The sequence below is a fragment of the Hymenobacter aerophilus DSM 13606 genome (assembly GCF_000382225.1).
In the GTDB taxonomy this organism is placed as follows: Bacteria; Bacteroidota; Bacteroidia; order Cytophagales; family Hymenobacteraceae; genus Hymenobacter; species Hymenobacter aerophilus.
On the sequence record NZ_KB907814.1, the window covers coordinates 1 to 96,267 of the forward strand.

General features: G+C 60.9%; 86 protein-coding genes, 1 tRNA gene, 1 rRNA gene and 1 pseudogene. 39 read left to right on the forward strand and 50 right to left on the reverse strand.

The genetic code is table 11. The features are described from left to right. From H145_RS0111875 to tsaB, 6 genes are all read right to left on the reverse strand, one after another. A 16S ribosomal RNA gene (locus H145_RS0111875) occupies nucleotides 1-258 on the reverse strand; the annotation flags it as partial. A 708-nt stretch (nucleotides 259-966) separates the two neighbouring features. After that, on the reverse strand, nucleotides 967-2,259 hold the full coding sequence (locus H145_RS0111880) for a serine hydrolase (protein ID WP_071595174.1): 1,293 nt from the start codon (nucleotides 2,257-2,259) through the stop codon (nucleotides 967-969). 234 nt (nucleotides 2,260-2,493) lie between these two features. After that, the gene (locus H145_RS21080; protein WP_019948375.1) at nucleotides 2,494-3,708 is read right to left on the reverse strand and encodes a hypothetical protein; all 1,215 of its coding nucleotides are present in this window, start codon (nucleotides 3,706-3,708) and stop codon (nucleotides 2,494-2,496) included. A gap of 23 nt (nucleotides 3,709-3,731) precedes the next feature. Further along, nucleotides 3,732-5,039 (reverse strand): APC family permease, encoded by a 1,308-nt coding sequence (locus tag H145_RS0111890; protein ID WP_019948376.1) that lies wholly within the window; start codon nucleotides 5,037-5,039, stop codon nucleotides 3,732-3,734. A 216-nt stretch (nucleotides 5,040-5,255) separates the two neighbouring features. Continuing rightward, nucleotides 5,256-5,774 carry a DUF2480 family protein gene (locus tag H145_RS0111895; RefSeq protein ID WP_019948377.1) on the reverse strand — a complete coding sequence of 173 codons (519 nt, stop codon included), beginning with the start codon at nucleotides 5,772-5,774 and terminating at the stop codon, nucleotides 5,256-5,258. A 30-nt stretch (nucleotides 5,775-5,804) separates the two neighbouring features. Further along, nucleotides 5,805-6,500, reverse strand: coding sequence for a tRNA (adenosine(37)-N6)-threonylcarbamoyltransferase complex dimerization subunit type 1 TsaB (gene tsaB / locus H145_RS0111900; protein WP_019948378.1), 696 nt, complete (start codon nucleotides 6,498-6,500; stop codon nucleotides 5,805-5,807). A gap of 196 nt (nucleotides 6,501-6,696) precedes the next feature. On the opposite strand from tsaB, the gene H145_RS21085 reads away from it, so the two are divergent. Continuing rightward, complete coding sequence (locus tag H145_RS21085; protein WP_169513188.1) at nucleotides 6,697-7,428, forward strand: DUF1223 domain-containing protein; 732 nt, start codon at nucleotides 6,697-6,699, stop codon at nucleotides 7,426-7,428. Between the two features lie 13 nt (nucleotides 7,429-7,441). Here H145_RS21085 and H145_RS0111910 read toward each other — a convergent pair whose 3' ends face one another. From H145_RS0111910 to rpmH, 5 genes are all read right to left on the reverse strand, one after another. Then, nucleotides 7,442-7,783 carry a DUF5615 family PIN-like protein gene (locus tag H145_RS0111910; protein ID WP_019948380.1) on the reverse strand — a complete coding sequence of 114 codons (342 nt, stop codon included), beginning with the start codon at nucleotides 7,781-7,783 and terminating at the stop codon, nucleotides 7,442-7,444. Continuing rightward, the gene (locus H145_RS0111915; protein WP_026351464.1) at nucleotides 7,780-8,004 is read right to left on the reverse strand and encodes a DUF433 domain-containing protein; all 225 of its coding nucleotides are present in this window, start codon (nucleotides 8,002-8,004) and stop codon (nucleotides 7,780-7,782) included. The genes H145_RS0111910 and H145_RS0111915 overlap by 4 nt, the downstream gene beginning before the upstream one ends. A 26-nt stretch (nucleotides 8,005-8,030) precedes the next feature. Then, the gene (locus H145_RS0111920) at nucleotides 8,031-9,740 is read right to left on the reverse strand and encodes a S41 family peptidase (RefSeq protein WP_033426194.1); all 1,710 of its coding nucleotides are present in this window, start codon (nucleotides 9,738-9,740) and stop codon (nucleotides 8,031-8,033) included. A 75-nt stretch (nucleotides 9,741-9,815) separates the two neighbouring features. Next, nucleotides 9,816-10,274: a ribonuclease P protein component gene (gene rnpA, locus H145_RS0111925; RefSeq protein ID WP_019948383.1), complete on the reverse strand. Its 459-nt coding sequence runs from the start codon at nucleotides 10,272-10,274 to the stop codon at nucleotides 9,816-9,818. A gap of 194 nt (nucleotides 10,275-10,468) precedes the next feature. Next, nucleotides 10,469-10,627 carry a 50S ribosomal protein L34 gene (rpmH, locus tag H145_RS0111930; RefSeq protein WP_019948384.1) on the reverse strand — a complete coding sequence of 53 codons (159 nt, stop codon included), beginning with the start codon at nucleotides 10,625-10,627 and terminating at the stop codon, nucleotides 10,469-10,471. Between the two features lie 218 nt (nucleotides 10,628-10,845). On the opposite strand from rpmH, the gene H145_RS21090 reads away from it, so the two are divergent. Both H145_RS21090 and H145_RS0111940 read left to right on the forward strand, forming a co-directional pair. Further along, on the forward strand, nucleotides 10,846-12,579 hold the full coding sequence (locus tag H145_RS21090; RefSeq protein ID WP_019948385.1) for a M61 family metallopeptidase: 1,734 nt from the start codon (nucleotides 10,846-10,848) through the stop codon (nucleotides 12,577-12,579). 332 nt (nucleotides 12,580-12,911) lie between these two features. Next, nucleotides 12,912-13,721 carry a hypothetical protein gene (locus H145_RS0111940; RefSeq protein ID WP_019948386.1) on the forward strand — a complete coding sequence of 270 codons (810 nt, stop codon included), beginning with the start codon at nucleotides 12,912-12,914 and terminating at the stop codon, nucleotides 13,719-13,721. A gap of 193 nt (nucleotides 13,722-13,914) precedes the next feature. Here the strand turns inward: H145_RS0111940 and H145_RS0111945 are convergent, their stop codons facing one another. From H145_RS0111945 to H145_RS0111955, 3 genes are all read right to left on the reverse strand, one after another. Next, nucleotides 13,915-14,220: a hypothetical protein gene (locus H145_RS0111945; RefSeq protein ID WP_019948387.1), complete on the reverse strand. Its 306-nt coding sequence runs from the start codon at nucleotides 14,218-14,220 to the stop codon at nucleotides 13,915-13,917. Nucleotides 14,221-14,393: 173 nt separating this feature from the next. Then, the gene (locus tag H145_RS0111950) at nucleotides 14,394-15,341 is read right to left on the reverse strand and encodes a PfkB family carbohydrate kinase (protein WP_019948388.1); all 948 of its coding nucleotides are present in this window, start codon (nucleotides 15,339-15,341) and stop codon (nucleotides 14,394-14,396) included. A gap of 162 nt (nucleotides 15,342-15,503) precedes the next feature. Continuing rightward, nucleotides 15,504-15,577, reverse strand: a tRNA-His gene (locus tag H145_RS0111955). A 229-nt stretch (nucleotides 15,578-15,806) separates the two neighbouring features. Between H145_RS0111955 and H145_RS0111960 the strand changes: the two genes are divergently transcribed. Both H145_RS0111960 and H145_RS21095 read left to right on the forward strand, forming a co-directional pair. Further along, entirely contained in the window at nucleotides 15,807-17,240 is a 1,434-nt protein-coding gene (locus H145_RS0111960) for a DEAD/DEAH box helicase (protein ID WP_019948389.1), read from the forward strand. Nucleotides 17,241-17,253: 13 nt separating this feature from the next. Next, entirely contained in the window at nucleotides 17,254-18,123 is an 870-nt protein-coding gene (locus tag H145_RS21095) for an urea transporter (protein ID WP_019948390.1), read from the forward strand. On the opposite strand, the gene H145_RS21100 is transcribed toward H145_RS21095, so the two are convergent. The 3 genes from H145_RS21100 to H145_RS22830 all read right to left on the reverse strand — a co-directional run bounded on the left by H145_RS21100 (nucleotide 18,110) and on the right by H145_RS22830 (nucleotide 20,389). Then, nucleotides 18,110-18,514: a hypothetical protein gene (locus H145_RS21100; protein WP_071595180.1), complete on the reverse strand. Its 405-nt coding sequence runs from the start codon at nucleotides 18,512-18,514 to the stop codon at nucleotides 18,110-18,112. The genes H145_RS21095 and H145_RS21100 overlap by 14 nt on opposite strands. 241 nt (nucleotides 18,515-18,755) lie before the next feature. Next, entirely contained in the window at nucleotides 18,756-19,454 is a 699-nt protein-coding gene (upp, locus tag H145_RS0111975) for a uracil phosphoribosyltransferase (protein ID WP_019948392.1), read from the reverse strand. Next, nucleotides 19,442-20,389: a GNAT family N-acetyltransferase gene (locus tag H145_RS22830; protein WP_019948393.1), complete on the reverse strand. Its 948-nt coding sequence runs from the start codon at nucleotides 20,387-20,389 to the stop codon at nucleotides 19,442-19,444. The genes upp and H145_RS22830 overlap by 13 nt, the downstream gene beginning before the upstream one ends. A 174-nt stretch (nucleotides 20,390-20,563) precedes the next feature. Between H145_RS22830 and H145_RS21110 the strand changes: the two genes are divergently transcribed. The 7 genes from H145_RS21110 to H145_RS0112015 all read left to right on the forward strand — a co-directional run bounded on the left by H145_RS21110 (nucleotide 20,564) and on the right by H145_RS0112015 (nucleotide 28,517). Next, nucleotides 20,564-22,453 carry a hypothetical protein gene (locus H145_RS21110; protein WP_019948394.1) on the forward strand — a complete coding sequence of 630 codons (1,890 nt, stop codon included), beginning with the start codon at nucleotides 20,564-20,566 and terminating at the stop codon, nucleotides 22,451-22,453. A gap of 408 nt (nucleotides 22,454-22,861) precedes the next feature. Continuing rightward, nucleotides 22,862-23,473, forward strand: coding sequence for a YceI family protein (locus tag H145_RS21115; protein ID WP_071595176.1), 612 nt, complete (start codon nucleotides 22,862-22,864; stop codon nucleotides 23,471-23,473). A gap of 37 nt (nucleotides 23,474-23,510) precedes the next feature. Further along, complete coding sequence (locus H145_RS0111995; protein ID WP_019948396.1) at nucleotides 23,511-23,954, forward strand: CHRD domain-containing protein; 444 nt, start codon at nucleotides 23,511-23,513, stop codon at nucleotides 23,952-23,954. Between the two features lie 129 nt (nucleotides 23,955-24,083). Then, entirely contained in the window at nucleotides 24,084-25,931 is a 1,848-nt protein-coding gene (locus H145_RS0112000) for an ABC transporter ATP-binding protein (protein ID WP_026351467.1), read from the forward strand. Between the two features lie 132 nt (nucleotides 25,932-26,063). Next, the gene (locus H145_RS0112005; RefSeq protein ID WP_019948398.1) at nucleotides 26,064-26,504 is read left to right on the forward strand and encodes a hypothetical protein; all 441 of its coding nucleotides are present in this window, start codon (nucleotides 26,064-26,066) and stop codon (nucleotides 26,502-26,504) included. A gap of 11 nt (nucleotides 26,505-26,515) precedes the next feature. Then, nucleotides 26,516-27,127, forward strand: a complete 612-nt coding sequence (gene lpcA, locus H145_RS0112010) for a D-sedoheptulose 7-phosphate isomerase (RefSeq protein WP_019948399.1) — start codon at nucleotides 26,516-26,518, stop codon at nucleotides 27,125-27,127. Nucleotides 27,128-27,293: 166 nt separating this feature from the next. Then, nucleotides 27,294-28,517: a glycosyltransferase family 4 protein gene (locus H145_RS0112015; RefSeq protein WP_019948400.1), complete on the forward strand. Its 1,224-nt coding sequence runs from the start codon at nucleotides 27,294-27,296 to the stop codon at nucleotides 28,515-28,517. Between the two features lie 35 nt (nucleotides 28,518-28,552). Here the strand turns inward: H145_RS0112015 and nth are convergent, their stop codons facing one another. The 4 genes from nth to H145_RS0112035 all read right to left on the reverse strand — a co-directional run bounded on the left by nth (nucleotide 28,553) and on the right by H145_RS0112035 (nucleotide 31,160). Further along, on the reverse strand, nucleotides 28,553-29,275 hold the full coding sequence (nth, locus tag H145_RS0112020) for an endonuclease III (protein ID WP_019948401.1): 723 nt from the start codon (nucleotides 29,273-29,275) through the stop codon (nucleotides 28,553-28,555). 138 nt (nucleotides 29,276-29,413) lie between these two features. After that, nucleotides 29,414-29,605 carry a hypothetical protein gene (locus H145_RS0112025; RefSeq protein ID WP_019948402.1) on the reverse strand — a complete coding sequence of 64 codons (192 nt, stop codon included), beginning with the start codon at nucleotides 29,603-29,605 and terminating at the stop codon, nucleotides 29,414-29,416. Next, complete coding sequence (locus H145_RS0112030; RefSeq protein WP_019948403.1) at nucleotides 29,583-30,218, reverse strand: RNA polymerase sigma factor; 636 nt, start codon at nucleotides 30,216-30,218, stop codon at nucleotides 29,583-29,585. Before H145_RS0112030 ends, H145_RS0112025 begins: the two co-directional genes overlap by 23 nt. 360 nt (nucleotides 30,219-30,578) lie before the next feature. Beyond that, a complete protein-coding gene (locus tag H145_RS0112035) occupies nucleotides 30,579-31,160 on the reverse strand; it encodes a DUF6799 domain-containing protein (RefSeq protein ID WP_019948404.1) in 582 nt (193 codons plus the stop codon). A gap of 194 nt (nucleotides 31,161-31,354) precedes the next feature. Between H145_RS0112035 and H145_RS0112040 the strand changes: the two genes are divergently transcribed. Continuing rightward, nucleotides 31,355-32,635 (forward strand): MFS transporter, encoded by a 1,281-nt coding sequence (locus H145_RS0112040; RefSeq protein ID WP_019948405.1) that lies wholly within the window; start codon nucleotides 31,355-31,357, stop codon nucleotides 32,633-32,635. Nucleotides 32,636-32,787: 152 nt separating this feature from the next. Here H145_RS0112040 and H145_RS0112045 read toward each other — a convergent pair whose 3' ends face one another. The 7 genes from H145_RS0112045 to H145_RS23345 all read right to left on the reverse strand — a co-directional run bounded on the left by H145_RS0112045 (nucleotide 32,788) and on the right by H145_RS23345 (nucleotide 41,338). Beyond that, complete coding sequence (locus tag H145_RS0112045; protein ID WP_019948406.1) at nucleotides 32,788-34,254, reverse strand: alpha/beta hydrolase family protein; 1,467 nt, start codon at nucleotides 34,252-34,254, stop codon at nucleotides 32,788-32,790. Nucleotides 34,255-34,548: 294 nt separating this feature from the next. Continuing rightward, nucleotides 34,549-35,220 (reverse strand): hypothetical protein, encoded by a 672-nt coding sequence (locus H145_RS0112050; RefSeq protein WP_019948407.1) that lies wholly within the window; start codon nucleotides 35,218-35,220, stop codon nucleotides 34,549-34,551. Nucleotides 35,221-35,802: 582 nt separating this feature from the next. Continuing rightward, the gene (locus H145_RS23340) at nucleotides 35,803-36,360 is read right to left on the reverse strand and encodes a CbrC family protein (RefSeq protein WP_205619315.1); all 558 of its coding nucleotides are present in this window, start codon (nucleotides 36,358-36,360) and stop codon (nucleotides 35,803-35,805) included. 213 nt (nucleotides 36,361-36,573) lie between these two features. Beyond that, on the reverse strand, nucleotides 36,574-37,587 hold the full coding sequence (locus H145_RS0112060) for a hypothetical protein (RefSeq protein WP_019948409.1): 1,014 nt from the start codon (nucleotides 37,585-37,587) through the stop codon (nucleotides 36,574-36,576). Between the two features lie 141 nt (nucleotides 37,588-37,728). Next, nucleotides 37,729-38,757, reverse strand: a complete 1,029-nt coding sequence (locus H145_RS0112065) for a hypothetical protein (protein WP_026351471.1) — start codon at nucleotides 38,755-38,757, stop codon at nucleotides 37,729-37,731. Nucleotides 38,758-38,891: 134 nt separating this feature from the next. After that, entirely contained in the window at nucleotides 38,892-39,563 is a 672-nt protein-coding gene (locus tag H145_RS0112070) for a hypothetical protein (RefSeq protein ID WP_019948411.1), read from the reverse strand. 158 nt (nucleotides 39,564-39,721) lie between these two features. Beyond that, nucleotides 39,722-41,338, reverse strand: coding sequence for an ATP-dependent DNA helicase (locus H145_RS23345; RefSeq protein WP_071595177.1), 1,617 nt, complete (start codon nucleotides 41,336-41,338; stop codon nucleotides 39,722-39,724). Between the two features lie 177 nt (nucleotides 41,339-41,515). Here H145_RS23345 and uvrA point away from each other — a divergent pair, with 177 nt between their 5' ends. From uvrA to H145_RS0112110, 7 genes are all read left to right on the forward strand, one after another. Beyond that, entirely contained in the window at nucleotides 41,516-44,383 is a 2,868-nt protein-coding gene (gene uvrA / locus H145_RS0112080) for an excinuclease ABC subunit UvrA (protein WP_019948413.1), read from the forward strand. Between the two features lie 138 nt (nucleotides 44,384-44,521). Beyond that, on the forward strand, nucleotides 44,522-44,896 hold the full coding sequence (locus H145_RS0112085; RefSeq protein WP_019948414.1) for a VOC family protein: 375 nt from the start codon (nucleotides 44,522-44,524) through the stop codon (nucleotides 44,894-44,896). Between the two features lie 44 nt (nucleotides 44,897-44,940). Then, on the forward strand, nucleotides 44,941-45,747 hold the full coding sequence (locus H145_RS22835) for a hypothetical protein (protein WP_019948415.1): 807 nt from the start codon (nucleotides 44,941-44,943) through the stop codon (nucleotides 45,745-45,747). Nucleotides 45,748-45,793: 46 nt separating this feature from the next. Continuing rightward, nucleotides 45,794-46,558, forward strand: coding sequence for a triose-phosphate isomerase (gene tpiA / locus H145_RS0112095; RefSeq protein WP_019948416.1), 765 nt, complete (start codon nucleotides 45,794-45,796; stop codon nucleotides 46,556-46,558). 119 nt (nucleotides 46,559-46,677) lie between these two features. Then, complete coding sequence (locus tag H145_RS0112100; RefSeq protein ID WP_051103002.1) at nucleotides 46,678-47,061, forward strand: DUF6150 family protein; 384 nt, start codon at nucleotides 46,678-46,680, stop codon at nucleotides 47,059-47,061. 185 nt (nucleotides 47,062-47,246) lie between these two features. After that, nucleotides 47,247-48,011: an ABC transporter ATP-binding protein gene (locus H145_RS0112105; protein ID WP_019948418.1), complete on the forward strand. Its 765-nt coding sequence runs from the start codon at nucleotides 47,247-47,249 to the stop codon at nucleotides 48,009-48,011. Then, the gene (locus H145_RS0112110; RefSeq protein WP_019948419.1) at nucleotides 47,984-49,375 is read left to right on the forward strand and encodes a hypothetical protein; all 1,392 of its coding nucleotides are present in this window, start codon (nucleotides 47,984-47,986) and stop codon (nucleotides 49,373-49,375) included. Before H145_RS0112105 ends, H145_RS0112110 begins: the two co-directional genes overlap by 28 nt. A 104-nt stretch (nucleotides 49,376-49,479) precedes the next feature. On the opposite strand, the gene H145_RS23745 is transcribed toward H145_RS0112110, so the two are convergent. Both H145_RS23745 and H145_RS22260 read right to left on the reverse strand, forming a co-directional pair. Next, complete coding sequence (locus tag H145_RS23745) at nucleotides 49,480-49,794, reverse strand: OmpA family protein (RefSeq protein ID WP_169513190.1); 315 nt, start codon at nucleotides 49,792-49,794, stop codon at nucleotides 49,480-49,482. Between the two features lie 26 nt (nucleotides 49,795-49,820). Then, nucleotides 49,821-50,531, reverse strand: a complete 711-nt coding sequence (locus H145_RS22260; RefSeq protein WP_051103004.1) for a hypothetical protein — start codon at nucleotides 50,529-50,531, stop codon at nucleotides 49,821-49,823. A 176-nt stretch (nucleotides 50,532-50,707) separates the two neighbouring features. On the opposite strand from H145_RS22260, the gene prmA reads away from it, so the two are divergent. From prmA to H145_RS0112145, 6 genes are all read left to right on the forward strand, one after another. Further along, complete coding sequence (prmA, locus tag H145_RS0112120) at nucleotides 50,708-51,544, forward strand: 50S ribosomal protein L11 methyltransferase (RefSeq protein ID WP_019948420.1); 837 nt, start codon at nucleotides 50,708-50,710, stop codon at nucleotides 51,542-51,544. A gap of 297 nt (nucleotides 51,545-51,841) precedes the next feature. Further along, entirely contained in the window at nucleotides 51,842-57,019 is a 5,178-nt protein-coding gene (locus tag H145_RS0112125) for a hypothetical protein (protein WP_019948421.1), read from the forward strand. A 119-nt stretch (nucleotides 57,020-57,138) separates the two neighbouring features. Beyond that, on the forward strand, nucleotides 57,139-58,728 hold the full coding sequence (locus tag H145_RS0112130) for an FAD-dependent oxidoreductase (protein ID WP_019948422.1): 1,590 nt from the start codon (nucleotides 57,139-57,141) through the stop codon (nucleotides 58,726-58,728). A gap of 183 nt (nucleotides 58,729-58,911) precedes the next feature. Beyond that, on the forward strand, nucleotides 58,912-59,553 hold the full coding sequence (plsY, locus tag H145_RS0112135) for a glycerol-3-phosphate 1-O-acyltransferase PlsY (RefSeq protein ID WP_033426208.1): 642 nt from the start codon (nucleotides 58,912-58,914) through the stop codon (nucleotides 59,551-59,553). A 397-nt stretch (nucleotides 59,554-59,950) separates the two neighbouring features. Continuing rightward, nucleotides 59,951-60,367, forward strand: a complete 417-nt coding sequence (locus tag H145_RS0112140; RefSeq protein ID WP_019948424.1) for an STAS/SEC14 domain-containing protein — start codon at nucleotides 59,951-59,953, stop codon at nucleotides 60,365-60,367. A gap of 70 nt (nucleotides 60,368-60,437) precedes the next feature. Next, nucleotides 60,438-61,802, forward strand: coding sequence for a dipeptidase (locus tag H145_RS0112145; RefSeq protein WP_019948425.1), 1,365 nt, complete (start codon nucleotides 60,438-60,440; stop codon nucleotides 61,800-61,802). A gap of 88 nt (nucleotides 61,803-61,890) precedes the next feature. Here the strand turns inward: H145_RS0112145 and H145_RS0112150 are convergent, their stop codons facing one another. The 3 genes from H145_RS0112150 to H145_RS0112160 form a co-directional block, all read right to left on the reverse strand. Continuing rightward, entirely contained in the window at nucleotides 61,891-62,550 is a 660-nt protein-coding gene (locus tag H145_RS0112150; RefSeq protein ID WP_019948426.1) for a porin family protein, read from the reverse strand. Nucleotides 62,551-62,737: 187 nt separating this feature from the next. Then, a complete protein-coding gene (locus H145_RS21140) occupies nucleotides 62,738-63,331 on the reverse strand; it encodes a porin family protein (RefSeq protein ID WP_019948427.1) in 594 nt (197 codons plus the stop codon). A 155-nt stretch (nucleotides 63,332-63,486) separates the two neighbouring features. Next, the gene (locus H145_RS0112160) at nucleotides 63,487-64,245 is read right to left on the reverse strand and encodes a porin family protein (RefSeq protein ID WP_019948428.1); all 759 of its coding nucleotides are present in this window, start codon (nucleotides 64,243-64,245) and stop codon (nucleotides 63,487-63,489) included. A 260-nt stretch (nucleotides 64,246-64,505) separates the two neighbouring features. Between H145_RS0112160 and H145_RS0112165 the strand changes: the two genes are divergently transcribed. Continuing rightward, nucleotides 64,506-65,624 carry an acyloxyacyl hydrolase gene (locus tag H145_RS0112165; RefSeq protein WP_083937777.1) on the forward strand — a complete coding sequence of 373 codons (1,119 nt, stop codon included), beginning with the start codon at nucleotides 64,506-64,508 and terminating at the stop codon, nucleotides 65,622-65,624. 150 nt (nucleotides 65,625-65,774) lie between these two features. Next, a complete protein-coding gene (locus H145_RS0112170; protein WP_019948430.1) occupies nucleotides 65,775-66,449 on the forward strand; it encodes a DUF2306 domain-containing protein in 675 nt (224 codons plus the stop codon). 148 nt (nucleotides 66,450-66,597) lie between these two features. Here the strand turns inward: H145_RS0112170 and H145_RS21145 are convergent, their stop codons facing one another. The 3 genes from H145_RS21145 to gldB all read right to left on the reverse strand — a co-directional run bounded on the left by H145_RS21145 (nucleotide 66,598) and on the right by gldB (nucleotide 70,423). After that, complete coding sequence (locus H145_RS21145) at nucleotides 66,598-67,011, reverse strand: DUF4332 domain-containing protein (protein WP_019948431.1); 414 nt, start codon at nucleotides 67,009-67,011, stop codon at nucleotides 66,598-66,600. Nucleotides 67,012-67,782: 771 nt separating this feature from the next. Beyond that, nucleotides 67,783-69,321 (reverse strand): YifB family Mg chelatase-like AAA ATPase, encoded by a 1,539-nt coding sequence (locus H145_RS0112185; RefSeq protein ID WP_019948433.1) that lies wholly within the window; start codon nucleotides 69,319-69,321, stop codon nucleotides 67,783-67,785. Nucleotides 69,322-69,391: 70 nt separating this feature from the next. Next, nucleotides 69,392-70,423 (reverse strand): gliding motility lipoprotein GldB, encoded by a 1,032-nt coding sequence (gene gldB / locus H145_RS0112190; protein ID WP_071595178.1) that lies wholly within the window; start codon nucleotides 70,421-70,423, stop codon nucleotides 69,392-69,394. A 77-nt stretch (nucleotides 70,424-70,500) separates the two neighbouring features. On the opposite strand from gldB, the gene H145_RS0112195 reads away from it, so the two are divergent. Then, nucleotides 70,501-71,172: a porin family protein gene (locus H145_RS0112195; RefSeq protein WP_019948435.1), complete on the forward strand. Its 672-nt coding sequence runs from the start codon at nucleotides 70,501-70,503 to the stop codon at nucleotides 71,170-71,172. Nucleotides 71,173-71,399: 227 nt separating this feature from the next. Here H145_RS0112195 and H145_RS0112200 read toward each other — a convergent pair whose 3' ends face one another. From H145_RS0112200 to H145_RS0112210, 3 genes are all read right to left on the reverse strand, one after another. Beyond that, a complete protein-coding gene (locus H145_RS0112200; RefSeq protein ID WP_033426196.1) occupies nucleotides 71,400-73,007 on the reverse strand; it encodes an Rne/Rng family ribonuclease in 1,608 nt (535 codons plus the stop codon). A gap of 411 nt (nucleotides 73,008-73,418) precedes the next feature. Next, nucleotides 73,419-74,342 carry a tetratricopeptide repeat protein gene (locus H145_RS0112205; RefSeq protein WP_033426197.1) on the reverse strand — a complete coding sequence of 308 codons (924 nt, stop codon included), beginning with the start codon at nucleotides 74,340-74,342 and terminating at the stop codon, nucleotides 73,419-73,421. A 93-nt stretch (nucleotides 74,343-74,435) separates the two neighbouring features. Further along, nucleotides 74,436-74,738, reverse strand: a complete 303-nt coding sequence (locus H145_RS0112210; protein ID WP_019948438.1) for an HU family DNA-binding protein — start codon at nucleotides 74,736-74,738, stop codon at nucleotides 74,436-74,438. 194 nt (nucleotides 74,739-74,932) lie between these two features. Here H145_RS0112210 and mutY point away from each other — a divergent pair, with 194 nt between their 5' ends. The 4 genes from mutY to recG all read left to right on the forward strand — a co-directional run bounded on the left by mutY (nucleotide 74,933) and on the right by recG (nucleotide 79,483). Further along, nucleotides 74,933-76,033, forward strand: coding sequence for an A/G-specific adenine glycosylase (mutY, locus tag H145_RS0112215; protein WP_019948439.1), 1,101 nt, complete (start codon nucleotides 74,933-74,935; stop codon nucleotides 76,031-76,033). A gap of 96 nt (nucleotides 76,034-76,129) precedes the next feature. After that, on the forward strand, nucleotides 76,130-76,555 hold the full coding sequence (locus H145_RS0112220; protein WP_019948440.1) for a single-stranded DNA-binding protein: 426 nt from the start codon (nucleotides 76,130-76,132) through the stop codon (nucleotides 76,553-76,555). A 127-nt stretch (nucleotides 76,556-76,682) separates the two neighbouring features. Next, the gene (gldD, locus tag H145_RS0112225; protein WP_019948441.1) at nucleotides 76,683-77,279 is read left to right on the forward strand and encodes a gliding motility lipoprotein GldD; all 597 of its coding nucleotides are present in this window, start codon (nucleotides 76,683-76,685) and stop codon (nucleotides 77,277-77,279) included. 107 nt (nucleotides 77,280-77,386) lie between these two features. Next, nucleotides 77,387-79,483: an ATP-dependent DNA helicase RecG gene (gene recG, locus H145_RS0112230; protein WP_019948442.1), complete on the forward strand. Its 2,097-nt coding sequence runs from the start codon at nucleotides 77,387-77,389 to the stop codon at nucleotides 79,481-79,483. Nucleotides 79,484-79,555: 72 nt separating this feature from the next. Here the strand turns inward: recG and H145_RS0112235 are convergent, their stop codons facing one another. After that, nucleotides 79,556-79,780 (reverse strand): hypothetical protein, encoded by a 225-nt coding sequence (locus tag H145_RS0112235; protein ID WP_157541492.1) that lies wholly within the window; start codon nucleotides 79,778-79,780, stop codon nucleotides 79,556-79,558. Nucleotides 79,781-80,152: 372 nt separating this feature from the next. On the opposite strand from H145_RS0112235, the gene H145_RS0112240 reads away from it, so the two are divergent. Then, entirely contained in the window at nucleotides 80,153-81,601 is a 1,449-nt protein-coding gene (locus H145_RS0112240) for a hypothetical protein (protein ID WP_019948444.1), read from the forward strand. 175 nt (nucleotides 81,602-81,776) lie between these two features. Here the strand turns inward: H145_RS0112240 and H145_RS0112245 are convergent, their stop codons facing one another. From H145_RS0112245 to H145_RS25045, 10 genes and pseudogenes are all read right to left on the reverse strand, one after another. After that, complete coding sequence (locus tag H145_RS0112245) at nucleotides 81,777-83,201, reverse strand: Glu/Leu/Phe/Val family dehydrogenase (RefSeq protein ID WP_019948445.1); 1,425 nt, start codon at nucleotides 83,199-83,201, stop codon at nucleotides 81,777-81,779. 211 nt (nucleotides 83,202-83,412) lie between these two features. Next, a complete protein-coding gene (locus H145_RS0112250) occupies nucleotides 83,413-85,200 on the reverse strand; it encodes an acyl-CoA dehydrogenase family protein (RefSeq protein ID WP_019948446.1) in 1,788 nt (595 codons plus the stop codon). 187 nt (nucleotides 85,201-85,387) lie between these two features. Further along, nucleotides 85,388-85,603, reverse strand: a complete 216-nt coding sequence (locus tag H145_RS23350) for a type II toxin-antitoxin system HicB family antitoxin (protein ID WP_071595179.1) — start codon at nucleotides 85,601-85,603, stop codon at nucleotides 85,388-85,390. 1 nt (nucleotide 85,604) lies between these two features. Beyond that, the gene (locus tag H145_RS23355) at nucleotides 85,605-85,793 is read right to left on the reverse strand and encodes a type II toxin-antitoxin system HicA family toxin (RefSeq protein ID WP_019948447.1); all 189 of its coding nucleotides are present in this window, start codon (nucleotides 85,791-85,793) and stop codon (nucleotides 85,605-85,607) included. 44 nt (nucleotides 85,794-85,837) lie between these two features. Then, nucleotides 85,838-87,016: an acetyl-CoA C-acyltransferase gene (locus H145_RS0112255; RefSeq protein ID WP_019948448.1), complete on the reverse strand. Its 1,179-nt coding sequence runs from the start codon at nucleotides 87,014-87,016 to the stop codon at nucleotides 85,838-85,840. A 49-nt stretch (nucleotides 87,017-87,065) separates the two neighbouring features. Further along, nucleotides 87,066-87,425 carry a four helix bundle protein gene (locus tag H145_RS0112260; protein ID WP_019948449.1) on the reverse strand — a complete coding sequence of 120 codons (360 nt, stop codon included), beginning with the start codon at nucleotides 87,423-87,425 and terminating at the stop codon, nucleotides 87,066-87,068. Between the two features lie 39 nt (nucleotides 87,426-87,464). Next, entirely contained in the window at nucleotides 87,465-89,873 is a 2,409-nt protein-coding gene (locus H145_RS0112265; RefSeq protein WP_019948450.1) for a 3-hydroxyacyl-CoA dehydrogenase/enoyl-CoA hydratase family protein, read from the reverse strand. Nucleotides 89,874-89,998: 125 nt separating this feature from the next. Beyond that, complete coding sequence (locus H145_RS0112270) at nucleotides 89,999-90,481, reverse strand: MarR family winged helix-turn-helix transcriptional regulator (protein WP_019948451.1); 483 nt, start codon at nucleotides 90,479-90,481, stop codon at nucleotides 89,999-90,001. A gap of 185 nt (nucleotides 90,482-90,666) precedes the next feature. Continuing rightward, on the reverse strand, nucleotides 90,667-91,203 hold the full coding sequence (locus tag H145_RS25125) for a hypothetical protein (RefSeq protein ID WP_456236132.1): 537 nt from the start codon (nucleotides 91,201-91,203) through the stop codon (nucleotides 90,667-90,669). Between the two features lie 45 nt (nucleotides 91,204-91,248). Beyond that, nucleotides 91,249-92,432, reverse strand: a pseudogene (locus H145_RS25045) (AMP-dependent synthetase/ligase); the annotation flags it as partial. Between the two features lie 191 nt (nucleotides 92,433-92,623). Between H145_RS25045 and H145_RS0112280 the strand changes: the two are divergent. The 5 genes from H145_RS0112280 to H145_RS21155 form a co-directional block, all read left to right on the forward strand. Further along, entirely contained in the window at nucleotides 92,624-93,835 is a 1,212-nt protein-coding gene (locus H145_RS0112280; protein WP_019948452.1) for a formimidoylglutamase, read from the forward strand. Nucleotides 93,836-93,862: 27 nt separating this feature from the next. Continuing rightward, nucleotides 93,863-94,150, forward strand: a complete 288-nt coding sequence (locus H145_RS0112285; RefSeq protein ID WP_083937778.1) for a cytochrome b5 domain-containing protein — start codon at nucleotides 93,863-93,865, stop codon at nucleotides 94,148-94,150. Nucleotides 94,151-94,224: 74 nt separating this feature from the next. After that, nucleotides 94,225-95,028 (forward strand): N-acetylmuramic acid 6-phosphate etherase, encoded by an 804-nt coding sequence (gene murQ, locus H145_RS0112290; RefSeq protein ID WP_019948454.1) that lies wholly within the window; start codon nucleotides 94,225-94,227, stop codon nucleotides 95,026-95,028. A gap of 274 nt (nucleotides 95,029-95,302) precedes the next feature. Further along, nucleotides 95,303-95,869, forward strand: coding sequence for a hypothetical protein (locus tag H145_RS0112295; protein WP_026351475.1), 567 nt, complete (start codon nucleotides 95,303-95,305; stop codon nucleotides 95,867-95,869). Nucleotides 95,870-95,977: 108 nt separating this feature from the next. Continuing rightward, nucleotides 95,978-96,267 (forward strand): helix-turn-helix domain-containing protein (locus tag H145_RS21155; RefSeq protein ID WP_019948456.1); only part of this gene is annotated, 290 nt, incomplete at its 3' end.

Sequence of the window (96,267 nt, forward strand, 5' to 3'; positions counted from 1 at the left end):
GGGCCTTTACCCCGCCAACTAGCTAATGGCACGCAACCTCATCCTGAACCAATAAATCTTTACCAATTAAACGATGCCGTTCTGTTGGTTTATGCGGTATTAATCCGCCTTTCGGCGGGCTATCCCCCAGTTCAGGGCAGATTGGTTACGCGTTACGCACCCGTGCGCCACTAGTAGTACGAAGAACACCCGTTCGACTTGCATGTATTAGGCCTGCCGCTAGCGTTCATCCTGAGCCAGGATCAAACTCTCCATTGTAAGATTTCTCTACACTATGCCGAAGCACAGCTGATGTCAAGTGCTGATCCGACCCTTATGTTGCTCCTTCCCGAAAGAAAGAACTGATTCGCGTCACTCATTTTGCCTGTTGCGTTACCGCCGCAGGTCTTACCTATATTGTCTTTTCCAGTCATTCAAAGAACGTGTGCATCACTCCCAATTGGAGTCTGCCGTGTGCCTCACCAAGCGAGGCGGTGTTGCTGTGTGCCCCTTCCGATCGAAGCGGGCTGCAAAGGTACAACCGTTTCTGGTTGCGACAAGCAAAAGAAGAAAACTTTTTTTTCGAAGTGTTTCTTTTCTTGGTTGCTGTTGCCCCTTCCGGTTGAAGCGGGCTGCAAAGGTAAGCAGCTTTTCGCTTTCTGCAAGACCGAAGCAAGAAAAAGTTTTTCTCTTTTCGGCCTTCCCGCTAGCCTGTGCCGCCTTTTCAGGTAGCTTGTCTGGCAAGAGTGAAAGCGCTTCCGGTTGAAGCGGGGTGCAAAGGTAACTAAACCTTTTCGACTTCCGCAACTGTTTAAGGTAACTTTTTTTTCAAGCGGCTTTCCCAAGGGAGAACCTTACCCCGCCGCGTTCCGGTTGGGGATGCAAAAGTGGGAGTTTGGGACGGAGGATGCAAACCCGGCAGGCAAAATACTCGTTCAAGGCCCGCTTCAACCCACACAATCAGCTACTTTCTTTTTGTGCGTTGCGTTAGCGAACAGTTTCCAGCTGGGTGAATTCAGCTGGCAGGTCAGCCGCAGGCCTGGTACGTGTGGCTTCGTAGTGGCGGATTTGCTGGCCTAGCGCGGCCAGAAAAGGTAGGCCTACGGTTTCGTATTCGTAGGTTCCGTCGTTGATTATGCCGTTTTTATTCACGTAGAGCACAGCGCTGAGCATAAATTCCGACCGGTTGGTGGAGTCGGCGAAGTAGGCAACGTCGGACAGAAAGCCGTGCGACATGCCTACTATATTATAGATGCGCAGGCCCGGCTCGGCGGCAACAGTGGGTTTGCGGCCGTAATACAGGTACTTTTTGTAGGCGTCGAAGTACCGGGCGGGCTGGTAGAGCGAGTAGCCCGAGCCGTGGGGCGTGTGGTGCAGGTAGTAGCGCAGGAAGCTATAATCATCGTCAGTGAGCCGTAAACGCTGGCTGGGGGGTACGGCCTCGGGGAAGAGCAGTGCCCGAAGCATCCCGGTTATGGATTGGAGCGGCAGGTAATTGGCGGTAGTGAAATCGTAGGGGCCGGGCACGATGCGGCCGCCGGCCTGGTGGGCGCGGCCTTTGCTGATCTGGCCCAGCGGGAAATCGAAGGGCCGGAGGTTTACGGCGGCGGGCTGCTGGTAGCTGACCTGGCCGGTGGCTGGGTTGCGGAACTCGATGGGATTGGTGTGGCGGTTGGCAGCAGTGTCGCAGGGGGCGAAGCGGCGCACGATACGGGTTTCGGGGTAGCCCAGCTCGGCCAGGCGCTCATTGAGCGGGCGCTGGCCCAGGAATTCGTAGAGCCGATTGTAGGCCCCGTTGTCGCTGACGAGCAGCATGCGCTTGGCATAATTGCCCACAGTATTGATGCGGTCGGAGTCGGCCGAGGCCACGTAGGGGGCGGGCGTTTGGCAGCGGAAGGCCGTGCCGGTGCGCATGGGCGAGCGGCGGGTGAGGCCGGGCTGGTGCAGGCGGTTGAGCTTTTCGAGGGCGAGGGCCACGGTGGGCAGCTTCACGAGGCTGGCCGGGTTGAAGTAGTGGCTGGCATCGAGCCGAAACGTGTGCTCGACGAACGTGGGGCGTTGCTCGGCGTCGCGGTTGATCTGGGTGTAGATAATCTGCAGCTCGTATTCATCGGCGCGCTCCACTACGGGCAGCAGGCGGGCATCGGCGTGGAGCAGGCTGTCGAGTAATGGGCTATTAGCGCTGGCGGGGGCAGGACTACTTTGTTTGGCAGCTGGGCCGAGAGAAGTCAGCAGGACAGAAAAGAGGCTACAGGCAAGCAGGGCAACAGGACGCGTCATATACTTAAAGGTCGGAAAAACTTCTCTCCCTCTCCTATAGAAGCCACTTCGCTTCTTCAATAATATACCAAGCCGAAACGCCGCTTTTCCTGATCTAGCGGGCATACTATATAGAGTGGCTTCCTTTCGACCTGACAATAGCAGCAACGGCTTGACGAAAAAGCACCACCGCTCCACAAAAAAGCGCCGGGCTCCTGCTGGAACCCGGCGCTGCCATTCTGCTCACTCCCGCTCCTACTCGGCTACGGGCCCGACGCGGCGGGCGAGCAGCAGGTTAGAATCGTTTTCGCGCCAGTTGTAGCCGGTGCCGAAGGGCAGCGGACGGGGCGGATTGGCCTTGTCGGCGTAAGCGGCCGTCATTGCGGGCTGGTACTGCTTGGCGAACAGGTTGATGGGGCGCTTGTAGGTGCCATAGTAGGTCAGCTGCCAATCGGCGGGCTTGAAGTACTTCATGGCAATGCCCGAATCGTCCTGCAACACGAAATTGCTGCGCTCCAGCACCAGGTTGCGCACTTTGCTGAAGTAGGATTTGTGCATCAAGTAGGTGGCCGACTTCACGTAGGTGGTCAGCGGGCCCAGGGTGCGCACGTACTTGAGGGCGGCTTCCTGGGTCTGGCCTAGCTGTCCGTCGCTGATATCAACTGAGAAATACTGCACCGTTTTGGCCTGGCCGCTGGCCGAGCGCAGCTTCAGTTCGACGCCGGGTGTCACTTTGCGGCTGGGTTTGCGGATGAGGGTCGAGTCGGCCTCGGCGAGCTGGCCATCGGGCAGGAGTTGCACGTAGCGCACGGCCTCGACCTGGTGCTGGGTGCGGGCGGCAAACAGCAACATCAGCGGCAGGGCCCCATCCAGCTCCACCGATTTGAGGTTCACGGCCATCGAGTTGGTGCGGAAAAAGCTGAAGTTCAACACCGACCACAACGACTCCTTGAGCGCCGGGAAAAGCTTGCTGTTTTCGAGGTTGGCGCGGCTGGGCACGGTGCCTACGGGTTCGAGGCCCAGCAGCACGTAGGTCTGGCTGCCGGGGAACATGGTGGTCACGTTCAGGAAATCGGGGCCGCTGAAGGGGTAGAAAATGGTGGGGCTGTCAGCGCGCACCGAATCCAGCTCGGTGGCGGCCCAGGCTTCGATTTTAGCCGTGCGGGCGGCATGGTACTTGGTCCAGCTTTTGTCGGCGTCGGCGGCGTAGGCCTGCCAGGCGGGCCGGGTTTCCAGTGGCTGCAGGTCGCTGCCTTGGCTCACGGGGAGGCCGGCCAGGTAGGCAGCCACGTTGTGGATGGCGGCTGTATCGGGCACGGCAGGCTTGGGCGGCGCCAAGGCTACAGTGGTATCGGGGGCGGTGGCCGGGGGCGTGGCGGACTGCTCGGTTTTGGTGGTCGAGGGCTCGTTGCAGGCTGCCAGCAATAGCAGCACGGCCGGCAGCAGGCGTTGAGGAGTGGTAAAGCGCATAGAGTGGAGTTAAGGAAAGGCTACTATTTGCGGAGCCGGCTCAGGCCGTACACCAGCAAACCGGCCAGCAAGGTGGCGAGGCCGTAAAGGGTTTCGGTGGGCTTGTCGCGGGCGATGTACCAGAGTGTCCAGCCGTTGAGCAGCAGAAACAGCAGCGGCGTGAGCGGGTAGCCCCAGGCGCGGTAGGGCCGCACTAAATCCGGCTGCCGCACCCGGAGCACGAACAGGCCCAGCACGGTCAGGAAGGTGAACAGCGTCAGGATAAAGCCCGCGTACACCACCACCTGCGCAAACGACGACTCCAGCACGAACAGCAGCGTGAGGGCCAGCTGAAACAGCAGCGCCCGCACCGGCACGCCCGCCGCGCTCCGCTTGGCCAGAAAGTGCAGGGCCGGTAAATCCTCGCCCATCACCTGCACAATACGGGGGCCGGCGAAAATCATGGAGCTGATGGTGGACACGAGCAACGCCGCAATCAGCCCGCCCATGAGCCGCCCGCCGCCCGGCCCGAACAGGCTGGTAGCCGCTACGAAGCCCACTTCCACCTGCCCTTTTAAGGCGCTGATGGGCGTGGAATACAGGAAAATGAAGTTCAGGGCCACGTACAGTACCAGTACCAGCGCGGTGCCCGTCAGCAGAATCCGGGGCAGGTTGCGCTGGGGCTGGTCGATTTCGCCGGTCAGGTACACGGCCGCGTTCCAGCCCGAATAAGCATACGACACGAAGATGAGCGACACGGCAAAGGCCGGACTCAGCAGCACGCCCCAATCAGCCGGGCCCTGGGGCGCGAAGGCCAGCGGCTGGGGCGTGGCTACCAGCAGTCCGACGCCAATAAAGCCGACCAGCACGACCACCTTGAGGGCCGTTACGGCCACCTGCAACCGGCTGCCGGCCCGGCTGCTGATGCCGTGCACCAACGTCAGCAACAGCACCACGCTCACCGCCAGCAGCTTGGGCGGCAAGCCGGGCCACACGCTGGCAGCGTATTGCTCCAGGGCCAGCGCCGCGGCGGCCGTGGGCGCCGCAAAGCCCACCGTGGCCGACACCCAGCCCGACAGAAACCCCAGCGCCGGGTGGTAAATTTTCGACAGGTAATGGTACTCGCCGCCCGAGCGGGGCATGGCGGCGGCCAACTCGCCGTAGCTCAGCGCCCCGCACAGGGCAATAACGCCGCCCACCGCCCAGAGCATCAGCAGGGCAAACCCGCTCTGGATATCGATTACCTGAAAACCGAGACTGGTGAAAACGCCAGTGCCCACCATATTGGCCACCACGATGGAAATGCCGGTCAGGACACTGATTTTGTAAGCGGGGGCAATCGGTTGGCTCATGAAAGAGTAATTGGCAGGTCAAAGATGCGGAATTATGCATGTTTGGCCCGCAATCAGCCTGCGCCCCGTTTCCTGAAACCGCCCTCCAGGTTTGAATGGGTAACCATTCGCGGCTTGTAATCAGTATGAAATCAACGAGAAAGCCCCCGAAACCTGCGCTTTGGGGGCTTTTCCTATAGTATTCATACTTAGCAGACCAGGCGTCTAAAGCCTCGACTAAACTGAAGCTACTTTGGGACGCTTGTAAAGCGGCACAGTACTGCACGGCTCGCCGTACATAATGCTGCTAGCTACGGGCAGCAGTTTCTGCATGATGGCCACGTAGGCGTAGGTGGGCACGGGCTTCTCGCCGCAGCCTTTAATCACCAGCTTGGCGTCGCGGTACTGCTCGGCGTCGATGGCGGCAATGGCTTCGTGGAACAGGTCCTGCTCCAGCGCGGCCAGGTCGCCGAACACGTAGCGGTGAGCGTGGCCCTGGAGCTTGCCGGCCAGCACCATGTAGGCCCAGGTGGGCACAATGGCATCCACGGAGCAGATGATGGCTACGTTCTGGCCGTCGTACTGGCTCCAGTCGTGGTCTTTCACAAAGGCGCGGAAGTCCTTTTCGCGCAGCATCAGGCCCTGGAAGAGGTTGTCCTTGATGTCGTACACCACCCGCTCGCCGGGGTGAATAAACTCTTCAAGGTTGAGCGTGACGAGGGCGCTTTGGGCAACGCGGTTGATGAATTCGTCCATGATAGTTAGCTAGTCAGGGTAAAGAGGAAGCTACTTTTTGGATGTGGTTGTGTACACTTCCTTCAGGTAAAACGGCTCGTAGTAGGCTACGTCGCGGAACTCCTGGCGCTGGTGGGCCTCCAGGGCCAGCTCGCCTACGGCCACGGCCGAGGGTTCGATGCCGGGCAGGAAAAAGGCGTTAGGCTGCCCGGTCATCAGCGGCTGGAACTTCGCGGCCCCGCTGCCAAAGAATAACACCGGATGGGCGGCCATTTGTTCGGTTAGCGTGGTTTCGTCGAGCAGCAGCGGCGCGGGCGGCAGCATTTCGGCGCCATCGGCGCGGTAGAGGGCAGCGTACACCTCCATGCGGCGGGCATCGAGCATCGGGCAATACTGATACTGTTCGGAGCGGGCAGTGTGGCTGGCTACCTGCCGGGCCAGCGCGGGCAGCGTGCCCACGGCCAGCAGCGGCACATCGAGCGCGTAGCACAAGCCCTTGGCGGCGGCGGCCCCGATGCGCAAACCCGTGTAGGAACCGGGCCCGTCGGACACGGCCACGGCGGCCACATCGGCCAGCGCGTGCAGCGTATTGGCCAGCAGCTGCTCCATCAGCACGCTCAGGTGCGAGGAGTGCGACTTATCCAGCCGTAGCTCGGTGTGGCCCAGCAGCCGGCCCGTTTCGAGGTGATGCAGGGCCACCGAGCAGATGGGCGACGAGGTTTCTAAAGACAGCAGCAACGAGGACATAGTGCAAAGGTACGGGCGCGGCCGGTAGCTGGTGCCCCGCGAACCTAGCACCGAACCAGCCGCTGCGCATTGCTGTTGCCAACAACGGCCCATCCTCCCTCTTCAGCCACAAGCCAGCGGCCATCTACAATCCTCTACTCTTCTGATTATCATGCAATTTCTCCTGCCTACTATCTTCTTAGCCCTTCTCGCCGCTGTGTTGCCAACAAGCAGCCGCCCGGCCGCAACCTCACCGGCCGTCCCCGCCGCCAGGGTACCGGTAGTCGTGGAGCTGTTTACGTCGGAAGGCTGCTCCAGCTGCCCGGCGGCCGACGCGGCGTTGCGGGAGTTGGCAGTGGCCCAGTCGGTGGCCGGTGTGGAGGTAATTGCCCTGGGCGAGCATGTGGACTACTGGAACCGTCTGGGCTGGAAGGATCCGTTCTCATCACCTGAGTTCAGCCAGCGCCAGCGCGACTACGCCGCAGGTTTCGGCACCGGCTCCTACACGCCCCAGGCGGTGGTCAATGGCCGCTACGAATTCGTGGGCAGCCAGCGCGCCAAACTGGCCGAGGCCGTAGCCCGCGCCGCTCAGGCCCCGCGCGCCACCGTAACGCTCAGCCGCCCTTCGGCCACGGCGCTAGCCATTCGCGTCAGCCAGTTGCCCACCGGCACCGGCCCTGCCGAAGTGCTGCTGGCCCTCACCGAAACGGGCTTGTCTACCCAGGTTGGACGGGGCGAAAACTCGGGCCGGCTGCTGCACCACGCCGCCGTAGTCCGGGCATTGCGCCCGCTCGGCACTCCGGCTACCGATGGCACTTTCGCCACTACCGCGCCGCTGCAACTCAACCCGACCTGGAAAACGGCTAACCTGCGGGCCGTAGTGCTGGTGCAGGAAAAAGCCTCGCGCCGCATCGTGGGCGTGGGGACGCTATCATTGCGGGGACGGTAGTAGCCGCCAGAAACTAATTGATTCCTCTTATTTCGACTAATGGTTCACCCGCCGCCAGCAATTCCAGCACTTGGGGAAGGAGTGACAACAATAGTTGCTGAAGCTTCTCATTAGACGTATTTCCACAAGTCAGCCACACAACTTGGGGCGGTGGACCTAAACGCTCCAGCAGTTGCGGAAAATCGGCGTCCTTGGTTATCACGACTACGCTAGCCTGTTTCGCCGCTCGAAATATGTCCTCATCTTCGGCGTCGCGTAAACCGATTTCCTGCAAGGAAAAGGCGCTCAGCTTAAACTGCCAGCGTAACCAGGCAGCCAGCAGTGGTGAAAGTTGCGCATCCAGCCAGAAGGTCATGCCGCCAATGAGGGATGGTCAATGCGTTGAGCGGCGTACTGCAACGCCGCTTGCACGTCCAGCGGCTCCAAATCCGGCATCTCGGCCAATAGCTGCTCTACGGTAAGGCCGGCGGCCAGCAAATTAAGCACGTCAGTCACCCGAATCCGCATACCGCGGATGCAGGGCCGGCCGCCGCACTGACGCGGATTCAGGGTGATACGGGCGCGAAGGTTTTTCATAATCAGCGGCGTTACGGGTGCAATACTTATTTCCCGCCGCTGCTACCCATGTTGCGCTTGGCTTCGGGGCGGGTTTTGGCCTCCGTGGTGCCGGGGCGCAGCAAAGCGGTATAGCGGGGCTGGTCGTTGAGCACGTTCAGGGCCAGCAGAATGTTGGGGTCGTCGTCGAAGCTGGCCTCGATGCTGCCCTTCTGAAAGTAGTAGCGCGACACGATTTCCTGCTCCAGCAGCTCCCGGATTTCGGGCTTGAAGCGGGTCAGGTCGTTGGCCTTGTTGGTCGTAACCTTGCGGCGCGTAGCCTCCAGCTCCGTCTTCACGTCGTCGTAGTGCTTTTCGGCCTTGAGCTTCTTGGTGAGGCTGGTCAGGGCTTTCTCGGTGTCGGTTTCGTAGCTGATGTCCTTGCCCTTGAGGTAGTCAACGAACTGCTGGTAATCGGCGTCGGTGAGCTTGAACTGCCGGGCCGGCACAATAGTAGGGTGCTGGGCCCGGTAGCGGGTGGCGTAGTCGAAGAGGTAGCTTTTCTGGAGCAATACCCGGGTGATGTCGGCAATTTCGCGCTCCTGCACGGCCACATCGGGGGCCACGCCGCCGCCGTCGTACACGGCGCGGCCGGCCTGGGTTTTGAAGGCCGTGCGCAACGAGTCGGGCACTTTGCCCAGCGTGCCGTCGTCGGCGCGGTGGGTGTAGTCGATTTCCTGGATGCAGCGCCCGCTCGGGATGTAGTACTTGGCGGTCGTCACCTTCAGCTGCGAGTTGTAGCTCAGCGGCCGGGTGGCCTGCACGAGGCCCTTGCCAAACGTCCGCTCGCCCACCAGCACGGCCCGGTCGTAGTCCTGCAACACGCCCGACACGATTTCCGAGGCCGACGCCGAGCGGTTGCTGGTGATGACGACCATTGGAATCTGAGTGTCCAGCGGCACGTCGAGGGCCTTGTAGGTCTTGTTCCAGTCGGCCACCTTGCCCTTGGTGCTCACAATGTCGCGGCCTTTATCCACAAACAGGTTGGAGATATTCACGGCCTCATTGAGCAAACCGCCGGGGTTGTCACGGATGTCGAAAATCAGCTTTTTGGCGCCCTGCTCCTTGAGCTTGGTAACGGCCAGCCGCACTTCCTTGCCCGCATCCACCGTGAAACCGCTCAGCTGGAAATAGCCAATTTCGGGCGTCAGCATGCCGTAGTAAGGCACATTGTCTACCTGAATCTTGTCGCGGGTGATGTTGATTTCCACCGGCGCTTCCTGGCCGAAGCGGGTCACGAGCAGCTTCACCACCGAGTTGGCCTGGCCCTTGAGCAGCTTGCTCACGTCGCCGTTCGACTTCTTATCGACCAGCACGCCGTTGATGTTCAGGATTTCGTCGCCGGGCAGCAGGCCGGCTTTCTGGGCCGGGTAGCCCTCGTAGGCGGCCTGCACCACGGTTTTGCCGTTGCGCTTGCTCACCACCGCCCCAATGCCGCCGTACTGCCCGGTCGTCATCGTGCGGAAATCCTCAATGTCGTCCTCGGCGATGTAGTTGGTGTAGGGGTCGAGCGACTTGAGCATGGCGTCGATACCCGTTTTCACCAGCTTGGCCGGCGGCACCTCGTCCACATAATACGTATTCACCTCCTTGAACAGGGTGGCGAAAATATCGAGGTTCTTGGCGATTTCGAAGTACCGCTCGTTATCGGCCGGCCGGAAGGATACGAGCACAACGGCCCCGCCCAAAACGGTAGCCGCCAGAAGAGATTTGCGCATAGAAAGGGCTGAAAAGCAGCGTCGTGGCCCAACTGCAGCCGGAATTTCCGGCCCGCGGCGGGGCGCCTGGTTACGTTAGGAACCGCTGCCACCCGCAAGAGTTGCACCGGCTTCGGCGAGTAAACGCTCCAGCCCTGAATTTAGCTTTTTTTCGAGCAGCGCCAAGTCCTTTTTTTCCTTGCCGGTGTAAATAATGGCCAACTGCGCCACCCGGTGCCCACCCTCGGCCTCCACGAGCCGGTACTTGTTCAGCCGCCACGCCTCGCGCATCAGCCGCTTGAGGTAGTTACGGTCGACGGCCCGCTTGAAGTTGCGCTTGCTCACGCTCACCAGCACCTGCGGCGGGGCCAGGCTGGGTTCGGGCGCGGCCAGCCACACCAGCCGCAACGGGTACACGCCAAACGAAGCACCTTGCTTGAAAAGCTCGTCGATGAGCTTTTTGCGGCACAGGTGCTCGGCCTTCGGAAACGTGTGTTTCCTGGCTTTCAGCGGCGGGTTGCTGGCGGTCAGCTTGTTTTCGGAAGGAGTATCCACGGATTGAGAACTTACCTAAATGCAGTGTAGCGCGAAGCTTCCGCCTTGCGTTTCGCTGCCGACTGCCTGGACGGGCAACCGTTCAACGAAACGCGAAGCGGAAGCTTCGCGCTACAACCCAACGCATCCGCAGGGCGGAAGAGTGGCAATCAAAAAAGCTAACGGCTATCAGCTACAAGCTAACAGCCACTATACTAGCGCTTGTGGCGGCCTTCGTCAGATACGGTCAGGCGCTTGCGGCCTTTGGCGCGGCGGCGGGCAATTACGTTGCGGCCGTTGGCGGTTTCCATGCGCGAGCGGAACCCGTGCTTGTTGCGGCGCTTGCGCTGCGAGGGCTGAAAAGTACGTTTCATGGTATTGGTGAGTGACTCTCGATTACAACTAGGGCGGGCAAAGGTAGGGGGTTGATTTTAAAAAGGCAAGTACCCGCCCGGAAACTATTGTCATCCTGAGCGCAGCGAAGGACCTATACAGAAGGTATAGGTCCTTCGCAAGCTCAGGATGACAGGCGGTTCGGTTCCAAAACAACCGCCCACCCGTACCTTCGTTTAGCCTTTCCAAAGCCCTACTGATGATTCATTACCACGTTTCCTTCGATAACCCGCTCACCGCCTACCTGCAGGTGCAAATGACGTTTGAAGTGCCCGCCGAGGCCACCGAGCCGCTGGAGCTGCAGCTGCCGGCGTGGCGGCCGGGGCGCTACGAGCTCCAGAACTTCGCCCAGAAGCTGCAGCGCGTGGTGCTGGAAGACGCCGCCTCGGGCGAGGCGCTGAGCAGCCGCAAAATCACCAAGGACCGTTGGCAGCTGAGCGGCGCGGCGGGCCGCATGGTGCGGGTGCGCTACAACTTCTACGCCCACCAGATGGACGCCGGCGGCTCCTGGCTCGACGAAAGTCAGCTCTACCTCAACCCCGTGCAGGCTTTCATGTACATCGAAGGTCGCCAGAACGAAGCCTGCCAGTTGCTGCTCGACATCCCGGAGGACTGGCAGATTGCCTGCGGGCTGCCCCAGCGCGGCCCCCGGCTGCTGGAGGCCCAAAGCTTCGACCACCTCGCCGATTCGCCCCTGATTGCCAGCCCCACGCTGCAGTACCGCAACTACGAGGTGCAGGGCATCCCGTTTTATATCTGGATTCAGGGCGAGTGCGCCCCCGACTGGACCCGACTGGTGCGCGACTTCCGGGCCTTTAGTGAGGAGCAGCTGCAGCTGTTCGGCGGCTTTCCGGCCCAGGATTTCCACTTTCTCAACGAGATTCTGCCCTTCGCCCACTACCACGGCGTGGAGCACCTGAACTCGACGGTGATTACGCTGGGGCCGGGCGAGCTGCTGATGACCGACGGGCTGTACAAGGAGTTGCTGGGCGTGAGCTGCCACGAGCTATTTCACGTCTGGAACATCAAAAGCATCCGCCCCATCGAGCTGCAACCCTACGATTTCAGCCGCGAAAACTACTTCCGCACCTGCTTCGTGGCCGAGGGCCTCACCACGTATTACGGCGACTACCTGCTGGCCCGCGCCGGCGTGTTTTCGGCCGAGCAATATTTCCAGGAGCTGAACGGCGTGCTGCGCAAGCACTACGACGACTACGGCCGCTACCACCTCTCGGTGGCCGACGCCAGCATGGACCTCTGGCTCGACGGCTACAAGCCCGGCGCGCCCGACCGCAAGGTGTCGGTGTACCACAAGGGCGCGCTGGCGGCTTTGCTGCTCGATTTGACGCTGCGCCAGCTTTCGGGCCACCAGAAAAGCCTCGATGATGTGCTGCGTCAGCTCTGGACCGAGTTCGGGCAGACCGGCACGGGCTACACTGAGGCGGATTACCAGCGCGTGGTGAGCGAAGTGGCCGGGCGCAGCATGCAGGCCTATTTCGACAAGTTCATTTACGGCACCGCGCCGCTCGAAGAGCCACTGAACCGGGTGCTGGGCTTTGTGGGCTGCCGGCTGCTGACCACCGAAAACGCCTCGGCTGCCGAGGGCACTTACGGTTTCCGCGCCGTGCTGCGCGAGGGCCGCACCGAAGTCACCAATATTCTGCCCGATGCCCCCGCCGCCCTGGCCCTGAGCGTAGACGATGAAATCGTGGCCGTGAATGGCCGCCGCGTGGCCCAGAACCTGCAAACCCTGCTCGCCGACGGCGCCGACCGCCACGAGCTGACGGTGTTCCGCCAGAACCGGCTGCTGACAGTGGAAGTGCAGGCCGACCCAGCCCACCGCTTCTGGCAGAAGTTCATGGTGGAGAAGCTCACCACCGCCACGCCCGAGCAGCAGGCCAGCTTCCGGCAGTGGCTCAAGCAGGATTTCTAGCCGCCTGCCAACTTCCCATAAAGCACCGTATCGGTTTTCACCGGCCGGAAAGCCGGCGCCGGCCGGCTGGTTGCCCTGCGGCGGCTGCCGGCTGGGGCAGCGCTGAGAATGTTGGGCTTATCCTCATCATTTCCGGCTGCCCTATGCCCAACGAGCGGGCGGTTTTGGTACCTTTGCCGAACGGAATATGCCAGCTTGGCAAAATTTCGTTTCGTTCCTGTGGCCCTGGTCCACGCGCCGCCATTTAGGCACTTAGCCGCTTGTTTTCGTCCCTCCGCTTTTTGTCCGCCCGACACCGCCGCGCCTTCCGACTCACTTCGACCCTGCCCGTCATGTTCCGGTTTCGTACCGCGGCCGCCGCCCTGCCCCTGGCGCTGGCATTGCCGGCCTGTTCGCTCAGGATGCAGCCGGCCGAGAAGCCCCGGCCCAACATTCCGGTGCTGGCCCTGCCGGCCCCCGAGCCGCCCCGCATCTACAAGCTGGAGCGGCTCGATACGCTGGTGCAGCTGTCGGGGCGGGTGCTGCACATTTACCCGGCGGCTAGGCCCACCTACGAGCAACTGCACAGCCCTGCCTGGGTGGTAGCCAAGCCGGCATCGGCCGAGGAAGAAGAGGATTCGTTTCTGGACTTCACGGTAGAAGAGCGGCGGCGGCTCGCCCAGGCCGGTCCGCGCGTGGTTCGCACCGGCCGCACCTTGCAGCTGCGGCCCAGCAAAACGGCCGCCATCCGGCTCGTCAACAACCCCGCCGACAACGAAAACCACGTTGCCTACGAGTACGTGGCCACACTGCCCGAAATCCGGCAATGGCTGCTGTCGGTGCACCTGTACGAGGGCGGCTATTACCTGCTCGTCGACCAGCGCACCGGCCGCCGCACCCAGCTGATGGCTGCACCCGTTATTGCTCCCGACGGCCGCCATTTCGTGTGCGGCAACTCCGATGTGCTGGCCCGCTTCGAGCCCAGCGGCCTGCAGCTCTGGAGCCTCGATGAAGCCGCCCCGCGCCTGCTCTGGGAGCGGCAAACCGACTGGGGCTGCACCCAGCCCCGCTGGCTCGACAACCGCACCATCCTCTTCGAGCAGGACTTCTTCGACAAAGGCGACGTAGATACGCGGGTCGTGCGGCTGCAGGTAGTGCCCTAGCGGTTAGCTGCAAGCCACAAGCTGCAGGCTACAAGCTTAACGGCCTGTCATCCTGAGCAAAGCGAAGGACCTTACCTATCTTGAACGACCATCGTAACAACGGCTTGTTCAGGCGTGATAAGGTCCTTCGCTTTGCTCAGGATGACAGGCCGTAGAGCTTGCAGCTTGTAGCTTGTGGCTTGCAGCTTAAAAACTAGTGGTCCTGGCTGTTGTCGCTGTTTTTGCCGGCTTTGGCGTTGCCATCGACGGAGGCGGGCTTGTTGTTCTGGGGGTTGCTGCGGGGCTTGTTGTAGGGCGCCTGCGTGGTGTCGTTGAGGTTGCCGCCGGCCGTGTTGCCCTTGGTGGGGTTGCCATCCTGGGTGACGGAGTTGCGGCTGGGGTTCTGGATAACCGAGTTGTTGCTGTCGGTGTTGGCCGGATGCACGTTTTCGGCGCCGCCGTCGGGGTTTTGCAGGTTCGGTACCTCGGGGTTCTCTTTATATTGCGTGTCCTTGCTCATGACGATGGCGTTTAGAATGGAAGAATAGATACTGTTCCATTTTACCCCGTCGCGCCGCCAAAGGTTGTATTGGGCCCGCGGAAGATTCCGGCCATAAAAAAGCGCTGCCCCGACCAAACTTGGCCGGGGCAGCGCTTTTTCTGTCAACTCTCCTCCAGCTAACAGCTCAAAATCTATACCTGGGCCACTACGGCGGCGGGCTGCACGGCCACGAGCTCGGCGAATAGCTGCTCGCGGGCCTCAATTTCTTCCTGGCTCAGGTTGAGCAGGCGCTCAGTGCCGAACTTCTCCACGCAGAACGAAGCCATGGCCGAGCCGTGCACCACGGCGCGCTTCATGTTTTCGAAGCTGATGTCGTCGGTGGCGGCCAGGTGGCCGATGAAACCGCCCGCGAAAGTGTCGCCAGCGCCCGTCGGGTCGAATACTTCTTCCAGCGGCAGGGCCGGGGCGTAGAACACGTGGTTGGTGTTGCCCTTGCGGTGGAACAGCAGCGCGCCGTGCTCGCCCTTCTTGATGATGAGGTACTTCGGGCCCAGCTCCATAATCACGTTGGCAGCCTTCACCAGCGAGTGCTCGCCCGACAGCTGCCGCGCTTCCTCGTCGTTGATGCTAAGCACATCAACCATCTCAATCGTCGATTTCAGCTCATCTAGGGCAATGTCCATCCAGAAATTCATCGTGTCCATCACGATGAGCTTGGGGCGGTTGACGAGGCGCTGAATGACGAGGCGCTGCACCTGGGGCGAGAGGTTGCCCAGCATGAGGTACTTGCAGTCCTGGTACGAATCGGGCAGGACGGGGTCGAAGTTTTCCAGCACGTTGAGCTCGGTGGCCAGCGTTTCGCGCGAGTTCAGGTCGTTGGAGTACTTGCCCGACCAGAAGAACGACTTCTCGCCCTCCTTGATCTGCAGGCCTTCGGTATCGACACCGTGCTCCTGAAGCAGCAGGATATCCGACTGCGGGAAGTCGTCGCCGACCACGGCCACAATCTTCACCGGTTTCACCGAATACGAGGCCGACAGGCCGATGTAGGTAGCCGCGCCACCCACAATTTTGTCGGTTTTGCCGAAAGGGGTTTCCAGGGCGTCGAAGGCCACCGTGCCGATAATTACCAGACTCATAGAGCAAAAGAGGAAAAAGGGTTCATACTTCGAAGTTAACTGGCAGGCCAACAGCCAACGGGCCGGAATTGTGCCCGCCGACGGCCGCACAAGCCCGGATCGGACCCGAACCTGCAAAGAAAAAAGGCCTCTACCAAAGCGGAGAGGCCTTTTTTCAGAATGGGTAAATAATGGGGCTCGAACCCACGACCTTCGGAATCACAATCCGACGCTCTAACCAGCTGAGCTATATCTACCGTGTTGGGTGTTGATGCCACAAAAGTAGCGCCCCGCGCCGGATTGTCAAAAGTTTCGCCTATTTTTTTTGTGATTTGGCTCCGTGCCTGTCATCCTGAGCGGAGCGAAGGACCTATACAGAGGCTAACTTCAAACAATAGCTTCTGTATCGGTCCTTCGCTCCGCTCAGGATGACAGACGGGGCCCAGCCCTGCCAAAGCCGTACCTTTGCCGCTTACACCCCGCACCATGTCCGATTCGCCTGCCCCCATTGCCTTTGCCGATTTCAAGCTCAACAAGCAGCTGCTGACGGCCGTAGCCGAGGCGGGCTTCACGGAGCCCACGCCCGTGCAGCAGCAAACCATTCCGCTGCTGCTGGCTGGCCACGACGTGCTGGGCATTGCCCAGACGGGCACCGGCAAAACGGCCGCATTCGGGCTGCCGCTGCTCATGAAGGTGAAATATGCCCAGGGCGACCATCCGCGGGCCCTGGTGCTGGCCCCCACCCGCGAACTGGCCATGCAGCTCGAAAAGCACCTGCAGCGCCTGGCCACCCACACCGATTTGCGCATTTTCGCCATCTACGGCGGGCTGGGACCGAAAACCCAGATCGAAACCATTGCTCAGGGCGTTGATATTCTGATTGCCACGCCCGGCCGGCTGATGGAGCTGTACCTGAAGGGTGCGCTGGTGCTGAAAGAGCTGAAAACGCTGGTGATGGACGAGGCCGACAAGATGATGGACATGGGTTTCATGCCCCAGATCCGGCGGATTCTGGAGGTGATTCCGCGCAAGCGCCAGAACGTGCTGTTTTCGGCCACCATGCCCGACAAGGTGACCACGCTGAGCGAGGAATTTCTGGAGTTTCCGGTGCGGGTGGAGGTGACGCCGGCCGCCACTTCGGCCCAGAATGTGAGCCAGAGTCTGTATGAAGTGCCCAACCTCATCACCAAAATCAACCTGCTGGAGTACCTGTTCCTCGATTGGGACACGTTTCATCGGGTTATGATTTTCACCCGCTCGAAGGCCAACGCCGAGAACGTGGCCAGCTTTCTGGCCCGCAAGGCCCACGGCGAGGTGCGCGCCATTCACGGCAACAAGGGCCAGAATACGCGCATCAACGCCATGGAGGGCTTCAAGGCCGGCGAGGTGCGCTTTCTGGTGGCGACCGACGTAGCCGCCCGCGGCATCGACGTGCCCGAGGTCAGCCACGTTATCAACTTCGACGTGCCGCTGGTGTACGATGATTACGTGCACCGCATCGGGCGCACGGGCCGGGCCCGGCACACCGGCGCGGCCATCACCTTCGCCAACGAGGCCGAAATGCACCACATGCAGCGCATCGAGGAGCTGATCCGCCAGCCGATTCCGCTGCTGCCGCTGCCGCCCGAGGTGGTGGTGGTGCCCACTTCCTTCGAGGAGCAGCAGGAAATGGACCGCGAAAAGGACGAGCGCCGCAAGCGCGAAGACCCCACGTTCAAGGGCGCGTTCCACGAGCGGCAGGAGTGGCTCAAGCCCGGCGTAACTATCGACAAGCGTACCGGCCGCGAGTACGTGGCCCAGCCCAGCCGCAGCCAGAAGGGCAGCAAGGCCAACCCCGGCAAGGGCCGCGGCTCCTCCCCCGCCGCCAAAGGCGCCAAAGCCGCCATGGCCCGCGCCGAAAATAAGCGCAAGCGGCGGTAACCGAAGGTTTAGCATGAAATCGGGAGCCGCTGATTTGCCGACGGCCAGCCTCCGCGGGGTAGGCCAGATTTTTCTGCAGGAAAGCGCCTGGTCGGGAATACTGCTACTGCTGGGCCTGCTGTACGGCTCGCCGCTGATGGCCGCGGCCGTAGTTGGTAGCACGCTGGCCGGCACGCTTACGGCTAAGCTGCTGGGCTACGACCAGCGCCACATCAGTGGCGGCCTGTACGGCTTCAATGCGGCGCTGCTAGGCGCGGGGCTGAGCCTGTATTTCGCTCCCACGGCGCTGCTGGCACTGGTGTTGCTGGCGGCGGCAGTGCTGAGCACCTTGCTGATGCGCTGGTTTCTGAGCCGCAACCTGCCGGCCTACACGTTTCCGTTTATCCTGCTGACATGGGTCAGCGTGTACGCGTTGCACCTGCTGGGCGCGCCGGCGGCCGAAGTGCAGTCGGTGGCCCCGGCCGCCGGGCCGTTGGCATTGGTCAGCCACGGGTTCGGGCAGGTTGTTTTTCGGGGAGAGGCGCTGGCCGGCGTACTGTTCTTCCTGGCCGTATTTGCCCATTCGCCCATCGCGGCGCTGTATGGGTTGGCCGGAGCCTTAGTCGGAGCCGGGGCGACGCATTACCTGCACGAGCCGGCCGCCCAGATTCAGCAGGGCCTGTTCAGCTTTAATGGGGTGCTGTGCGGAGTGGCCTTCGCGGGCAGCCGGCGCCGCGACGGGCTGCTGGCCCTGGTGGCCGTGCTGCTGTCGGTGACCATTAACGCGCTAATGGCCCGTTGGCAGCTGCTGGCCCTCACGTTTCCGTTTGTGCTGGCTTCCTGGCTGACGCTGCTGCTGAAACAGCTGGCGGCAGGCTTCAACCCAAACCCTACTGGAAAATAGGCAGGTGGCTGAAGCGCACGACCAGCACCGTGAGGGCGAAGCTCCAGAAGGCGGCGCTCCAGGCCATGTGCAGCAAAATACGCCAGCGCGGCACGTGCAGCTGGGTGGCAATGACGGTGCCGCCGATGGGGCTGAACAGTATCGGCGTCAGGAAAGCAATGCCAATCATGCCGAAGCGGCGGTAGATGCGCACGATGGTACGGGTGCGGCGGCTAAACAGCGGCTTGCCCTTTTCGAGCCGCCGCCGCCGCATGTGCAGTGCCCACGCCTTGCCCACCCCCGAAATCAGCACCACGGTCGTCATCATGCCCGCCACCGTGAGGGCCCAGGTAGCGGCCACCGGCAAACCCGCCGCCACGCCCGTAATGGGCGCGCCGACAAATTTGAACATGCCGAAAGCAAAAACGGCGGCGTATTTCAGCAGGGCAGGAAGCAATTATTTTGAGCTATTAGCTGACAGCTATTAGCTGCTAGCTTCTGTTGGATAGAATTCGGTTTCGCGCAGGGCGTCACATCAACGGCAATCCGCTTGCACGTAGCTGTTCGGTAGTTGCCCAACGTGCCTGGCGTACAGAACTGTTCAATAGAACCTGAGCTATTAGCTAACAGCTGTCAGCTAACAGCTCCAAACTCTACAGCTTGCTGCCGTACGACAGGTCGCCGGCGTCGCCGAGGCCGGGCACGATGTAGGCCTGGGCGTTGAGGTCGTCGTCGAGGGCAGCCAGCCAGAGCGTAGCTTCGGGCACTTCGCGCGTCACGTACTCGACGCCCTGGGGCGAGGCAATAACGGCGGCAATGTACACCTGCCGGGGCGTGCCGAAGCGCAACATGGCCCGGTAAGTCTGCACCAGGCTCTTGCCCGAGGCCAGCATGGGGTCCACCAGAATCAGCACCCGGCCGTCGAGGCTGGGGGCCGAGAGGTAATCGACCTGCACCTGCACCTGGGCCGTGCCCTCGATGCGGTAAGCGGCCACAAAGGCCGAGGGCGACTGGTCGAAATAATTGAGAAAGCCCTGGTGAAACGGCAGGCCCGCCCGCAGCACGGTGGCCAGCACCGGGAAATCGGAGAGGTGCATGCTGCTGGATTCGCCCAGCGGGGTGCGCACGGTTTTGGTGGTAAAATCGAGGTCGGTGCTGATGTTGTAGGCCATGATTTCGCCCAGCCGCTGCAGGTTGCGACGGAAGCGGAGCGAGTCTTTTTGCACGTCTACGTCGCGCAGCTCGGCCAGGAAGTGGTTGGCAATGGAAGGCTGGGCGCACAGAATCCGCACGCGGGCGTTGGCGTGGGCGGCGGCGGTAGAGTCGGCAGAGGTGGGCGTTAGGGCATCCATTGCAGGTACCAGGGGCGTTGGGAGGTGAACGATAGGGCCGCGTACGGAACGGGCGCGGCCCCGAAGTTGGCAAAAAAACGGGCAATAGCCGGCAGCATCCCGCCCTCAAAATCGAGAACGAGCCCCGGCGTGCCGGCGTGGCGACGGATGGCCGCGTCGAGCAGCAGCAGCGGCGCGGCGGCTTTTTTTCCTTCATCCGAAGCCGCCGCAAACAGGTAAATCAGGCGGCTGCGGTAGCGCACAAACAGGGCCCCGGCCAGCAGCGCGCCGGTTTCGGGCTGGCGCACGGCCCGCGCTTCGAGCAGCCGGCGGCTGTGCAATTCCAGTAGCAGCCGCCGCAGCCGGGCGTAGTGGCGCGGGCGCAGGCCGGCGGCGGGCCCTTTGGTTTGCTGAAACAGCGCCAGCAGCGGCTCAGTATCGGGCAGTTCGGTTACGGCCAGCGGCGCGACGGCGGCTTCGTGGCGCAGCAGGCGGCGGCGGTAGTCGGGGCAGTAGCTGGCCCGCAGGGTTTCGTAGGCGGGGCTGAGGTCGAGGTGGTAGGTTTGCCGGGTTTCAAGGGTGAATCCTCCGGTGGCCTCGGGCACGCCGTTCGCCTCGTTGAGTTGGGCGTAGAGGCGGGTGTAGCACTGAGTCAAACGGGTTAGCTCGGGGCCAATGGCGGGCTCATCTTCATTGCACGAAATCAACCCTAATTGCTGGGTAAACGGTGGCTGATACACCTGCCGGCCGCCCGGCCGCCACTTGGCCGGCAGGGGCCAGACGCTGAGGTAACGGCCGGTTTCGGGCTCCTGCTGCACCAGCGCGTCCCAGCGGCTGGCCGTGGCTTGCAGCCACCAGCTGTGCGCGTAGGGCACCGCCTGCCGCGCCCCGGCCACGCAGGCGTCCCAGGCGGCCAGGTCGAGTTCCGAGAAGCGCAGCAGGCGAAGCGGGGGCATGGGGTGGATGAGTGACCGGGTAACTGCGTGAATGCGCAAATGCGTGGGCAAAGAACGGCATTCGGCGCCCGTGGCGTGCTTCAGGGTATCAGCTCGGTTGCTAAACCCGTTGCCCACCGAAACTCCGTAGTTTTGTTTCCCCGGCAGCCGCTCCCGATGCCGCGGGCTCTTCTTATGAAAAACACCTCCCTGCTGCTGGCCCTGGTGGCGCTGCTGGCGGCTCCGGCCGCTGCCCAGGATACGCCCACGCCGCCCGCCCGCCCCACCGACGGCCAGGGCAACTGGCTTATCTACGACCAGCCGCCCAAGCCCGCCGAGCCGCGCACCCCGGCCCTTGCCGAGCCCCAGCCCCAGCTAAGCCGCGGCACCAAAACCACGATGGGCACCACCTACGTGCCGCTCGATAACGACATTTACCGGCTCATCGACCGCTACGCCATTCTGCACGGGCCCGACGAGCTGGGCGAGCCCTACACGGCCGTGCGGCCCTACACCCGCGCGGCGGTGGCCCGGCTGGCCGAGCGCATGCTGGCCGACTCCAGCGCCGGCCTCTCGGCCCAGGACCGCTTCAATGCCCGCTACTTTCTGCGCGACAACTGGCACGATACCCGCCTCGATTCGGCCGTGAATACCCGGCCCGACCCGTTTCTGAACGTGCTTTACCAGCGCTACTCCGACCTGTACAGCGTGGAAACGCCCGACTTTTCGTTGCGCGTGAATCCGGTGGCGGGCCTGAGTCTGGGCAACAACGACGGGGCCAAGAGCTACTCCTTCCTCAATACCCGCGGCGTGCAGGTAGAGGGCACCATCGACCAGCGGCTGGGCTTCTACGCCTTTCTGGCCGACAACCAGATGGCCGTGCCGCAATATGTGCAGGAGCGCGTGGAGCGCGACCGGGCCGTGCCCCACGAGGGCTTCTGGAAGCCGTTCAAGACCACGCCCGGCCAGTACGACTTCCTCTCGGCCCGCGGCTACGTAACTTACGCCGCCGGCCGCCACGTAAGCCTGCAGCTGGGCCACGACCGCAACCAGATCGGCAACGGCTACCGCAGCCTCATTCTGTCGGACTACTCCTCGCCCTACCTGTTTCTGAAGGTGCAGACGCGGGTGTGGAAGTTCAAGTATCAGAACCTGTTCGCCCAGCTCATCACCGACCCCTCGGACAAGGACGCCGCCTACGACCGCAAGTTCCTGGCCATGCACCACCTGAGCCTCGACGTGCTGCCCAACCTGAACATCGGCGTGTTCGAGAGCATCCTGTCCAGCTCGCGGCGCACCGACTCGGTGGTGGTCAACGGCCGGATTCAGACCCAGCGGCGCAACACGTTCGAGCTGCAGTACCTGAACCCGATCATCTTTTACCGGGCCATTGAGCAGAGCGTGGGCTCGGCCGATGGCAACGCCCTGCTGGGCCTCGATTTTAAGTGGAACATCAAGAAGCGCGTGCAGGTGTATGGCCAGTTGGTGCTCGATGAGTTCGTGCTAGGCGAAATCCGGGCCGGCGACGGGTGGTGGGCCAACAAGCAGGCCGCCCAGCTGGGGGCCAAGTACATCAACGTGGCGGGCATCCGCAACTTCGATCTGCAGGGCGAGTTCAACTTCATCCGGCCCTTTACTTACCAGGCCATCGACAGGTACCGCGACTATCAGCACGCTGCCCAGCCGCTGGCCCACCCCATGGGCGCCAACCTGTGGGAGCTGATTGGCATTGCCAGCTACCAGCCCCTACCCCGCCTGCACGTGGTGGGCAAGGCTTTTCTGGTGAAGCAGGGCCTCGACCCGGTGGGCCAGAACTACGGCTCCAACGTGCTGCTGCCCTACACCACCCGCCCCGCCGAGTACGGCTTCAAAGTGGGCAGCGGCCTCACCTCCTATCTGCTGCACACCGACCTGACGGCCACTTACCAAGCCGCCCACAACCTGTTTCTCGACGGCAAGCTGGTGTACCGTCACCGCAGTTTCGCGGGCGATGCGCCCGCCCCGGCCTATTACACGGCCGACGGTGGCGCCCTGGCTTCGGTGGCTCTGCGCTGGAACATTGCCCAGCGCCTGCACGAGTTTTAAGCGGGTACTCAACGCATAACGGCGAAGGGGCCGGGACAGGATTTGCAGCCGCTGCAAGTCCTGTCCCGGCCCCTTCGCCGTTTGCGGCTCTTTGGGCATGGCGCCGCCCGGATTCGGTGCCGTTTTAACCGGGCGCCCGTGGGTAGCGGAGTTGCCGGATGCCGCAGAGCTGCTACGGTTTAGCTTGGCTGGTACTGGCGGCTGCCGCTTCGCGTTGCAGCCCTCTTTTTGACCGGCATTTTAAACCATTCATCGGCTCGTATTGCATTTTTAACTAATAAGAGAACTATTTCCAGAAATTGGATAACTGCTCCCGTATAGCCGTGTTCTTATTGCCTGTTTGCCCCTTCGATTTCAGCCCGGGCAACAGTTTCTCCCGCAATACCAGCCGTTCCTTCCATCCTGTTTATGACCCCACTCTTACTGCCGAAAGTATTGCGAATTCATGTAACGGCAGGCTTGCTACTAGCCGTACTGCTGCTGCACGGCGCCCTGGCCCCATCGGCGCAGGCGCAGGGCAAGTACATGACCCAGGAGGGCACGGCCAGCTTCTTCTCGACCAGCATCATCGAAGATATTGAGGCCACGACCAAGCAGGTATCGGCCATTTTCGACCTGCAGAGCGGGCAGCTGGCTTTCAGTATTCCGGTGAAGTCGTTTACGTTCAAGCGCACGCTGATGCAGGAGCACTTCAACGAGAACTACATGGAGTCCGACAAGCACCCCAAGGCCACGTTCCGGGGCCGCATTGTGGGTCTCGATATGGGCAAGCTCATCAAGGAGGGGCAGCGCGTATCGGTGGAGGGCGACATCACCATTCACGGGGTTACGCGCCGGCTCACGGTGCCGGGCTCACTCTCGTTTCATCAGGGCAGTTTGCTGGTGAATGCCTATTTCAGCGTTTCGCCGGCCGATTATGGCATTGAGATTCCGCGGCTGGTACGCGAGAACATTGCCCGCATTGTGGGCATCAAAGTCAACTTAATCTGCGAGCCGGTTGCCCAGCTTTCCGTCAAATAACCTTTAAAATCACGCTTCATTTTTCACTTTTTTCTTTATGAACAAGTTTACTTCCCTACTTCTTGCCCTGGGCGTAGTAGCCCTGGGGGCCTGCAACAACAACGACGACGATGACGTGACGCCGGCCAACCAGATGATGACCATCTCGGCCACGCTCGACGGCAAAACCGGGGTGCCGGCTACGCCCTCGGCCGCTACCGGCATGCTCACGGGCAGCTTCGACAAGAAGACCAACGTGCTCAAGTACAACGTAACCTACCAGGGCATGACGCCCACCATGGGCCACTTCCACTTCGGCAAGCCCGGCAAGAAGGGCAACGTTGCCGTGGGTTTCGACGACGTGAGCAAGTCGCCCATTACGGGCACGACTACGCTGCAGCAGGCCACCGCCGACAGCCTGATGGCCGGCCAGCTGTATGTGAACCTGCACAGCGACACGTACAAAAGCGGCGAAATCCGGGGCAACGTAACGGCCAAGTAAACCGCCGGCATCGGCCGCTCCGCCAGCCTGCTACAGCCCTCCGCGCCTTTGGTGCGGAGGGCTTTTTGCTGCCTGCCCGATAGCCCCCGGCCCGGCCCACGGCCCGAAACCCTACCTTTGCGGCTGCCCATGAAAACCTACCTCCGCATTCTGCAGTACGCCCGGCCCTGGCTGGCTTTTCTGCCGCAATACCTGCTTTATACGCTGCTGACCACGCTTTTCGGGCTGGCCAACTTCACGCTCATCATCCCGCTGCTGCAGGTGCTGTTCGAGAAAACCGACCAGGTACCCACCCAGGCGCCCACCCAGCTGCCCGCCTTTCACGTCAGCCTCGACTGGGTGAAGGACACGTTCAATTACTTTTTTGCCGACGTGCTGGCCACCCGGGGCACCATGGGCGCCCTCACGTTTGTGTGCATTATCGTGGTGGTATCGGTGCTGTGCAGCAACCTGTTCCGCTACCTGAGCTTGCGGCTGCTGGCCAAAGTGCGGGCCCGCGTGATCCGCAACCTGCGCCACGATCTGTACCGCCGCATTCTGCAGCTGCAGCTGGGCTATTTCGCCGGCGAGCGGAAGGGCGATTTGATGTCGCGCTTCACCTCCGACGTGCAGGAAGTGGAGTCATCGGTGGTGAATACCATGACGGCCGTTATTCAGGAGCCGCTCAAGATTATTGCCTTTTTTGTGGTGCTGTTCTATATGTCGGTGCCCCTGACGCTGTTTACCATGATTCTGCTGCCCATTTCGGGCATTCTGATTGCCGGCGTGGCCAAGCGCCTGCGCCGGCAGGCCCAGCTAAGCCAAAGCACGCTGGGCTCCATGCTGTCGGTGATTGACGAAACGCTGGGCGGCATCCGGGTGATAAAGGCTTTCAACGCCCAGGCCTACATCGAGGGCAAGTTTGAGGACCAGAACGACGCTTACGCCCGCACCTCGCGCCGCATCGACAACACCCGCGACCTGGCCTCGCCATTCTCCGAGTTTGCGGGCGTGGCCGTGGTGGCGGGCCTGCTATACTTCGGCGGCACGCTCATTCTGGGCGGCCAGTCGAACCTGACGGGCGAAACCTTTATTGGCTACGTGGTGCTGTTTTCGCAGGTGCTCACGCCGGCCAAGGCCCTGTCGTCGTCGTTTGGCAACATCCAGCGCGGGCTGGTGGCCGGCGAGCGGGTGCTGAGCATCATCGACACCGAGCCGCTGATTCGCGACCGGCCCGACGCGCAGGTGCTGCCCCCCTTCCAGGACCGCATCGAGCTGCGCAACCTGCGCTTCGGCTACGGCGAGGCCCTGGTGCTCGACGACATCAACCTGACCATTGCCAAGGGCAAAACGGTGGCGCTGGTGGGCCCCAGCGGCGGCGGCAAAAGCACGCTGGCCGACCTGCTGCCCCGTTTCTACGACGCCACCGGCGGCCAGCTGCTCATCGATGGGCTCGACGTGCGCGACTGCACCATCCACTCGGTGCGCGACCAAATGGGCATCGTCACGCAGGAAAGCATCCTGTTCAACGACACCATTTTCAACAACATCCGCTTCAACACCCAAGCCACCGAGGCCGAGGTGCTGGAGGCCGCCCGCATTGCCAACGCCCACGAGTTCATTATGGCCACGCCCGAGGGCTACCAGACGGTTATCGGCGACCGGGGCTCGCGCCTCTCGGGCGGGCAGCGCCAGCGCCTGAGCATCGCACGGGCCATTCTGCGCAACCCGCCCATCCTCATTCTCGATGAGGCCACCTCGGCCCTCGACACCGAGAGCGAGCAGCTGGTGCAGCAGGCCCTCACGCGGCTCATGCAAAACCGCACCAGCCTCGTGATTGCCCACCGCCTGAGCACCGTGCAGCACGCCGACGAAATTATTGTGCTGCAGCACGGCCGCATTGTGGAGCGCGGCACCCACGAGCAGCTGCTGCGCCAGTCGGGCGGCCTTTACCAGCGCCTGAGCACCCTGCAGGCTGCCAGCGGCGGGCTGGCCTGAGCACCGGCCGGGTTTGCCGGAAGCTGAACCTTGGAATTGCCCCTGCTTATTTGCAAAATGCTATATTTAGTCCGTCTATTCGTTTCGTCCGTATGAATAGACCGCCTTTTCCTTTTGCTTTACTTTGTTGATATGCTTGCTCTCAAACGTCTGGTTACCATTCTGGTCATGCTTTTCCTGGTGCTGGCGCTGCTGATTCTGTTGCTGCCCTCGGTGCAAACCAGCTTTGTGGGCATGGCCGGCTCGCCCGAAAGCCTGTATTACTCGCTGCTGGTGGCCGCCGTGGTGTTGCTGGGTTTGCACCTGCTCACCGAAAACCTCGACAGCACCCTGCTGCGCCGCGAAATGGCCGCTTCCGACCGCAAAATCAACGAGCTGAAGGCCCGCCTCTACGACCACCAGATGGAGCAGCAGCGCGCCGCCGAGCGCCCGCCCGTGTCGCCCCGCACCGGCGTTACCACCTACCCCGACCAGCCGCTGTATCCGCAGTCGGACCCCAGCCTGAGCAACGCGCCGCTGCAGCAGCCCACTACCATTATTCCGCCCGCCGACGGCAGCACCCGGCCGTTGTAAGCCCCGTTTTCGTGACTTCTCCCCTTTCGCTTACCGAACAAATTCGCGCCGAGCTGACCGAGGCCCAGACCGTGCTGGCGCAGTTCGTGCAGAACCCGGCCAACCTGGCCGCCATCGAGCAGGCCGCCCGCCTCATGGCCGATTCGTTGCGCCAGGGCGGCAAAATCCTGACCTGCGGCAACGGTGGCTCGCTCTGCGACGCCCAGCACTTCGCCGAGGAGCTCACCGGCCGCTACCGCCAGAACCGCCCCGCGCTGGCCGCCCTGGCCCTCACCGAAGCCTCGCACATGAGCTGCGTGGCCAATGATTTCGGCTACGAATACGTGTTCAGCCGCTACGTGGAAGCTCTGGGCCGGCCCGGCGACGTGCTGCTGGCCATCAGCACCAGCGGCAACTCGCCCAACATCCTGCGCGCCGCCGAAGCCGCCCGCACCGCCGGCATGCGCGTGGTCAGCCTCACGGGCAAAGACGGCGGCCAGCTCGCCGGCCTGAGCGACGTGGAAATCCGCCCGCCCCACACCGGCTACGCCGACCGCATCCAGGAAATCCACATCAAGGCCATCCACATCCTGATTCTGCTGATTGAGCAGCTGGTGAGCGGGGGTGATGGGGTGATGGGGTAAAAAAGAACTGTCATTCTGAGCGGAGCGAAGAATCTCGCGGGCAATGGTAACCCTGTCGTCAGGAATTACTGTGGCACGCGAGATTCTTCGCTTCGCTCTGAATGACGTTCTTTTGTGCGCACGAAAGCTAACAGCCAGCGGCTATCAGCTAACAGCTCCGGAAAGAATGCACATTGCCGTTTTCAGCCAGTACCACACCAACCCCGATTGTCCGGCTACCAGCCGGCACTACTCCCTGCTGGCCCGGCTGGCCCAAACGCACCGCATCACGCTCATCAGCACCCGCACCTGGGAGCCCCAGCGCCTGACCCACGAGTTTCCCTGGGTGCCCGAGGGTGTGGAGCTGCACGCCGCCGATATTGCCTACGAGAACCGCATGGGCGTGGCCCGGCGCGGGCTGGCCTTCGCGCAGTACGCGGCCTACGCCCTGCGCGAAGGCATGCGCATAGCTAAGCCCGATGTTATCTGGGGCATCAGTACGCCGCTTACCGCTGCCTGGGCTGCCGCGCAGGTAGCCCGGTGGCGGCGGGTGCCGTGGGTGTTCGAGGTGCAGGATTTGTGGCCCGAATTCCCGATTGCCATGGGCGCCGTGCCCAACCCACTGGCCCGCCGCGCCCTCTACGGCCTCGAAGGCCGGCTATACCAGCAGGCCCACAGCATCGTCACGCTTTCGCCCGGTATGAGCCGGCACGTGCGCCACATCGGCGAAGCGGCCGGCTCGCGCTGGCCTTTCGAGGCGGCCAAAGTGCACACCAGCCTCAACGGCACCGATCTGGAACTGGCCGCCCGCGCCACCGAGGCGGCTGTAGCCGCGCTACGCCGCGAGCAGCAGCTGGAGGGCAAACGCGTGGTTTTGTACGCCGGTACCTTCGGGCGGGCCAATGCCATTCCGCTGCTGCTGGCCGCTGCCGAGGCGCTGGCCGCTACCCACCCCAATGTGGTCTGGCTGTTTATGGGGTTGGGCTTTTATGCCGATGAGCTGGCCGCCGCCGCCCGTCGCACGCCCACCATTCGAGTGGTGCCGCCGCAACCGCGCCACGCGGTGTTCAGCTGGTTTCGATTGGCAGAAGTGTCGGTGGCGCCGTTCCTGGGCCTGCCGGTGCTCGACTCCAACTCGCCGGCCAAGTTCTACGATAGCCTCGCCGTGGGCACCCCGGTCGTCGTCACCAATCCCGGCTGGACGCGGGAGCTACTGGAGCGCCACGGCTGCGGCTGGTACTCGCCCGCCGACGATGCCCCGGCGCTGGCTAAGCTGCTGGCACAGTTGCTCGCCGAGCCGGCCCGGTTGCGGGAGGCGGGTGCCCGGGGCCAGGCGCTGGCCGTGGCCGAATTTGACCGCCAGCAAATTGGTCAGACGATGCAACGAATTCTGGAGCAGGCTGCTGTCTGATAAAGCAATTCTATTTACTTTCTAGGACTACTTATTTACTTTGTTGTGCCCGAGCCCTTATCAATGTTGCCTTTACGCGCTTTAGGAGCTGGTTTAGCCGGAACGATTGCCTGCTTACTCACCACGTCGGCGTAGTACTTGCACCAGCTGGTGAGCGGACACTGCGCGCATTTGGGCTGGCGGGCCACGCAGATGTAGCGGCCGTGCAGAATTAGCCAGTGATGGGCCTTGGGGATGAGCTCTTCGGGGATGTGGCGCACCAGTTCCTTCTCTACCGCCAGCGGGGTGGTGGCCGTTTTGGGCACCAGCCCCAGCCGGTGCGACACCCGGAAAACGTGCGTATCGACGGCCATGGCCGGCTGGTTGTACACCACCGACACGACGACGTTGGCCGTTTTGCGGCCCACGCCTGGCAGCCGCTGCAGCTCCTCAATGGTGCCGGGCACCTCGCCCCCGAACTCCTGCGCCAGCATGCGGCCCAGGCCGGCCAGGTGCTTGGCCTTGTTGTTGGGATAGGAAATACTGCGGATGAACGGGAAAATTTCCTCGGCTGAGGCCGCCGCCAGATGCGCGGGCGTCGGGAACTGCGCCAGCAGCGCGGGCGTCACCAAGTTCACGCGCTTGTCGGTGCACTGGGCGCTGAGCACCACGGCCACAATCAGCTCGTAGGGGTTGGCGAAGGCCAGCTCGGTTTCCGGCTCCGGGAAGTGCGTGGTGAAGTAGTCGATGAAGTGGCGGTACCGCTCGGCTTTGCGCATGGGGCAACATTACGAAGAAACCCCAATACCTCCGCCCCTATCAAGCCCCAATAGTTAAAAACCCTTAAACCCGAAAAGCCGCGCCGCCGCCCATTCGGGCAGCAGCGCGGCAGAGGCCGGCCGGTAGCAGACGGGCACTTACTTCAGCCGCGGAAACGTGCGGGAGTAGTGCAGAATATTCTGGGTGGTGCGCTCCGAGGGTGCGGTGCGCAGGTCGTCGAGGCTGCGCTGGGCCAATAGCAGGTCGGCGCAGGTGGTGGCCAGCTCGGGGTCGTGGAGCAGGGCCTGTTCTACTTCGCGCTGCTCCTCAGCCGGTAACTCGTTGTACACGTACCGGAGCAGGGTGTCTTGGGTAAAGGTTTGAATCATCGAATACGGGTTGTGCGGCCATTTTTTTCCGCAGGTTGATGAGCGCATAGCGCATCCGCCCCAGCGCAGTGTTAATGCTGACCCCCGTTGCATCGGCAATTTCCTGGAAGCTCATATCGCCGTAGTGGCGCATGAGCAACACCTCCTTTTGCGCGGCGGGCAGCTCCTGAATCAGGCCCCGCAGCCGCTCGTGGGTTTCTTCCCGCGTGAGCATGGCCTCGGTTCCCTCTTCTGCCAACGACAACGAATTGAAGGGGTGAGTTGTTGTGTCGAGCGACACCATTGGGCTGCGTTTTTCGCGCCGGAAGGCGTCGATGGCCATATTGTGGGCAATCCGGCAGATCCAGGAAGAAAATTTACCCTCCTCGTTGTAGCGCCCGCTCTTCAGCGTATGAATGGCCTTGATGAAGGTATCCTGCAGCAGGTCTTCGGCCGTGTCGGGGTCGCGCACTATCAGCTGGATAGTGGTGAACACGCGGGCTTTGTGCCGCTCCAGCAGTTGGGCGAAGGCGCTTTCCTGACCAGCAATGTAGAGGGAAATGAGCGCGGAATCGCTCGGCTGCATGGTATCCATAAGAACTATGGGATTGATAAAGACTACGAGAAAAACTAAAACGTAGAGCTTTAAACCATAGAGCGCAGCTGGGGTAATGGAGGCCGGGTGAAGGGTCAATGAAGAACCGGCAGAAATCAAATGTAAAGAACCGCCCAGCCATTCACAACGGCGCGCCGCCGAAAATGCCAAAATATTTTTCCGCCCACCGATAATACCGTATCGCCCGCCCCCCATATTCCAACGCCAGGCCGGCAACAGCCGGGCCACTTCCAGCCAACATACTCTGGCCGCGGGCCGGGCACAAACGCCGCTTGCGGACCTCACTCCAGCACGAAGCGAGGCCCGCAAGCCGGGTAAAGCATACTTCCGGCCGCGGCCTCAGCGACTCAGCTGGGTGCTCAGGTCCTGGATTTCCCTGGCCAGCCCGGCGCTTGGGGTGGTGCCGGCGGCCAGGGCGGCGGCGCGCTGCTCCAGCAGCGCCGTGAGCTGCTGCAGCTGCGCGAAGCGGCTGGCGGTGCGCTCCAGCTGTGGTACCAGCGCGGCCAGGTTGGCGGCAGCCGGAACGCTGATGGTGGTAGTGCTGCCGCCGGTGGCGGCCTTGTCGGCGCGGGCAATGGCGGCGGGCGTGAGCATGTCGTCGCGCAGCAGCACCACGTTGCCCTCCATCGTCACGGCCTGCCCGTTCTGCAGAATCTGGCGCGTTACGCCGTTGCGCACCAGGCGGCCGTCGGGGCGCAGCTCCGTGCCGTTGCCGAGGCGCAGGGTTTCGCTGAGGCGGGTTTGCTGGCCGCCGAGCAGCTGGTAGGTTTGGCCCCCGCGGCGAAAGGCGCCGTCTTTGAGCTGGGCCGCGGCCGGGTACGCCTCGGGCGCGGTTTGGGCCTGCACCGGGGCCACAAGGCCGGGAGCGAGCAGCAGACCGGCCGCCAGCAGCAGGGGCGAAAGAATAGCAGATTTCAGCATAGAAAAAACGTTAATTCCCCCCTCAACGAAGCCGGGCCGCCGGAAGATACGGCGCCGGGTATATTTCGGGTTGCGCCCCACCGGCCGGGGCGACGCCGCACTTGGTTCGGCCTCCCCGCCGTCCGTTTCGGCTTTCCTGCAACCCGGCGCGGCGCGTACCTTTGCGCGCCGCCTGTTCTGCGGCCGTTTGCCCTATGCCCACCCCTGCCGCCGGCGCCGCCCGGCACGACCCCTACGCCGCGCTGCGGCTGCCCGATTTCCGCCGCTACCTGCTGGCCCGCATCAGCCTCACGCTGGCCACCCGCATCATGGGCCTGGTGATTGGCTGGCAGATTTTCAAGCTCACCAACGACCCGCTGGCCCTGGGTTTGATTGGCCTGGCCGAGGCCGTGCCCAGCATCGGCGTGTCGTTGTACGCCGGGCACGTGGCCGACTCGGTGAACCGCAAAAACATCATTGTAGCCACCGTGGGCGGGCTGCTGCTGTGCGCTACGGCCCTGTGGCTGCTGGCCTCGCCGGCCGGTTTGCAGCTGCTGGCCCGCGACGCCTTCTACACGCTGCCGCTCTACGGCGTGATTTTCGTGAGCGGCATTGCCCGCGGGTTTATGGGGCCGGCCACGTTCTCGTTTATGCCCCAGCTGCTGCCCGACCGCGAGCATCTGGCCAACGCCATCACCTGGAACAGCACCACCTGGCAGGCCGCCTCGGTGCTGGGCCCCGCCATTGGGGGCTACCTGATTGCTCACCTGGGCATTGCCAACGCCTACCTCACGGCCACCGGGCTGCTGGTGGTGGCACTGGGGCTGTTTGCCAGCATTGCCCCGCGGCCGCTGCCCGCGCCGGTGGGCGCCAAAGAAGACCTCAAGACCAGCGTGCTCAGCGGCATCCGCTTTATCTGGGGCAACCAGCTGATTCTGGCCGCTATTTCGCTCGATTTGTTTGCCGTGCTCTTTGGCGGGGCCGTGGCGCTGCTGCCCATTTTCGCGGTCGATATTCTGAAAGTGGGCGCCGCCGGCCTGGGCCATCTGGAGGCCGCCCCGGCCGTGGGTTCGGTGCTCACGGCCACGCTGCTCACCTACTTCCCGCTGTATCGGCATGCCGGGCGCAAGCTGCTGTGGGCCGTAGCCGGCTTCGGGGTGGCCACCATCGGCTTCGCGCTGTCTACTAATATCTGGCTTTCGCTGGGGCTGCTCTTTCTCACCGGCGTCTTCGATTCAGTGTCCGTCATTGTGCGCTCCACGCTGCTGCACACCTTCACGCCCGAGCACATCAAGGGCCGCGTGTCGGCCGTGAACAACATCTTCATCGGTTCCTCCAACGAAATCGGCTCCTTTGAATCGGGGGCGGTGGCCAAGCTGATGGGCACGGTGGCCTCGGTAGTGTTCGGCGGCACCATGACCATCGTGGTCGTGGGCCTGACGGCGCTCAAAGCCAACAAGCTCCGCCAGCTGGATTTGACGCCGGTGAAGGAGTGATTGGGTGAGGGGGCAACCCGCCTGTCATCCTGAGCGCAGCGAAGGACCTATACAGAAGGTAATGCCTTTTGATGTTAGCCTCTATATAGGCCCTTCGCAAGCTCAGGATGACAGTTCCTCTTACCTCCTCACCAAATCCCCCAATCACTCCTTCACCGGCTCACCTTCCCCCCGCTGCCGCCGCTTTTTACCAGCTGCTTTTTGGGTGCCTGGCCGGGGCCGGTGACGACGGGCTGGGGGTGCTCGGTTTTGCGGAACACCCACTCCCGGATTTCGTCCAAGGCGCGGGGCGAGAACACGGGCTGCGGCTCGCCATTGACCACCGGCCAGGCCTTGCGCTCGGGCTGAAACCAGTGGTTGACGCCCGCCAGGCGCAGGGCCGTAACGGGGCTGTTTTTGAGGCCCTTTTTCAGGGGGGGCAGGTTCTGGCTCGTGCCCACCTGCAAATCGTCGGTGCCGCCGAGCAGCAGCACGGGGCACTTCACGGCGGGCAGGGCGCGCAGCGGGTCGAAGTCGAGGAAGTAGCGCGACCAGGGCGAGGTAAGCTGCACGGCGCGGGCGCGGGCCATGTGGGGGTCGAGGTCGGTGTTGTGGTAGCGCAGCAGGGCCGCCACCTTGCCGCGGGCCTGGTTGTCGTTGGGCGTCTGCCGGATAATGCCAATCATTTCCTTATTCAAAGCCAGCGCGGCCTTCACCTGGGCCGGCGTCGAGCCAATCAGGCGCATAATTTCCAGCTGCTGCCGCTGAATAATGTCGCGGCCCGGCACGCCGTAGGCCGCCAGCGCCACCACGAAGGCCGGGGCCGCCGGAGCGGGCTCGGCCGCCGCCAGCAGCGCCACGTTGGCCCCTTCGCCGTGGCCCAGCAGGCCCAGGTAGCGCGGGTCGAGCAGCGGGCGGGTGCGCAGGTAGCGCAGCGCCGCCTGCGCATCGGTTACCACGTCGGCGGTGGTGGTGTTGAAGTGGCTGCCCTGCGACTTGCCAACGCCCCGGTCATCAAAGCGGAGCACGGCAATGCCGCGGCGGGTAAGGTTGTCGGCCAGCGAGCCGAACAGGCGGTAGTCCTGCTCGGTCACGTCGCGGTCGTGGGGGCCCGAGTCGGAGAGCAGCACCACGGCCGGAAACGGGCCGGGCCCGGCGGGCGTGGTCAGGGTACCGGCCAGCCGCAGCTGGGCTTCCTTGTTATAGAAGCTGACCTCCTCTTCGCGGTAGGGCGGCGTGAGGCGGGCCTTGCCGGCCACCACGGCGGGCTTGGGCGCTTCGAGGCGGGTCAGGGTGAGGGGCGCTTTCAGGCCCGGCTGGCTCCAGGTGCCCTGCAGGGTGGCGCCGTTCTTCCCGATTTTGCCCACGAAGCGGCTACCCGCCTGCTCGATGCTCACCGTAATATCGAGGCCCTTCACGGTGGCCGTGGCCGGCATGCGGCTGATGCGCTGCTGGGGCGCGTCGAGGGCCGCGTAGTAGCTGCCGCCCGCCAGCGGCACGATGGTGAGGATGAGTTTCAGCTCGCCGCCGGGCACCTTCAGCGGGCCGGCCCACTGGCCATTTAGTTTGGGCGGTTCGGCAGCCCAAAGCGGGCTGCTCACCAAGCTTAACAGCAGAAAAAACAGTAGCAGCTTCTTCATATAGTCAAATTTGATAATGGTTTTCTTTACTCTGGAGGAAGACAGAGAATGAAATTATTAAATTTGACGCAAAACCGCCAGCCCAAGTTGTCCCACCCCCGGCCAAAGCGCCCCAGCGCGCTGCCGACGCCCAAAAAAACCCCACGAACCACCTGCCCCCCCGCCACGCCCGTCCCGGGCCGCCTGCCGACTACCCGCACCGGCCCGGCCCCCCCGCCGCACCCGCCCCGGCTTACGCACAACGGCCCGGCCGGCGGGCTGCCGACCGGGCCGAAGCCTTCCTACTCCCGAACCCTACGCCGCGTCGGCCGCTACGCCGGGGTTCACCACGTACTCGGCGGCTTTGGCGGCATCCGTCAGGCGCCAGTAGGCTTCGCCGGCGGCGCATAGCTGCACCAGCTGCCGGTACAGCCCGTTGGCAAACCGGATGCGGGCCTGCGTGGCCCCGGCGCGGGTACTCTCGGCCTCGCGGCGGTCGGCCAGAAACTCCACAAAGGCCGCGTTCTGGGCGTCGATAGCGGCCAACATGGCCTCGGTGAGGCCCACGCCCGCGTACTCGGGCAGGTAGCGCCGGCCCTGCTTGGTGAGCATAGTGGCCCCCAGGTGCAGCTTGGCATCCGACATGGCCGTGATGCTGCTGGCCCCAAACCGCTTGTAGCGGGCCGAGCGCGGGTCGTCCTGGCTGGCAATAATGCCCAGCACCTGCTGCATGGCCGTTTCCAGCGCAATGCGCACGGCGTCTTTGTCCTCGGTTACGGTTACGCCCTGCTGCTGCATCACCGTGTCGGGGTCCATGTCGCCAAACTCGGCGGTGTCGGCCTTGAATTGGGCGATGCGCGCGGGCGTTACGCCGCGCGGGGCCAGCAGGGCCGCGTCGCGGTCGAGGGCGGGTTGCAGGTCGAGGCAGCGCTGCCAGAGCGCAGCCTGGGAAAAAGGGTACTCGGCAATGGGGTCTTTGGCAAGCATGAGCACTCAACGGTTAGGGTGGAAACGAAGCGCGCCGACGCCAACCCGGCCCCGACCAGCCGATAAGCTACTACACCTCAACCGTTTCCGCAACAAGCTCAACCAGAATATTTTCCAAGCTGCCCCTACGCCTGCCTGCGGGCACCTATGGGCCGCCCGCCCGGCCCCCAGCCCCCACGCAGGCAACCAAAGCCGCTCCGCAAGAGACCAAACACCCCGCGCAGGCAACCCAAGAAGGTGCGCAAGCAACCAAAGGCCCCGCGCAGGCAACCGAAGCCCTTGCGCAAGCACCCGAAGCTCTTTCGCAGGCAACCGAAGAGGATTCTCAAGCAACCGAAGAAGATTCTCAAGCTATTTCCGCTGCTTCAGCCGCCCGTGCCGGGGCTTGGGGCGGGGCAGCAGGCGTTTTGGGCGGGGCGGGCGCGGCGTAGGGAGCTAACGTTTCGGGGCTTTGCGATGGTGGGGCAATCGAAGCGCAAATCTTCAATTTTGCACAAAAGTTCAATCGAAGAAATACCGTTGAACTTTGCAGTTTCGCCCCACTATTGCAAAACCCTTGTTGGTGGCAGTATTTTTATTCATTTAGTCACAATCAACGTGAAGTCGGTGTTGGTAACAGTTTACACATTGAAACAAATAGCCAACTAAACTTCCGTCTTTTGTTAAACTACTTTTTATAAAATCAGGGTCATAGCCATTATTTTCAATATCGTCATTTAATTCTTCCATTAGAGGCTCTATCGTATTTGTGTCAGCATACCCAACAAAAGCACAAGGTTCGTTACAATGTGTTAGCCAAACTTCTTGTTGCCAACTTGTATAACTTGGCGTTCTTTCACTTGCTTGTAATAAAAGTTCTTTTTCAATATTCTCTGAATTTTCTATTCCTTCATAATCATTGAACTCTCCCTCGTATTTTTCCGATGCTTTTCCGTCTGCGATGCACCAAGGACAAATATATTCGGGTTCGTCAACGCTATAAAATGAACTTGTATATTTGATATGTCTTTTTTCATTGCAGACAGAACAGGTTCCTTCTACATTTTCGAAAATGTCAAGTTCGAATGCGTTAGGACTGTATTTAAATTTCGGTAATTCCATTTTTTCTATTTTTAAGGTCTGTTCGGTTAATATTGCCATCAACATTCCGATTGCCGCGACTGCCTATAGCGTAAACCCGGCCTCTGTACGCAAGATAGTAGCGGCAACCGTACCAACGGTAGACTGCTTGCCGCTACTGGGGCGCCGGGCCGTAGTGGCGGCAAGCGGCCGGAGCTTCGGCGGCTTACCAAAACGCCCGTACCGACAGCGAGGCGGGTACGGGCGTAGGAAGCGCTGGCAAACGACCAGGGTTTAGCTCTGGGGCTTGTTGAGCAGGAAGCCGATGGTGAAGTTGGCGTCCCAGTCGAAGACGAACTGCTGGCATCCTGACGCCTCCTGCACGGCCTGGTAGATGTTCTGGCCGGCCTTGGACTTGGCGTTGTCGAACTGGTAGGCCGTGGGGGCTTTGAGGGTGGTGTAGCGCTCCTTGTCCTGGCGCACTTCCTTGGCCATCTCGAAGGGCACGCCCCCCACGATGAAGCAGGTATTGCGCAGGCCGGCCGGCACCTGGGCCATTTTGGTTTTCACGTCGGCCGCCACGGTGGCGTCGTCGGTGCCGTTCTGGAAGTACTTGGCGCCGTAGGTTTCCACCGATTTGGGCGCGCCGTTTTCCAGCCACGAGATTTTGGTGTTGCCCGAACCGATGTCCACCACGAAGGCTTTATCGGCGTAGGCGGGGGGCAGCACCGAGCGCAAAGCCAGCACGCCTTCCTGCTCGGGCGTTACGGTGTTCACCACGTAGCCCAACGATTTGAGGGCGTTGATAATCTTCTGGGTGCCGCTGGCCTTCTGGGCGCCCGAGCTGACCACGAACTGAATGTCGCGCCCGGCCACGCCGAAGTCGAGCATCTTGGCAATGTAGTTTTTCAGGCCCGCCCGGATATCGGCATCCGAAGCCATGTTCTCGATGGCCAGGCTGGCCCCAAACTCCGACTTCTCCAGCTTCCAGTTCTTGTTGCCATCGATGCGCACAATAAACGAGTTGAAGCCGCTGGCCCCCAGCTCCACCACGCCTTTGAGCTTGCCATTGACGGGCGCGGGCGGCGTGTAGGTGAAGGCAGTCGGCGTCGTAGTGCCCGTGGTGGCCGGGCCGTTGGGCGCCTGCCCGGCATCGGCCAGGCCGGGTTCGCCGGGCATGGAGGGGCTGGTAGTGGTGGTGGTAGCGGGCAGCAGCTTGTCGCCCATGAAGTAGCGGAAGCCGAAGTAGGCGGCGGCCAGAATGGCTAGTGTGATGATGAGCCGGCCGGCCAGCGTGAGTCGTTGCATAGGAGAGGGAGGTTAGGGATGGAGAGTTGAGCAGGGGGTGTAGAGACGCGACCCATCGCGTCTCGGCGTTGAACGGCCAATGCCAGAACGACCAACGTCAGCAACGCCGAGACGCGATGGGTCGCGTCTTTACATCGTTCGTTATTCCAGTAGGTTGCGGTAGCCGGCGTCTTTGGCGGGGGGCGGGGTGCCGGGCTGGGCAATGAAGACGGGGGCGGCCGGGGCGGCGTCGGGGGTTACAAACTTGAACTCGCCCTGGTTGTAGGCCTTCAGCAGGGCCTCGCCTTTGTCGGAGAGGATGCCGTTCTGCACGTCCACCGAGTTGATAAAGTCCATCGACAGGTCCATGGCGCGCTTCATCTCGCCCAGCTTCTGGCTCATGTCGTCCTGGATGTACTCCATCGACTCGTCGAAGTAGAACTTCTTGTCGGGGTCGCCCTTGAAGATGCTGACGGCCGTGCGCAGCGCGTTGGAGCTTTCCTTCACCAGCTTGTACTCCACTTCCTTGAGGCGCACCTTGATTTCGGTTTCCTTGATGATGTAGTCGGCGCTCTGGTTGACCTTTTCCATGAAGGCCAGCACCTGCTGAATGTTGCGCTGCAGCGGCAGCAGCTTGTTGTTCATCTCCTGGAGGCCCGCCCCCTCGATGGTGGCCAGCGAGGCGGTTTCCTTCATGCCGGGCCGCTCCAGCATGGTACCGGCCTTGTTGGCCTCGGCAAATTTCTGCTTGATTTCGGCGTTGTTCTCGTTGATTTTCTTGTTCAGTTTCACCAGCTGCCCGGCCAGCGTATCAATCTGGCCCTGCATCTTCCGGCGCTTCTGCCGCAAATCATCCACGTAGATTTTGAGGATGGCAATGGGGTTGAGCTGCACGACCAGCCCCACGATTTTGCGCATCAGCGTCTTGAACAAAAAGAACACGGCCGTGCGCACGTCGCGGCTGGTAAGCAGGAACACCACCACGCCCAGCGCTGCCAGCAGCAGCGCCAGATGCAGGGTGTTGGAGGCTACTTCAATCAGAAACAGCACAATCTGGTTGAAGTAAATCAGGCCCGCGCCCAGCAGGCCCGCCAGCACCACGAGGCCAAAAATACCTTCGGGCCGCGACCAGAACGAGCGTTTTTCCACGTCGGTACCGCCACCTAGTTGCGAGAAGTCGGGAGTTGCCATAGCGGGAGAGTGTTGGGGGTGAGGTGTTGAACGATGTAGAGACGCACTATTTTGCGTCTCGTCGTTGCTGACATTGGTTGTTGTGCTGCTAGCCGTTCAACGACGAGACGCAATTATGCGTCTCTACAGCGGTTCTACGTCAGATGCTGCCTTATACGGGCAATGTCGTCCTGGATTTGCCGGGTGAAGTGCTCGTGGGTGGCTTCGTAGTTGCGGCGGCTTTGGCTGAGCTTGTCGGTTTGCAGGTCTATCTCGCCGCTGATGGAGGCGAGGCGGGCAGTGTTGGCTTCTATTTTCTGCTGGATTTCGGCCAGCTGCTTGGTCAGGGCCTCGTTGTCGGCCTGGCGCTGCTGCTGCTCCTGCTGCAGGCCGCCCACGCGCTCGGCAATGGTGGCATCCACGCTCTTGGTGAACCCGGCGCGGTCGTCGTTGAGCACGTTCAGGTACTGGTTGGCCGTGCTCACGAGCTGGTTCACATCGGCCGAGCCGCCCAGGGCTTTGAAGCTGGCCCAGGCCGCCTGAAACTGCTTGTGCTCACTCAAATCCAGGCTGCTCAGGCCCCGCAGCGCGTCGCGGAACTCGAAGTAGTCGGGCCCCGGCAGGTTGTGCTTCACCAGCACATCGGCCAGGTGCTCCGAAAACCGCAAATCAACCGAGCCGGGCTGCTGGTAAACAGGCGCGGGTGAACTGCCCGCCGCGGTAGCCGGGGCCGCGGCGCCGGCCGCAGGCGCCCCGGCCGGCGCGGGCGCATCCTTGATGAAGAAGCCGAGGATTTTGTGGCCGAGCGATTTGTCTGGTTCAGGCATGAGCAGCGGGCGTAATAGTGCAACAGCACAATGTTACGGGTTTGTAGGGGTTCAGACAATAGATTCATATTCAGTCACATACATCAATCATTTATATGGCGTTATTTTTTAATAAAAAAATAACGCCATCAACCTGCTACATTATTTATGTCCCTTACTTAGGCAAAAACTTTATATAAAGATATGGCAAGAGTTAAGAGCAATGCTAATATCATCATTTTTTGTTTTTTGATTTTACTCGTTATCTCTAATACTTGTAACTTTAAATCTTCATTTTCTTTATAGAAAGACATAATAGTACTTTCTTTTGACTTGATGCTTTGCCTGAGAATTAATATCTCATTATTGAGTTGCTTTAACTGGCTACTCAACTCAATATTTAAAGGCTCAAGAGTATTCAAAGAAGTCCTCATACCCTTTACTATATCTTCAAATTTTTCTCTATTCATCACTTCAGGGTTTTTTGAGTTGAAGTATTCTTTTATTCTTTCATCAACTTTGATGTCTCTACTATTGATTTTAGTTTTCAACGTAATTCCTTCGAAAGAACGACATCTACTCAGTGCAACATATGTTTGCCCGGTTGCAAATGCACCGTTACCCATATCAATTACAACTTTATCAAAAGTCTGACCTTGACTTTTATGTATTGTAACAGCCCAGGCAAGTTTTATTGGGAATTGCGTGAAAGTTCCAATTATACTCTTTTCTATTTTTTCTTCCTCTATATTCCATACATAATCATAATTCTCCCATATTTCTTTTTGAATATCATATATCTGGTTATCTGTATCAATTTTTGCTTTTATTGAATTTTGACTTATTGACACTATCTTTCCTAAACTGCCGTTAACCCACCTTTTTTCCTTATCATTTTTAATAAACATTATCTGCGAGCCTTCGCACAATTGCAGAAACCTTTCGGCTGGCAGCTTATCTGGATTCTGTTCTTTCAGGAATGTTCCTGTTGACAATGCCTGAAATTGATACTGTTCACTAGGTAGCTTTTGAAGTTCCTTTTGATTTGTTTGTCTTACAATATCGTTAGTCGTGGCCAGTATTATTTCAAGCCTTTTACTTTCTGATATATAGTTCGGATTATACCTTTGATTTAAAAAGGTCAAATCCTCATATCTAACATAATTTTCTCTTATTACATTTAACAACTTTACAAACACTTCATCTTTTTGCCTATAGACTTTTTGTAATTCTATAATATGATATTTTATTTCATTTTCCAGTGCTTTAGCACTGAAGAAATATGGCGTTCTATAATTTGAGTTTATAATGTTTACCTCTTCAACCTTTCTGTTATCAAGAACCGGGGGTAATTGGAATAAATCTCCTATTAGTAGTAATTGTTTTCCTGCGAAGGGAATATTTATTCTCAAATTTCTTCTTAAAGCCAAATCTATAGCATTCATCAAATCGCATCTTACCATTGATATCTCATCAATAATAATTAAATCAAGCTTTTCTAATAGCTCCGCTTTCTTTGGCAATATTGATATGTCTTTATCAAAGGGCAGATAAGGGCGCGGTTCCAACTGAAAAAACGAATGTATAGTTTGTCCCCCAACATTTAGTGCGGCAATTCCAGTTGGTGCAAGAATAATATAATTCTTTTTGGTACATTTTATAATTTTTTTCAAAAGCGTTGATTTACCTGTACCAGCTTTTCCAGTCAAAAAAATCGATTGGTCGGTATAATTAATTAGATTAATTACATCCTGTGCCTCTGGATTATCTATATACTCTTCTAGTAATTCCTTCATTAATTCAAGTGGTTTATCTCAGGCTTACAGCTACCATTTCTTCCAATCGGAAGCAACTTCGTCAATATATCTTTAATCCGCAATCTATCGGCTCATCCGCCCCCGCCGTACCTTCGTCCCCACCCCAAACCGCGCCCCGCCGAAACCAAATCCGGGCGGCTCGTTGTTACTGCTCCTATGGCCGACAATTCCGCACTGCAACTCGCCGCCCCCGCGGCCGACCCGATTGACCAGCTCGACCCGCGCGAGTTCATCCTGATTAAGAACGCGCGGGTTCATAACCTTAAAAACCTGAGCGTGGCCCTGCCGCGCAACCAGTTCATCGTCGTCACGGGCTTGTCGGGCTCGGGCAAGAGCAGCCTAGCCTTCGATACACTGTACGCCGAGGGGCAGCGCATGTACGTGGAGAGCCTGAGCTCCTACGCCCGGCAGTTTCTGGGCCGCATGGATAAGCCCGACGTGGACTACATCCGGGGCATTTCGCCGGCCATTGCCATCGAGCAGAAGGTGAGCATCAAGAACAACCGCTCTACCGTCGGCACCAGCACCGAAATCTACGATTACCTTAAGCTGCTGTTTGCGCGGGTGGGCCGCACCTACTCGCCCGTCAGCGGCGAGCTGGTGAAGAAGGACAACGTGGCCGACGTGGTGGACGACCTCATGCGCCTGCCCGCCGATACGCGGGTAATGCTGCTGGCTCCGCTGTTGCCATCTGATGATGGACGCCCCATGCGCAAGGAGCTGGATTTGCTGCTCCAGAAAGGCTACAGCCGGGTGGTAGTAAACGGCGACACGGCCTTCATCGAAGACCTGCTCGCCGAAGGCCAGCCCGAGCTTCAGGGAGAGATATTCATCATGATTGACCGCGCCGTTATTATCCCCGGCAATGAGGACCTGGCTTTCCGTCTGGCCGATTCGGTGCAAACGGCTTTTTTCGAGGGTCACGGCAGCCTGATTGCTAACTGCCAACTGCCGGCGGCCACTGAAGGCGAGCAGCCGCAACTCATTGAAAAGACTTTCTCGGATAAATTCGAGCTGGATGGGCTGGCGTTTGAGGAGCCGAGCGTGAACTTCTTCTCCTTCAACAACCCCTACGGCGCCTGCCAGACCTGCGAGGGGTTTGGGTCGGTGCTGGGGATTGACGAGGATTTGGTGATTCCCGACAAGAGCCTGACGGTGTACGAGGGAGCCATTGCACCCTGGCGCACCGACAAGCAGAGCGAGTGGCTCAAGCCGCTCATCAAGAACGGCATCCGCTTCGATTTCCCGATTCATCGGCCTTACAACGAGCTGAGCGAGGCTGAGCGCGCCGTGCTCTGGACGGGCAACAAGTACTTCGACGGGCTGGACGACTACTTTAAGTGGGTGAGCACCCAGACCCATAAAATCCAGTACCGGGTGCTGCAAAGCCGCTACCGGGGCCGCACCACCTGCCCCGACTGCCGTGGCAGCCGCCTGCGCAAGGATGCCCAGTACGTCAAAATCGAGGGCCGGAGCATCACCGATTTGGTGCTGCTGCCGGTGAGCGAGGCGCTGACCTTCTTCGAGGGCCTGAACCTGCCCGAGCACGAGGCCAAGGTGGCCGAGCGGCTGGTGACGGAAATCACGAACCGGCTGGGCTACCTCGACCGGGTGGGCCTGGGCTACCTCACGCTTAACCGCCTCAGCAGCACGCTGAGTGGCGGCGAGAGCCAGCGCATTTCGCTGGCCACTTCGCTGGGTTCGGCGCTGGTGGGCTCGATGTATATTCTCGATGAGCCCTCGATTGGCCTGCACCCCAAGGATGCCGAGCAGCTGATTGGCGTGCTGCGCTCGTTGCAGCAGCTGGGCAACACCGTGATTGTGGTGGAGCACGAGGACAAGATGATGGAGCAGGCCGACCAGATTATCGACATCGGCCCCGAGGCCGGCAGCGGCGGCGGCATCCTGCAGTTCCAGGGCACCTACGCCGAAGTGCTGGCCTCCGACACCTACACCGGGCAGTACCTGAGTGGCCGCCGCGAAGTGCCCGTGCCCAAGCACCGCCGCCCCTGGCGCAACGCCCTGGAGCTGACGGGGGCCCGCGAGAACAACCTGAAGAACGTGAGCGTGAAGTTTCCGCTCAACGTGATGACGGTGGTCACGGGCGTGTCGGGTTCGGGCAAAAGCACGCTCGTCAAACGCATACTGGCCCCGGCGCTGCTCAAGCAGCTTGGCGGCGGCGCGGGCGAAAGCACCGGCAAGTTCGACCGCCTCACCGGGGCCGCCGGGCAGGTAACGCACGTCGAGTTCGTCGACCAGAACCCGATTGGCAAGAGCAGCCGCTCGAACCCGGTTACCTACGTGAAGGCCTACGACGCCATCCGCAGCCTGTTCGCCGACCAGCCGCTGGCCAAGGCCCGCGGGTTCAAGCCTTCGCACTTCAGCTTCAATGTAGAAGGGGGGCGCTGCGAGGTGTGCCAGGGCGAGGGCCAGGTGAAAATCGAAATGCAGTTTATGGCCGACATCTTCCTGACCTGCGAGGCCTGCGAGGGCCGCAAGTTCAAGCAGGACGTGCTGGATGTGCAGTACCAGGGCCTGAGCATCAACGACGTGCTGGAGCTGACCATCGAAGACAGCCTGGACTTCTTCAAGGACCAGCCCAAAATCATTGAGCGCCTCAAGCCGCTGGACGACGTGGGCCTGGGGTATATCCGGCTGGGACAGTCGGCCAATACGCTGAGCGGCGGCGAGGCCCAGCGCGTGAAGCTGGCCTCATTCCTGACCAAGGGCAACACGCTGCAGAACGATAAAATCCTGTTCATCTTCGACGAGCCCAGCACCGGCCTACACTTCCACGATATCAACAAGCTCATGCTGGCCCTCAACGCGCTGGTCGAGCAGGGCAACTCAGTGCTCATCATCGAGCACAACATGGACATCATCAAGTGCGCCGACTGGCTCATCGACCTCGGCCCCGAGGGCGGCCTGAACGGCGGCCACCTGCTGTTCGAGGGCACACCCGAGCAGTTTGTCAAGCTCAAGGACACCAACTCCACGGCGCGGTTCCTGGCCGAGAAGCTTTAATCACAGATGTTGCAGATGAGGGGATAACGCAGATGTGTGCGTTGATTCTCTGTCTCTGAAGCACGGAAATCGAGTTAAATCAACCTCTGGGCATAAATCCAGGACGAATCTGCGCTATCCTTTTCATCTGCAACATCTGTGATTCTCAGCCAAGTAACCGTGCCTGCGCTGGACGTGGCCAAATCAGTAGCGTTTTACCAGCAGTTGGGCTTACGGTTACTTGTGGATGCCTGCCCTCGCTATGCCCGGCTGGAGTGCCCTGATGGCGACGCTACGTTCTCGATTCATGCGGTGCCGAAGCTGCCTGAGGGGCCGGGCGTAACGGTTTACTTTGAGGAGGAACAGCTGGATGAGTGGGTAACGGAGTTGCAGCAGCGCGGCATCAGTTTCGAGCAGTTACCTATCGACCAAAGCTGGCTTTGGCGCGAAGCCCGGTTGCGGGACCCAGCCGGTAATCAGCTCGTCCTGTTCTATGGCGGCGACAACCGGAAGAATCCGCCTTGGCGTGTGTAAGGTAGTTTTGGGGAAGTTCGGCCGGTTTTGCGGTTCTTCGCTGCATGAATACCGCTGCTTCTACTCCCGCTACTTCCGATACCCCAGCCCCGACCGGCCGCGGCTGGCGCTGGGCCGCCACTGCCGCTACGGTGGGCAACATTGCGCTCAATTACGTCTCGCAGGCCTACCCGTTCAACGGGCAGACTAACGGCCAGGTGTCGGGCAAGTACCCCACGCCGGTTACGCCGGCCGGCTACGCCTTTAGCATCTGGGGCTTGATTTTTCTGAGTTTGCTGGCGTATTCGGTGTGGCAGCTGCTGCCGGCCCAGCGCCGCAACCCGCTGCCCGATTTGCTGGCCCGGCCGCTGGTGCTGGCCAACGTGCTGACGGGCGGGTGGCTGGTGGTTTTCGCCTATGAGCTGCTACCGTTGAGTGCGGTGGTGATGGTGGGCATTCTGGCAGCGCTGGCCCTGGCCTACGGGCGGTTGCGGCGGCAGGCCCGATTGGAGCCGGCCACGGTGCCGTGGTGGGTGAACCTGCCGTTCGGGCTGTACCTGGGCTGGATTTCGGTGGCGCTGGTGGTCAATACCTCGGTGGCGCTGGGGCAGCTTTGGCAGCCGGGGCCAGCTAAGGGCGTGGAGTGGGGCATTATCCTGATGGGTATTGTGGCCGGTCTGGCCCTGAACATAACCGGCCGGTTCCGGGAGCTTGCTTACCCAACCGCCGTTACCTGGGGTCTGGTGGGCATCTGGGTGGCCCGCAACGGTGCGCCCGACACGCAGTTTCTGGCCGGCGCTGCGCTGCTGGCTGCCGCCGTGGTGGCCGTTGGGGCGTTGGGGCTGGTGTGGGCGGCACGGGGTGCCCGATAGAACGGCGTAACTTGCGCACCTAACCCCCACCCCAACCCATTTCGCTATGCGTAAGAATATGGTAGCCGGCAACTGGAAGATGAACACCACGTTGCCCGAGGCCCAGGCCCTGATTTCCGAAATCGTGCACATGGTGCAGGATGAAACCACCGGCTCCCCGGCCGTCGAGGTAGTCGTGTGCCCGCCGTTTCCGTTTCTGCTGCCCGTGGGCAAGCTGCTCCAGGGCGGCCAGTTCCATCTGGGCGCGCAGAACTGCCACCAGAAAGCCAGCGGCGCGTTTACCGGCGAGGTGTCGGCTGCTATGCTGCAGTCGGTGGGGTGCGAGTACGTGATACTGGGCCACTCGGAGCGGCGGCAGTATTTCCGCGAGGATGATGAGCTGCTGAGCCAGAAGCTGAAGGCTGCCCTGGCCGCCGGCCTCAAACCCATCTTCTGCGTGGGCGAAACGCTGGAAACCCGCGAGCAGGGCGACACCTTCAAGCACCTCGAAAAGCAGTTGAAAGACGGCCTGTTCCACCTCTCCAACGAAGAGTTTGACCAGGTAACCGTGGCCTACGAGCCCATCTGGGCCATCGGCACCGGTAAAACCGCCACCAGCCAGCAGGCCCAGGAGGTGCACGCCTTCATCCGCGAGCAGATTGCCCGCGCCTACGACGCCAAGGCGGCCCTCAACACGAGCATCCTCTACGGCGGCTCCTGCAACGCCCAGAACGCCCGCGAGCTGTTCAGCCAGCCCGATGTGGATGGCGGCCTCATCGGCGGCGCGGCCCTCAAGTCGCGCGACTTCACCGACATCATCAAGTCGTTTTAGGTTTGGAAGTGAGATAGTAGAGGTGAGAAGTGAGATGGAATAAGCCGCTCCGGCAGTCGGCCGCATTTTTGCTTCATCCGTCTCAATTCTCACCTCTCTGTACTCACTTCTAGATAAAGATGCTCCTCCCCTTTCTCCTTTCCGGGTTCTTGGCGCTGAATCCGTTTGGTGCGCCGCCGCGGGTGCCGCTGGCGAATCCGGCGGTTGTGGTGGGCTCCATCGACCCCTGCCGCATCTACGGCTCGGTGTATCTGGAGCGCGACCCCAGTCGCCGCAGCTACTGCTTCGCTACGGTGTACCTGGAGCCCGAGGAGGCCTTTGCCGATTTGCTGGTGTACCCCGAAACCAACAAGCTGTTCGCCGACCGCGCCGGCCTGTGGTACCCCATCGAAACCCGCGACTTTGCCGATTACGCCCTGTTCGTAACCGACAACCGCAACCTGGCCGATTTCTCGTTTCAGTACACCAAAGTGCGCAACTACGCCGGCTGCCGGCAGCGGTGAGTTGCTGGTACCAGGCAGAAACGCGCGCACGCAAAAGCCCCCGGTGTCTACGCTGACGCCGGGGGCTTTTGCGTGCGCGCGTTTGCTGATTCGCCGGGCGGTCGTTTTCTCCGCCGCTGCTATAACTTGCCCCGGCGCTGGCCCTGACGGTGGCCAGTCAGCCTTATATGCTCAACTGGTAATCAATGGTAGTAGAATTACGGAATCTGACGAAATCATTCGGGCCCAAGACCATTCTGCGCGACCTGAGCCTGCGGGCCGAAACGGGCTACTGCGTGGGCGTGGTGGGCCGCAACGGAGCCGGCAAAAGCACCCTGTTCAATCTGCTGGTAAACGTGCTGCTGCCCACTTCGGGCGACATTGTGCTGGACGGCCAGGTGCTGGGCGAAACGTTTCCGGTGGCTACCAAGCGGCGCATTGGGGCCCTCATCAACCAAGGCCACCTGGTCGAGGAACTCACGGCCGAGGAATACCTGCAGTTTGTGGCCCGCATCTACGAGCTGCCCGACGCCGCGCCGCGCATTGCGAGCCTGCTGGGGCATTTGCTGGAAGAGTTCGACCAAGTGCGCCACAAGCGGCTCAGTGCGTTTTCGACCGGCATGAAGCAGAAGGTAGCGGTGGCCGCCTGCCTGCTGCACCGCCCCGAACTGCTGATCCTGGACGAGCCGCTCAACGGCCTCGACGTGTTTTCGGCCGAGCGGGTGCTGGCGCTGCTCACCAGCTACCGGCCCCAGGCCCTCACGTTCATCTCCTCGCACAACCTGGCCCACATCGAGCAGGTCGCTACCCACCTGCTCATCATCGACGAGGCCGAAGTAAAGTTCTGGGGCACGATGGCCGAGTTCATGGCCGGCCGCGAAGCCATCCTCTCCAACGCCCTGCTCCAACTGCTGGCCCCTACCACCTCCACCCACGACCTCACATGGCTCACCAGTCAACCGGCCGGTTAGGCCACTTTTTGCCCTATCTGCTGGGCCGGCAGCTACGGGCCGTGTTCTGGCCTCCGGCGGGCGAAGGCCGGGCGGCCACGCTGTTGCTTGGGCTGCTGGCGGCGGTTTATGGGCTGGGATTTGGCTATTTGCTGCGGCACCACGACAACTTACCAACCGGCACCATGCCGATGCTGCTGGCGGGCATCAATACCATGCTTTTCGTGACCGTCCTGCTGGCCGATTTTCTGCCCTCGTACCGGGCCGTGCAGCGGCCGTTGCCCGAGCCAATGCCGGTGTCGGCGCGCCTGAACGCGGCAACGGCTTCCGTGCTCGATATCGTATCGGTGCGGCGGGGGCTGCTGCTGCTGTTTCTGCTGCTGGCGCTGGTTGCGGCCCCGGCGTTTTGGCGGCCGCTGGGCCTGGGTTTGCTGGTGTGGCTGAGCGCGGCGGCCCTGAGTTTCAACCTGCGGTTACTACTGTCGATGCGGCGTTGGCGGCACCCGCTGTTCTGGTTGAATCTGTTGTGCCTGGGCGCGGCTGGGGCCTGGCTGGGCGGAGAATTCGCCTCCGCCACCGGCCTGCCAACCGGCGGGCTGGCTGCACTGGCCGTGGCCGGGCCGCTGCTGCTGTGGGTGGCGGCGCTGGCTTGGGTGGCGCCCTACTTCAGTGCCCGCTATATGCCCGACCAGGCCGATACGCCTGCTGCCGATGGCCGCTGGCTGGCCCGCCTTTCGCCCGAATGGAAAATGTATCTGCGCAAAACCCGGCCCGCGTTGCTGGTGGCTTTGGGATTCAAGGTAGCCATGATGGGGTGGTGCGCCTATATGGCCCACAGCTACGGCGGCGGCTCTACCAAGAGTCTGCTATACCTGGTGCTGCTGCCCGTGCTTAGCTTCACTTACGTCAACAACAACCTGCTGGGCTACCTCTGGACTGCCACGGCCGATGAGCTGGAGCGGCGGGGCCTTACAGGCAGGTTGCTGAGCCGGTATCTGCGGCTGACCGGAACCGTGGTGCTGGCTGACTGCCTGCTTTCGGTACTACTAATGCTGGTGCTGTTTCCCCGGACTATGTGGCCGCAACTGGGGGTGCTGCCGCTGGCGGCCAGCGCCCTTATGGCCCTCGGCATTTGGGGAAGCTTCTGGAAGGCCAAACGCATTGTTAAGAAGCTTGATTTCAGCACCATGCGCAACAATTCTTCTAAGCTTGTCAGCATCTGCAGCGTTGCCGTAGCCGCCGCCCTGTACCTCATGCCCTGGTGGTGGGCGCGCATTGCCCTGGCGCTGGTAGTCACGCTCTCGGCCCTGATACCCGTGCGCCGCATTCTGAGCAACCACGGCCCCACCCGCCGGCAGCTCTGGCGGCGCCTGACGCACGAGTAGGCAGGTTTTTGCTGACTGGCCAAACAGCAAAAAGCCCCTGACGTCCGCTCGGATGTCAGGGGCTTTTTGCGCTTGGCCAGGCGCCGGCTTGCGCAGTTGCCGGATTACTGTTTCACCAACTCCACGCGGCGGTTCTGGGCGCGGCCGGCTTCGGTGGCGTTGTCGGCCAGCGGCTGGGTCTGGCCGAAGCCGGCGGCCTGCAGACGGTTGGGGCTGATGCGGGCGGCGGTGAGGGCCGCTACCACCGATTGGGCGCGGGCCTCGGACAGCTGCTGGTTATGAGCGGCCGGGCCCACATTGTCGGTGTGGCCCTGCACGGCCAGGCGCAGCGCGGGGTTGCGGCGCAGCAGCGTAACCACCTCAGCAACCGTCGGCCCCGACTCGGGCCGGATGGTGGCTTTATCCGTGTCGAAGTTCACGTAGAGCGCCACCCGGCCCTCGGCGTCTAGTTTTTTTTTAGCTCGTCGGCCGGAATCGTGGAGACCTGCTGGGGCATGGCGGCCCGCTCGGTAACGTTGATGTTCATGTAGGTTTCGCCGGGGTGTAGCTGAATCCAGACTTCTTTGTCCTTCTGCCGGATGACGTAGGTATCTACTTGATCACCAGAGCTAATACCACCACCGTTTTTATTGTATGCGTCGCGACCTACTTTCTCTACCGCCTCGCTGGGCAGCTCGCCCGACGACACCTGCACGCCGCCCAGGTTTTTGATCAGGGTTTCGTAGTTGCGCTGCTGCATCAGCTCCGAAGTCTTCTTGGCTTCGTCAATCACCCGGTACTGGCGGCGCAGCACTTTGCCTTCCACCGGAATCAGCTGCTTGCCATCGTACACGTAGCTGCGGTCGAACTCGTAGTAGGCGCTGTCGCTGGGGTTCGGGAATTTGTAGCCTTTCGGGCCGCTCACGTACGGAAACCGGCCCAGGTTGGCCGTAGAAACCGGCACTTTGCTCAAATCGAACGTGGCGGCGGCCGAGGCCGTACCTGTTTCGGCCGGGGTGGTTTCGGCAACTGTTTCGGTAGCGGCCGGCACTTCGGTGGTCGTTTCGGCGGCCACGTCGATGGGCTCTTCGGTGGCGGACTGGTCTTTGCTGCCGCAGCCGCTGAGCAGCGGGGCCAGCAGCGCGGCGGAAAGCAGGTAGCGGAAAGTATGCTTCATAAACAAGGGAAGAAGAGTTGGAGCTTCAAAGAAAAGCATATTTGAATTAACCTATATGCAAGTGGCTGAAGGGTTGCGGAAACCGTGGGAAAACGCCGTTTTTTGCCCGACCTTTGCCCGCCCTTTGGGCACTGCTTTCTCTGACGTCTCACTCCTTTACTTTTCTTACCCCGCCGATGGATTACGTTGAACTGCGCGTGCAAGCGCCCCGCGAGCTGGCCGACATTCTGGTAGCCGAGCTGGCCGAAGTGGGCTACAACACCTTCGAAGACAACGACGAAGGCTTCTGCGCCTACATCGACGAAGACCAGTTTTCGCCCGACGACGTGGCCGAAATCATGGCCCGCTACCAGGGTATGGGCGAAGTGGAGTACGACCACCGCATCATCACGCGCCAGAACTGGAACGCCGAGTGGGAGAAGAACTTCGAGCCCTTGGTTATTGCCGAGCGCGTGTCGGTGCGGGCGCCCTTCCACGCGGCCCGGCCCGATCTGGCGCACGACATCGTGATTATGCCGCGCATGTCGTTCGGCACCGGCCACCACGACACCACGGCCCTCATGCTCACCAACCAGCTGGCCGTAAACCACCAGGGCCAGCGCGTGCTCGATATGGGCTGCGGCACCGGCATTCTGGCCGTGATGGCCGCTCAGCTCGGGGCCGCCGCGGTGCTGGCCGTGGATGTGGAGCCCTGGACGGCCGAAAACGCCGCCGACAACGCCCGCGAAAACAACGTGGAAGGCACCGTGGAAGCCCGCCTCGGCGACATTACCGCCCTCGAAGGCGAGGAACCGTTCGACATCATCCTGGCCAACATCAACCGCAACGTGCTGCTCGACGACATGCCGGCCTACGCCCGCTACCTCAAGCCCGGCGGCCCCATCCTGTTTTCGGGTTTCTACGAGGAAGACCTGGCCCAGATTCGGGCCGCCGCCGAGCAGGCCGGTTTCGTGTATGAAAGCCACCTGGTGCAGAACCACTGGGTGTCGGCCATTTTCCGGCAGCCGGCCTAGCCCGCCCGGCCTGCGGCCCCAACCAGCTGGTTGGGGCCGCTTTTTTGTTGGGGGAAGCCAGCAACTATCAGAATATAAGTAAAGTTGGGAAGAGTAGGAATGTAGCCGGAGCGCCCGCCAAAGCCCGCGGAAAGTGCCGGCTTTTACCGAAATTGTAGGCGGTTAGCTGACTTTGTGCGCGAAAAGCCCATCGGGGCAGGTGCGCCGCGTTGGCCGGCCAGAGTGCAATTTCGGGGTGCCGCCCCGGCTGCCGGGTGGCCCGGCCTACTACTAGTTGATTTGACGAAGACGCGACTCATGATGAAGCAACGTGCTTTTACCTGGCTCTGGACCGTGTTATTAGGCGTGGGCCTGACGACGGCTCCGGCGCTGGCGCAGCAGAAGCCGGCTCCGGCCGCTAAACCCGGCGTGCCGGCCGCTGTTCCGGCGCCGGCGCCCAAGTTCGCGGGCAAGTTCAGCTCGGAGCCCGAGCAGTTTATGGTAGATGTGCAGGCGCTCATGGCTACCACCAAAAACGCCGCGGCCATTGCGGCCGGCACGCGCCTGCAGCAGGTGTGGGCCAGCAACCGCCTCACGGCCACCCAGCAGCGCTACATTGTGTCGCTGAGCCAGTACATGCTGGCGCGCAAGCTGCGGGCGCGGCCCCACTTCGAGGACTTTTTCACGGCCGTTGCGGCCGGCGCACTGGTGCAGAACCTGAGCGACGACCAGATGACCCAGCTGCTGAATACGGTGGGCAAAGCGCTGGAAAAAGAGTCGCCCGCCGACGCCGAGAAGTTCCTGGGCACGGCCGCCCGCTTCCTCGACACCAAGTTTCTGCACCGCTCGCGCTACAGCACGCTGCGCGTCGTGGGCGGGCAGTTCCGCTTCGCCTATAACGCCACCGACCTGCCCTCGTTTGCGCCGCCGGCCGCGCCGGCGCCCGCCGCCCCGGCAGCTGGTAAAACCGCCAAGAAAAGCAACGGCTGGGGCGATGATGACCCCTGGGCCACCGACGACGCGCCCGCCAAGAAAGGCGCCAAACCCGCCGATTCGGGCTGGGGCGACGCCGGCGCGGCCTACGCCACCGGCGGCTACGCCATGCCGCCCACCCGCGGCGCGGTCATCCTCATCGAAAACGCCGATTTGCTGCTGACCACGGCTTCCGACTCGGTGTACATTGCCAAAACCAGCGGCGCCGTGGTGCCGGCCCAGAGCCGCTTTGTGGGCTACGGCGGCACGTTTGCCTGGGAAGTGAACGGCAACCCCGTGTCGGCCGCGCTGGGTAGCTTCGATTTCGACATTACCAAGGCCGAGTTCATGGCCAACCCCGTTACGCTCACGTATCCGGCGGTGCTCGAAAACCCGGTGCAGGGCTGGCTGGCCTTCAAGAGCGTGCTGCGCAAGGCCGGCGACAAGAAGGACACCGGCTACCCGCGCTTCATCTCGACCACCAACGACGCCCGCGTAAAAAACATCGGCGACAACATCCGCTACTTCGGCGGCTTCTCGCTGGCGGGCACCCAGGCCCTGTCGTCGTCGCTCGATGGCTCGCTTTCGCGCATCATCGTTGATGTAGCCGGCGTGCCCAAGTTCCGGGCCTCGTCGCGCTCCTACCAGTTGGGCGACTCGCTGATTACGGCCCAGCACGCGGCCATCACCATCTTCCAGGGCAAGAGCGACTCGGTGACCCACCCGGGAGTGAAGCTCAAGTACAACAAGGCCACCCAGCTGCTGCAGCTTACCCGCGAGCAGGGCCTCTACAAGAACACGGCCTACTACGACTCCTACCACCAGATGGAGATTACGACCGAGCTGCTGAGCTGGCCGGTGCGCACGCCCTTCATCGATTTCTCTATCCTGACGGCCAAAAACCAGGTGGCCGCCGGCTTCGAGTCGAAGGAGTTCTACACCAACACCCGCTACCAGCAGATCAAAACCATCAACAAGCTGCACCCGCTGCAGATGATGGTGGGCTACAGCCTCGAAAACGGCAACAAGCGCCTGTTTACGGTGCAGGATGTGGCCACCTTCCGCAAGCTGAAGGTGGAAAACGTGCGCGCCGTGGCCGCCGGCCTGGCCCGCGACGGCTACGTGGGCTGGTACCCGCAAACCGACCAGGTGGTGCTGCTGCCCAAGGCCCTGCACTACGTGAACTCGTCGCGCGGCAAGAAGGACTACGACCACCTCTCGCTGAAAAGCCTTTCGCCCTCGGGCAAAAACGCCACCCTCGACCTGAATTCCAACGATTTGATTGTGCGCGGCGTCGACCGGTTCAACTTCTCCGACGACTCGGTGACCGTGTTCGTGAAGCCCGATTCGAGCATCGTGCGGATTCAGAAAAACCGGGGTGTGCAGTTCGATGGCACGGTGGTGGCCTCGGCCTTTATCTTCAAGGGCAAGGAGTTCAAGTTCGATTACGACGGCTTCTACATCGATCTGGTGAAGATTGACTCCATCATCGTGAAGGGCAAGGGCTCGAAGGGCACGGCCATGAAGGCCCGCAAGGAGCTCGACTGGGCCCTGACCAACAAGAGCCGCACCTCGGCCGGCCGCCTCTACATCAACGCGCCCAACAACAAATCGGGCCGCAAGAAGCTGGGGGCCTACCCCTCGTTCGACGCCAGCACCGGCGCCTACGTGTTCTTCAACAAGCCCGAAGTGCTCGGCGGCGCCTACGACACGACGGTGTATTTCGACATTCCGCCCTTCAAGCTCGACTCGCTTAATAACAAGAACCGGGCGGCCGTGGGCTTCAAGGGCACGTTCGTGTCGGGCGGCATCATGCCCGATTTCAAAACCAAGCTCAGTATGCAGGACGACGGCTCGCTGGGCTTCGTGTACGACGTGCCCAAGGCCGGTTTCCCGCTCTACGGCAACAAGGGCACGCTTTATAATAAGGTGAGCATGAGCAACCGCGGCCTGCAGGGCATCGGCAACATCAAGTACCTGACCGGCTCGTTCAACAGCGACCAGTTCATTTTTTATAAAGACTCGGTGGTGACGGTGGGCAAAACGGCCGCCATCCTGCCGGGCCCGCTGGGCGGCACCGAATTCGCGAAGGTGGATTTCCTGCCCGGCTACCAGATGAAGTGGGTGGTGCGCCAGGATTCGATGTACCTGACCACCCAGCGCAAGGGCGAAGCTTTCCGCATCTACGACGTAGCCTACGGCTTTAAGGGCACGCTCACGTACTCGCCGGGCGGCCTGCGCGGCGACGGCGTGATGGACGGCCCGCAGTCGTTTGTGCGCTCCACGGCCTTCCAGTTCAAGCCCACCCAGTACAGCGGCCAGCGGGCCACGTTCAACATCAAATCGGCCGAGGTGAACAAGCCGGCCCTGACGGCCAACAACGTGAACTTCACCTACGACCTGAAGGCCGGCAACACCGAGTTTGCCCGCGAATCGTCGGACAACAAATCCAGCATCGACCTGCCCTACTCCGACTACCGCACGACGCTCTCGGGCGGCAAGTGGGATTTCAAGAAGAAGTTTGTGCAGCTGCGCGTGGCCCCCGGCGCCGACTCGTCGCGCTCCTACTTCTACAGCACCCTGCCCGAGCAGCAGGGCCTGCGGTTCCAGGCCTCCACGGGCCAGTACGACCTGAGCCGCTACCAGCTGGTAGCCAACGGCGTACCCCACATTGCGGCGGCCGATGCCTGGATTCTGCCCGACTCGAACCGCGTGTACGTGCTGCCCAACGCCCGCATGCGCGAGTTCAAAAACGCGGGCATCGTGATGGACACGCTGCAGAAGTACCACCAGCTGTACCAGGGCGAAATCCGGGTGACCTCGCGCACGGCCTTCAGCGGCAACGCCCTCTACAACTACAAAACGTCGGCCGACTCGTTCGCCATCAAGTTTGCCAACTTCCGGGTTGACTCCACGGCCACGGCCGTGGCGATGAACACCGGCGGCAAAAAGGGCGTGACCAGCCTGCTCAAGCGCGGCCCCGATGCCAGCGGCGACGCCCCGGCCTCGCCGCCCACGCTGGCCGTGGCCACCATTGCCGCGGCCGACAAGTTCAACCTGGCCCCGCGCATCGGTTTTAGGGGCGGGGTGCTGATGAACTCGCAGAAGAAGGGTTTCTCGTTTGATGGCCAGGCCAAGCTCAACTTTGCCAAAGCGGCCTCATCGTCCGACTGGTTTGCCGTGCAGGACACCATCGACCCCAAGCGCATCCGCATTAAGCTGAACGGGCCCAAGGACGAAAGCGGCACGCCCATGCTTTCGGGCCTGTTTGTGTCGGAGAGTACGGGCAAGGTGTACCCGCTGTTTGTGGCCACCAAGCCCGGCGTGACGGACATGAACCTGTTTACGGTTGACGGTACGCTCAGCTACGACCAGCGCCGCCGCCAGTACGCCATCAGCCGCCACAACTTCACCGACCCCGACATTTACGAGGGCTCGGTGCTGACGCTGCAGGACTCGACCGGCGCGCTCAACTTCCGCGGCAAGCTCAACCTCATCACTTCCAATAAAGACTACACCCTGACCGCCGCCGGCCTGGGCTACGCCAAGCCCGACAGCGCCATTTATGATATCGACACCTTTATGGCCTTCGATATTGTGCTGCCCGAAAAGGCGGTGGAGGCCATGGGCCAGGATTTGGCCACCGGCGCCCGCGGCAACCCCGAGGCCCTCAATACCAGCCTAAGCCAGCTGTACAAGGTGGGTGAAATTGGGGGCAACGCCGCGGCCCGCGACTACGCCACGCGCAAGAGCGGGGCGCTGTCGTTGCAGAAGCTGTCGGCCAAATTCCTGCACACGCTGGTGCTCAACCAGGTGAACATGCGCTGGGATGAGAAGCGCCGGGCCTGGTACTCGGTGGGCAAAATCGGCCTGGTGAGCGTGGGCAAGAAGGACATCAACGCGATGGTGGACGGCTACATCGAAATCAAGAAGGAAAGCACCGGCGACGCCGTGGACATTTACCTGGAGGCCGAGCCGCGCACCTGGTACTACCTCAAGTACAGCAACAACGTGCTGCTGGCCAAGGCCCAGCACGGCTCGTTCGATGAAATCATCGGCCTCAAGGCCAAGGGCGACTACAACACGGCCACCCAGTACGGTTTCTACCTCGGCGACGAGCAGGAAGTGCAGCTCTTCCTCAACCACTTCCGCAAGGACTACCTCAACGAAACCACCAAGCGCAAAATCGACCTGACCCAGCCCGAGCCCACCGGCAACTTCGACTTTATGGAGGACACGGGCAAGAAGAAAAAGCGCAAGAAAAACGACCCCGTGGATGACGTGATGCAGGACACGCCGCCGGCCGAAGAAACCGGCCGCAAGGGCCGCAAGAAGAAGAAAGAGCCCGTCGATGAACCGGTGCCAGCACCTGTAGCAGCCCCGGCCGCCGACCCGGGCAAGAAAAAGAATAAGGACAAAGAAGCGGTTGAAGCCACGCCGCCCGCCGACGAGCCCCCGGTGGAGGACTCCAAAAAAGAGAAGAAGCGCAAGAAGAAAGCCGGCGACGACCCCTTCACCGACTAACTGCACCGCAAGCGCAGCAAGACCCGCCGGCCCAGCCGGCGGGTCTTTTTGTTGGGGCCGCGCGCCCGGCCGGCTGGCCCGCCGCGGCGGAATAGCACAGTTCTTGTTTTCGGCTTGCCATGAATCGTAAAGAATTTATCCAGACCAGCGGCCTGGGCCTGGCCGCGCTGCTGCTGGCACCGGGCGCCTTCGCGGCCCAGGCCCCGGCTTCGCGGCGCCAACCCGCGCGGCGCCCCGTCGATATAACTGACAAGGAAGTGGTTGTTATCGGCTCGGGGTACGGCGGCTCGGTGGCGGCGCTGCGGCTCTGCGAGCAGGGCGTGCCGGTAACGCTGCTGGAAATGGGCCTCGACTGGGCCAAATCGGGCGAGAAGTTCTCCACCATGATTAGCCCCGGCCCCTCGGCCGCGTGGCTGAAAACCCGGACCATTGCGCCTTTTTTCAATGTGTTTCCGCTGAAGAAATTCACCGGCGCCCTCGACCGGCTCGATTTCGAGCACATTAAAATCTGGCTGGGCCGCGGGGTGGGCGGCGGCTCGCTGGTGAACGGCGGCATGGCCGTAACGCCCCGGCCGGACTATTTCCGGGAGATATTTCCCGACCTGGACGCCGACAAATTCTACGGCCACTACTTCCCACTGGCCAACCGCGAGCTGGGCGCCAACACAGCTTCGGAAGACTTTTTGGACAGCTGCGAATTCTACAAGTTCAACCGGGTGGGCGAGGCCGAGGCCGTTAAGGCCGGTTTCCGGACGGTGCGCGTGCCGAACGTGTACGACTTCGGCTACATGGAAAAGGAGTACCGCAACGAGGTGCCGCGCTCGGCCCTGGCCGGGGAGGTCATCTACGGCAACAACCACGGCAAACTTTCGCTCGACAAAACCTACCTGAAGAAAGCCGCGGCCACCGGCCGGCTCGAAATCCTGGCCCAGCACCGGGTCAACCACATCCGCCAGCAGCCCGATAAAAGCTACCTGCTCGATGTATCGGTTATCGACACCCAGGGCGAGGAAGTGGCGCACAAAACCATCCGGACCCCGAAACTGGTGCTGGCGGCCGGCACGATGGGCTCGTTGGAGTTGCTGCTGAAGTCGCGCAGCCTGACCGGGCTGCCGGTTGATGCGCAGGTGGGCCAGCAGTGGGGCAACAACGGCAACTTCATGACCGGCCGCAACTTTGTGCAGGCATTTTCGGGCGGCACCGGCTACCGGCAGTCCACCATTCCGGTGGGCGGCATCGACAACTGGACCGACCCCGAGCACCCCTTCTTCACCGAAATTGCGCCGCTGCCGATGGGCATGAACGTGGCCACCTCGCTTTACCTGATGGTGAACCGACTCAAAAAGCACGGCCAGGTAGCCTACGATGCGCCGCGCCGCGGCCTCCGGCTCGACTGGGACGCCTCGCACACGGCCCACATGCGCGCCAACGCCAAGTATTTCCTCAAAACCATGAACAAAGCCAACGGCGGCACCCGCGCCCACCTGCTGTTTCATAACGGTTTCGGGGCCGATATCTGCTACCACCCGCTGGGCGGCATTGTGCTGGGCAAGGCCACCGACAAAATCGGGCGGCTCAACGGCCACCAGCACCTGTACGTGCTCGACGGCTCATTGATTCCGGGAACCATCGGCGTCAACCCCTTCGTGACGATAACCGCTATTGCCGAATACTGCCTGGAACACATCATCCGGGAAGATTTCAGCTAGCCGAAGTCAACCTTTACCAGCGCAACGGGGCACCTCATCCCGGGGCGCCTCGTCTGGTTCAGTTGCCCGCAGTTCCGACGCAGGCGGCGGTTGCTCCTGCAAAACGGTGCCCGACTGCCCCCACCGGTTGCCGGGGCGGGGGTTGGTGGCGTATCTTTAGCCCTTCCCCTCTTGCGCATCGACATGAATCTACCTTTAGTGCTGGGCCTGCTGGTGGCCGCTTACCTGATTGGCTCCATCCCGACGGCCCTGTGGGTGGGGCGGGCCTTTTTCGGGCTCGATATCCGCGAGCATGGCTCGGGCAACTCGGGGGCGACCAACACGTTCCGGGTGCTGGGCAAGAAACCGGGCTCGTTTGTGATGGCCGTGGATGTGCTCAAGGGCTGGGCCGCCACCTCGCTGGCTTCCCTGATGCTGGGCCAGGGCGCCATTCTGCCCCAGCAGCTGCTGTACTTTCAGCTGGCCTGTGGGGTACTGGCGGTGGTGGGGCACATCTACCCCATCTGGGCCGGCTTTCGGGGCGGCAAGGGCGTGGCCACGGTGCTGGGCATGATGCTGGCCATTGCCCCGGCCACGGTGGGCGTCTGCATTCTGATGTTTCTGGCGGTGCTGCTGGTGTCGCGCTACGTGTCGCTGAGCAGCATGAGCGCCGGCGTCACGTTTGCGCTGCTGCAGCTGCTGCCCGGCTTCCGGCCCGATAACCAGCTACTGCTCTGGTTCGGCTTCGTGCTGGCGGCTTTGCTCATCTACACCCACCGCGCCAACATCGGCCGCCTGCGCGCCGGCACCGAAAGCCGCGTGCCCATGCCCTGGGACCAGAAATAACTGTGTCTATGGCAACCCGCGGCGCCTGGGCGGGCAACAGGATTGCGGCCGGGCTTGGGCATCCGGGCTGCGTTAGGTATGTTTGCGCGGGAACTGCCGCCGAACCACCGGACCGGTCGTTTTCCCAGGTTTCCGCTCGTCGTATTCCAGCCTTTGGCCATGCCTCCTAATGCCCTGATTGCCGCCATCTACGGGAGCATACTGCCAGCCGGCCCAACGGAACAGCCCTGTTAATTTACCAGCCGCCGCACAGTTCGCGGCCGGCGCCCTACCTGCCGGAGTACGGCCCTGCCCGGCCCGTGGCCGGATAACGGCTCTGTTTCGGCAGGCACTGCATCAGCCGGCTGCCGGCTGCTTCTCTTTCTTTCTCTCTCTGCTGTTTCCCTTCGCCGTTGTCATGAAACAAGAACTTAAAAGCTCGCTGGGCCGGCCTTACATCACGATTGAGAGCGACGCCACCAACCGCCTGATTTCCGTGGACTGGGTGGGCTACCTGACGGCCGAAAGCATCAAAGCCGGCGCCCGGGCCTACACCAAGGCCCTGGCCGAGTCGGGCTACCGCTGCGTGCTCAACGACACGCGCAAGGTTATCGGGCCCTGGGACCACTCGCTGGAGTGGGTGCTCAACGAGTGGGCCCCCAACGCCGCCGCGGCCGGTCTGCGCCACTTTGCCATGATTACCACGCCCGATTCGCTGGCCGATGAATCGGCCCAGAGCTTCTATGATCAGCTGAAAGAGTTCGAGGTGCGTATGTTCAGCGACGAGCAAACCGCTTTGCAGTGGCTGCAGCAGTGCTGCGCCCAGGCCAGCTAAGCCGCAATGGCCGGCCGCCGGCCCGATTCCCGTATTACTATCCTTTCTTCCCACCGCTAAACCACCCTGTATGGATACCGCTTATCTGAAAGAAAACCAGGACCGCTTCCTCACCGAGCTCATCGACTGGCTCCGCATCCCCTCGGTTTCGGCCGACCCCAAGTTTGCGGGCGACATTACCAAGGCCGCCGAGTACCTGAAGGCCCGCTTCGAGGAAGTCGGCCTCGACAACGTGGAGCTGTGCCCCACGGCCGGCAACCCCATCGTGTACGGCGAGAAAATTGTGGATGCCAGCCTGCCCACCGTACTTGTGTACGGCCACTACGACGTGCAGCCCGCCGACCCCTACGAGCTGTGGGATTCGCCGCCCTTCGACCCCGTTATCAAAGACGGCAAGATTTACGCCCGCGGCGCCTGCGACGACAAAGGCCAGGTGTACATGCACGTGAAGGCGCTGGAAGTGATGAAGCAGGCCGGCGACTTCCCCTGCAACATCAAAATCATGATTGAGGGCGAGGAGGAAGTTGGCTCCAACAACCTCGGCATCTTCGTGCGCGCCAACAAGGAGAAGCTCAGGGCCGATGTGATTCTGGTGTCCGATACCGGCATGCTGGCCAACGACGTGCCCAGCATTGAGGTAGGTTTGCGCGGCCTGAGCTACCACGAAGTGGAAGTAACCGGCCCCAACCGCGACCTGCACTCGGGCCTGTACGGCGGCGCGGTGGCCAACCCCATCAACGTGCTCTGCAAGATGATTGCCTCGCTGCACGACGAAAACAACCACATCACCATCCCCGGCTTCTACGACAACGTGGCCGTGCTCAGCACCGAGGAGCGCGCGGAGCTCAACCGCGTGCCCCACTCCGACGACGAGTTCAAGCAGAGCATTGGCCTGCCCGACGTGTACGGCGAGAAAGGCTACACCACCGTCGAGCGCGTGGGCATCCGGCCCACGCTTGACGTGAACGGCATCTGGGGCGGCTACACCGGCGAGGGCGCCAAAACCGTTATTGCCTCCAAAGCCTACGCCAAAATCTCGATGCGGCTGGTGCCCAACCAAACGTCCGAGGAAATCACGCAGCTGTTTCAGCAGCACTTCGAAAGCATTGCGCCCAGCGGCGTAACGGTGAAGGTGAAGCCCCACCACGGCGGCGAGCCCGTAGTAACGCCCACCGACTCGGTGGCTTACAAAGCGGCGGCCGATGCCATGGAAACCACCTTCGGCAAGCGCCCGATTCCGACGCGCGGCGGCGGCTCCATTCCCATCGTGGCCATGTTCAAGAGCGAGTTGGGCCTCGATACGGTGCTGCTCGGCTTCGGTCTCGACTCCGATGCCATCCACTCGCCCAACGAGCACTACGGCGTCTTCAACTTTATGAAAGGCATCGAAACCATTCCGCACTTCTACCAGAACTACGCGGCGGCCATGAAGTAAGCCGCTTGGCGCTTCACTTCAGGCAGAAAAACAGAAAAGCCCGCCCAGCAACGTTGCTGGGCGGGCTTTATTTGTGAGATGCTACTGCCTACCGGCCGGGTAGCAGGTAGCCCAGCGAGAGTTGGAACACCTGGTTGCGGGCGTTGGTGAGCTCACCGTTGTTGTAACTCTTGTTTTTGGCGAAGTCGGTGAGGGCGCCGTTGTAGCGCAAACCCAGCATCAGGCCCATATCGGTCTGCAGGCCCAGGCCGGCCACGTAGCCGAACTCGTTGCGGTTCACGTTTTTCAGGTCGCGCTCGGCCTCGGTGCGGCCCACCACGGTGCCGTTGAGCGAGCCGGTCGATTCGTCCTTCACTTTCAGCAGGTAGCTGTACTGCGGGCCGGCCTCGAAAAACAGGTTGCCGGCTTTCACTTTCAGCAGCACGGGCACGTCGATGTAGTTGTAGGTGACATCGCCTTCGCGCTTGTAGAGGCCGAAAGTTTGGCCGCTGTCGTACTTGTAGCCTTTCTGCGAGTACAGCACTTCGGGCTGCAGCGAGAGAAAACCGTCGTCAATCAGGCCCACGTTCAGCATCAGGCCGCCGTGGAAGCCCACTTTGTTGTCGTAGCCATCTTTATTGGTGAGGTCGCCGGACAGGTTGGAGAGGTTGGCGCCCCCCTTCAGGCCGAGGCGGATGCCCTGGGCCTTGGTTTCGGTAGCGGCGACCGTAGCGAGAAGGGCGGCAGCCGCCAGCAGAGACTTTTTCATAAGCGTGACCTTTTCAGGTGAAAGTTTCAGGGTTTATAACGGGGGTGCCTGACTAAAAGTGTGCCACAACACCCCGTCTGGGCCTTTTATCACCTCCAGCACGACCTCCAGCACGCCTTCTAACACTCCGTGGACCGCTGCCAGTCAGGCCACTAAGTTCTCACCAGCCCGGGCGCCGGCCACCCGGCTACCGGCCCTGAAACGAGAAGGTGGCGTAGAGCTGGAACACGCTGTTGCGCTGCCGCAACTGCGCGGTCGTGTTGCCTACTTTCACCGATTCGCCCACGTTGCCGAAGCCGCCGTTGTAGCGCAGGCCAATGCCGGGGCCGCTTTTGCGCTGGTAGCCGAGCCCGAACAGGTAGCCGAAGTCAACGGCGTTGAAGCCATCTTTTACGTCGGTGCTGATGCTGCCCAGCTTGGTTTTGGCCGACACCAGAAAGCCCACCTGCGGCCCGGCCTCAAAAAACAGCCCGCCGGTATTCACATGGAAAGCCAGCGGCACATCCACGTAGTCCAGCCGCGTGGTCAGGTCGGGCGAATCGAGCTTGGCACCCTTGCGCGAAAACAGGATTTCGGGCTGAAAGGCGAAGAGCCGGGTGAAGCCGATGTTGGCAAATCCGCCGGCCTGAAAGCCCACGATATTCTTGTAAGCCTCGGCGTCTTTACCCGCGAAGTTGGCGAGCGAAACGCCCCCTTTAAGGCCCAGCGACACATTGCGTTGCGCCACGGCCGTACCCGACAGGCCCGCCAGCAGCAGGGCAGAAAGAACTAGTTTTTTCATATGGAAGAGAATGAAAGCGGAGCCCGAAAGCAACTGAATCGGGCCACGAAGCTACGGCAAAACTACGCCCGCAGCCGGCCCCGGCCTGCTACAAAAAATTGCCGCCCAACCCAATAATAGGGTCAGGCGGCAATTTCAGGCAGTAATACAGTCGCTTAGCGAGTTGGCAACAGGTAGCCTACCTGCACCATGAAGGCGCGGTTGAAGGCCTTGGGCTCGTTCTTGGCCGACACGTTCTTGGTATCGAACAGCGTCTTCAGGCCCTGGTTGTAGCGCAGGCCGATGCTGATGCCGCTTTCGGTCTGGTAGCCCAGGCCGGCCACGCCGCCAATGTCGAAGCTGGCCAGATCTTCCTTCGCCTTGTTGGAGGGCGACTTGGTTTCAATGTCCGACGTGCTGGCGCTTTTGAACTTAACCGTTGAAGTGGTTTCGCGCTTCGAAGCTACCATGTAGCCCACCTGCGGGCCGAGCTCGAAGTACAGGCCCGATCCACCGGGTGCCGTGTTTACCCGCACGGGCAGCGGCAGGTCGATGTAGCTCAGTACGCGCTTGTCTTCGTAGGTGAACTTGTCCACGTCGCCAGGAGCAACATTAGCCGGAAGCAACGCGGCGTTTTTCGCCTCACCGAAGTTGGTTACTTTGAAGCTGCGCTCGAAGCCCTTACGGTTGTAAATCAGCTCGGGGGCGATGGTCCAGAAACCGTCGCTGCTGAGCGGGAACTGGGCCGAGATGCCCGCGTTGTAGCCCAGCTTGTAGTCCAGCTCGCCGCTGTAGCCCTGCACCATGTCGGCGTCTTTGCCACCAATGGTCGAGTAAGTACCGCCGAAACGGATGCCGTAGCGGGGGCCGCTCTGAGCATGCGCGAGGCTGGCCGCAGAGGCGAGCATCAGCGTGAGTGCTGCAATTTTTTTCATAAGAGTAAGGAATTAGAAACGCGGATTACAACCACTTCACTGACCATCACAGCCACGTTCCTCGTGGTTTCAGGGCCTCATATCGTAAAACCGGGCTCCAGGGTTGTGCAATTGCCTGTTACTTATACGATTGCGCCTCAGTCGTTTCCAGCTAATAAGCACGCTGCTAACAGGTTGGCGGAAGCCGAAATATCTCAGGTTTCCGGCCCGTGCTTCGGGTCGGTTTCACTACTTTTGAGCTTTTGGCCCGCGTGCGCTGTATGAGGAACTGGTGTATTTATGGACTGGCCGGCGGGCTGTTGCTGGTGGCTGCGGGCCGGGCCGGCGCCCAGCAGCTGGCACCCCCACCGGCCGGGCCGCTGGTAGTGGGGGCCACCGGACTGGGTAGCTTTATCATTCCGCATACGCCCTCCGTGCGCCATCTGGCCGTGTCGCACCCCACTGGTATCGAGTTGAATGTGCAGCGGCAGACCAACGGCCGCGCGCCCTGGCACGCCTGGTACCGCTACCCCAAAGTCGGGCTGGCCTTCACCTACTACGACTACCACAACCCCGCGCTGGGCCGCTCCTATGCCCTGGGGCTGTACCTGAACAAGTCGTTCTGGCGTAGCCGCCACGCCGAGCTCAACTTCCGCATCGGGACCGGCGTGGGCTACTTCCCGGTGCGCTTCGATCAGGCCGACACCATCAGGCACAAGAACACCATCGTCAGCTCCCACCTCAACGCCACCATTCAGGCCCGGCTGGAGTACGATGTGGCCCTGAGCGAGCACCTGGGCCTGCTGCTGGGCCTGGGGCTGAACCACTACTCGAACGGCGCCACCACCAAGCCCAACTTCGGCATTAACCTGCCCACCGTGCTGGTAGGCCTCAACTTCCACCAGCAGCGCCCCTTCCGGCCCCTCGACCAGCCGCCCACTACCGAGCCCGCCGATATCGGCCAGAATTTTCTTAACCTGAGCACTTCGGTGGGCGCGAAACAATGGAGCCCCACCGACGACCGGCGCTACCTGGTCAACTCCGTTACGCTGGCGGCGGGCCGGCGCATCAACCGTAAGTCCAACCTGGTGGTCGGCCTCGAAGGTTTCTACGACCGCAGCCTGAACGCCCAGCAGCGCGATTCGGCCCGCACCACCGACCATCTGACCGATGTGAAAAAGGCCGGCGCCTACGTGGGCCACGAGCTGCTGTTCGGACGGCTGGCTTTCGTGTCGCACCTGGGCATGTACCTCTACAATCCCTACAAATCCAACAAGTTCTACTACGAGCGGCTGGGCCTCAAATACCAGTTTACGCCCCGCGTGTTCGGCGGCGTCGATTTGAAGGTGCACCGGGGCGCGGCCGACGTGATTGAGTGGCGGCTGGGCGTCAGGCTGTAGGACAGGCGGCGAAAAACGGCCGGGTCCACAACCGGTTCGGCGGTGCAATTCGCCGTCCGGTAGCATCCTGCCGACGCTTCGGTAACAAATGCGGGCAACTATGTGGCCAAATGGCGTGCTTTAGCCCGTCATCCACTTACCCCACCAACTATGGAAACGTTGCTGCTTCTCAACCGCTGGCTGCACATTGCGGCGGGCTTCACGGGCTTTTTTGTGGCGCCGGTGGCGCTGGTTGTGCGCAAGGGCGGCGCGGCGCACCGCCTGTGGGGGCGCGTGTTTTTCTGGGCCATGCTGGTAGCCGGCGGCACGGCCCTGGTGTCGGCCACTATCAACGGCCTCACCTTTCTGCTCCTGACGGGCATTTTCAGCCTTTACCTGGCCCAGTTTGGCTACCGCTCGCTCCGCCACAAAGGCATGGGCCAGAGCCGGCGGCCGGGCCTCTACGACTGGCTGAGCGTGGGGCTGGGCCTGCTGATTTTCAGCGGCACGCTGGGCTACGGCCTGCTCAGCCGCCCGTTCAACCTGGCCATCGTAGTCTTCGGAGCCATTGGCGTACTGACGACGGCGCGGCAACTGCGGGGCTTCCGGCAACCGGGGCCCTGGCCGCCGCAACAGTGGCTACGCAACCATATCTCGGGTTTCGTAGGGGCCTACATTGCGGCGGTATCGGCCTTTTCGGCCACCAGCCTGAAGTTCATCTCCTTTCCACTCAATTTCCTGTGGCCCACACTGGTGTTTGTGCCGCTGCTGTTCTGGCTGCAACGACACTATGCGCCCAAATCCGGCATCAGCCCCAACGTGCTGCTTGGCCCAAACGCCGGTTAGCCGGCTGCCGCAATGCAAAAAGCGCCACCCTGCAAGTAGGGTGGCGCTTTTGCGCTGAAGCGTACGCGCTGGCGGAGAGCGTACAGTTGGGGAAAACAGCCAGCCGAAACGGGAGAGATACCGCCGGCTGCGCCGCCGCGTGGCTTCGTTAGTCCTTGTAAAACACTTCGGGCTCCATGCTTTTGGCGTGGTTTACAATGTCGGCCATGTGGAGCATATCGGGCACTTCATCTACCAAATTGCGCTTCTGGTTGGTGGAAACCATTTTGCTGTGGAGGCTGAACGGCGAGCGGCCGCGCAGATCCAGCATCGTGGTGATGCCTACCTCTTCGAGCAGCGTGGTCAGCTCCGGGTCCAGCCCATCGATACGGGTCAGGTCGGCGTAGTTCACCCACTTGAAAAGCTTGATTTCTTCGATGCCTGTGGCGGAGGCCAGCGCCCGGCGGTCGGCCGGGGTGCGGCCGGCGTCCAGTAGCTCATTGGCAGTTTTAATGCCCTGCTCCTGGAGCTTCTTTACTTGATTGTTGGGAATGCTGGTAATTTCATTGATGGCGTACTGCATTTAATATGGCTTGGTGAAAAATATATTTTTGATATAGTACAAATATACAATATGTTTAATTAACATCCAAATTAATAATCATATGCCTTATGTGAACATCAATTTATCCAAGACCAAACGCACCTTTCAAACAGCTTTAAACCAGCTAAATACAACTAAAACCATTCTGATTTACAATTTAACTTAATAAATTATTAAACACCTCCAACTCATTAAATAGCCAGATGTATTTTCGGGTTATTGTTAGAATATATTTTTCACAACCTCATTACGCAAATTGCTAGAGCTGCTCGGGAATCGGCAGGCAATAATCCGTCATGATTCGTGGAGCGCAGTATACCACCGCCCGGCTTCCTAACCAGATTCACACGTGTCCAGAAGGCCTTCAGCAATACTAAGGCGTCGTTTCAGCCAGCGCCCGCAGCCAGCCCCACCGGGTCGCGGAACCGCAGCCCGAACACCTCCCGCTCCAGGTTGGAGTGCTGAAAGTCGTAGAGGCCGCGCAGCAGCACCTGCCCCCGGCAGCTGGTAGGCCCGCTTCAGGTTGTCGAATACTAGGTGGTGCGTCTTCTCCGCATCGAGCCTAAACAGCAGCGGTTTGACGATGGCGTGGTACATGCGGTGAGATGGTGAGATGGTGAGGTGGTGAAATGGTGAGTTGATGTTTTGAGGGCCCAAGGGCCCAGGCATTATTGAGGTGAATCTGACTCCCGCGGCCCATTTGCGCCGGTAGGCCTGCGGAACGTCAACTCACCATTTCACCACCTCACCTCATCCCGCCCAGCCTTCGCGGTCGAGGCTGCGGTACTGGATGGCTTCGGCCAGGTGGGGCAGCTCGATGTGTTCGGCGGCGGCTAGGTCGGCAATGGTGCGGGCTACTTTGAGGATGCGGTCGTAGGCGCGGGCCGAGAGGCCGAGGCGCTCCATAGCCGTTTTCAGCAGCGTGCGGCCGGCCTCGTCGATGCGGCAGATGTCCTTCACCATCTGCGAAGGCATGAGGGCGTTGGAATGGATTTCGGGGAAGTCGGCGAAGCGGGCGGCCTGGCGCTGGCGGGCCTCGGCCACCCGGGCCTGCACGGTGCGGCTGTCCTCGGCGCGGCGCGTTTCGGTCATCTGGTCGAACGTGACAGGCGTTACTTCAACGTGCAAATCAATCCGGTCGAGCAGCGGGCCGCTTACTTTGTTGAGGTAGCGCTGCACCACGCCGGGGCCGCACACGCACTCCTTTTCGGGGTGGTTGTAGTAGCCGCACGGGCAGGGGTTCATGCTCGCAATCAGCATGAAGTTGGCCGGGAACTCGATGCTGAGCTTGGCCCGCGCAATGGTTACACGGCGCTCCTCCAGCGGCTGGCGCATCACTTCCAGCACCGTGCGCTTGAACTCGGGCAGCTCATCCAGAAACAACACGCCGTTGTGGGCCAGCGAGATTTCGCCCGGCTGCGGGTTGCTGCCGCCGCCCACCAGCGCCACGTCGGAAATGGTGTGGTGCGGCGCCCGAAACGGCCGGGTGTGGATAAGCGAGGCGTGGCTGCCGAGCTTGCCGGCCACCGAATGAATCTTGGTCGTTTCCAGCGCCTCCTGCATGTTCAGCAGGGGCAGAATGCTGGGCAGGCGCTTGGCCAGCATGGTTTTGCCCGCGCCGGGCGGGCCAATCATAATCACGTTGTGGCCCCCGGCGGCGGCAATTTCCAAGGCCCGCTTGATGTTCTCCTGGCCCTGTACGTCGGCGAAGTCGGCCTCGTACTGGTTGGCGGTTTGCTGAAACAGGTCGCGGGTGCTCACCACGACCGGCGCAATTTCCTGCCGGCCCTCCAGAAAGTCGACGGCCTCCTGCATGGTGCCCACCGGAATGATGTCGAGGCTATTGACAATGGCGGCCTCCTGGGCATTTTCGCGGGGCAGAATCAAGCCCTTGAAGCCTTCCTTGCGGGCCTGAATGGCAATCGGCAGCACGCCCTTTATCGGCCGCAGCCCGCCATCCAGCGCCAGCTCGCCCATAATCACGTAATCGGCCAGCCGCTCGGTATCCAGCTGCTGCGAGGCGTGCAGGATGCCCAGCGCGATGGGCAGGTCGTAGGCTGAGCCTTCCTTACGGATATCGGCCGGGGCCATGTTCACGACCACCTTGGTGCGCGGCATACGGTAACCCCGAAACTTGAGGGCCGCTTCCACCCGCTGCTGGCTTTCCTTGATGGCGTTATCGGGCAGGCCCACCACGAAAAACCCGGTTCCCTGCGACACGACCACTTCAATCGTAATCGTGTAGGCATTCACGCCCTGCACGGCCGAGCCAAAGGTTTTCGTGAGCATGGGGCGGAGAAATTAACGGTTGAAAGTCGCGGAGCGTTAATTTCCACTTTTAATCCCTAATTCCAAGCGCTCAGCTATTTACCCGGCCGCTGTTCACCTTGGGCCGGTAGCGCGACTGATTGAGGATGCGCTGGGCGTCCTTTTCGGCCATAAGCTGGGGCAGCGTCACCTTGGGGTTTTCGGCCATGTACTTGCGCACAATCTGCCAGCCCAGCCAGGCCCCCACCCGGCCGGGGGCCGTTTTGTCGATTTCCGGAATGTTGGGCCGCTCGCCGATGTACTTCTGGACGGTGAACGGGGCGGTGCTATAGAGCAGGTTCTTCTCGATGAAATGGGCCCAGATTTTTCCCTCGTTGAACTCGACGCCGGCCATTTCGGCGTCGGTGTAGCCCATTAGCAGCGAGTCGGGCGTGCAGGGCAGCATCTGCTGGGCGAAATACAGGGCTTTGCCGAAGTGGACCATCTCGCCGAGCATGGTCTGGCCGGCGGCGGGCTTCTGGTTGTACTTGGTGCTGATGGCCAGCGCCACGCCCGGCAGCAGGTGCTCGGGCGTGTAGCGCCGCTGAATGTAGGCCGGTACGTTGGGCCGGTACGCCGCTGTGGGCCCCACAAAGTAGTCGGTGCTGATAACAATCAGGCTGTCATTGACAAACAAATCCTGGCTCAGCCCGCTCACGAAGGTTCGCACGGGCGGCACCCGGAAGCCGGGGTAGTAGTAGCGCACGTGCTGGAACAGCTGCGTCAGGTTTTGCTGCAGCTGCGGGCCGCGGAAGGTGCTGTCGGCCTGGGCACCGAGCTTCTGCAGGCCGACGTTGGTGGCCAGCCGGGCCAGCGTGGCGCTCAGCACGCCCGGCGGGTACTGCCCGGCCTGCAGAAACTGCCGCGCAAACAGCCCGTGCTGCTGCAGAAACTGGTCGGCGTCGGCCGCAGTTTTCAGCTTGAAGAAGGGCTTTTCGAGTCGTTCGAGCTTGACGGGCGCCTGCACTTTGGCCACCTCGGGGCTGAGCTCGCACTGGTCGTCGTTCTTCGAGCAGGCTCCCAGGCTCAGGCCGGCGGCCAGCGCCAGCAGCGGAAACAGACGCAAACGGGCAGAAATAGGCATCGTGGTTCTATCTTTGAATCAAAAGTAGCCAAATCTGCCGGCCCCCGGCGCTTCCTCACCGCTTTTCCGCTTCTGCCATGAAAAAGGTTCTGCTCGCCCTCGTTATCAGCGCCGCCACGTTCGGTACGGCTTCCGCCCAGGTCGAAATCGGCCTCAAGGTGTCGCCCTCCGTCACCAGCCTGCGCGCTGCCTCGCCCAACGGGGACAAGCTCAAGGATGAAAGCCCCAAGCTCAGCCTCGGCGGCGGCCTCATCGTCGATTACTTCTTCGGCCAGAACTACGCCTTCAGCACCGGCCTGGAGCTGGTGGGCAAGGGCGGCAAGCTCAGCTACTACGATGACAACAGCCAGCGGCGCTACGAGCAGAAACTGGGCCTGCAGTACCTGCAGGTGCCGCTCACGGTGAAGCTGTTCACCAACGATGTGGCCGAGGATACCAAGGTGTACTTCCAACTCGGCGCAGCGGTGGGCGGCGTAATCGGGGCCCGCGTCGATGGCGACAAGTACTACACCAGCCCCGTAAGCGGCAACCGCACCAAGGCCACCAAGCACGTCATCATCCCCGATGCCAACCTGCGCCTCGGAGCCGGCATCGAGCGGCAGCTAGGCCAGAGCACGCGCTTTCTGGCCGGCATCAGCTACCATCGCGGCCTGCTCAACATCGACAAGTACTTCGAAAAGAACCTGGGCATCCGGGACGCCGAACTGAAGAACAGCGAGTTCGCGCTGGACCTGGGCATTAAGTTTTAGAGGTTCAGAAACGGGTGTCATTCTGAGCGCAGCGAAGAATCTCGCGTGCCAAAGTAATTTCTTACGACAGATTTGCCATTGCACGCGAGATTCTTCGCGCTACTCAGAATGACATTCTCCCCGTACCAACCTCAACGAAAAACCCCCGCGTTGCTCTGAGCAGCGCGGGGGTTTCTTCTATCAGGAGGAGTTTTTTTCGCAGAAAAAATCCGTCAGTTATCTATTATCTATTCAACTATTTCCAATTCCCGGTCCTGCAACCGGCTCATGGCCGCCGCGGCCGAATGCAGCTCGATTTCCTCGCCGTTTTCGTCCTCGATGCGGTATTCGGTGAGACCCATGCTGGTGTCTTTCATCACCTTTACCCACTTGTAATACTTCAGGTACCACTTCATCTGGCGGCTTACCAACCCTTTGGTGTAGTAGGCGTGCAGGAAAGGGTGCACTGAAAGCGTAATACCCGACTGGTTTTGAGCTACCAGCAGGTCGTCGATGCTGTTGTCGATTTCGTCCGTCACGAGGATGGAAGCCGAAATCTTGCCCGTACCGCCGCAGGTGGGGCACACCTCGCCGGTTACAATGGCTTCGGCCGGCCGCACGCGCTGCCGGGTAATCTGAAGCAGGCCAAACTTGGTGATGGGCAGGATGGTATACCGGGCCTTGTCGTGTTTCATCACGCTGTGCACCGCATCCTCCACCTTCTTGCGGCTCTCGGCCGATTTCATATCGATGAAATCGACGACGATGATACCGCCCATGTCGCGCAGCCGGAGCTGGCGGGCTACTTCCTTGGCGGCCGCAAGGTTCACGGCTAGGGCCGTGGCCTCCTGGTCGCCTTCCTGGTTGCTCTTGTTTCCCGAGTTCACGTCGATGACGTGCAGGGCCTCGGTGTGCTCGATAACCAAGTAACCGCCGCCGGGGGCCGTTACGGCCTTGCCAAACAGCGTTTTGAGTTGCTTCTCGATGCCGTGCTGCTCAAACACTTTCACCTTGCCGGTGTGGAGCTTCAGCAGCCCGAGCTTGTCGGGGGCAATCTGTTGCAGGTAGCTGCGCATTTCCTCGTACAGGGCCGGCGAGTCCACGGTAATGGCATCGAACGACTCGTTGAGCATGTCGCGCAGCATGGACGAAGTGCGGCCCAGCTCGCCCAGAATCTTGTCGTTGGGCTTGCCCACCCGCAGATTCTCGGCCAGCGTGTTCCACTTCTCGGTCATGTTCTGCATGTCTCGGTCTAGCTCGGCCACCTCGCGGCCTTCGGCCACGGTGCGGATAATCACGCCAAAATTGTCGGGCTTGATGGAGGCAATCAGGCGTTTAAGCCGGTCCCGCTCCGTGCGGCTGACAATCTTTTTGGACACGCTGATGGTGTTGGAAAACGGCACCAGCACCAGATACCGGCCGGCCATCGAAATATCGGTGGACAGGCGCGGGCCTTTGGTGGAAATCGGCTCCTTCACAATCTGGACCACCAGTTGCTGGCCCTTCTTGAGTACGGTGTCGATTTTCCCTACTTTGTCGAGGGGCGCTTCAAACTGGAAGTTTTTCAGCGTCCCGACGGTAATTTTCTGCGATTGAACGCCCTTGCCCCACTTTACGAGCGAGGGGAAACTCTCCCCCAGGTCGCCGTAGTGCAGAAAGGCGTCTTTTTGATACCCGATGTCGATGAACGCGGCGTTCAGACCGGGCATAACTTTCTTGACCGTGCCCAGGAAAATGTCACCCACTGAGTAAGCGGTGTCGTTGCGGTCGAAATGGTATTCGATGAGCCGCTTGTCCTGAAGCAAGGCAATCCGTTCTCCGTCCTGAGTAGAATTAATGATTAATTCGTTACTCAATGGATTAAGCGGTTAGGAAGGTGCTCCTGATTGATTTCAGCAAACGCCCCGGCCCCGAAACCCGCAAAGGGAAGCCGGCGCAAATGGGCGCCAGCTTCCCTCAGGAGCCTTGGGGAAAGCACGTTTCTGACCATCGGAAGAACCTAAGTGAGAAATAGACAGGCGCTTTTCAGCTGAAAAGCGCCGTCGGCAAACCCCGCGGGGGCTTACTTCTTCTTGTGACGGTTCTTGCGCAGACGCTTCTTCCGCTTGTGAGTAGCAATCTTATGACGCTTTCTTTTTTTACCGCAAGGCATGTTGTTGGGGTTAAGTGGTTGATTATTTGTTTTTGGTGATTGGTTTATGGTTTTTGGCTTTCAGGTCAGGCCTGTTAGGCCAAAAACCATAAACCATCCACCAAAAACCAACAGGTTACTGGAGTTTCTGCAGCTGCTCATCTACCGACGCCGCCAATGACGGGTCGGAGCTGATGCTTTTGGCGGCCAGGAAGGCTTTGCGGGCCTCCTGCTTCGCGCCCGTCTGGGCTAACGAAACGCCAAGATAGAACTGCGCGTTGACGTTTTTCGGATTGACTTCGGTCAGTTCCTTGAAACGCTCGGCCGCTTTATCGTACTGATTGCTCTGAACGGCCAGTAAACCAAGGTTATAGAGCGCATTCTCGTTGCGGGGGTCGGCCGCCAAAACTTCCCGCAACAGCGAGATGCCCTTCACCGGATTCTCAGACGACATGTAGGCCATGCCGAGGTTGGTTTTGGCATTCAGGTTGTCGGGGTTGTTTTTGAGCACCCGCTCGTACAGCTCGCGGCACTTGGCGCCCAGCAGTTTCTGCCGGGCCTCGGTGGTAGCAAAGCTGTAGGCCTCGTAGTACTGGTCGGCGGCGCGCTGGAAAGCCTGTTCGCCGGGGCGTACCAAAGCAATCTGCTCCAGGTAGTAGCCGGCGCTGTCGAAGCGCTCCACCTTCTTATACTTTTCGGCCAGCTCGCGGGCCACGCTCAGCTTCGCGCCTATGTCCTGCGTAGCCGTGTACTTAGCCACCAGCGTGCTGATTTCCTTTCGCTGGGCGGCGGGCATCGTCATGTGGGGCTGTTCGGCGGTTGGGCCGTTGGGCTCGTCGTGGCTGCCGGCCGGGTGGCCGTGCTCGTCGAGCTCGCCCACGTTGGGCGCGGCAGCGCCCTGGTCGCGGTTGGCGGTGGCGGCCCCGTCCTGGGCCAGCGTGGGCTGGCCGTCCTTGGGTTTCACAATCACCTTCGGCAGCAGAAACAAGCCGGCGACCAGGGCCAGGGCCAAAGCCAGAATCAGAAGTTGATGCTTGGAAGAAGAAGTGCTAACGGCCATGGGCAGGGCGGAAATAAGGACCGGCCGCCGGGGTTTCCTGTGTCGAAAGGAAGTTTCGGCGGCCGGGCCGGCAACGGAAAGGCTGAACTCCGCTTAGGCGGCCATCTCCTTGATTTTCTTGCTGTTTTTGATTTTACCGATGAAGGTCTTCGAAGGCTTGAAGCTCGGGATGTAGTGCTCGTCGATGATGATGGACGTGTTTTTCGAGATGTTGCGGGCTACTTTCTTCGCGCGCTTCTTGTTTACAAACGAGCCGAAGCCGCGCACGTAAATGTTGTTGCCGTCGGCCATCGAGTCTTTTACGACCTTGAAGAAGGCTTCTACGGTAGCCGAAACGTCGGCTTTCTCGATGCCGGTCTTGTCGGCAATTTCGGCAATTACTTCTGCTTTAGTCACGGGTAAGTGTACTAAGGGTGAAAAAAAAAGGGTTGGCAGCGGGTGCCGTCCTGAGAACGTAAGCACTTGCCCGGTAAGAGTTTGCCCACGTTTTAAGGGCCACAAAGGTAGCCCCCTTTTTTTGGATTACAAACCGTTGCCCTACAATCCGGCTTTTACCCCCGCCTTCATTCAACTAATTATATATCAAAAACTTGACCTTCTCTCCTGCTCCATCCACAACGCCGGATTCCTATTCCTGGTTTGCCCACGCCCTGCTGGCCTGGTACCCGCGCCACCGCCGCGACCTGCCCTGGCGCCACACCCGCGACCCGTATCTGATCTGGCTATCGGAGGTGATTCTGCAGCAAACCCGCGTGAAGCAGGGCTTGCCCTACTACCTGACCTTCAGCCAGAACTACCCCACCGTGCAGGCCCTGGCCGCCGCCCCGCCCGATGAGGTGCTGCGCCACTGGCAGGGCCTGGGCTACTACTCGCGGGCCCGCAACATGCACCACACCGCCCAGCAGGTAGTGAGCGAGTTCGGCGGCCAATTCCCCGGCTCTTACACCGAACTTTTGCAGCTCAAAGGCGTGGGCCAGTACACGGCCGCCGCCGTGGCCTCCTTTGCCTACGACGAGCAGGTGGCCGTGCTCGATGGCAACGTGTTTCGGGTGCTGGCGCGGGTGTTCGGCCTGGCCCATGATATTGCCGCGCCCGCCAGCCGCAGGAAGTTTCAGCAGCTGGCCGACCAGCTGATTCCGGCCGAGCACCCGGCCGAGTTCAACCAGGCCATTATGGAGTTTGGGGCCCTGCAATGCACGCCCGCCAAGCCCGACTGTATGTTCTGCCCGCTGCAAAGCCGCTGCTTTGCCTTCCAGCATGGGCTGGTGGCCGAGCTGCCGGTGAAAAGCAAGGCCAAGGCCGCCCGCATCCGCTACTTCCACTACCTAGTGCTGCGCCACGCCGATACGGTGTACCTGCGCAAGCGCGGCCCCAAGGACATCTGGGAAGGCCTCTACGACTTTGCCCTGCACGAAACTGAGTCGGCTGATTTAACTGGGGCCGAGTTGCTGGCCGCCGTGGAGCAGCTGGGCGGCCGCGTGGCCACCGACCGGGCCGAGGAGCCTGCCGTAGCCGCCCGCCACGTGCTAAGCCACCAGAAAGTGGAGGCGCGTTTCCATGAGGTGTGGCTGGCTGAGCCGTTGCCTGATTTGGCTTCAGCGGCTGGATTGGCGGCTTACCAAAGCGCGGAAATCGAACAGTTGCCCAAATCCATCCTTATAACTAACTATATTAGCAATAAGCGCATTTAATTCGCCAATTTTCTTGGCATTTACAATATTCGTGTTTATCTTTATTGAGCTGAAAGGCAATCTGTCACCAAGCTTAATCACTTCAATCATAAACATATGGCAAGCGTCAACAAAGTTATCCTCATTGGCCACCTGGGCAAAGACCCGGAGGTGCGGCACCTGGAGGGCGGTACCACCGTCGCCAACTTCACGATGGCCACCAACGAGTACTATAAGGACAAGCAGGGCACCCGCGTCGAGCGCACCGAGTGGCACAACATTGCCGCCTGGCGCGGGCTGGCCGAGCTGGCCGAAAAGTACCTGCGCAAGGGCCAGCAGGTATACGTAGAGGGCCGCATCCGCACCCGCCAGTACCAGGACAAGGACAACCAGACCCGCTACGTCACCGAAATCGTGGCCGAGGAAATTTCCCTCCTTGGTTCGCGGACCGGCGCGTCTGCCGCCCAGCCCGCCGCCACGGCCGCGGCCGAGGAGCCTGTCACCTTCCGGCAGGAGCCGGAACTGGACCAGCTGCCGTTTTAGGCCAGCCCAGGCTTACTGTTAGATACCAGAGCCCTGGCCCCGTGCCGGGGCTTTGTGCGTTTGGGCCGGCACGTTACGCCACTTTTCATCGTTACCTTTACTCGTTCATTTGTTTCATTTTTGCTGCATGGCCGTTTCCCGATTTGCTGGTTTTTGGTGCCTGGCCGCAGCCGGCCTGCTGCTGGCGGGCGGCTGCACCTCGACGCCCGACTTCACGCCCAAGCCCAAGGGCTACAACCGCATCGATTTGCCGACCCACAGCTACCAGCAGCTGGCGCCGGGCCACCCCTACACGTTCGAGTACTCGCGGGCGGCCAAAATCCTGCGCGATTCGTCGTACCTGGCCAAGCCGCACTGGATAAACGTGTACTACCCGCAGCTCAAGGCCAACGTGCAGCTCACTTACGCCGACGTGCGGGCCGACCGCCAGGGCTTCAACCGCCTGCTCGAAGACGCCCGCAAGCTCACCGGCAAGCACGAAATCAAGGCCTCGGCCATTGATGAGCGGGTGTTGCAGATGCCCGGCGGTCTGCGGGCTACCGTGTTCGAGCTGCAGGGCGAGGTGCCCAGCCAGTTTCAGTTCTACACCACCGACAGCACCCGCCACTTCCTGCGGGGGGCCCTGTACTTCCGCACCGCCACCGCCAACGACTCGCTGGCCCCGGTTATCGAGTACGTAAAGCAGGATATGGTGCACCTGCTGAACACGTTGCGTTTCAAGTGAGCTGTTAGCTAATAGCTCATAGCTGTTAGCCTTCCGCTGAGAACCAGTCGATATACCCCAACCGTGAAAAGCTAGCAGCTAATAGCTATCAGCTAACAGCTCCGATAATGAGTTTTTTTCAGACCAAGATTGAATACCTGAAGGGCGTGGGCCTGCAGCGGGCCCAGCTGCTGCAGAAGGAGCTGGGGCTGTTCACCTACGGCGACCTAATCCAGCGCTACCCCTTCCGCTACCTCGACCGCACCCAGTTCTACAACGTCGCGGATTTGCACGACGACCTACCGTACGTGCAGATAAAGGGCATTCTGCGGAACCGGGAGGTGATTGGCGAGGGCCACAAGAAGCGTATGGTGGCCAAGGTGGCCGATGCCAGCGGCGAGCTGGAGCTGGTGTGGTTCAAGGGGGTGAATTACCTGGAGAAAATCATCAAAAACCACCAGGAGTACATCGTGTTTGGCAAGCCCACGATGTTCAACGGGCGGCCCCAGATGGCCCACCCCGAAATGGAGGAAGTAACCGAGCAGAAGCCCGGCCAGAGCTTTCTGCAGCCGGTGTACAACACGTCGGAGAAGCTCAAAAACTACCATCGCGTCGACAGCAAGGCCATTGCCCGCATGATGGCCGACCTGCTGAAGCTGGCCCTGCCCCACGTGCAGGAAACCCTCTCGCCGGCCCTGATTGAGCAGTACGGGCTGATGGGCAAAGCCACGGCGCTTCAGCAAATCCACTTCCCCCAAACGCCCGATTTGCTCCAGACGGCCCGGTTCCGGCTCAAGTTCGAGGAGCTGTTCTACATCCAGCTCAAGCTGCTGCGCCAGCGCGACCAGCGCAAAGTCACGCTGGCGGGCCAGATCTTCAAGGAGGTGCCCACGCTGGTGCATTTTTACAAGAACGTGCTGCCCTTCGACCTCACCGGGGCCCAGAAACGGGTTATCCACGACATCTACAAGGATTTCTGCGCCGGCCAGCAGATGAACCGGCTGCTGCAGGGCGACGTGGGCTCGGGCAAAACCATCGTGGCTTTTATTGCCATGCTGATGGCCGCCGACAACGGGGCCCAGAGCTGCCTGATGGCGCCCACCGAAATCCTGGCCGACCAGCACTACACCGGCCTCAAGCAGTTTGCCGATTTGCTGGGCCTCAAAATTGGGCTGCTGACCGGCTCCACCCGTACGGCCGCCCGCCGGGTGCTGCACCAGCAGCTACGCGACGGAAGTATGCACATGCTGGTGGGCACCCACGCGCTGCTCGAAGACGTGGTGCAGTTCAAAAACCTGGGCCTGACCATTATGGACGAGCAGCACCGTTTCGGCGTGGCTCAGCGCTCCAAGCTCTGGCAGAAGAACCCCCACGTGATACCGCATGTGCTCGTGATGACGGCCACGCCCATCCCGCGCACGCTGGCTATGACGCTCTATGGCGACCTCGACGTATCGGTGATTGACGAGTTGCCGGCCGGCCGCAAGCCCATCGTGACAGTGCACCGTTTCGACTCGAACCGGCTGAAGGTGTTCCAGTTTCTGCGCGACCAGATAAAGCTGGGCCGGCAGGTGTACATCGTGTACCCGCTGATTGAGGAAAGCGAGGCCATGGCCGATTACAAGGACCTCATGGACGGCTACGAAAGCATCGCCCGGGCCTTCCCCGAGTTCCAGATCAGCATAGTACATGGGCGCATGACGGCCGGCGAAAAGGACGCCGAGATGCAGCGCTTCGTGCAGAACCAGACCCAGATTATGGTGGCCACCACCGTGATTGAGGTAGGCGTAAACGTGCCCAATGCCTCGGTGATGGTGATTGAAAGCACCGAGCGGTTCGGCCTCTCGCAGCTGCACCAGTTGCGTGGCCGGGTGGGCCGGGGCGCCGACCAGAGCTACTGCATTCTGATGAGCGGCTACAAGCTCAGCAAAGACTCGCGTACCCGCATCGAAACGATGGTGCGCACCAACAACGGCTTCGAAATTGCCGACATCGACCTGAAGCTGCGCGGCCCCGGCGATTTGATGGGCACCCAGCAAAGCGGCGTGCTCGACCTTTTGATTGCCGATCTGGCCAAGGACGGCCGCATTCTGAGCGAGAGCCGGGCTGCCGCCCAGGCCCTGCTGGAAGCCGACCCCAACCTGGCCCTACCCGCCAACCAGGCCATTCGTCACCACATCGAGAGCCTGCCCGCCACGGCTGTTAACTGGAGCCGAATCAGCTAAAGCGCCCGAACCGGCAGGACACAAAAAACGGCTCCCGAAGAGCCGTTGAGCGCAAGTAGTAAGTTACTTCCGTTATTCGCTGTCGGCGCTGGCGTCGCGCAACAGATGCCACGAGCGGAATTTGCCGGTTTCCGAAGCTGCCTCACCCGTTGCTTTATGCATGGTGGCAGTATGCACCGGAATTATCCACAGCGGCTCGTTGGTTTGGTCGGATTTGGCTGGGTCAGCAGAGGTAGTGTTGAGTTTCCCGACAATAACAAGGGCAATCATTAAAGCAAAGCGGAGTAAAGATTTCATAAGGCAATTAAACTTTGGGTAAGCGAAAAATATGAGCTAACAAGAACTGCTCCGGCGCAGGTACAGAATTCGGGGCTTGCTCTGTTTTGGGCTGTTAAACCCGATTTGAGCCAGAGAAAGAATCCATATTCTGTGGCGCGGCTCTACCCGGGCGTTGGGCGGGCTAGGGGTCGGCGGCCATTAAAACGAAAGCCCCCGTGGGAGGTTGCCTTTCGGGCTGCAAAATTAGTTCCTTTGTTGGCTAATACCTAGCTAAGGCTTTTATAATCTTGCAGATATATGGTGCGAATTTGTTCAGCTGAAAGTTAGGTACCTTTGAAGAGTACAACTTTACGGGCTACGGCTCGTTGCGTTATAAAGTTTTCACTGCCCGTGCGTTTTTCCTTTCTACTTGCCGCCGGCCTCGCGCTGGCCACTCTGGCTTACCACCCGGCTTCGGCCCAGCGCGTAAAATCGGCTGCCTTCAGCTACCTGCCCGAAACCACCACCGACAGCTACAACCAGCGCGTGCGCCGCAAAACGCTGCCGCTGCCCGATGGTGGCTTTCTGATTCTGGCCCATCAGGCCGCCAGCCAGTACGCCGTGGAGCGCTACGATGCCGACCTGAAACGCCGCTGGAGCACCACCCTGCCGCTGGCCGCCGGCGAAGTCGTGGATGGTTTCAACCACAGCAGCGAGCAGGCCACGGTAGTCGTTCACCAGAACGCGGCGGGCACCCAGCGCCTGGTAGCCTATACCATCGGGCTGGCCGATGGCCGCAAGAGTCCGGCCCAAAAACTGGTGGAGGCCAATACCCGCGACCGGCGCCCCGGCGTGGCCTTCTCGCCCGATGGCAGCCGGCTGGTGGCCTGGCGCTACCTCACCCAAAGCAACCAGATAAAAGCCATCAGCGCCAGCGTGTATGATGAAAAGCTGCAGAAGCTAAAGGACCGCACCTACGATTTTCACGATCAGGGCGACTTTTTCTCCGTGACGGTGCACGTGGGCAACGACGGCACGCAGTTCGTGACGCTGGCCGGCGACCAGATGAAGAAGCTCAGCGTGCGTCGCTACCGCAACGACTCGCCCGATGTGAAGGTGATGTCGGTATCGGTGGGTGGCACGTTTGGGGGCAAAGTGGTCAACATCTTCGATTCGCGCTTCGTGCTGCGGCCCGATAACACGCTGTACGCCGCCGCCATCTGCAACGAGCGGGCTACCGGCCTCTACCACAGCCTCAAGCTGGTGAAATTTGACTTCGCGGGCGAAAGCGACATGAAGTTTGCCCCGGAAATTATGCTCAATGCCGATTATCTGGCCGAGGTGAACAAGGCTGTGGGCGGCGCGCCCGCCAAGCGCCTCGAAGACGTGTACCTGACCGATGTGCTGCTCACCGACGACAAGCAGGTGGTGGTGCTGGCCGAGAAGAAGTACGAGGAAGGCGGTGAAAACTCGCCCGGCCACACCCGCGAGTTGCACCTGTTCGGCTACAACGAATTCCTGACGCCGAGCTGGCGCAGCATCGTGGCCAAAGACCAGGTGGCGCCCGCTGCCGAAGGCTACAGTAGCATTGGCTACCGCGCCGCCACATTCGGCTCCGAGGTGCAGTTGCTCACCTGGGAGAAGCTCAAGGGCAAATCCGACCTCTACCTGCGCCGCCTAGACGTGGCTACCGGCGTGGTAAGCGCCCCGAAAGGACTGGGCCTGAACGTAGCGGCCGACCAAAACCTAGCCTACGTGAAGGACTTCACAACCTGGCTCGACCCCAAAACCATCATCGGCGTCAGCCGCCCCAGCAAGAAATCGGCAGCCCTGATGCTCAACAAGATAGTATTGAAGTAAGGATCACGGATTAGCACGGATTTTAACGGATTGCACGGATTGCACGGATTGCACGGATTTTGTAGACGAGACCCTGTTTCAAGTTAGTTCAAAAGAGAAAGCGCCCCTTCCCAAAAATGTGGAAAAGGGCGCTAACAGCTAACAGCTAACAGCTAACAGCTAACAGCTAACAATATTACGGGAAGATGCCGAGCGACTGGTAGCTGACGCCGATTTTCTCAATGGCGCTGTAGAAGGCGGCCGTGCGCATGTCGGTGATGCCGGGCACCTCGTCCATCACCTTGCGGATAGACTGGTAGGCGGTAATCATCGTGTCTTCGAGGCCCGAATGCACGAGGTCGATTTCGTCGGCGCCATGGATGATGGACTGCCTCTCCTCCTCGGAAACTGTGCGGCCGGTAGTGCGCTCGATGGTGGCTACCAGGCGGCGCATGGCGCCTTCCTCAGCCCGCTTGCCCATGCGCCCGAAGCGCACGTTCGATAGGTTTTTCAGCCATTCGAAGTACGATACCGTTACGCCACCGGCGTTCAGGTAGAGGTCGGGCAGAATCAGGATGCCGCGCTCCAGTAGGATTTTCTCGGCCGGCTGGGTGGTAGGGCCGTTGGCTCCTTCGGCTACAATTTTGGCCTTGACTTTGGCCGCGTTGCCCTCGTGAATCTGGTTTTCCAGCGCGGCGGGCAGCAGCACGTCGCACTCGTATTCGAGCAATTCCAGCGAGTCTTCCAGGTCTTTGGCCCCCTCGAAGCCCAGGATTGAACCCGTATCCTGGCGGTGCTTGAACACGGCGGGTACGTCGAGGCCCTTTTCGTTGTAGATACCGCCTTCGCGCTCGGCAATGCCCACGATGAGCGCCCCGGCTTTATGGCAGAAGTTGGCGGCGTGGTAGCCCACATTGCCCAGGCCCTGCACGATAATCTTCTTGCCTTCGATGCCCGGCAACAGACCTGCCTTTTTGGTCATCACCTCATCCATCAGCATTTCGCGCAGCCCGAAGAACACGCCCAGGCCGGTAGCCTCGGTCCGGCCCCGGATACCGCCCTGGCCTACGGGTTTGCCCGTTACACAGCCCAGCGCGTTGGTGTCGCCGTACTTGAAGGTCATGTAGGTATCGGCAATCCAAGCCATTTCGCGGCCGCTGGTGCCGTAATCGGGCGCGGGCACGTCCATGCCGGGGCCAATCAGGTTTTTCTTGATCAACTCGCTGGCGTAGCGGCGCGTCACGCGCTCCAGCGTCTGCACCGAGGTTTCGCGCGGGTTGATTTTGACGCCGCCCTTGGCGCCGCCGAACGGCACGTCGACGAGCGCGCACTTGAACGTCATCAGCGTGGCCAGGGCCATCACCTCGTCTTCATCCACGTGCATGCTGAAGCGGATGCCACCTTTGCTGGGCAGCTTGTGGTGACTGTGCTGCACCCGGATGCCCTCGAACACCTGCACGTGGCCGTCCACTTCCACCGGAAAGTTGACCTTGTAGATGCTGTTGCAGGTTCGAATCTGGGCGATGATGCCGGGGTCCAGCTTCGAGAAGCTGGCCGCATGATCGTAGAACTGCAGGACGCTGTCGTAGAACGCCTTGCCCTTCGCTTGCTCGTTGGCCATAATCGGAAAGAAAAATGGGTGGGATAGTAACCTCCGCAAACGGCAGATCCGGCCGCCGCGTTGTGCGAGGCCCGTAAGCTAGTCAAAAGAAACAGCCGCCCCCAATCCGGGAGCGGCTGTTTCGTTACTTCTGCCCGCCGATTTGTGGCGGGACTAGGCTAAAGCCAATGAATCTGCTTAATCAGCGAAAAATCAGCGCTACTCTGTGGTTCTAGAAAGCGTACTCATTGGCGGCAATCAGCACGTCGGCAATGCGGCGGCGGGCCTCTTTGGCGTTGAACAGGTCGGCTTTGGTAAAGCGCTTGAGGCCCATGGCCAGCAGGCGCTGCTCGTCGCCCTCCGTCATGGAGGCAATTGCGTCCTTGCCGGCTTTATTCACCTGGTCCACGGTATCGTAGAGGTATACGCGGGCCATGTCCATCTGCACCGATAGGGCTTCCTCACCTTTGGCCGTGGCCTCTTTTTCCACGCGCAGCAGCACGCTTTCGGCGGTGTACACCTTGATGGCCATGTCGGCAATGTTCATCAGCACCTCCTGCTCCTTGGCCAGCGAGTTCATGTACTTCTGCACCGCGGTGCCGGCTACCATCAGAATAGCCTTTTTCAGCTTACCAATGGTCTTTTTCTCGGCGGCGAACAGGCCGGTTTCCTCCTCCAGGTTGAAGTCGGGAATGGCCATCAGTTCCTGCTGCACGGCCTGGGCGGGGCCCATCAGGTCCAGCTCGCCCTTCATGGCCTTCTTCAGAATCATATCAACGGCCAGCATGCGGTTGATTTCGTTCGTGCCCTCGAAAATGCGGTTGATGCGCGAGTCGCGGTAGTTGCGGTCCATCGGGTAGTCGGCCGAGAAGCCGTAGCCACCGTAAATCTGCACGCCTTCATCCACTACGTAATCAAGCACTTCCGAACCTTCTACTTTCAGGATGGCGCACTCCACGGCAAATTCGCGGGCGGCCCCCAGCAGGGCCTCGTTGTGGCTCTGGCCCTGGCTGAGCAACTCCTGTTCCATGCGGGCAATGTCCATACCGGCCCGGTAAATAGCCGACTCGACGGCGTAGATGCGGATGGCCTGCTGGGCCAGCTTGAACTTGATGGCGCCGAACTTGCTGATGGGCAGCTTGAACTGCACCCGCTCGTTGGCGTACTTCACGCTCTGCGTCGAGCACGCCTTGGTAGCGCCCAGGCAAGCGGCGGCCAGCTTGATACGACCGATGTTGAGGATGTTGAAAGCAATCAGGTGGCCCTTGCCAATCTCGCCCAGTACGGCCGATTTCGGCACTTTGGCGTCGGACAGGAACACCTGGCGAGTCGAAGAACCCTTGATACCCATCTTGTGCTCCTCGTTGCCGAGGGTCAGGCCCGGAGTATTTTTCTCCACGATGAAGCCGGTGAACTTGTCGCCGTCCACCTGGGCAAACACGATAAATACGTCGGCGAAACCACCGTTTGTAATCCACATTTTCTGGCCGTTAAGCACGTAATGCTCGCCGTCTTCGGTGGGCATGGCCTTGGTTTTGGCCCCCAGCGCATCGGAGCCCGAGCCGGGCTCGGTGAGGCAGTAGGCGCCCATCAATTCGCCGTTGGTGAGGCCAGGCAGGTACTTGGCCTTTTGCTCGTCGTTGCCGAAGTACAGGATGGGCAGCATGGCAATGCCGGTGTGGGCCGCGAAAGCCACCGGGAACGAGTGGCCCTTACCCACGCCCTCGGTCACGCGGAGCGAAGTGGGGAAGTCCATATCGAGGCCGCCGAACTGCTCGGGAATGCTCACGCCGAACAGGCCCAGCTCGCCCGATTTCTCCATCAGCCCGCGCATGAGGCCTTCCTCGTGGTTGTCGAGGCGGTCGAGCAACGGCCACACTTCCTTGTCCACGAAATCCACCGCGGTCTGGTGCATCATGTTCTGCTCCTCCGAAAAGTCGGCGGGCGTAAATACGTCCTGGGCGTTGGTTTCCTTGATAATAAACTCGCCGCCTTTTACAAGCTGGTTAGCTACTTCCATGATAGTGTGAGATTTGAAGTGGGAAATCGAAGGAGGAAATTACTCGGCTTGCCTACTACTTTAGATTAGAATGGCGGCCGTTACTCGTAGCGCAAGATAGTAAAATTTGTTATGCTTGCCGACTACTTTGTGGAAAGAAAACCCCGAAATGCCTTCCGGGGTTTTCGATTTTAGTGCTTACCGAGTCTTACGCGGCTACGGAAAGCGTCAGGGCCTGCGTAGTTGGTTCTGGAATCGGCAGCCCTTCGAGTCGCAAACCCTCGATATGAAATTCCACTCCCGCTCGAATTTGCGTTTCCGCTTCCGCTGAAGTTTCGCCAAAGGCCACGCAACCCGGCAAATCAGGCACGTAGGCTGAGTAACCGGAGTCGCTTTTTTCTACGATGACGAGGTAAGTTTTCATATCACTTGAGGCCTGCTTGTTTCAGAACGCTATTCAAGGCGCCGGGCGGTACTTCATCCGAAGGCTTATGCCCCGATAACGTAACCAAGCCGGTTTTAGTCGGATGCTTATATTGCTGATGGCTTCCCGACTGACGCACTACGCGCCAGCCATCTTCCTCAATCAGCCGCTTAAGCTCCCTGACTTTCATAGAACGGAAAAGCCATTGGCAAAGGCCTGTTTAGCTGTCGCAAACTACTTCAGCAACTCGTAGATGCCGGCGACGCCCTGGCCGCCGCCTACGCAGGCGGTGACCATGCCGTACTTCTGGCCGCGGGCCCGCAGCTCGTGGAACAGCTGGATGCTGAGCTTGGCGCCCGAGCAGCCCAGCGGGTGGCCCAGGGCAATGGCGCCGCCGTTCACGTTCACCTTGCTCTGGTCCATATCCAGCTCGCGCATCACGGCCAGACTTTGCGAAGCGAAGGCCTCATTCAGCTCGAACAGGTCGATGTCCTGGAGCTTCATGCCGGCCTGCTTGAGCGCCTTCGGAACGGCTTTGATAGGGCCCATGCCCATGATGCGCGGGTCGATGCCCTCGGTGGCATAGGTCACCATGCGGGCAATGGGCTCCAGGTTCAGTTCCTTCACCATGCGCTCCGACATCACGATAACAAAGGCCGCCCCGTCGGAAGTCTGCGACGAATTACCGGCCGTTACCGAGCCGTTGGCCGCGAAAACCGGGCGCAGCTTGCCCAGCACTTCCACCGACGTATCGGCGCGCGGGCCCTCGTCGGTGTCCACTACGTAGGAGCGGGTTTTCTTCTTGCCGGTGGCCTGGTCGAGGTAGGTTTCGTTGACGGTGATAGGCACAATCTGCTCCTTGAACCTGCCTTCCTGAATAGCCTTGATAGCTTTCTGGTGGGAGTTGTAGGAGAACTGGTCCTGGTCCTGGCGGCTGATTTTGTAGTCCTGAGCTACCGCTTCGGCGGTGAGGCCCATACCGAGGTAGTAGTCGGGGTGCTTCTGAGCGAGGTTGTAGTTGGGCACAGTTTTCCAGCCTACAGTGGGTACCAGGCTCATGCTTTCGGTGCCACCGGCCACGATGCAGTCGGCCATGCCGGCCGCGATTTTGCCGGTGGCCATGGCAATGGTTTCCACGCCCGAGCCGCAGTAGCGGTTCACGATGAGGCCCGATACGTTCATGGGCAAGGCCAGCAGCGAAATCAGGCGGCCCATTTGCAGGCCTTGCTCAGCTTCCGGCACGGCGTTGCCCACCATCACGTCGTCGATGCGGGTGGGGTCGAGGGCGGGCACCGAAGCTACGAGGTGCTTGATGACGTCGGCGGCCAGGTCGTCGGGGCGGGTAAAGCGGAAACCGCCGCGGGTGGCTTTGCCCACGGCCGTGCGGTAACCGGCTACGATATATGCGTTCATGTCTTAGTATTGAGTAGTGAGACGTGAGTAGTTAGATGCTGTTCCAGCGCTACTGCTTTTCAATCAGAGACTTTTGCAAGCCAAACAGCATTTTCTGCAATTCAGTGAGTTCAATGGAAATGGCATTGAGGCTTTCGGCCGAGATATAACCAAATGAATTGGCAAGCAGCAATTGGGTTTCCAGTTCGTAAGCCGACCCATTGGCTATTGCCAGAAACTGTCGGAATTCAAGCTTTGAGTTTCGGCCGGCGCCCTCCGCAATGTTGGAGGGCATTGAAACCGCCGCCCGCCGCATCTGCGAAACCAAACCGTACCGCTCATTATCAGGAAAACCCGCGCAGAGTTGATACGTGAGCTTCGTGATGCTCATTGCCTTCTGCCACACCTTTAGCTCTTTATATTGGTGCATGGCGCGAAAGTCTCAATACTCAATACCAATTACTCAATACTAATTCCGCAGCGGTTTGCCCGTAGTCAGAATTGACTGAATCCGCTCCAGCGTTTTCCGCTCGCCGGTGAGGCTCAGGAAGGCTTCGCGCTCCAGGTCCAGCAGGTACTGCTCCGATACTTCGGTGGGGGCTGAGAGGTCGCCGCCGCACATGATGAAGGCCAGCTTGTTGGCAATCTTCACGTCGTGGTCGGAGATGTAGTGACCTTCCTTCATGGCGTGCACACCGGTCATGAACATGCCCAGGGCGCCCTTGCCATGCACCTTGATGTTGGTTTTCTGCACGGGCTGGGTGTAGCCGGCGTCGGCCAGTTCGATGGCGGCGGCTTTGGCCTGGGCAATTACGCGGTTGGAATTCACCACGATTTCGTCGCCGCGGCGCATAAAGCCCAGGTCGAAGGCTTCGGCGGCCGAGGTGGACACTTTGGCGGTGCTCACCGTCATGAACGTGTTGCGGAGCAGGTTGTACTCGGGCTCGCCTTCCTCGTATTTGAGGGCGGTGCGCAGGGTCATTTCCTTGGTGCCGCCACCGGCCGGAATCAGACCCACGCCGAATTCCACGAGGCCCATGTAGGTTTCGGCCGCCGCCACTACGCGGTCGGCGTGCAGGTTCAGCTCGCAGCCGCCGCCCAGGGCCAGGCCGTGGGGTGCGCTGACCACCGGAATGCTGCTGTAGCGCATCCGCATCATGGCCTGCTGGAACTGGGCAATCATCAGGTTTAGCTCGTCGTATTCCTGGTCGAGGGCAAACATATACACGAGACCCAGGTTGGCGCCGGCCGAGAAGTTCGGCGCATCGTTGCCCACCACGAGGCCGCGGAAGTCCTTTTCGGCCAGTTCTACGCCTTTCAGCAAGCCCTGGATTACGTCGGAGCCCAGCGCGTTCATCTTGCTGTGGAACTCCACGTTCAAAATACCGTCGCCAAGGTCGAGCACCGAAGCGCCGGCGTTTTTCCAGAGCACCTTGCCAGTGGCCCGCAGGTTATCAAGAATGATGAAGTTCTCGACGCCCGGAATGGCCTGGTAGCTTTTCGAGTCGAGGTCGTAAAACTGCTTTACGCCCGCCTCGCTCACCTTATAGAAGGTTTCGTGGCCGGCGACCAGCATTTCCTCTACCCACGGCGCAACCGTTTTCCCTTCGGCCTTAGCCAGCTCCAGGCCCTTTTTCACGCCCAGCGCGTCCCAGGTTTCAAACGGACCCATGTCCCAGCCGAAGCCGGCGCGCAGGGCGTCGTCAATCTTATAGAGCGAGTCGGTGATTTCGGGAATCCGGTTGCTTACGTAGGCAAACAGGCCCGCGAAGGTTTTGCGGTAGAAGTCGCCCGCCTTGTCTTTGCCGGCCACCAGCACCTTGAACCGGTCGGCCAGCTTCTCGATGGGCTTGGTGGTTTCGAGGGTCGCAAACTTGATTTTCTGGCTCGGCTGGTATTCCAGCGTGTTCAGGTCGAGGGCCAGGATGGCGGTTTTGCCCTTATCGTCCTTGGTTTTCTTGTAGAAGCCTTGGCCGGTTTTGTCGCCCAGCCACTTGTTCTCGCCCATCTTTTTCAGATAGTCGGGCAGGGCAAAAACAGCTTTGGCTTCGTCGTTGGGCAGGTTCTGGGCCAGCCCGTTGGCCACGTTCATCAGCGTATCCAGCCCCACCACATCGGAGGTGCGGAAGGTGGCCGACTTAGCGTGGCCGATAACCGGACCAGTCAGCTTATCCACTTCCTCCACCGACAGGCCGAGCTGCTGCATCACCTGAATCACGTCCATGATGGCAAACACGCCCACGCGGTTGGCGATGAACGCGGGCGTATCCTTGGCCAGCACGGTGGTTTTGCCCAGGTACAGGTCGCCGTAGTGCATCAGGAAATCCACCACATCCTTGTCCGTGTCGGGGGTCGGGATGATTTCGAGCAGCTTCAGGTAGCGGGGCGGGTTGAAGAAGTGGGTGCCGCAGAAGTGCTTCTTGAAATCGTCGGAGCGGCCCTCGGTCATCAGATGAATCGGGATGCCCGAGGTGTTCGAAGTAATCAGCGTGCCGGGCTTGCGGAACTGCTCCACGCGCTCAAACAGGCTCTTTTTTATGTCGAGCCGTTCCACCACTACCTCAATCGTCCAGTCGCAGCCGGCAATGTCCTTCAGGTTATCATCGAAGTTGCCGGTTTTGATGCGGCTCACGTCGGCCTTGCGGTACAGCGGCGAGGGGTTGGCTTTCACCGTAGCTTCCAGGGCGCTGTTCACGAGGCGGTTCTTCACGGCCGGCGAGTCGAGCTTGAGGCCCTTGGCTTCCTCGGCGGGCAGCAGTTCCTTCGGCGCAATGTCGAGCAGCAGCACCTGCACGCCGATGTTGGCGAAGTGGCACGCAATGCGCGAGCCCATCACCCCGGAGCCCAGTACGGCTACTTTCTTGATGGTACGATTCATAGTGGTGGGTAGTGGTTAGTGCTTAGATTTTAGTGCATAGTGCTTAGGTGGTTTCATTGGAACATATACTGGCCTTCTTGAGCGGCCTAAGCACTATGCACCAATAACTAAGCACTAAAAAGACGTTATGCGGCCGACGATTCGGTGGCGCGCGGGGGCTTGAGCTTGAAGTTCTCGTAGAGCGTCTTGCCCTCAATCATGCCGGTAATCTGGCTCACGACCCGGAAAAACACGTCCAGCTCGCTCTGCGGGATTTCGTCGCGCACCTTCAGGTTGAAGTGGCGCACGGTCTGGCGCGAGATTTCCTTGTTACGCAGCCCTTCTTCGGTCAGGAAGATGCGTACCGAGCGTTTGTCGTGGGCGTCGGCCTGCTTGTAGATAAGGCCTTTTTCTTCCATCGAGCGCAGAATGCGGGTCAGGGAGCGGGTTTCGAGGCCCAGCAGGGGCGCAATTTTGGTGGCGGGCGTGCCGTTTTCCTGGTCGATGTTCAGCAGCACGAAACCGATGCTGGTGGTAATATCGTGCTTGGCCGCCTGCGTGTTATACATGCGCGAAATGGCGTGCCAGGCAACCTTGATATTATAATCGACGGTTTCTTCGGGGGTCATGGGAGAGTGTCGCAAGTCCGGTAAACATACGGATAATATGTTATGCTTGCATACTATCTACCCCGAAAAAAGTTTTGGCCACTCCTCTTCTCCGCCGCTGCCCGCCCCCGGTACCCGGACAGCAAAGTACCCCAGAGCCGGGCTCTGGGGTACGTAAAAAGCAGGTTCAATCTTCGGCTGACCGGTTAGTTATACAGCCCTTCAATCAGCTCCTGGTTGTTGGCGGTAATGGCCTTGCGCTTCACCTTCATGGTGGGCGTCATCTCGCCCGATTCCACGGTCCAGTGCTCGGGCAGCAGCACAATTTTCTTCACCTGCTCCCAATGCGCGAAGCCCTCGTTGTACTTGTGCACGAGGTCCTCGTACATCTTGATAATCTTCTCGTTCTTCACCATTTCGGCGGGCCCGCCGTCGCACGACACGTTGTTGCGCTTGCACCAGCCCTTCAGGTCGTCGAAGGATGGGATGACGAGGGCCGAGGCGAACTTCTGGCCGTCGCCCACCACCATGCACTGCTCGATGAGCGGCGACTCCTTCATCTTGCCCTCCAGCACCTGCGGGGCAATGTACTTGCCGCCCGAGGTCTTGAACATCTCCTTCTTGCGGTCGGTGATTTTCAGGAACTTGCCGTCCACCATCTCGCCAATGTCGCCGGTGTGGAAGAAGCCGTCGGCGTCGAACTCCTTGGCCGTCAGCTCGGGCTGGTTGTAGTAGCCTTTCATCACCGATTCCGAGCGGGTCAGAATCTCGCCGTCCTTGGCAATCTTGACTTCCGTGTTGTCCACGATGGGGCCCACGGTGCCAATCATGTTTTCCTTGGGGTCGTAGCCGCCCACGGCAATTACGGGCGAGGTTTCGGTGAGGCCGTAGCCCTCCATCACCGGAATGCCGGCCGACCAGAACACGCGGGCCAGCCGCGGCTGCAGCGCCCCGCCCCACTCACGATGCAGCGCAAATTGCCGCCCAGCGCCTCGCGCCACTTATTGAAGATGAGCTTGTTGGCCAGCTTGAGCTGGGTATTGTACAGGAAGCCGTGGTCTTGCTGGTTGTCGTACTTGAGGCCGAGGTTGAGGGCCCAGAAGAACATGTTTTTCTTCACGCCTTCCAGCGCGTGGCCCTTGGCTACAATCTTGTCGTACACCTTTTCGAGCAGGCGCGGCACGGTGGTGAAAATCTGCGGCTTCACCTCGCGCAGGTTGTCGGCAATGGTATCCATGCTCTCGGCGTAGTAAATGCTCACGCCGTTGATGAGGTAAAGGTGGGTCACCATGCGCTCGAAAATGTGGCACAGCGGCAGGAAACTCAGCGCAATATCGTTCTTGGTTACCGGCACAAACCGCTGGGTGTTGCGGCAGTTGCTGAGGATGTTGTTGTGCGTGAGCATCACGCCCTTGGGCTTGCCCGTAGTGCCCGAGGTGTAAATGAGCGTGAGCAAATCGTCGGGCTCCACGGCCGCCATCAGCGGCTCCAGGTCGGCGGGGTTGCCCTTCTCGCCCATTGCCAGCAGCTCGCTGAAGTGGCGGGCGCCGGCCAGCTTATCGAAGGTGAACACGTTTTCCCTGGGAATATCGAGGCCTTTGATGGCCTCGGTTACCTTGTCGAGCAGCTTCTGGTCGGACACCAGCACGGCCTTCACGCCGGCATCCTCGAAGATGAACTTGTAGTCTTCGGTGGTGATGGTGGGGTACATCGGCACGCTCACGGCCCCGAGCTGGGCAATGGCGAAGTCGGCAATCATCCACTCGGGCCGGTTCATCGAAATCAGGGCCACCTTGTCGTCTTTGCCGATGCCCAGGGCCCGCAGGCCCAGGCTGGCCTCGTTTACCTGCCGCACCACTTCATCGGTACTGATGGGCTGGTAGGTGCCATCGATTTTGGCGCCGAAACAGTTGGGCTTATTGTACTTCTGCTGCAGCTGGTGCAGAACATCGAAAGTGCGGCGGATTTCCATGAGCGGTGAACTAGCGGAGATGGGAGTCGGAGGGGGTAAGACGCAGCCGGGGCCGGGGCAGTTTTGCCCGACTAGGGTATGCGCAGCTTAAATAACTGCTTTTTTCCGGAAACCTCCGCCATACGGGCCCAAAAAGGGCGGGACGCGTGCCCGGCATTTAGTAGCTTTGCCCACCGCCTCCCCGCTTCCCGATGAATCTGGCTATCTTTTTCGACCCTTTGCCCGAAGAGCTGGTGCCGGCCGGTGCGCCGGCCACGGTGCTGGCGGGGGCCGTTTCGGCTTTCACGGGCGGCGCGTTTCCCGACTGGCGCGCCGCCGACCTGGCCCTGATTGGTTTGGATGAATGGCGCGGCAGCGCGGCCGGCGAGCCGGCCGGCCACGGCGCCAACGCGGTGCGCCGCCAGCTGTATCAGCTGCAGAAAGGCAGCAGCCCCGGCCGCCTGGCCGATTTGGGCAACCTGCGCCCCGGCCTCACCCTCGAAGACACCTACCAGCGCCTGCGCGAAATCATTGCCGCGCTGCTCGAACAGGGCACCGTGCCGCTGCTGCTGGGTGGCTCGCACGACCTCGACTACGGGCAGTTTCTGGCCTACGAAACGCTGGAGCGGGCCGTGAGCTTTGCCACTGTGGATTCCAGGGTGGACATGGCCGAACCGGGCAGCAGCGCCGCGCCCGAAGACAGCCACCTGCGCCGCATGCTGCTGCACGCGCCCAGCTTCCTGTTCAACTTCGCCCAGCTGGCCCACCAGCAGTACCTGGTAGCCCCCGATGTGCTGGCGGCCCTCGAAAAGCTGCACTTCGAAACCCTGCGCGTAGGCCAGATTCGCGACGACATCCGGCAGGCCGAGCCGCTGCTGCGCCAGGCCGATTTCGTGAGCTTCGACGTGGCCGCCATCCGCTGGCAGGACGCGCCGGGCTACCAGCCGGCCAACCCTTTCGGCCTCACCAACGAGGAAGCCGCCAAGCTGGCCTGGTACGCCGGCTGCAACGACCAGCTCACCTCCTTCGGCCTCTACGGCTACCGCCCCGACCACGACCCGCACGGCCTGGCCGCCGCGGTGCTGGCCACCATGCTCTGGTATTTTGTGGAGGGCTACTACTACCGCCGCCGCGAAACCGACTTCCGCGGGCCCACCTTCCTGCGCTACGCCGCTGGTTTGCACGGCCCCGCCCGCTACGCGCAGGCCCACCCCGGCGGGCCCACTGACGAGGAGGAGGAAGAGGAAGGTCCCGACCGTATTGTGTTCTACAAGTCGCGCCAGACGGACCGCTGGTGGATGGAAGTGGTGAACCTGACCGGCAACGCCCGCCGCATTGTGCCCTGCAGCTACCAGGATTACCTGCGCGCCGCCCAGGGCGACGTGCCCCACCGCTGGATTCTTACGCAGGCCTTGTTGGGGTAAGTTAGGGTTGAGAATCAAAAGTTAAAAATGGATAGCTCAGAAGCCGATTTTGAACCGACTACAGGTAATGGACAGCCGGTATCGGACCAGCCCTTTTACTCCCGCGGGCAACTGGCTTTGCGCAATGGGCAGGACCGCGACGAAATCTGGGTGGCCTTCCAGGGGCTGATTTACGATGTGAGCCGCTCGCGCCTGTGGAAGCGCGGCAACCACTACGAGCACTGGGCCGGGCAGGATCTAACGGCCGAAATGGCTCAGGCACCTCACTTACCCACCGTTTTCGACCGGTTTCCGGTAATTGGCCGGTTGGCATAGGTGGTGGACTAGCGCCACAAGGCAACTTCGCGCCGCTTCTGTAGTATTGCTTATTCCTCCTATCCCTCTGCCCGATGACGACCGAAAGCCCCTCCGAATTCAACCACCTCGAAACGCTGCCCACCGCCGAGCTGCTGGCCAGCATGAACCAACTCGACCAAACGGTACCGCAGGCCGTGGCCCGCGCCCTGCCGCAACTGGAGGCCCTGGTAGAAGCTACCGTGGCCCGGCTGGCGGCGGGCGGGCGGCTATTTTACATCGGAGCGGGCACCAGCGGCCGACTCGGGGTGCTCGATGCCTCGGAGTGCCCGCCTACGTTTGGCGTGCCTCATGGTGTGGTTGTCGGCCTTATTGCGGGCGGCGACACGGCCATCCGCAAGGCGGTGGAAAATGCCGAGGACGACGCCCAACAGGCTTGGCAGGACTTGCAGGCCTACGATATTACCGCTAAGGATATTGTGGTGGGCATTGCCGCCTCGGGCCGCACGCCCTACGTAATTGGCGGGCTGGAGCAGGCCCGGCAGCACGGGCTGGCCACCGGCTGCATCGTGTGCAACCCCGATTCGGCGGTGGCGGCGGCGGCCGAGTTTCCGGTGGAAGTGGTGACGGGCCCCGAGTTTGTGACGGGCAGCACCCGCCTAAAGGCTGGTACGGGCCAGAAGCTGGCGCTCAATATGCTAACCACCGCTACCTTTATCCGGCTGGGCCGCGTGAAGGGCAACAAAATGGTAGACATGCAGCTCAGCAACGCCAAACTGGTCGACCGCGGCGAGCGGATGCTGATGGAGGAGCTAGGCCTGGAGCAAAGCAAAGCCGCCGAGCTGCTGGAGCTGCACGGCTCGGTGCGGGCGGCGCTGGCGGCGTACAGCGGGCATTAAGTCTTTAGCTGTTAGCTGACAGCCATTAGCTGCTAGCTTTCTTTCTGAGTGCCTGAGCGGAGTATGTAGCCGATAATCGGAAGCGGCAGGAAACCGGCAGGCTTTTTTCGGAGTTAGCAGGAACTGGCAGCCGGGGGCTTTGATAGAGACAATTTTTCTGTTCTCCTTCACCCCGAACGCCACCTGTTTGTTTGTGCCCTTTATTCGGTGCAAACCCATCCAACACCAGAAAAAAGCTGACAGCCAGCAGCTGAAAGCTAACAGCTCAAAAAATATGCACACCATTGAGCCCCACTACGCCTGGCTGGACCAGTACTCGGCCTCCGAGGACCCGCTCTCGCCGCTGCACGAAGCCGAAAACAGCCTCGACTCCTACGTCAACACCATCTACGGCTACTACATCCATCCGCAGTGGGACAGCCTGGGCTCCGACACGCTGTTTCTGAAGATTCTGTTCGTGGATTATGAGCTGGGCGCGGCCATTATCGAGTTCATCGGCGAGTGGAACGACGCTATTGAGAACGACGTGATGGAGCTCAAGCGCAACATCATCGACCTGATGACGCACGAGGGTATCCGCAAATTCATCCTCATCGGCGAAAACGTGTTCAACTTCCACGGCTCAGAGGATGACTACTACGAGGAGTGGTTTGAGGACGTGGAGGATGGCTGGATTGCGGCCGTGAACTTCCAGGAGCATGTGAGCCGCGAGATGCGCCAGTACAATATCGACTCCTACCTCAACTTCGGCGGCCAGCTCGACGACCTACCTTGGCGCACCTACCCGCCGCGCAAGCTGTTCAAAGTAGTTGATGGCCTGTTGCAACGCCGGCTCGGATAGTAACGCGAAGCGCTGCTTCGCGACCTTCTGAGTTAATAGCGCTGGTTTTGGCAGCGCGCCTAGTAGAAGGAATCCGTTAATTTGTCGGGTAACTTCACCCGACTCCCGATGGCCAAATACTACGTTCTTACCCTCACAGACGACGAACACGCTTCGCTCACGGCCCTGGTGCAGCAGCGCCGGGTAGCCAGTAAGCGCTTGGTACGGGCGCAATGCCTGCTGGCCATGGCCACCAACGGACTGGGCTGGACAGACCAGCAGACGGCGCAGGCCTACGCCGTGAGCACGCGCACGCTGGAGCGGCTGCGCCAGCGCGCCTGTGAGGCCGGCGTGGAGGCCGCTCTACTCGGACAGCCCCGCCAGCAGTGGCCCCAGAGCAAGTACACGGGCGAGGTGGA

Excerpts from the sequence above, each read along its gene's own strand:
- H145_RS0111890 (WP_019948376.1), bottom strand. The coding sequence starts at position 5,039 with ATGAGCCAACCGATTGCCCCCGCTTACAAAATCAGTGTCCTGACCGGC.
- H145_RS0112000 (WP_026351467.1), top strand. The coding sequence starts at position 24,084 with ATGAAAACCTACCTCCGCATTCTGCAGTACGCCCGGCCCTGGCTGGCT.
- H145_RS0112040 (WP_019948405.1), top strand. The coding sequence starts at position 31,355 with ATGCCCACCCCTGCCGCCGGCGCCGCCCGGCACGACCCCTACGCCGCG.
- H145_RS22835 (WP_019948415.1), top strand. The coding sequence starts at position 44,941 with ATGAATACCGCTGCTTCTACTCCCGCTACTTCCGATACCCCAGCCCCG.
- H145_RS0112035 (WP_019948404.1), bottom strand. The coding sequence starts at position 31,160 with ATGCTGAAATCTGCTATTCTTTCGCCCCTGCTGCTGGCGGCCGGTCTG.
- H145_RS0112070 (WP_019948411.1), bottom strand. The coding sequence starts at position 39,563 with ATGCCTGAACCAGACAAATCGCTCGGCCACAAAATCCTCGGCTTCTTC.
- H145_RS0111960 (WP_019948389.1), top strand. The coding sequence starts at position 15,807 with ATGTCCGATTCGCCTGCCCCCATTGCCTTTGCCGATTTCAAGCTCAAC.
- gldD (WP_019948441.1), top strand. The coding sequence starts at position 76,683 with ATGGCCGTTTCCCGATTTGCTGGTTTTTGGTGCCTGGCCGCAGCCGGC.
- H145_RS0111920 (WP_033426194.1), bottom strand. The coding sequence starts at position 9,740 with ATGCGCAAATCTCTTCTGGCGGCTACCGTTTTGGGCGGGGCCGTTGTG.
- murQ (WP_019948454.1), top strand. The coding sequence starts at position 94,225 with ATGACGACCGAAAGCCCCTCCGAATTCAACCACCTCGAAACGCTGCCC.
- H145_RS0112245 (WP_019948445.1), bottom strand. The coding sequence starts at position 83,201 with ATGGCCAACGAGCAAGCGAAGGGCAAGGCGTTCTACGACAGCGTCCTG.
- H145_RS22830 (WP_019948393.1), bottom strand. The coding sequence starts at position 20,389 with ATGCCCCCGCTTCGCCTGCTGCGCTTCTCGGAACTCGACCTGGCCGCC.
- tsaB (WP_019948378.1), bottom strand. The coding sequence starts at position 6,500 with ATGTCCTCGTTGCTGCTGTCTTTAGAAACCTCGTCGCCCATCTGCTCG.
- H145_RS0112260 (WP_019948449.1), bottom strand. The coding sequence starts at position 87,425 with ATGCACCAATATAAAGAGCTAAAGGTGTGGCAGAAGGCAATGAGCATC.
- H145_RS21090 (WP_019948385.1), top strand. The coding sequence starts at position 10,846 with ATGATTCATTACCACGTTTCCTTCGATAACCCGCTCACCGCCTACCTG.
- H145_RS21110 (WP_019948394.1), top strand. The coding sequence starts at position 20,564 with ATGAAAAACACCTCCCTGCTGCTGGCCCTGGTGGCGCTGCTGGCGGCT.
- H145_RS21095 (WP_019948390.1), top strand. The coding sequence starts at position 17,254 with ATGAAATCGGGAGCCGCTGATTTGCCGACGGCCAGCCTCCGCGGGGTA.
- H145_RS0112270 (WP_019948451.1), bottom strand. The coding sequence starts at position 90,481 with ATGACCCCCGAAGAAACCGTCGATTATAATATCAAGGTTGCCTGGCAC.
- H145_RS0112140 (WP_019948424.1), top strand. The coding sequence starts at position 59,951 with ATGAAACAAGAACTTAAAAGCTCGCTGGGCCGGCCTTACATCACGATT.
- H145_RS0112170 (WP_019948430.1), top strand. The coding sequence starts at position 65,775 with ATGGAAACGTTGCTGCTTCTCAACCGCTGGCTGCACATTGCGGCGGGC.
- H145_RS0112255 (WP_019948448.1), bottom strand. The coding sequence starts at position 87,016 with ATGAACGCATATATCGTAGCCGGTTACCGCACGGCCGTGGGCAAAGCC.
- H145_RS21100 (WP_071595180.1), bottom strand. The coding sequence starts at position 18,514 with ATGTTCAAATTTGTCGGCGCGCCCATTACGGGCGTGGCGGCGGGTTTG.
- H145_RS0112165 (WP_083937777.1), top strand. The coding sequence starts at position 64,506 with ATGAGGAACTGGTGTATTTATGGACTGGCCGGCGGGCTGTTGCTGGTG.
- nth (WP_019948401.1), bottom strand. The coding sequence starts at position 29,275 with ATGCGCAAAGCCGAGCGGTACCGCCACTTCATCGACTACTTCACCACG.
- H145_RS21140 (WP_019948427.1), bottom strand. The coding sequence starts at position 63,331 with ATGAAAAAACTAGTTCTTTCTGCCCTGCTGCTGGCGGGCCTGTCGGGT.
- H145_RS25125 (WP_456236132.1), bottom strand. The coding sequence starts at position 91,203 with ATGAAAGGCTACTACAACCAGCCCGAGCTGACGGCCAAGGAGTTCGAC.
- H145_RS0111880 (WP_071595174.1), bottom strand. The coding sequence starts at position 2,259 with ATGACGCGTCCTGTTGCCCTGCTTGCCTGTAGCCTCTTTTCTGTCCTG.
- H145_RS0112005 (WP_019948398.1), top strand. The coding sequence starts at position 26,064 with ATGCTTGCTCTCAAACGTCTGGTTACCATTCTGGTCATGCTTTTCCTG.
- H145_RS0112050 (WP_019948407.1), bottom strand. The coding sequence starts at position 35,220 with ATGCTTGCCAAAGACCCCATTGCCGAGTACCCTTTTTCCCAGGCTGCG.
- H145_RS0112295 (WP_026351475.1), top strand. The coding sequence starts at position 95,303 with ATGCACACCATTGAGCCCCACTACGCCTGGCTGGACCAGTACTCGGCC.
- rpmH (WP_019948384.1), bottom strand. The coding sequence starts at position 10,627 with ATGAAACGTACTTTTCAGCCCTCGCAGCGCAAGCGCCGCAACAAGCAC.
- H145_RS0112125 (WP_019948421.1), top strand. The coding sequence starts at position 51,842 with ATGATGAAGCAACGTGCTTTTACCTGGCTCTGGACCGTGTTATTAGGC.
- H145_RS0112220 (WP_019948440.1), top strand. The coding sequence starts at position 76,130 with ATGGCAAGCGTCAACAAAGTTATCCTCATTGGCCACCTGGGCAAAGAC.
- H145_RS0112160 (WP_019948428.1), bottom strand. The coding sequence starts at position 64,245 with ATGAAAAAAATTGCAGCACTCACGCTGATGCTCGCCTCTGCGGCCAGC.
- recG (WP_019948442.1), top strand. The coding sequence starts at position 77,387 with ATGAGTTTTTTTCAGACCAAGATTGAATACCTGAAGGGCGTGGGCCTG.
- H145_RS23340 (WP_205619315.1), bottom strand. The coding sequence starts at position 36,360 with ATGGCAATATTAACCGAACAGACCTTAAAAATAGAAAAAATGGAATTA.
- H145_RS0112060 (WP_019948409.1), bottom strand. The coding sequence starts at position 37,587 with ATGCAACGACTCACGCTGGCCGGCCGGCTCATCATCACACTAGCCATT.
- H145_RS0112250 (WP_019948446.1), bottom strand. The coding sequence starts at position 85,200 with ATGGAAGTAGCTAACCAGCTTGTAAAAGGCGGCGAGTTTATTATCAAG.
- prmA (WP_019948420.1), top strand. The coding sequence starts at position 50,708 with ATGGATTACGTTGAACTGCGCGTGCAAGCGCCCCGCGAGCTGGCCGAC.
- H145_RS0112235 (WP_157541492.1), bottom strand. The coding sequence starts at position 79,780 with ATGAAATCTTTACTCCGCTTTGCTTTAATGATTGCCCTTGTTATTGTC.
- plsY (WP_033426208.1), top strand. The coding sequence starts at position 58,912 with ATGAATCTACCTTTAGTGCTGGGCCTGCTGGTGGCCGCTTACCTGATT.
- H145_RS0112195 (WP_019948435.1), top strand. The coding sequence starts at position 70,501 with ATGAAAAAGGTTCTGCTCGCCCTCGTTATCAGCGCCGCCACGTTCGGT.
- H145_RS0111895 (WP_019948377.1), bottom strand. The coding sequence starts at position 5,774 with ATGGACGAATTCATCAACCGCGTTGCCCAAAGCGCCCTCGTCACGCTC.
- H145_RS0111915 (WP_026351464.1), bottom strand. The coding sequence starts at position 8,004 with ATGAAAAACCTTCGCGCCCGTATCACCCTGAATCCGCGTCAGTGCGGC.
- H145_RS23350 (WP_071595179.1), bottom strand. The coding sequence starts at position 85,603 with ATGAAAACTTACCTCGTCATCGTAGAAAAAAGCGACTCCGGTTACTCA.
- H145_RS0111950 (WP_019948388.1), bottom strand. The coding sequence starts at position 15,341 with ATGAGTCTGGTAATTATCGGCACGGTGGCCTTCGACGCCCTGGAAACC.
- H145_RS0112280 (WP_019948452.1), top strand. The coding sequence starts at position 92,624 with ATGAATCTGGCTATCTTTTTCGACCCTTTGCCCGAAGAGCTGGTGCCG.
- H145_RS0111940 (WP_019948386.1), top strand. The coding sequence starts at position 12,912 with ATGTTCCGGTTTCGTACCGCGGCCGCCGCCCTGCCCCTGGCGCTGGCA.
- H145_RS0112030 (WP_019948403.1), bottom strand. The coding sequence starts at position 30,218 with ATGGATACCATGCAGCCGAGCGATTCCGCGCTCATTTCCCTCTACATT.
- H145_RS23345 (WP_071595177.1), bottom strand. The coding sequence starts at position 41,338 with ATGAAGGAATTACTAGAAGAGTATATAGATAATCCAGAGGCACAGGAT.
- H145_RS0112065 (WP_026351471.1), bottom strand. The coding sequence starts at position 38,757 with ATGGCAACTCCCGACTTCTCGCAACTAGGTGGCGGTACCGACGTGGAA.
- H145_RS0112130 (WP_019948422.1), top strand. The coding sequence starts at position 57,139 with ATGAATCGTAAAGAATTTATCCAGACCAGCGGCCTGGGCCTGGCCGCG.
- H145_RS0112015 (WP_019948400.1), top strand. The coding sequence starts at position 27,294 with ATGCACATTGCCGTTTTCAGCCAGTACCACACCAACCCCGATTGTCCG.
- upp (WP_019948392.1), bottom strand. The coding sequence starts at position 19,454 with ATGGATGCCCTAACGCCCACCTCTGCCGACTCTACCGCCGCCGCCCAC.
- H145_RS0112045 (WP_019948406.1), bottom strand. The coding sequence starts at position 34,254 with ATGAAGAAGCTGCTACTGTTTTTTCTGCTGTTAAGCTTGGTGAGCAGC.
- gldB (WP_071595178.1), bottom strand. The coding sequence starts at position 70,423 with ATGCCTATTTCTGCCCGTTTGCGTCTGTTTCCGCTGCTGGCGCTGGCC.
- H145_RS0112205 (WP_033426197.1), bottom strand. The coding sequence starts at position 74,342 with ATGGCCGTTAGCACTTCTTCTTCCAAGCATCAACTTCTGATTCTGGCT.
- H145_RS0112145 (WP_019948425.1), top strand. The coding sequence starts at position 60,438 with ATGGATACCGCTTATCTGAAAGAAAACCAGGACCGCTTCCTCACCGAG.
- H145_RS0112110 (WP_019948419.1), top strand. The coding sequence starts at position 47,984 with ATGGCTCACCAGTCAACCGGCCGGTTAGGCCACTTTTTGCCCTATCTG.
- H145_RS0112185 (WP_019948433.1), bottom strand. The coding sequence starts at position 69,321 with ATGCTCACGAAAACCTTTGGCTCGGCCGTGCAGGGCGTGAATGCCTAC.
- H145_RS23355 (WP_019948447.1), bottom strand. The coding sequence starts at position 85,793 with ATGAAAGTCAGGGAGCTTAAGCGGCTGATTGAGGAAGATGGCTGGCGC.
- H145_RS21145 (WP_019948431.1), bottom strand. The coding sequence starts at position 67,011 with ATGCAGTACGCCATCAATGAAATTACCAGCATTCCCAACAATCAAGTA.
- H145_RS0111945 (WP_019948387.1), bottom strand. The coding sequence starts at position 14,220 with ATGAGCAAGGACACGCAATATAAAGAGAACCCCGAGGTACCGAACCTG.
- H145_RS0111910 (WP_019948380.1), bottom strand. The coding sequence starts at position 7,783 with ATGACCTTCTGGCTGGATGCGCAACTTTCACCACTGCTGGCTGCCTGG.
- H145_RS0112265 (WP_019948450.1), bottom strand. The coding sequence starts at position 89,873 with ATGAATCGTACCATCAAGAAAGTAGCCGTACTGGGCTCCGGGGTGATG.
- H145_RS0112285 (WP_083937778.1), top strand. The coding sequence starts at position 93,863 with ATGGATAGCTCAGAAGCCGATTTTGAACCGACTACAGGTAATGGACAG.
- H145_RS0112150 (WP_019948426.1), bottom strand. The coding sequence starts at position 62,550 with ATGAAAAAGTCTCTGCTGGCGGCTGCCGCCCTTCTCGCTACGGTCGCC.
- H145_RS0112100 (WP_051103002.1), top strand. The coding sequence starts at position 46,678 with ATGCTCCTCCCCTTTCTCCTTTCCGGGTTCTTGGCGCTGAATCCGTTT.
- uvrA (WP_019948413.1), top strand. The coding sequence starts at position 41,516 with ATGGCCGACAATTCCGCACTGCAACTCGCCGCCCCCGCGGCCGACCCG.
- H145_RS21080 (WP_019948375.1), bottom strand. The coding sequence starts at position 3,708 with ATGCGCTTTACCACTCCTCAACGCCTGCTGCCGGCCGTGCTGCTATTG.
- H145_RS21115 (WP_071595176.1), top strand. The coding sequence starts at position 22,862 with ATGACCCCACTCTTACTGCCGAAAGTATTGCGAATTCATGTAACGGCA.
- H145_RS22260 (WP_051103004.1), bottom strand. The coding sequence starts at position 50,531 with ATGAAGCATACTTTCCGCTACCTGCTTTCCGCCGCGCTGCTGGCCCCG.
- H145_RS0111995 (WP_019948396.1), top strand. The coding sequence starts at position 23,511 with ATGAACAAGTTTACTTCCCTACTTCTTGCCCTGGGCGTAGTAGCCCTG.
- tpiA (WP_019948416.1), top strand. The coding sequence starts at position 45,794 with ATGCGTAAGAATATGGTAGCCGGCAACTGGAAGATGAACACCACGTTG.
- H145_RS0112105 (WP_019948418.1), top strand. The coding sequence starts at position 47,247 with ATGGTAGTAGAATTACGGAATCTGACGAAATCATTCGGGCCCAAGACC.